Here is a 114,817-nt window from a genome sequence, read left to right as displayed (position 1 = left end):
GCATTCCCGTGGCGCGCATCGAGCTGCTCAACGCCGCGCAGGTGAAGGCCTGCAACGCCTATTCCAAGCTGACTCTGCCCGAGACGCCGCTGCTGCTGATGGAATTCCACGGCAGCGAGGTCGAGGTCGCCGAGCAGTCGAAGGCCTTCGGCGAGATCGCAAAGGACTGCGGCGGCGGCGATTTCTCCTGGACCACCAAGCCGGAGGACCGCACCAAGCTGTGGCAGGCACGGCACGACGCCTATTGGTCGGTGAAGGCGCTGCGGCCCGGCGACAGCATCGGCGTGGTCGCAACCGACGTCTGCGTACCCATCTCGCGGCTCGCCGACTGCGTCAGCGAGACCGAGGAAGACCTCAAGCGCCTCAATTTGCTGTCGCCGATCGTCGGCCATGTCGGTGACGGCAATTTCCACTGCTCGCTGGTCTGCGACACCAACGATGCCGACGAGATGGCGCGCGGCGAGGAGTTCATGCACCGCCTGGTCGAGCGTGCGCAGGCGATGGACGGCACCTGTACCGGCGAGCACGGCATCGGCCAGGGCAAGCAGAAATATCTGAAGGCCGAGCTCGGCCCCGAGGCTCTCGATGCGATGCGGGCCCTGAAGAAGGCGCTCGATCCGCTCAACATCTTCAACCCCGGCAAGATTGTGCCGGAGGCATAAGGCCCGCGCCCCAGTCCGGGAACTTTCGGCAATGTTGCCGGTTCCAATTCCCGCCAAGTTCCGATGCCTCAATGGCAGGGCTGTGCGCGGGAGGGTGCGATGGTGCGACCGGTCGTTGGAATTGCCGCAATGGCCTTCGCCTGCCTGCTGGCGGGTGCGGCGCTGGCGAAGGGCGGACATGGCGGTGGTCATGGAGGCGGGCACGGCCATGGCGGCGGGCATGGCCATGGCCATCATGGCGGCGGCCATTTCCGTGGGCACGGCGGCGGCCACGCGCATGGCGGCGGGCATCATCGCGGGATGCGGTTTACAACCGGTGCGCGACGCGGCGGCCCGAACTTCGGTCAGATCCGCAATGCCGCGATACGGCCGGCGAACTTCCGCAACGCCTGGAACGCCAGCGCATTCCGCAACGGCCGGCTGATCAGCAATCCGGCGGCCCGCGCACAGATCGCCGCGGCGGCGGCACTCGCCGGCTGGGGCGGCGCAAGCAGCGGGTGGTGGCAACATCCGGGTGGCGGCTATGGCTGGGTGGGGCCGCTGTTCTGGCCGTTCGCCTATAACGACCTCTACGATTACGCGATCTGGGGCGACGGGCTCGGCTTCTGGGGCTACGGCTATCCGGACATCTATGCCGGCATTTTCGGCCCCTACGGTTATGATCGGCTGTCGGCCTATCTGCCGCAGCAGCCGCAGGGCCGGCGGCGGGCGCGCAGCGCGCCGCTGGATGAGCTCTGCGGCAGCGACCGCCGCGCCATCGTCGGCCTGCCGATCGATCAGATCGCGGCCACGGTGCAGCCGACCGATGCGCAGGGCGCGGCTCTCGATGCGCTCGGCAACGCCTCGGTCGACGCGGCGGCATTGATCCGCACATCCTGCCCGACGCAGGCCGCAGCGACGGCGCCCGGCCGGCTCGCCGCCATGCAGCAGCGTGTCGAGGCGATGCAGAAGGCCGTCGAACTGGTCCAGCCCGCGCTCGAGACATTCTATGGTTCGCTCAACGACGAGCAAAAGGCGCGCTTCAACGCGCTCGCCGACGATCAGCGTCGTGCCGCGGTATCGAACAATGCGGGCGGATCCTCGGTGCAGACTTGCAGCGCGTCCGCCGCGTTCGATTGGCCCGGCGCCACGATCGAGGACAGACTTCGTCCCAACGACACCCAGCGCGCGGCGCTCCAGGTGCTCCAGGACACCAGCGCCAAAGTCAGCGCATCGCTCAAGGCGGCCTGCGAGCCCAATGAGGTGATGACGCCGCCGGCCCGCATGGCCGCGATTCGCAAGCGCCTCGACGTCATGCTGGACGGGATCAAGTCGGTGCGGGCGGCGCTCGATGATTTCTACGCCACGCTCAACGACGAGCAGAAGGCGCAGTTCGAGGCGATCGGCCCGCGCCGCATGTCCTGAACGCCGCGAGCGATTGAAGACCACGGGTGGGGCAATGAAGTGGTTCGCGAGGCGAGAGCCGGCAGACGTCTGGGACGAGCCAGTCGGGAGGCCGATCGGCGATATCGAGGCCGCCGACCGGATCCGCAACATCTGCCAGGCGGCGCGAACGATCGCCGAGGCCGCCGGAGCTTCAGCGCCGGCCAGCACGCGCGAGCGCTATGAACGCGCGGCCCGCACCGCGATGGAGATCGCGATGAAGATCTCCGACGATCTGATGCGCGACGACGCCGTGCGCCGCATCGTGGATCTCTGCATGAAGGCTGAGGACCTCAAGACGGCGCAGATCCTGTCGCGCGCGATCCAGGCAGGCTGGATTCGAGAAGCCGTGCTCCGGGATTACCCGACGCTGTCGCAATGAGTTCGGCTCGCGCGATTGGCGCGAGCCGAATGCTGCTTGTGCCGGACCGGCTCAGTATCTGCGGTACCCGCCATTGTGGTCTCCGCCGCGGCCGCCCATTCCCATGCCGAGGCCGATCCCTACGCCGATGCCGATGCCTTGCATCACAGCCTCCGGCGGCGGGCCGCGATCCGGCGGCGGCGCGCGCTCGTAGACCACTTGCTCGGACGGCCGTCGCTTGGGCGGCGTCTCGACCACCTTGCGCTTCGGCGGGGTCTCGTCGACGCGCTTCTTGATCACGGGCGGAACCGAGGGGTTGACCGGCGTTGCCGGGGTCGCGGGCGTCGAGCACGGGCAGGTCGGCGCCATCGCGACCGCGACGGGCGTCACCGCGGCGGCGACGGGCACGGCGTAGTTGCGGTTCTGCACGCGCAGCAGCAGCCGGCGCGCGGTTGCCGCGAGATCGCTATTGTCCCAGTTCGCCAGATAAGCTTCGAACGAGGCGCGGGTGTTGATGGCGGTGGCACGCTCCCACGCCAGCATCTGGCGACGCCGCTCCAGCACCGTACGCAGGCGCGGCGTGCGGGTGTCCTGGGCATACAGCTCGATATAGGCCTGATACGCCTCCGCGGTGTCCTCGGTGATCACGAGCTCATAGGCCACCGTGGCCGGCTTGCCCTGCAACGTCTTGCGCCAATCTTCGACGCTGCGCGTGCCGCTGGCGAGCGCCATCGCGTTCGCGCCGGGAAGCGCGGGCGTGCTGCCGCTGCTCTCGCCGAAGAACTTGAAGTCGGTGGTCAGCGAGGAGCTTTCCCAGGGGATCTGCCGGCCGTCGGTCGATTGCGCCACGGCGACGCGGATGCGCTTGAACACTTCCTCGATCGGCAGGTTCGGCTGCTTGGCAATGGTCAGCGCGGCCGTGGTGTAGGGGCTGTCGATGCCGTTGCCGTCCTCGGCCTCGGCGCCGGGCGAGGTCGAGTAGGAGATGAAGGAGCCGGGCGCGCCAGCCTTGGTGTCGACGATCGCAAGCCCGTGGCCGGCGCCGCTGAGCGCAGGGAAGGGGTTGTTGCGGCAGGCGTCGAGCATGAAGATGCGCGCCCGCGTCGGCAGCGCGCCGAGCGTGTTGAGCAGGTCGTTCAGCCGCACGCCCTGCAGCGGGATGTCGGCCTCGCGCTTGGGGTCGAGATCGACGGGCACCAGATAGTTCTCGCCGTCGATCTGCAGGCCGTGGCCGGCATAGAACACCAGCGCGACGGTGTCGGCGCCGCTGGCACTGACCTTGCCGGCGAAGTCCGAGATCGCCGCGCGCATCTCGGTCTGCGCCAGATTGGCCGCCGTGGTGACGGTGAAGCCGGCACTCCCGAGCAGCTCCGTCATACCCTTGGCGTCGTTGGCGGCGTTGGGCAGCTCCGGCACGGTACGATAGGCCGATTGGCCGATCACCAGCGCGAGCCGCGCTTCGGCGGCCGCTTCCGTCGGCGTCATCAACTGACTGAGTGCGAGAAGACCGGACGCAAGAAGCAAATTCGAAAACACTGGACGGCGCATGATGTCACCTCCAACGGCAATGCGCACGATGATGTCACTTTTTCTAAGCCCGCGCCACGCGGCCGTCTGTGCTCTGGATCACGCATGGGCCGCGGCAAAATGGGGCAGTCCGTCTGCCGGAGCACGGGGAATTGGTCAGGCATCATCCATGTCAACTGCGCATTGATCCATGCTCCAATTGGATTGATCCGGTGCAATGGGCGAGGGCGTTCCTTGCGCAGATCGGGCGGCAGGCCGATCCTCGCGGCAAATCTCCGGGAAATGGCGGTGATTTCGCTTGGCTGGTGACGGCGGTATGCGCGCCGCGACGCTCCGTGACCGCAGCCGGCTACCTTGCCTGTGTCGTCGCTTTGGCCATACAGTCCGCGCAACGGCTGCGGCAACGACCGTGGCGAAGAAAAAGACGAGGGAGAAGCCGCACCATGACCATCGTGCCCGTGAACCGTCGCGCGTTCATCAAGTCATCGGCGGCGGTCACCGCCGGCATTGTGCTCTCTCCCGCCATCATCGGCCGCGCCGAAGCTGCGACGCTGAAGCTGAAATGCTCCTCCTCGCTGCCGAACGATCCCAAATACGCCAATGGCCGCGTCTACTACGACAACCTGGTCAAGAACCTGAAGGGCAACGGCCTCGGCGAGCAGATCGAGGTCGCTTTCTTCCCCGACAACCAGCTCGGTCAGGAGATCGACGTCATCAATTCGGTGAAGCTCGGCGTCATCGACCTCATGGTGTCGGGCTCGTCGATCTCGGCCAATCTGGTGCCGCTGGTCGGCACCTTCGACCTCGGCTTTCTGTTCTCGAGCTTCCCGCAGCAGACCAAAGCGTTTGAGGCCGGCGCCGCCAAGCCGATCGAGGACGCGCTGCTCAAGGGCGGCAACATCCGCATCGTCGCCTGGGCCTATAATTTCGGCTCGCGCAGCGTGCTGGCGAAGAAGCCGGTGAAGACGCCGGAGGATCTCGCCGGCCTCAAGATCAGGACGCTGCCCAATCCCGTCATCACCGAATGCTTGCGCCTGATGGGCGCCGCCGCGACGCCGCTGGCGTTCGGCGAAATCTACACGGCCTTGCAGGCCGGCGTGCTGGATGGCCTGGAGCATGACCCGCCGACGATCCTCGCCAGCAAGTTCTTCGAAACGTCGAAATTCTACGCGCTGACGCAGCACAACTTCTCGCCGCTCGCGATCTATTTCAGCGACATGACGTACAACCGCATGGATCCGAAGCTGCGCGAGGGTTTCCTCGACGCCGCCAAGAAAGCCGCGGCCGACACCCGGGCCCATGGGCTCGCGGTCGAGAAGGAGGCGCTGGCCGCCTTGACCGAGAAGGGCGTGACCGTGGCCGAATGCGACCGCGAGGCGTTCAAGAAGCGCGTCGCGCCGCAACACGAGAACTTCATCAAGGCGCGGCCGGAGTCCAAGGCCGTCATCGACGTCATCCGCGCGACCCAAGCTTGATATGACCAAATCTGACGTGGCCATGTCAGCCGCCGTGCCCCTCTCGGGCGGCCGCCATGGCAGCATCACCTTGCTGCTTCGCGTCAGCGACGCGATCGCGGCCGTCCTGCTCGCCGCCGATCTCGTGGTGGTCTGCGCCTCCGTGCTGCTGCGCTTCTTCTTCAACGCGCCGGTCGAATGGTCCGACGACGTCGCGCGCGGCCTGATGGTCGGCTCGGCCTTCTTCGGCGCGGCGAGCGCGCTCGCGCGCGGCGAGAATGTCGGCGTCTCCTTCTTCCGCGATCTCTTGCCGGTGCGGCTGCGTTCGCTTGTCGATGCCGCAAGCGCGCTGCTGATCGTGCTGATTTCCGGCTACGTCGCCTACAACGCGATCAAGCTGGGCTCGCTCACCGCCGGCCAGACCACCGGCTCCGGTCTGCCGCTGGAGCTGACCTTCTATCCCATGGGGATCGGCGCGCTGTTCATGACGGTGTTCGCAATCGATCATCTCTGCGCGAGGCCGCTGCCCGATATCGCGAGGGGATTCATCGCGATCCTCGTCGTGACGGGCCTCTACCTCGCCTGGGATTATCTGTCCCCGTCCTCGGTGCCGTCGGCGGGCACCCTGATGATGATCGGCTTCTTCGCCACCCTGTTCGGTGGATTGCCGATCGGCTTTGCGCTGGCACTGGCCGCGCTGATCTTCATCTGGGTCGAGGGCGCACTGCCCGGCGTGATCTTTGCCCAGCAGATGGCGCGCGGCATCGACAATTTCGTCCTGCTCGCGATCCCCTTCTTCATCCTTGTCGGCTATCTCATGGAAGCCAACGGCATGTCGGTGCGGCTGATCGAGCTGTTGCAGCGTGCCGTGGGCCGCATGCGCGGCGGCCTCAATGTCGTGATGGTGGCCTCGATGGTGCTGTTCTCGGGTATCTCCGGCTCGAAGATGGCCGACGTCGCCGCGGTCGGCTCGGTGCTGATCCCGGCTGCGCGGCGCTCCAAGCAGAACCCGGGCGGCGCGGTGGCGCTGCTTGCGGCCTCGGCGGTGATGGCGGAGACGATCCCGCCCTGCATCAACCTGATCATTCTCGGCTTCGTTGCCAACCTGTCGATCGGCGGCCTGTTCGTCGCAGGGCTGCTGCCGTCGGCACTGATGGCGCTGGTGCTGATCGCGGTGTCCATCATCTTCGGCAAACGGCCGGACAAGGTCGAGGATGTCGAGCCGCAGATGCCGGTGTCGGGGCTGTGGAGCGGCGCGATCGCATCCTTCGGCCTGATCTTCATGATCTTCTTCGGCTTCAAGAGCGGCTTTGCCACGGCGACGGAGATCTCGGCCTTCGCGGTGGCCTACGCGCTGGTCGTCGGCAGCGTGGTCTTCCGCGAGCTCGGCTTCAAAACCGCCGCGCACAGTTTCGTGCAGGCGGCGACGCGTGCGGGGTTGGTGCTGTTCATCGTCGCCGCCGCGCAGTCATTGGCGTTCACCCTGACTTTGCAGCAGGTGCCGCATGCGGTCGGCGACTTCATGCTGGGCCTCTCCAAGACCTCCGGCGTCTGGCTGTTCATCCTCTTGGCGATCGCCGTCCTGATCGTGATGGGCTCGGTGCTGGAGGGCGCGGCCGCGCTGATCATCTTCGGGCCGCTGCTGCTGCCGGTCGCGGTGCAGCTCGGCGTCGATCCCCTGCATTTCGGCGTCGTGCTCGTCATCGCAATGGGTATCGGCCTGTTCGCGCCGCCGCTCGGGCTCGGCCTCTACGGCGCCTGCCTGATCGGCAACGTGCCGATCGAGCAGACGGTGAAGCCGATCATGGGCTATCTTGGTCTCCTGTTCCTCTGCCTGCTCGTCATCGCCTTCGTGCCATGGCTCTCGACCGCGCTGCCGCGGGCATTCGGCTATTGAGGAGTCCTGTCGTGAAGGTCCTGCTCGCGCATACCCCGGAGATGCGGCGCAATTATTACGGCGATCGCAGCCTGAACGGCCTTCGCGCGGCCGCCGAGGTGATCCTGCACGAGGGGGATGAGCCGCTGGACGCAGCCAGCCTGGTGCGCGCCGCGAAGGACGCCGACATCATCGTTGCCGATCGCATGACGGAAGGGCGCGGCGAGATCTTTGCGCAATTGCCGCGCCTGCGAGCGTTCGTCCGCTGCGCCGTCGACATCCGCAACGTCAATGTGGACGCGGCCTCGCAAGCCGGCGTGCTGGTGACCCGCGCCGGGCCCGGCTTCGTACAGGCCGTGGCCGAGCTCGCGCTCGGCTTCATGGTCGACCTCTCCCGCGGCGTATCGCGGACCACGGCGGATTATCAGGCCGGCCGCAAGGCTGAGGCACGGATGGGCCGCCAGCTCGCCGGCAGTCGGATCGGCATCATCGGCTACGGCAGCATCGGGCGCTACCTCGCCGAGATCGCAAAAGTGCTGCGCATGGAGGTGCTGGTCTCCGATCCCTTTGCGACAGTCAGCGATGCCGAGATCCGCCAGGTCGGTCTCGACGAGCTCCTCGCCGCCTCGGACTATGTCGTCTGCCTCGCCATCGCCAACGAGCAGACCGAGAACCTGATCGGGGAGGCGGCGCTGGCGCGCATGCAGAAGCGCGCCGTCTTCATCAATCTCTCGCGCGGCAATCTCGTCGACGAGGCCGCCCTGGCACGCGCGCTGCGTGAGGGCCGCATCGCCGGCGCCGCCATGGATGTCGGCCGCGCGCCCGATCAGATGCCGACGCCCGATGTTGCCAAGCTGCCGAACGTCATCGCCACGCCGCACGTCGGCGGCCTGACGCCGCAGGCCATCGAATACCAGTCGCTGGAGACCGTGCGGCAGGTCGAGGCCATCGTGAGCGGAGAAATCCCGCAAGGCGCCGTCAACGCCGACCGCTGGACGCGGCGGCCGTGAAGAGCCCTAAAGCCGGTCCACGGCCTTGAACGTCCCGTCCTTCTGGATCACCGTCAGGAACACCTTCGGCGGCGTGTCGAGCATGCGTGTGCCGACGGTGAAGAGGCTGCCGCTGATGTCGAAGCGGCCGGTATCGTTGATGGCGCGCAGCAGGCTTGCGCGCGTCGGATTGGGGCCGGCCTTTTCCAGCGCCGCGGCCGCGAGGCGGCCGGACAGATAGCCTTCCAGCGACACGAAGTCCGGCGTCAGCGTCGGATCGAACGCCTTCTGCGCCGCCTGATAGTCGGCGACCAGCTTGAGCGAGCGGTCCCATGGAAACGGCACGACCTGCGAGACGATGACGCCTTCGCCCTCAGGGCCGAGTTCCGCCGCGAGCGCAACGGCGCCGACGAAGGAGATGTTGACGAAGGTTGGACGGGCGCCGCTGCGGTGGGCGAGCTTGATGAACTCCGCGCACGGTCCATAGGTCCCGACCATGACGATGGCTTCCGGGTCGGCGCGCTTGATCATGCGCCAGGCCTGGACGACCGCGCGGGTGTTGCGCTCGAACGTGCCTTCGGCGGCGAGCTCGAGGCCGCGCTTGGCGAGCGCGCGCTTGACGCCGACAAGCCCGTCGCGGCCGAAGGAATCGTCCTGGTAGAAGATGCCGATGCGCGTGAACTTGCGATCCTCGGTGAGGTGCTTGATCCAGGCCTCCGCCTCCGCGCCGTAGCTCGCGCGGATGTTGACGACGTTCGGAAGCTCGAGGTCGCGCAGGAACTCGGCGCCGGTGAACGGGCCGATGAAGGGAACGTTCCTGGCGCTGGTGATCGGGATCGTCGCCATCGCGGTCGGCGTGCCCACCGCGCCGATCAGCGCGAACACCTTGTCATCATCGATCAGGTGCAGCGTCTGCGCCACCGAACGGTCGGGGTCGTAGCCGTCGTCGCGGCTGATGAGCTGAAGCTTGCGGCCGTGGACGCCGCCCTTGGCGTTGATCTCGGTGAACGCGGCGACGATGCCTTGCCGCATGCGCTGTCCGAGCGCAGAGGAGGGGCCCTCAAGCGCCGCGGCCTGGCCGAACAGGATCGCATCCGCGCTGATGCCGGCCTCGTTGCCCCTCGCCGCCAGCGTGGTCGCGGCCAGAAGCGCGATGGTCAGGACGACGGAGCTCGCTGATCGAAATCGATGCATCGGAGGCTTTGCCGGATCGTTGGAAGAAGTCTTGCGCAACGTAACGCGCGAGCCTGAATAGCTCGCTAAGCGGCACGACGCAGAAAGGCCGTAGTACACCGGGTAAAACCGGTAACTTATGTCGATAACGCCGGGATCGCTCGCGCACTTCGTTAACTAGTTTCCGCATTGCGGAACGACCAATTTCCAAAATTGTGCAGTTCTTAACCGCGATCTTGTTCCGATAGCGGCGCCGGCACCTCAACCAGAGGTTCGGTTCGTCGCGGAGAGGGGACGGCGGCTTCAAGATGGGCGGTCGCGATCAGAACGATCAGGATCGGAGACGGAGAGGCGGATGGTGGCGAGCCGCGCCGCTGCTCGGGCTCTATCGCCCTGCGCTCGTCGCGGTCGGCGTCGGCCTGCTGTTCTCGATCGTGGGCGCCGCCGCCGTCGCGCGGTGGGAAGATCGCGTCAACAGGATCGAGTTCGAGAACGCGGCCGAGACCCAGGCGATCGTCATGCAGAACGGCATGAACGAGTACATATCGAGGCTTCTCGCGCTGCGCACCCTGTTCGAATCGACCAACGAAGAGGTCACCCGCAGCGAATTCGAGACCTTCAGCGCCCGTCTGTTCGAGCGTCATCCCGGCGCGCTGCGCATCTCCTGGTTGCCGCGCGTCAACCGCAAGGAGCGCACGGAGTACGAGACCGCGGCGATCCGGGACGGCGTGTCGGGCTATCAAATCAAGTCGCTGCAGGGCGAGACCTTTGTCACCGCGCCGCAGAGCGATGAATATATTCCGGTGTTCTACTCGACTGAGCCGAAGACCTCGCTGGTCTACGGCATGGATTACATGACCGTTCCGGAGCGCCGGTCGATGCTGGAGCGTGCGCGTGACAACGACCGCGTGGTCGCCGTGCGCACGCCCCTGTTCGGGCCGAGAGACGGCGACCGGCTGTCCTATGTTCTCGTCGCCATTCCCGTCTATGCCAAGGGCACCTCGCGCGAGGAGATCGCGGACCGGCGCCGCAATCTCGCCGGCTTCGTGGTCGGCATCTTCGACCTGCCGCTGCTGATCCAGTCCATTCGTGTGACCACCGGAGCCAGCCCCGCGGTCAGCATGACGGTCTTCCCGCCCTTCGCGGCGCAGATCGTCAGCCTGGAGCAGATGCTGCCGGATTATTCGTCGTCCGCCGTGGCGTTGCGGTCGATGCGGGACATCGCGCGGACCCTGCACTGGTCGGGCAGTCTCAAGATCGGCGATACCGATTGGCAGGTGCGGGCGGTTCCGACCGCCGGCGGTCCGCTGGCGACGACTTACGACCGCGCGGTCGCGGTCCTCGTCGTTGGCATGCTGCTGACGCTGTCGCTGTCGACCTATCTGATGCTCGCCAGCCGCAATTCGCGGCGGCTGTCGCTGGCGAACCGGCGGGTGCTCGAGCTTGCCCAGACCGACATCCTCACCGGATTGCCGAACCGCGCCTTCTTCCTCACCCGGCTCGACGAGATGAACAGGCAGTTGAGCGTGAGGGGCCTGCCCTTCGCGATCCTGATGCTCGACCTCGACCGCTTCAAGAACGTCAACGATTCCCTCGGTCACGCGGCCGGCGATGCGCTGCTGCGCCAGGTGGCGCAGCGGCTGAAATCCGCGTTGCGCGCCGACGACGTGCTGGCGCGGCTCGGCGGTGACGAATTCGCGGTCATCCAGGAGGCCGGCGAGGACCAGCGCGCCTGCTCGACCGAGCTGGCGGCACGCATCGCCAAGCTCGTGAGCGAGCCGTTCCTGCTGCCCGGCCACCGCGTCGAGATCGGCACCAGCATCGGCATCGCGATCGCGCCGGATCATGGCAGCGATCAGGAGCAGCTCCTGAAGAAAGCGGATCTGGCGCTCTATCGCTCGAAATCGGCCGGCCGCAACTGCTTCACGATTTATGATGAAGCGATGTCGGCCGAGCTGGAGGCCCGCAACACGCTGGAAGGAGATCTGCGCGACGCCATCGCGCGCTGCCAGCTGGAGGTGCACTACCAGCCGTTCGTCGATGCCCTCAGCGGCGAACGACGCGGCTTCGAGGCGCTGGTGCGCTGGCGGCATCCGACGCGCGGCCTGATCCCGCCGGACCAGTTCATTGCGCTTGCGGAGGAGACCGGGCTGATCGTGCCGCTCGGCGAATTCGTGCTGCGGCGCGCCTGCGCGGACGCGGCCGGCTGGCCCGCCGATCTCACGGTCGCCGTCAACCTGTCGCCGATCCAGTTCAAGGAAGCCGAGCTGTTCGAAATGATCTGCGCGGCGCTCGCCGATTCCGGCCTGCCGCCGCAGCGGCTGGAGATCGAGATCACGGAATCCGTGCTGCTGGAGCGCGGCAGCGAGAACCACGCCTTCATGGAGCGGCTGAAGCAGCTCGGCGTCGAGCTCGCGCTTGATGATTTCGGCACCGGCTACTCCTCGCTCAGCTACCTGACCGCGTTCCCGTTCGACAAGATCAAGATCGACAAGTCGTTCATTCGCAACCTGACCCAGCAGCCGCGCTCATCCGCCATCATCTCCTCGATCGTGACGCTGGCGCGCGGACTGGACATGTCGGTCACCGCCGAAGGCGTCGAGACGCGCGAGGAGTTCGACCGGCTGAGGGCGCTCGGCGTCAATTTTGCGCAAGGCTATCTGTTCGGCCGGCCGCATCCGATCGAGCGGATCCTGTTCGACGCGCCGGTCAAATCCTCACGGCTCGACGCCGCCTGAGCGCGCGCGAGGCATGCGCGAAAAGCGCTTGACCCGGGCATCCCCGGATGGTCCGAAGAACCGTCCAGGGATGAAACAAGCACACAACATGCGGCTTCCGTTCTTCTACGGCTGGGTCGTGGTCGCCGTGACCTTCGTCACCATGGCGATCGGCGTCAACGCGCGCACCGCCTTTTCGCTGTTCTTTCCGCCCATCATCGCCGAGTTCGGCTGGGAGCGCGGCGTCACCGCGGGCGCCTTCTCCTTCGGTTTCGTGGTGTCGGGCGTGGTCAGCCCGCTGATCGGCCGCCTGATGGATCGCGCCGGCCCGCGCGCGGTGATGGAGCTCGGGGTCGTGCTGATGGGCGGCGGCCTGCTGCTGGCGCCGCTGACCAGCGCGCCCTGGCATCTCTACGTCACCATCGGCGTCATGGTCGGCGCCGGCAGCGTCTGCCTCGGCTATTCCGGCCAATCGCTGTTCCTGCCGAACTGGTTCATCCGCAAGCGCGGCTTCGCCATCGGTATCGCCTTCGCTGGCGTCGGTATCGGCTCGGTGACGCTGCTGCCATGGGTGCAGCATATGATCGAGCAGACCGGCTGGCGCACCGCCTGCACCGCGATGGGCCTGCTCGTCCTGATCGCGCTGGCGCCGGTCAATCTGCTGCTGCACAAGCGCCCCGAGGACATCGGCCTCCAGCCTGACGGCGATGCCGCCCCGGCCGCAGGCGCGGCAAGGCCGGCCTCCAACGTGGTCGATCCCGTCTGGGCCAACACCGACTGGACGCTGCAGCGCGCCGTCGCGACCGCGCGGTTCTGGTGGATCGCGCTCGGCTATTTCTGCGGCCTGTACATCTGGTACGCAGTGCAGGTGCACCAGACCAAATTCCTGCTCGACGTCGGCTTCAGCTCCAGCGTTGCGGTGTGGGCACTCGGCATGGTCAGCCTGCTCGGCATTCCAGGCCAGATCGTGCTGGGGCACGTCTCCGACCGCATCGGCCGGGAGTGGGTGTGGGCGATCAGCTGTGCTGGTTTCGTCGTCTGCTTCGCCGCGCTGATCGCGCTGAGATATCAAGCTTCGCTCTGGCTGGTTTATCTGATGGTGTTCACGCAAGGCGCGCTGGGCTACGGCCTCACCTCGATCATGGGTGCGGTCGTGTTCGAGATCTTCCAGGGCAGGCATCAGGGCAGCATCTTCGGCACGATCATGCTCGCGGCGCTGGCGGGCGGTGCGGCGGGACCGTGGGTGACCGGCTTGCTCTATGATCGCGCCGGCGACTACACGCTGGCTTTCGCCGTCGCGATGGTCGTGAGCGGGCTGTCGGCGCTCGCGATCTGGCGGGCGGCGCCTGGGAAGGTGCGGGCGGTCGCCGGCCGGCTGCACAAGCTCAAGACGGGATCCGAATAGGTCCAGTACGCTTCAAGATACCTGCAGCGTTTTCGCCGAGCGTTCAGGGCTTCCTCTACGCACCGCCGCTGCCGCCGGTCGCCTTCGAGCGCTGGCTGATCGAGCATTGCGCCGAGCAGGCGAGGGCGATGCTGGGGCGGCTGGAGCTGGCGGCGGAGCCGGCGGCAATGCAGCGGTCGGCGTAAGACCTACAAGCAGCTCACGTTCAGGTGAACCGGGCGCGCGATGCTCACGCGCGAGTCTGGACCGTCGCTTGCCGATGTCGGATAATTGGGCGTGATCTGGCGGCGGCGTTCAGCTCCCAGTCTCCTCACATCCGAGATTGATCCCATGGCACACGGCGCCCTCGCGCAGAAGCTCGAACGATTCCTGCATTTGAAGGATGCGCCGCCGACGCTGGTCACGCGTTCGCTGCGCAGCGCCGAGCTCGCGGTCACCGAAACCCGGGACGACCATCCCGTGACGCGGCTTTCCGAATCGTTGCCTGCGGAAGACGCCTATCTCGTCAGCGTCAAGCTCCGCGATTTCGCCGATTGCGAGTGCTGGGAGCGCGGCCGATGCGTGATCAAGAACGATATCCGCGCCGGCGCCACTTATCTGTACGACCTGAAGCGCGACCCGCGTTACGTGATCGACAAGCCCTTCCATTCCCTGTTCTTCCATCTGCCCCGTTCGGCGTTGGACGACATGGCGAGGCAGAGCGGCGCGGGGCCGATCGGTGAGCTCGCCTATCAGCCCGGCATCGGCCACGACGATCCGACCATTCGCCATCTCGGCGCGTCGTTCCTGGCGGCGTTGCGGCGGCCTGACGAGGCCAACCAGCTCTTCGTCGACCACATGATGCTCGCGCTCAGCGCACATGTCGTGGCGACCTATGGCGGGTTGCGGCGCGCCGAGCCGGTGCGCGGCGGCCTTGCTCCGTGGCAGGTGAAGCGGGCTTGCGGAATGCTGGAGTCAGATCTCCACGGCAAGCTCTCGCTGGAGAAGATTGCCGCCGAGTTCGATCTCTCCGTCAGCCATTTTTCGCGCGCCTTTCGCGTCTCCACCGGCCTGCCGCCGCACCAATGGCTGCTGCGCCAGCGCGTGGACACGGCCAAGCAGTTGATGACGGTACGCGACCTGTCGCTGGCGGAGATCGCGGTATCGGCCGGCTTCGCCAATCAGAGCCACTTCACCCGCGTGTTCTCTTCGCTCGTCGGCATCAGCCCGGGAACGTGGCGCCGTGAACGAGCGGCAGCCGCTCTCGATGCCAGAGACAGCGGCGCGGCTGCGCCGCCCGCTGCAGGCATCCGCTAGACCGAGGCCAATCCCGTCCTGCTCCTGAGATCCGTGAGCGCGCGCAGGAAACTGTCGGCCGGTGTCGTCTCGGGATCGATCAGGCGGTGCAGGCGAAATCCGTCCTCCAGCGCGAGCACGATCGCGGCCATCCAGGGCGGTTCCAGATTGTGGTTGCGTCCGTTGCTCTTCAGCGTCGCTTCGATGATGTCGGCGACCAGCTTGCGCCGCCCGCGCAGGCGTTTGGCAAGTTCCGGCCGGCGCTTCTCGGCGCGCGCGACGAACAGGATCATCTCCATGTGGAGCAGGGGCGAGCGGCCGAGCGGATCCTGCCGGCTGCGGTCCATCGTCTTCAGCGCCGCGATGAAATCGTCGAGATTGTCGTGCTGCGCCAGGATGTCCATGTTACGCCGGATCGACTGCGCGACATGGTCCTCGAGCATGGCGATGATCAATTCGTCCTTGCTCGCAAAGTTCGAATAGAACGCGCCGCGGGTGAAGCCCGCCGCCGCCGCGATCGCCTCGATGCTGGCGCCGCCGATGCCGTCCTCCTCGAACACGCGCGCCGCCGCCTCGAACAGCCTGTCGCGCGTGTCGTCTCTGGTCGGCCTGGTTCTCACCCTTGACATCGGCGCAGCTTAGGGCAGAATGCAACTCGATACAACAATGTATCGAGTTGATAATTTACAGGGATGGTTACGCCGGGCGATGGGGCAGCCTTGCGTATGCGTGTCATGCGGCAACCGATCCGAGGTCACCATGAACGAGCAAGTGCAACCCGCTGGCGGACCGCTGTTCAACCCGCTCTCGCCGGATTTCATCCGCGACCCCTATCCGCACTATGAGCGGCTGCGCACGCTCGATCCGATCCACCTGACGCCGTTCGGCCAGTACGTCGCCAGCCGCCACGCCGAGGTCAGTGTCGTGCTGCGTGACAAGCGCTTCGGCAAGGATTTCGTCGAGCGCTCCAGGCGCCGCTACAGCGACAGGATCATGGACGAGCCGGTCTTTCGGAATTTGGGCCACACGATGCTGCAGGCCGACCCGCCGGATCACACCCGTTTGCGCGGGCTCGTGGTCAAGGCCTTCACCGCGCGACGCGTGGAGGACATGCGGCCGCGAATCCAGGAGATCGTTGATCACGCCATCGATGCCGTGATCGAGCGCGGTCAGATGGACCTGATCGCGGATTTCGCGTTCCGTCTGCCGGTCACGATCATCTGCGATATGCTTGGTATCCCGGAAGAGCACCGCGAGGCGTTCCACAAGGGGTCGAGCGATGGCGTGCGCATCTTGGATCCTGTCCCCATGACGCCGGACGAGATCAAGCAGGGCAACGCACGCAACCTGATGGCGCAGATGTATTTCCAGCAGTTGTTCGAACTGCGTCGCCGCAATCCGGGAGACGACCTCACGACCCAGCTCGTGCTGGCCGAGGAGGACGGCAACAAGCTCACCAACGAGGAATTGACTGCGAATATCATGTTGCTGTTCGTGGCCGGCCACGAGACCACCGTCAACCTGATCGGCAACGGCCTGCTCGCGCTCCACCGCAATCCGGATCAGCTTGCGCTCCTGAAAGCGCGGCCGGAGCTGATGACGAACGCGATCGAGGAGTTCCTGCGCTATGATTCCTCGGTGCAGATGACCGGCCGCGTCACGCTGGAGGAGATCGAGGACCTCGGCGGCGTGAAGATCCCCAAGGGTGAGACCGTGCTGTGCCTGCTCGGCTCGGCCAACCGCGATCCCGCGATCTACCCGGATCGGCCTGACCGGCTGGACGTCACCCGGGCAAACGTCAAGCCGCTGTCGTTCGGCGGCGGCATCCATTTCTGCCTGGGGGCCCAATTGGCGCGCATCGAGGCCGAGATCGCCATTGCCACGCTGCTCCGGCGGCTGCCCGATTTGCGCATCGACGATGTCGAGACCCCGGAATGGCGGCCGACCTTCGTGCTGCGCGGGCTGAAGCGGCTGCCGGCGAGCTGGTGAGGGGGCACGCGCGTTAACCTCCGCGCGCAACAGTCGCTGTGACTTCGCCATACTTCCCCCTATATAAGGGGCTGTTCCGGCGCGCCTGAGGCCCTCAGCTTCGGCCCGGGCCGGTTTGGCCGAGGGGAGACCCGTGCAGACGACGCTGCTCGGATTGGCGATTGCCTTCATCATTGCGCTGCTGGCCGCGCTGATCGGGCCTTACTACATCGACTGGAACCAGTTCAGGCCCCAGTTCGAGGCGGAGGCCGGCAAGATCATCGGCGTACCGGTGCGGGTGGCGGGCGAGCTCGACGCACGGCTGTTGCCGGCGCCGACGCTGCGGCTGCGCGCCGTCACCTTCGGCGGCAACAACGATCTCGGCCGCCTGCGCGCCGACAAGCTCGACGTCGAGTTCAGCCTCGGCTCCCTGATGCGCGGCGAATGGCGCGCCACCGAGCTCACGGTCGGCGGCATGGCAGTCGATCTCGGCCTGGACGCACGCGGGCGGGTCGATCTGCCGTCGACCGCGAGCGGCACCTTCAACCTGGCGTCCCTCGCCATCGAGCGGCTGAACCTCACCGGCCGCATCGCTCTTCACGATGCCGCCAGCCGCTCGACGCTGGAATTGAACGACATCGCCTTCTCCGGCGACGTGCGCTCGCTCGCAGGGTCGGTGCGGGGCGACGGCAGCTTCAGCGCGCGCGGCGTGCGCTACCCGTTCCGCGTCTCCTCCGGCCCCAGCGCCGACGGCAGCGCGACCCGTCTCCACCTCAACATCGATCCCGGCGAGCGCGCCATCCTCGCCGATCTCGAAGGCGTGCTCGCCTTCGACAATCGCCAGCCGAAATTCGAGGGCGCGCTGACGCTCGCCGTGCCCGCGGTTAAGAAGGCGGGCGAGGCGGGGCCGACACCCTGGAAGCTCGCGACCAGGCTCAAGGCCGATCCGGCCGGCGCGAAATTCGAGCAGATCGATGCGAGCTTCGGCGCGGAGGACACCGCGCTGAAGCTCGGCGGCGTCGGCGATATCAGGTTTGGCGCCTCGCCCTTGCTGCGCGCGGTGCTGTCGGCGCGGCAGGTCGATGCCGACAGGCTGACCGCCAGGGACGATGCCGATCCGCAGCGCGTCCTGCCGGCACTGCGCGCAGGGCTGGCGGCGATCCCGCAGGTGCCGATCCCGGCGCAGATCGAGTTCAATGCCGATCAGATCATGCTCGGTGGCCGTCCGCTCCAGAACATCGTGGCCGAGCTTGCCACCGACGGCCGGTCCTGGACCTTCCGGCGGCTCGAGCTGCGCGCGCCCGGCATGACGCAGCTCTCGCTCAATGGCGCGGCTCCCGGCGCCGACAGTTTCAGCGGCCGGCTCAGCGTCGAGTCCTCGGATCCCGACACGCTGGTGGGCTGGTTGCAGGGCCGCAGCGAGATCAACCGGCGCAGCACGCGGCCGCTGCGCCTTTCCGGCGACGTCACCATCGCCGCCAATCATCTCGCCATCGACAGGCTGAAGGCCGACATCGACGGCGGCGCCGTCGAAGGCCGCATCGCCTTCGTGCAAACAGGCCCAAGCAAGGGCTCGCGGATCGATGCGGACCTCAGGGCCGATCGGCTCGACCTCGATGCCGCCGCGAGCTTCGTGCGCGCGCTGGCGGGGCCGCAAGGCGAATGGCCGGAGGAGGCAAAGCTCGCGCTCGATATCGGCCGCGCCATCTCGGCCGGCCAGGAGCTGCGGCCGTTCGCAGCCAGGCTCGCCTACAGCCCGGCGTCGCTGTCGCTGGAGCAGCTGCGTTTCGGCCAGGCCGGCGGCGTGACCACGGAGGCCAGCGGCAGCTTCGACCGCGCCAAGGCCACCGGCAAGCTCGCGCTGAAATCCTCGGCCAATTCGCTGCGCGAGCTCACCGCGCTGATCGAGCCGTTCGCGCCCGCGATGCGCGCGCGCCTCGATGCACTCCCGTCTTTGCCCGGCACAACCCGTCTCAAGCTCGATCTCAGCCTCGACAAGAACGCCGAGCAGGCCGATCGCAGCAATGCCCGCGTCGTGCTCGACCTCGACGCACCGCAGCTCAAGACCATTGCGACGCTGGCCGCGCAGACGCCGGCGGCGGCCATCGGCGGCATCGACCTCGAACGCCTGCGCAACAGCGACTTCACGCTGGAGGCGAAAGTCGCGGCGCCGCAGGCCGGCACCCTGTTGGCCCTGTTCGGGCTCGACCGCATCGTGGCCCCGGGCGAGGGCGCCACGCAATTCGAAGGCCGCTTGAGCGGGGCCTGGCGCCGTCCCTTGCAATTGAACGCAAGGCTCAGCGGCGGCGGGCTCGATGCGGACGCGCAAGGCAGCATCGAATTGTCGGAGCCCAAACCGTCCGAGCCCAAATCGTTCGAGCCCAAATTGTTCGATCCCAAGGTGAGCGTGAACCTGCGCGTGCGCAACGCCAATCTGGCGCCGCTGCTCGGGACCAGCCCGGCCGACAAGTCGGCGCAGAATGTCAGCCTGTCCTCCCGCCTCACGCTCTCCGGCAATCGCCTGACCTTCGGCGATCTCGACGGCAATGCCGCGGGCTCGCATCTGCGCGGCCATGTTGCGGTGACGCTCGATCAGGACAAGACCGTCGACGGCGAGGTCGGGCTCGACGCGCTCGATCTGGTGCCGGCGCTCGCCGTCGCGGTCGGCGCGGCCGGTCATGAGTCCGGCGACCCGCTCAGCGCCGGACTGGTCAGCGGCTGGCGCGGCCGCATCGCCTTCCAGGCCTTGCGCGGAACGTTGCCCGGCGGCATCGAGCTGCGCCCCTTCGGCGGCGTGATCCGGAGCGACGGCCAGTCGTTCGCACTCGATGCGCTCAAGGGCGGCGTCGGCGGCGGCGAAATGTCAGCAAGCCTCGACGCGCGCAATGGCGCGGCTGGTCTTGCGCTGAACGCGCGCATCGAGCTCAGCAATGTCGATGCGTCGGCGCTGCGCTATCGCGACCTCGCGCTGCCCAAGGGGCGCGCCTCGGTGCAGATGGCGCTGACCAGCCAGGGCCGCAGCGTCGTGGCCCTCACCGGTGCGCTCGCCGGCAACGGCACGGTGACGCTCGAATCCGCCGAGATCGCCGGCCTCAATCCGCGTGCGTTCGAGATCGCCATCCGCGCCAGCGACGGCGGTCAGGTCAACGACGACAACCGGTTGCGGCAGCTCGTCGAGCCCGCGCTGTCGGCGGGGCGCATTGCGGTGCCCTCGGCGCAGATTCCGTTCACGATCCGCGACGGCCGCCTCCGGGTCGGCGCAACGCCGCTGGAAGCGAAGAATGCCCGCGCCATCGTCTCCGGCGGCTACGACATTCCCGCTGACCAGGCCGACATTCGCGCCAGCCTGACGCCGATCATGACCGGGCTCTCCGGCGCCCCGCCGGAGATCCAGCTGTTCGCGGCAGGCCCGCCCGACAGGCTGAGCCGCACCATCGACCTCGCGCCGCTGTCGTCGTGGCTTGCTGTGCGCACGATCGATCGCGAGACGCGGCGGCTCGACGCCATCGAGCGCGGCGAGCCGCCGCCGGCCACCGCTGCGCTGCCGACACTGGTGTCTCCTGAGATAGCGCCCGAGCAGGCGCCGGCCAATGTGCCGTTGCCGGGCCAGGATCCGCGCCGCGCGCCGGCAAAGCCCAAGGTGGCGCCGACCCCGAAGGCTCCGCAGGCGGCGCCCGCCGCGCCGAGCCCGCCGCTTGCCAGCCAGCAACTCGCACCGCTCCCTCCGCCGATCGACGTAAAGCCGGCCCCGGGCCCGCCGCCCGCCAAGCCCAGGCCGAAGCCGCCGCTGGTGCTGACCCCGCAAAATCCTTGAGCAGATTGGTTTGCGCGAATTGGGCCGCGGGCTCGCTCACCTCTCCCGCTTGCGGGAGACGTCGCGCCGAAGGCGCGGGTGAGGGCTTTCTCCTCTAGGGGAAAGTCCCAACACCCTCTCCCCAACCCTCTCCCGCAAGCGGGAGAGGGAGCGCACCTCCTGCACAGCATCTTCCCCGCCTCTTAACCCATTCCCTCGCATTTGAACGAATTCTCGTCGGCAAAACTGATTTGCTGGTTTTACTGAATTCTCGCGTTTCATCTCTAGCGTTGGTTCCCAGAGGAATTCGGCGTCGCGCCGCGAGCGGCGGGACGGCTCGCCAAAGGGCTGCCAAGAACTGGGGTTATCGAGATGAACGGGGCGAAATCGCTTCTGCAGGATCTGGACGACGCGATCGCGCGCGGCACCGACGAAAGCCGGGCACGCGCATTGTGGCATGCGACCGACATCCTGATCACCGGCCGCTACAGCGACGACGAGATCAGCATGTTCGGCGAAGTGATCGGCCGGCTCGCCGACGAGATCGAGGTGGCTGCGCGCGCGCAGCTCTCCGAAGTGATGTCGGCCTGCGACCACGCACCGCTCAACGTCATCGAAAAGCTCGCCCTCGACGACGAGATCGCGGTCGCCGGTCCCGTGCTGCGCGATTCCAATCGCATCGACGAGAAGATGCTGGTCGAGAGCGCCATGACCAAGGGCCAGGCGCATCTGCTGGCGATCTCCCAGCGCCAGTCGATCGGCGAAGCCGTGACCGACGTGCTGGTCAAGCGCGGCAACCAGGAGGTCGTGACCTCGGTCGCCAAGAACGAGGGCGCGCGCTTCTCCGGCTCGGGCCTGCTGCACATGGTCCGCCGTGCCGAGGGCGATTCGATCCTTGCCGAGCAGCTCGGCCTGCGCAAGGACGTGCCGCGCCACATCTTCCAGCAGCTGATCGCGAAGGCCTCCGAAGACGTCCGCCGCCGCCTCGAGGTCGAGCGGCCCGAGATGATGTCGCAGATCCAGAGCTCGGTGACCGAGGTCACCGGCGATCTCCAGTCCAAGTTCGGCCCGTCCTCGCGCAGCTATTTCGTCGCCAAGCGCGTGGTCACGACGCAGTATCGTCAGGGCAATCTCAACCAGGATTCGATCTCGAACTATGCCCGCCAGCACCGCTTCGACGAGGTGCAGATCGGCCTGTCGCTGCTGTCGGCGCTGCCGGTCGACGTGATCGAGCGCGCCTTGATGGACCGCAACCGCGAGATGATCCTGGTGCTGTGCAAGGCCCTCGACTTCTCCTGGGACACGACGATGTCGCTGCTGTTCCTCGGCGCCAAGGATCATCTGATCACGGCGCGCGAGCTCCAGGACAACGAGCGCGAGTACGGCCGGCTCAAGATCGAGACCTCGCGCAGCATTCTGAAGTTCTATCAGTCGCGCAAGACCGGCGCGGGTGCCGATGCGGGCCGTCAGCCCGAGCTTCAGGTTCACTGACAGGTCCACCGAGGACAGGGGAGTATCTGCAATGTTGCCTCAATTCGGCACCGCCGTTCGCAAGAAGAATCCGGCCAATGCCGCCAGCGCCGATCTCGGCGGCGCGGCTCCGGACAAGGCCTCTGTGGACGCCGCCTGGCTCGTGCTCGAAGCCGCCAACGATCTCGGCGACCACGCCGCGGTCGACGCCTGCCGCCGCGTCATCGATGCCGAGCTGAACGGCACCGTGGCCCGCAGCGCGGACGTCGATCTCGTGCTTGGGTATTTCCGGTAAGGCTCCTGAGATCACCGAGTGGCCTGGACAGAGCGCAGCGAAATCCAGGATCACTCTCAGCAGGAGTTCGAGCGTTTGGCGCCTGCATCGCGCCGAAGACTTGACTTCGCCGCGGACAAGGCTGCCGCGAGCTCGTCGATGTGATAGGGTTTGGCTAATATTGCAATGCCGGCGGTCTCCGCTTCATGGACCGAGGCTTCGGCGTATCCGCTGGTCAGCAATACCGGTATGTCGCTTCGTCTCTTCCTGATCTCGCGCGCAAGCTCGACCCCGTTCATGCCGCCCGGCATCATGATGTCGGAGAAGATCAGATCGATGGGACGGCCGTCCGCCAGGGCACCAAGCGCTGCCGCGGCGCTGGAGGCGCGGGTGACGTCGTAACCGAGCTGGCCGAGCATCTCGCTGACCAGCGCGGCAACCTCGTTATCGTCCTCCACCAGCAGGATCTGCCCCTGATTGCTCTTCTTCGGGCGCACCCGGGTGAGGTCGATGAGGTGTCGCTCGCCGGAAGGAGTCTCGAAGGATCGCGGCAAATACAGCTCGATGCTCGTGCCGCGGCCGACCTCCGATCGAATTCGCACCGTGCCCCGCGACTGCGTTGCAAATCCATGGACCTGTGCGAGTCCAAGTCCCGACCCCTTGCCGATGTCCTTGGTCGTGAAGAACGGCTCGAACACCCGCGACATGATTTCCGCGGGCATGCCGACACCGGTGTCGACGACCGACAAGCGAACGTAGTCGCCGGAAATCTCCCCATCGTTCAGGTCGGGTAGATTTTCGCCGTGCACGATGATTGTGCCGCCATTGGGCATGGCGTCGCGGGCGTTGACGGCCAGGTTGAGAATGACCAGTTCGAGCTCGCCGGGATCGACCTCCACCGGCCATAGCTGCTCCGGAAAGTCGAATTCGACATGGACGTCACCCCTCAGGCTGCGATCGAGCAGTTCTCGCATGCCGCCGATCTGCGCGGCGACGTCGACGGGCTCCGGCCGGAGCTTCTGCCGCCGTGAGAATGCCAGAAGTTGCTTGGTCAGGCTTGCCCCGCGCTGTGCCGCCTGGATCATCCCGTCCATCAGGCGGCGACGGCGGGCCGGATCAGTCTGGCGTTCGAGCATGTCGAGGCCGCCGGAAATCACCATCAAGAGATTGTTGAAGTCGTGCGCCACGCCGCCGGTGAGCTGGCCGATGGCTTCGATCTTCTGAGCTTGGCGAAGTGTTTCCTCCACGCGTGCGCGCTCTTCAATTTCGAGGCGAAGCTGCTTGTTGGCCTCCTCCAGCGCTTTGGTCCGCTCGATCACCAGCTTTTCGAGCTCCTGCGCGGTCTGCTCGCGCGCCTCGAGCAGCGCCCGGATCTCGTATTGACGTCCGCGTGCCCGCAGTGCGGATTGGATGGTGCTGGTCAGAGTGATCGGCTGAACCGGGCGTTCGAGCAGCGAAACGTTGCGGAGAAGCTCGACAATGCTGCGCCGCCAGGCGACGACCGCAGGCTGCTCCCGGTGGCTGGTGAGAACGACAAAAGGGAGGTCGGACCATGGCGGTTGGCCTGCGATCCACTTCGCCAGCGACGCCGTGTCCTTCCCGAACAGACCTTCCTCGGCAACGAAAACGGCACCCACCCCGGCACTCATCTCGGTGACGAGCTCTTCCAGATCGCGGCAGTTGACGGCTTCAAGGCCGGAGCTGCGGAAGAGCTCCGCGGCGGCCGGGCCGTCGCGGCCGATCGGCGCGAAGACGAGAACGTGGTGATCTCGCCCGACGGTCATTCAGCAGTGCCTTCCGCCATCGCCGGGCCGGTATAATGCGGGGTGCCGGAAAAAATGCCGCTGAAATCCCTCAGTGGCGGACCGAGCTTGATGCCGGCGCTGGTGAGCCGAAATTCGCGGATCGTATGCTCGTGGTTGCCGCTGCGCTTCTTCACGACGGATAAGGCGCGCCGCACCGTTCCGCCGAGCTCGAAATAGCGCAACATGAGGACGGCATCGCTCAGATAGCTGATGTCGAGGTTGGTGTCCGTTGGCCCGACCAGCCCATGCTGAGCCAGGATCAGGATGGTGAGAACTCCTTGTTGCGCCAGGTAGCTCAGCAGTTCGTGCATTTGCAGAATGAGAAACCGCTCGTCGGGCATTGCGTTGAGATAGCCGTTCAAGCTGTCGATGACGATGACGCGGGCGTTGTCGCGTTCGACGCTCCTGCGCACGTTGGCCGCGAATTCACCGGGTGAGAGCTCGGCTGGATCGATCTGCTGGAAGCGGATAAGGCCCGCATCGAGATGCTCCTCGAGAGCGAGGCCGAGGGTTCGGGCGCGTGCCTCCACCGTGCCGCGGCCTTCATCGAAGGCGAAGAACACCGCGTGCTCGCCGCGTGCCGCCGCCGCAATCGCAAAGGTCAGCGCAACGGACGACTTGCCGACGCCGGCGGCTCCGATCAGAAGCGCGTTGGTGCCGCGCTCGAGGCCGCCTCCCAGCAACTGGTCCAGTTCGGCGTTGCCGCTGCGCGTGAACTCCCCGAGAAATGCCTTGTGGTGTTCGGCCGCGACCAGACGTGGGAATATCCGCAAGCCCCCTGTTTCGATCGTGAAATCGTGGTAGCCGCCGCGAAAACGGATGCCGCGCATCTTGATCACGCGAAGCCGCCGCCGCTCGGCACCGTAGTCAATGGCCAGCTGCTCGAGCATCACCACGCCGTGCGCGATCGAATGCAGCTGCAGATCGTCCTGGGACGATGAAAGATCGTCGAGCAGCACGACGGTACAGTTGCGATTGGTGAAGAAGTGCTTCAGCGCGAGAACCTGACGCCTGTAGCGGAGCGGGTTCTGCGCCAGCAGCCGCAATTCGGACAGGCTGTCGAGCACCACGCGGGTGGGATTGATCCGTTCGACCTCCTTGAAGATCAGACCCGTGGTCTCGCTCAGCTCCATCTCGGCGGGATGAAAAACCGTCAGCTCGCGCTCGGGATCGAGCGTCGTTTCCGGCGGCACCAGCTCGAAGATGTCGACGCCGTCCAGTGACCAGCCGTGCCGCTGCGCCACCACAGTGAGCTCGCGTTTGGTCTCGGAGAGAGAAATGTAGAGAACACGTTCGCCGTCGCGCACGCCGCGGAGAAGGAATTGGAGCGCAATCGTGGTCTTGCCGGTGCCCGGCCGGCCTTCATAAAGGTACATCCGGTTGGCATCGAGCCCGCCGCCGAGGATGTCATCCAGACCGTCGCTGCCGGTCGAAATTCTCGGCAAATCCTTCGGGTCGCCGCCTGGAGCCGCGGATTGAACGGTCATGAACCCCCCTTACGTGTTTTCCGAAAGCTCTCCATGCGCTCCGGGCGTGCGCAAGGAGCCGGGTCTGGCTAAAAAGGTCCGTCTTAGGAACTCTCAGGCAAGGATTGAGTTCCCGCGCCGAAACTCCCCCGGACGATAGGGCGGCCGCTTCGTTGCCGCTCAGATGCATCAAGTGAATTGGCGTATTCGCCGCTTCGACAGCTGGAGACTGGGCCGACCACCGGATCGTGTCGGCTCAAAAATGAACACAAGCGATCCACCTGCACCCGGTCTCGTTCTGGAATTCACCGTCGGATGCGGTAGATCACGACGTCGTTGCCGTGACGGTTCGTGCTTCGCTCGAGCAGATAGTTCGATTTCTCCAACACACGGCGGGATGCAGCGTTGCCGATATAGACGATGCCGATGAGGGAGGGCAGCGCAAGCTGTAATAGTCCGATGTCCGTCAGCGCGGTCGCGATCTCGCTGGCAAATCCCTGGCCCCAGAATTCGCGCTTGAATGCGTAGGCGATCTCGATCTCGTCGACATCGTCCACGAGAATGTGCCGAATGCCCGCCCGTCCGGCGAAGGCCCCGTCTTTCGCTCGCACCGTCCAGAGCCCGAAGCCGTGCTGGTCCCAATGGGCCATGTTGGTGGCGAGATAGGCCTTCGTGACCTCGGGCGTCCGGACCCCGCCGAGATAACGGGAGACCTCGGCATCGTGATGCAGCGCGACGAGGTCGGCGAGGTGATCCTCGCGCAACCGCTCGGCGGTCAGGCGGTCGGTGCTGAAATGGTCCACGGAGACAGATCGCCGATTGGGTGGCGTGTCGTCGTTCATGCTGTCATCGCTGCGGGCTGGATCATGACATCATGCCCCTGTTTTGCCCGACGGGTCAACGGACGAGGGCGGGTGGTTTGTTGCCTTGCGCGTAACCCATTGATTTCACGACCCCCGTCTACTGTGCATGGGGTTGTTTTCGTACTTTTGTTTTGGAAGCGGCTAGCCCGCGCCCAGCGCGACCGCGACGTTGTACGTCACGAGGCTCGCCGCATAGGCCAGCACCAGCATGTAGGCGAAAGTGACCCCCATCCAGGCCCAGCTTCCGGTCTCGCGCCGGATCACGGCGAGCGTGGAGGCGCATTGCGGGGCGAAGATGTACCAGGCCAGCATCGACAGCGCGGTCGCGAGCGACCATTTCGTCGCCAGCACCTGGCCGATCTGCTCGGCCGCTTCCTTGCCGCCCTCGATCGCATAGACGGTGCCGAGCGCAGCGACCGCGACCTCGCGCGCCGCCATGCCCGGGATCAGGGCAACCGCGATCTGCCAGTTGAAGCCGACGGGGGCGAGCAGGGGCGCGAGCGCCTTGCCGATCATCGCAGCGAGGCTGAAGTCGATGGCCGGCCCGGTCGCGCCCGCGGGCGGCTGCGGGAACGAGGCCAGGAACCAGATCAGCACCATCATCGAGAAGATCGTGGTGCCGGCGCGCTGCAGGAACATCTTGGCGCGGGTGTAGATGCCGATCACGATCGATTTCAACCGCGGCATCTTGTAGTCCGGCAGCTCCAACATGAAGGGCGCCGGCGCAAAGTCGCGCAGCATGAAGAACTTGATCAGGAACGAGACGACGAGCGCGCTGATGATGCCGGCGGCATAGAGGCCGAACATCACGAGGCCCTGCAGGTTGATGAAGCCCCAGATGTCCTTGGCCGGAATGAAGGCGGAGATGATCAGCGTGTAGACCGGAATGCGCGCCGAGCAGGTCATCAGCGGCGCGATCAGGATCGTGGTCAGCCGGTCGCGCTTGTTGTCGATGACGCGCGTCGCCATGATGCCGGGAATGGCGCAGGCAAAGCTCGACAGGAGCGGAATGAAGGCGCGGCCGTGCAGCCCGGCGCCGCCCATGATGCGGTCCATCAGGAACGCCGCGCGCGCCATGTAGCCGAAATCTTCCAGGAGCAGGATGAACAGGAAGATGAGGATGATCTGCGGCAGGAACACGATGACGCTGCCGACGCCGGAGATCACGCCGTTCTGCAGGAAGCTTTGCAGCAAGCCGTCGGGTAGCGTGGCCTGCACCAGCTCCCCGAGCGAGTCGAAGCCGGACTTCAGCAGCTCCATCGCCGGCTGCGCCCAGGCGAACACCGCCTGGAACATCACGAACAGGATCAGCGCGAGCACGATCAGCCCGCCGACCGGATGCAGCACGACGGCATCGATCCGTGCGGTCCAGGTGTCGGGGCGAGCAGGCAGGCTGACGCAGTCGGCGATGATGCGGTCGGCCTCGCGCTGGGTCGCGCGCAATTCGCTGACGCTGAGCGCGCGCCAGATGTTGTCCTGCGGCTCGGCGGCAAGCTTGACCGAGATCTCGTCGGTCAGCTTGAGCAGGTCGGCCGTGCCGCCCTTGCGCACCGCGATCGAGGTGACCACGGGCACGCCGAGCTCCTTAACGAGCCGCTCGACGTCGACATTGATGCCGCGGCGGCTTGCGATGTCGAACATGTTGAGCACGAGGATCATCGGCCGCCCGGTGCGCTTCAGCTCCAGCAGCAGGCGGATGGTCAGGCGCAGATTGGTGGAATCGGCCACGCACAGCACGAGATCCGGCACGGTCTCGCCGGAGGCCTTGCCGAGCACGAAGTCGCGGGTGATCTCCTCGTCCGGGCTGCGGCCGCGCAGCGAATAGGTGCCCGGCAGGTCGACCACGGAGACCTGGCGGCCGAGCGGGGTGACGAAGAAGCCTTCCTTGCGCTCGACCGTGACGCCGGGATAGTTCGCGACCTTCTGCCGGCTGCCGGTCAGCGCGTTGAACAGCGAGGTCTTGCCGCTGTTGGGCGTGCCGACCAGGGCGAGATGCAGCAGGGGTGCTTCCATGGGATCAAGGGCCTGGGGGCAAAATTCCGGTCGCGCGTCAGGCGACGATGATGGCCATGGCTTCGCGACGGCGGACCGCGATCGTGATGCTGTCGACCCGGACCGCGATCGGGTCGCGCCCGACCAGCCCCTCATGCAGGATCTCGACCCGGGCGCCCTCGACGAAGCCGAGCTCGATCAGGCGGCTCTCGAGCTCGACGTCCGAAAGTGCCGAGTCCGCCTGCTTGGCGGCGAGGTGCTGGATGACGCCGGTATAGCCGCGCTGGGCCAGACCCAGCGGCATGTGCGAACGCGTATCAGTGCTGTCGGTCATGCCCTGTATTTTCAACGCCGGGCATTGAGGTCAAGCGCGGTCGCCCGCTGAAGCTGCACCTTAGAGCGATTTTAAAGTGCGGCGGCCGGGGCGCCGTCGCGGGCGCCCCCGACGGCTATTGGGCCGGGACCTTGTCCGGCTGGGCGGCCATGGCGCGGCTCTTGAAGTAGTCCAGGACGAAGAGACGGATCGCCGACGACAGATTGCCCTGCTGGCGGTTGTTGTCGATCTCGCCGACCAGCTCGGACAACGTCATGTTGCGCAGGCCGGAGATCTCTTTCATGCCGTTCCAGAACGCCTCTTCCAGGCTGACGCTGGTCTTGTGGCCGGCGACGACGATCGACCGTTTCACGACCGGCGACTTCATGGCTGCTCCTCGCGATCGATCCGGTGCTGGTCCAGGTGCTCCTTGGCCTGGTCCGCCTGCTTCGCTTCGGACGACCGCTCCGCCTTCGTGCGCCCGAATTTCGCCCGGTTGGCGTCCGCCTGCTTCGCCGAGGCTTCCCGCTCGACGCGCTTCCTGAAACGATTCAGGTTGATGACGTTCCCCATGCCGCGTCTCCATCATCCGATCCTCTTCAGGCAGGATGGAACATTCAGAAACAGGGCGCCGCATTGCGCCCCAAAAGACTTGATCGCCATTCGCTCGTCCTCGTCAATCGGCCCTTGGGGCCATCAAAGGATGCTTCGCCCGTCGAGGGCAGCAGGGCTGCGTAACACGCCGCCCCGCCGCAACATTGACGGTAATCAAATCCTGCCCCCAAAGCCGCATTTTTTTGGACGCCGAGCGTCCGTATCATTACGGATGGCTATCGGAATTCGGAATTTTATCCCGGGCTGGTCATCTTCTCGGGGCGCACCAGGCGGTCGAACTCCTCGGCCGAGACGAAGCCGAGCCGCAGCGCCTCCTCCTTCAGCGTGGTGCCGTTGGCATGCGCGGTCTTGGCCACCTTCGCGGCGTTGTCGTAGCCGATCTTCGGCGCCAGCGCCGTCACCAGCATCAGCGAGCGCTCCATCAATTCCTTGATGCGCTTCTCGTCGGCGCGGATGCCGCTGACGCAATGCTCGGTGAAGGAGCGCGCGGCATCCGCCATCAGGCGGATCGAGTGCAGCATGTTGTAGGCCAGCACCGGCTTGTAGACGTTGAGCTCGAAATGGCCCTGGCTGCCGGCGACCGTGATCGCGGTGTGATTGCCGAACACCTGGCAGCACACCATGGTCATCGCCTCGCACTGGGTTGGGTTGACCTTGCCCGGCATGATCGAGGAGCCGGGCTCGTTCTCCGGCAGGATCAATTCGCCGAGGCCCGAGCGCGGGCCGGAGCCGAGCAGGCGGATGTCGTTGGCGATCTTGAACAGGCCGGTCGCGACGGAATTGATGGCGCCGTGCACCAGCACATAGGCATCGTTCGAGGCCAGCGCCTCGAATTTGTTGGCGGCGCTGGTGAAGGGCAGCTTGGTGATTCCGGCGACGTGCTTTGCGAACAGTTTTGCAAAGCGCGGCTTCGAGTTGAGGCCGGTGCCGACGGCGGTGCCGCCCTGCGCCAGCGGATAGAGGTCCTTCACCGCGACCTTGAGCCGGGCGATGCCGCTTTCGACCTGCGCGGCATAGCCGGAGAATTCCTGACCCAGCGTCAACGGCGTCGCATCCTGGGTATGGGTGCGGCCGATCTTCACGATCTTCGAAAACTCCCTCTCCTTCTCGCGCAGCGCGCGCAGCAACTCGGCGAGGGCAGGGACGAGATCGGCATTGATGCGGCTTGCCGCCGCGATGTGCATCGCGGTCGGGAAGGAATCGTTCGACGACTGGCTCATGTTGACGTGATCGTTGGGATGCACCGGCTTCTTGGCGCCGAGCTCGCCGCCGAGCAGCTCGTTGGCGCGGTTGGCGATCACCTCGTTGAGGTTCATGTTGCTCTGCGTGCCCGAGCCGGTCTGCCACACGACAAGCGGGAAATGATCGTCCAGCTTGCCCTCGATCACCTCGCGCGCGGCGCGGACGATGGCATTGGCGCGGCGCTGATCGAGCAGTCCGAGTTCGAGATTGGACTGCGCGGCGGCGAGCTTGACCATGCCGAGGGCATGCACGAGCGAGATCGGCATGCGGTCGGTGCCGATGCGGAAATTCTGGCGCGACCGCTCGGTCTGCGCCCCCCAATAGCGATCGGCGGGCACCTCGATGGGACCGAAACTATCGGTCTCGGTGCGGGTCGCCGGGCGGGCGGTGTTCGAGCGGGAAGCTTTGGCCATGAGCACATCCATTCTGCCGCGCGAAACGCCGCACGGCCTCTTCATGTGCTTCTCTATATAGGCAGTTGGGGCGGGCGCGATGGCGTCGCGGCCAACCTAGATCATTTCTTGCGGAAACGATCGAGCCGCACGACCTCGGCGCCGCCCTGGCTCGGCGGGGTTGGCTCGTCGGCAGCTTCCGCCTTCTCCGCGGCAGGTGCCGGGACCGATACGGCCGATGGCGCAGGCGCTGCCGGCAGATTGTCCGGCGCGACCTCGGCGACGTCGGAGGTGTCGAATTGGAGGCCGAACTTCACGGACGGATCAAGGAAGCTCTTGATCGCACTGAACGGCACCACCAGCCGCTCCGGAATGCCGCCAAAGGACAGGCCGACCTCGAAGCGGTCCTCGAGCACGGTCAGGTCCCAGAACTGGTGCTGGAGGATGATCGTCATCTCCTCCGGATATTGCGCGAGCAGCCGCGGCGACAGCTTCACGCCCTCGGCCTTGGACACGAAGGTGATGAAGAAATGGTGCTCGCCCGGCAGGCCATGGGCCGCGGCATCGGTCAGCACCTTCCGCAGCACGCCGCGCAGCGCGTCGCGGGCCAGCACATCGTATCGGATATGATCGGTCGCCATGGTGGTCCTGTTGCATCCCCGAAGAAGGACCCTGCCGATCCGACTCGCCAAGCCGCAATAGTACCGCGCCTGACGGGTGAGCAGGAGTCCCCGCCGGGGAAGAAATCAAAGAGTAAAGTGGAGGCTTCTGTTGCCAGGTGCCTCCGAACCCCGCCTAGCGGAGCTTAACCCACTAGGACTTTAGAGTGGTCTTTCAAACTGCGTTACGCAGCCTGAGCAACCGGAGCAAAGTTGTCGTTGGCAACTATTGCAGTAGCCCGATAACGGCGGAACAATACCGGGAAAAAGCACGCCCTTTACGCCCTCGTCGATCCTATTTCGCCCCCGCCAAAGCCCAGCTTCAGGCTCGCCCGATGGTGGGCTTTGGTGGAGGCGCCGGGTACCGCCCCCGGGTCCGAATGGTTTATTACGACGACCGTTTATTTCCATAGCCGGCGAACCGGCACTCCCAATATAGGGGGCAAAGCTCCCGAAAAACAGAGGGTTGGAGGAGCTATCCTGCGGTTCCCTTTGGATAGGTTTCAGGCCGCCTTGGGCAGCTCACCCGCGCGGCGGTCTGACTCTTGATGGCGGCTGCTGGTCGCGATCCCCGTCAGTGTCGGCGTCACTTATTTCCTGCGGCGGAAAGTAGCAGCATGACCGGCCGAAGCCCGATCTGGTCCTTGATCTTCGCCTTCTGTCCGATGTCGCTGCTCGCCGAGGGCGGGACCGCGGCGACGGCACCTGATGCACTGGGGCGCACAGTGGGTGCATGACTGGATGACCGACAGGCAGCGAGCGCCCTCATCCTGCCATCGCACAATTGCTGCACTGCTCCTGAGCGCGATGGTTGCGGTGGTCGCGTCCATCTCGCGCATCAATCCACTCTGGCATCGCCTTGCCGGTGGCGTGTTGGGTTTTGCTGGCATTGTCTGATGAAAATCGCTAGGCAGTGATCCGGGCGGGTAACCAGTTCCAGCCGATTTAGAACAACAGTGCTCGTGACTTACGGGTCGCGGAGGAGACAGGCATGGCCGACACGATGGGCCACTCAGCGACAGCCACCCGAAACACCCGGTTGGCGCTCGGCTTTTGTCTGCTGGCGATTGCGCCGCAGATTTTCGAATTGATCTGGTCGATCGGGACGATCTTCGGCTGGGGGACCGGCCGCGGTCCGGCGGCGGTCGTCACCAGCCACGCGACAGCGCTGCTGGCCGGCGCGCCCAGTGCCATCTTCGGATCGTTCGGCGGCGGCGCCAAGAAGATGTCGTCCGAGGTGCTGCTGGCGCTGATCTATTCCTATCCGCTGTTTGCGGTGGCGATCCTCACGGTGTTCATGACCATCCGTTCGGCGCAAGACTATGTCGGCGGCGTCGTGCTGATGGCCCTTGCCCTGTTCGCGCTGTGGGCGTCGAGTGATTTGCAGGGCATGCGTGGCTTCTCCTTCGGTGCAGGCACTGCGCCACGTATGTTCGGCGGGCTGCTGGTTGCCCTGTCTGCCGGCGTCGCGTTGACCGGCCTGATCACGGAGGGACCGGCGCTTGCCCATTATTCCTGGCGCGGGCCGCTGTTCGTGATGGCGGCGATCCTGTTCTTCGCGCTGGCGATCCGGCCGCTCGGCCTCGTGGTCACGGCTTTTGCCAGCTTCATGATCGCGGCGACAGGTTCGCACGAGACGCGCTGGCTGGAAGCGGCCATCGTCGGCGCCTGCCTGACGCTCGGCTGCGCAATCCTGTTCCCCTACGTGCTCGGGCTGCCGATGCCTATGTTTCCGCGTTTCCTGATCCAGTGAGGGCGTGATGGATATCTTTGCCAACCTCGCTCACGGCTTCGCCGTCGCGTTCTCCCCGATCAACCTCCTGATGTGCCTGATCGGCGCCCTCGTCGGCACGCTGGTCGGCGTTCTACCTGGCATCGGAACCATCGCGACCGTTGCCATGCTGCTGCCGATCACCTTCGGACTGCCGCCGGTGGGCGCGCTGATCATGCTCGCCGGCATCTATTACGGCGCGCAATATGGCGGCTCGACCACGTCGATCCTGGTCAACATACCCGGTGAGGCGACATCGGTCGTGACCGCCATCGACGGTCACCAGATGGCCAAGCAAGGCCGTGCCGGCCCGGCGTTGGCGATCGCCGCGATCGGCTCGTTCTTCGCCGGCTGCGTCGCGACCGTCTTGATCGCACTGCTTGGCGCACCGCTGACGAAACTCGCGCTGGCGTTCGGCCCGGCCGAATATTTCTCGCTGATGGTGCTCGGTCTGATCTTCGCGGTCGTGCTGGCCAAGGGCTCGGTGCTGAAGGCGATTGCGATGATCGTGTTCGGCCTCTTGCTGTCGATGGTCGGCTCGGACATCGAGACCGGCGCCTCGCGCATGGCCTTCAACATTCCGGAGCTCGCCGACGGACTCGGCTTTGCGACGGTGGCGATGGGTGTGTTCGGCTTCGCCGAGATCATCCGCAATCTCGACCACGGCGCCGAGATGAACCGCGACCTCGTGCAGCAGAAGATCACCGGCCTGATGCCCACCAGGAAGGACCTGGCCGATGCGACGCCGCCGATCCTGCGCGGCACCGTGCTCGGCTCGATCCTCGGTATCCTGCCCGGCGGCGGCGCGGTGATCGCGTCCTTCGCGGCCTATACGCTCGAGAAGAAGCTCTCAAAGACCCCGTCCCGGTTCGGCCGCGGCGCGATCGAGGGCGTGGCGGGACCGGAGAGTGCCAACAACGCCGCGGCACAGACCTCGTTCATTCCGCTGCTCACGCTCGGCATCCCGCCGAACGCGGTGATGGCGCTGATGGTGGGCGCCATGACCATCCATGGTATCGTGCCCGGTCCGCAGGTGATGCAGAAGCAGCCGGATCTCGTCTGGGGCATGATCGCCTCGATGTGGATCGGCAATCTGATGCTGATCATCATCAACCTGCCGCTGGTCGGAATCTGGGTGCGGCTCTTGCGCGTGCCGTACCGGCTGATGTTCCCCTCGATCGTGATCTTCTGCGCGATCGGCATCTATTCGGTGAACAACGCGCCGGTCGACGTCATCCTCGCCGGCGTGTTCGGTCTCGTCGGCTATTGGCTGATCAAGCACGATTTCGAGCCGGCGCCGTTGCTGCTCGGCATGGTGCTCGGACCGCTGATGGAGGAGAACCTGCGCCGGGCGCTGCTGATCTCGCGTGGCGACTGGAGCGTGTTCCTGACGCGTCCGTTGTCGGCGGTGCTGCTTGCGGTCGCGGCGAGCCTGCTTGTCCTGACAGTGCTCCCCGTGTTGCGCGCCAAGCGCGACGAGGTGTTCACCGAGTCCGAGAACTGAGGTCGCTCGCGCCCTGCGCCCGCGCCGCGCCCTGCGTCGGCACGCCGCATTCGGAAGTCGAATCGACTTGTGTTACGGCTTTGTGAAATGGAAATGCCGGCCTTTGGGCCGGCATTTTATTGTGTCCAAAGGGGGATCGCCATGACGTTCATTCGCGCGCTCGCAGGCGCATGTGCAGCAGCGATAGCATCGCTGGGCGCCTTTATCGCAACGGCTGAGGCGCAGACCTATCCGACGCGCAGCATTACCATGATCGTGCCTTTCGCGGCCGGCGGGCCGACTGACGTGATCTCACGGATCGTCACCGGGCACATGGCGCAGACGCTGGGGCAGAGCATCATCATCGAGAACGTCGTGGGTGCCGGCGGCACCACTGCCACGACGCGTGCAGCGCGTGCGGCCAATGATGGCTATACGCTGATCACCGGGCATATGGGCACGCATGCCGCCTCTGTGCCGCTCTATCCGAAGCTGGCCTATCAGCCCGAGAAAGACTTCGAGCCGATCGCCCTGCTGGCGGGCACGCCGATCCTGATCCTGGCGCGCAAGGACTTTCCGCCGAAGGACCTCAAGGAGTTCGTCACCTATGTGAAGGCGAATGCCGAGAAGGTGAACGCCGCGCATGCCGGCGTCGGCTCGGTTTCGCACGTCTCGTGCGAGCTTCTGCACTCGATCCTCGACATCAAGCCGGTCGGCGTGCCCTTCAACGGGACGGGACCTGCGATGAATGCGCTGGTGGCGGGTCAGGTCGACTACATGTGCGACCAGATCGTCAACGCCGTCCCGCAGATCAATGCCGGCACCATCAAGGCCTATGCGATCGCCACGGCCGAGCGCAACCCGTCGCTGCCGAACGTGCCCACCACGGCGGAAGCCGGCCTGCCGGCATTCCAGGCTCAGGCCTGGAACGCGATGTTCGCGCCCAAGGGAACCTCGCCTGCGATCGTGGCAAGCGTGAACGCCGCCGCCGTCAAGGCGCTCGACGACGAGACTGTGAAGAAGCGCCTGCTCGAACTCGGCAGCGTCATCCCCGCGCCGAAGGACCGAACCCCGGAGGCGCTGGCGACCCTGGTCAAGAACGAGATCGCGAAGTGGAGCCCGGTGCTCAAGCCGGCAAATTAAGCGAAGGCGATCAAGGCGCTAGGCGAGGGGCGGAACGCTGAGTTTCGCCCCCTTGTCGTTTGTGCCGGGCACACTCACTTTTCCGGGTATAATCGACGGGGACAGCGAATCGCCGCTGTTGCAGCGCGGGGGCGGCCGCTAAGTTCGCCGCCTCCCCAAAGGCTCAGTCGCAACATGCACCAGTATCAGGACCTGCTCGAGCGGATTCTTTCAGACGGCGTCGAGAAGACCGACCGGACCGGCACCGGCACGCTCTCGGTGTTCGGCCATCAGATGCGCTTCAATTTGTCGGCCGGCTTCCCGATGCTGACAACCAAGCGGCTGCCGCTGAAGGCGATCGTGCATGAGCTGCTCTGGTTCCTGAAGGGCGACACCAACATCAAATATCTGCGCGACAACGGCGTCACGATCTGGGACGAGTGGGCGGACGCCAATGGCGATCTCGGTCCGGTCTACGGCCATCAGTGGCGCTCCTGGCCGACACCCGACGGAGGCAGCATTGACCAGATCGCCAAGGTCATCGACATGATCAAGCGCACCCCGGATTCGCGTCGGCTGATCGTGACCGCCTGGAATCCGGCGGACGTCGACAAGATGGCGCTGCCGCCTTGCCACCTGCTATTCCAGTTCTATGTCGCGAACGGCAAGCTGTCGTGCCAGCTCTATCAGCGTTCGGCGGACGTCTTCCTCGGCGTGCCCTTCAACATCGCATCCTACGCGCTGCTCACCATGATGGTCGCGCAAGTTACCGGCCTCAAGCCCGGCGACTTCGTGCACTCGCTCGGCGACACCCATCTCTATTCCAACCACCTGGAGCAGGCGCGGCTCCAGCTCAGCCGCGCACCTCGCGCGCTGCCGGTGATGCGGATCAACCCCGATGTGAAGGACATCTTCTCCTTCCGCTACGAAGACTTCGAGCTCGTCGGCTACGATCCGCATCCGCACATCAAGGCGGAAGTCGCGGTCTGACACCGATGTCGTCGACCATCCGCCGTGCGCAGCTCGGGGAGGCCGGGCTCGTCCTGTCCTTCATCCGCGAGCTCGCTGAGTACGAAAAGCTCACGCACGAGGTCGAGGCGACCGAGGCCGACATCGCCGACGCGCTGTTCGGCGAGCGGCCGCAGCTCTATTGCGCGATCGCGGAGTGGAACGGCGAGCCGGTCGGCTTCGCGGTGTGGTTTCTCAATTTCTCCACCTTCAGCGGCCGCCACGGCATTTATCTCGAAGATCTCTATGTGCGGCCGTCGCATCGGGGCAAGGGTCTCGGCAAGGCGCTGCTGGCCTATCTCGCCAGGGAATGCGTCGACAACGGCTGGTCGCGCCTGCAATGGGCGGTGCTCGACTGGAACGCACCCTCGATCGCGTTCTACAAATCGCTCGGCGCGGTCATGATGGACGACTGGACGCTGTGCCGCGTCACCGGGCCTGCGCTGACACAGCTTGCCGGGAGCTCTGCCTGATGGAGATCGTCTTCGTCGTCGCGATCGCGGAGAACGGCGTTATCGGCACGGGCAATGCCATGCCGTGGCGGTTGAAGTCCGATATGGCGCGCTTCAAGGCGCTGACCATCGGCAAGCCCGTGATCATGGGGCGCAAGACCTTCGAGACCCTGCGCCGGCCGCTGCCGGGCCGCACCAACATCGTGGTCACGCGCGATGCGGCCTATCGCGCCAATGGCGCCATCGTCACGACGTCGCCAGCGGATGCCGGTGCGGTCGCGCTTGGCGATGCCCTGCGGCGTTCGGTCACTGAAATCGCGGTAATCGGCGGCGCCGAGATCTTCCGGCAATGGCTGGATCGCGCCGATCGTCTCGAAATTACCGAAGTGCACGCGCGCCCCGAAGGCGACACGTATTTCGACATCGACAAGGCGGAATGGGACGAGGTTGAACGCATCCGCCACCCTGCCGGCCCCGACGACAGCGCCGACGTCTCCTATGTGACATATCGTCGGCGGCGCGGCCATTAACCGCTTTCGTCAATGTTTACATTGACTTTTTCGTGCCCGAGCATAGCTCGGAAGACGGTCAGGGCTGCGTTGTAAGGGACTTGCCTGTCCCCTATAAAGCCGGACCGGACAAAGCGGGCGGGGGCAATTCCACCCTGCCGAGGAGAGCGTCGAATGCCGTGGAAGAATCAGGGCGGTGGCCCGTGGGGCTCGGGTCCAAAGGGACCATGGGGCTCGGGCCCGCAACCGGTCGGGCCGAGGCCGCCGGATCTGGAAGACCTTCTGCGGCGCGGCCAGGACCGCCTCCAGCAGATCATGCCGGGCGGCTATTTCTCCGGCATCGGCATCACGCTGATCATCCTGCTGATCGTCGCATTCTGGCTGCTGTCGGGCTTCTTCCGCGTGCAGTCCGAAGAGCTCGGCGTCGTGCTGCGCTTCGGCAAGCATGTCCGCACCGTGCAGCCCGGCCTGAACTATCATCTGCCCTATCCAATCGAGACAGTGCTGCTGCCCAAGGCGCTGCGCGTCAACACCATCTCCGTCGGCATGACGCTGATCGACGATCCGGCGCGGCGCGGCCGCTCCATTCGCGACGTGCCTGAAGAGAGCCTGATGCTGACCGGCGACGAGAACATCGTCGACGTCGACTTCACCGTGCTCTGGCGCATCAAGCCGGACGGCATCGGCGAATTCCTCTTCAACATCCAGAATCCCGAAGGTACCGTGAAGGCGGTCTCCGAGAGCGCGATGCGTGAGGTGATCGGCCGTTCGCAGATCCAGCCGATCCTGACCGGCGCCCGCAACACGATCGAGCAGCGTGTGCAGGAGCTGATCCAGAAGACCCTCGACAGCTACGGCGCAGGCATTCTCATCACCCAGGTGCAGATGCAGAAGGTCGATCCGCCGGCGCAGGTGATCGACGCCTTCCGCGACGTGCAGGCGGCCCGTGCCAATCTCGAGCAGCTGCAAAACGAGGCGCACACCTACGCCAACCAGGTCGTGCCGCAGGCGCATGGACGGGCAGCCAAGATCCTCCAGGACGCCGAGGGCTACAAGGAGCAGGCGGTTGCCGAGGCCAAGGGCCAGAGCGCGCGCTTCCTGAAGGTTTACGAGGAATACAAGAAGGCGCCCGACGTGACGCGAGAACGGATTTATCTGGAGACGATGGAGCGCGTGCTCGGCGGCGCCGACAAGCTCGTCTATGACGGCGGCCCCTCAGGCCAAGGCGTCGTCCCCTATCTGCCGCTTCCCGAACTGGCGCCCAAACGGACACCCGGTCCGCAGTCGAGCGGAGCAAGCCGATGAGGTCTCCGGTTACAGGTTTCGTCACGCTGATCGGGCTGCTCCTGGTCCTGATCGTGGCCTACATGTCGCTGTTCACGGTGCAGCAGACCGAGCAGACGATCGTGCTCCAGTTCGGCAGGCCGGTCGACGTCGTCACCGCGCCCGGCCTGCATTTCAAGGCGCCGTGGAATTCGGTGATCAACATCGACAAGCGGATCCTCGACCTGGAGAACCCGTCGCAGGAGGCGATCGCCTCCGACCAGAAGCGGCTCGTGGTCGACGCCTTTGCGCGCTACCGCATCAAGGATGCGCTGCGCTTCTATCAGAGCGTCGGCTCGATCCAGGCCGCCAACATCCAGCTCACCACGCTCCTGAACGCGGCGCTGCGCCGCGTGCTCGGCGAGGTCACGTTCATCAACGTGGTGCGCGACGACCGCGAGAAGCTGATGCTGCGCATCCGCGACCAGCTCGACCGCGAGGCCGACGGCTACGGCATTCAGGTCGTCGACGTCCGGATCCGCCGCGCAGATCTGCCGGAGCAGAACAGCCAGGCGGTCTATCTGCGCATGAAGACGGAGCGTGAGCGCGAGGCCGCCGAGTTCCGGGCACAGGGTGGCCAGAAGGCCCAGGAGATCAAGTCCAAGGCCGACCGCGAGGCGACCGTCATCGTCGCGGAGGCCAATTCGCAGGCCGAGCAGACCCGCGGTGCGGGCGATGCCGAGCGCAACCGCCTGTTTGCGGAGGCCTACGGCAAGGACGCCGACTTCTTCGCCTTCTACCGGTCGATGACGGCCTATGAGAACGGGCTGCGTGCCAACGACACCCGCTTCCTGCTGCGGCCGGATTCGGATTTCTTCCGGTACTTCGGTAACCCGTCCGGCAAGACGGCAACCGAGACGCCGGCGAAGCCGTAAGCTAGACAAGGGCGGCGGATTTCGCCGCCCTTTGTCCAGACAAGAACAGCATAACGGGAGGTTCCATTCCGATGAGGTCCATTGCGTTCGCCGACTTCCTCATCGGCCTAGGCATCCTGTTCGTGCTCGAAGGCTTGATGTTCGCAGCCAGTCCGAACTGGATGCGCAAAGCCATGAAAAGCGCCATCGCCACTCCGGACAACATCCTGCGGGCGGTCGGGATTGCCTCGGCCGTGGCCGGACTGGTCCTGATCTGGGTTATGCGTCGGCCGATTTAGGGCTTCGGCCAACGCCAAAGTGAAGGCGCCAGACTGGTTTTCGCCTTATTATCGGGCTCTTGAGGCCCGTGAAGCTCCGCGCTTGCGCCGTGCCCCCGTTCGAGCGCAGTCTGGCGCCGAATCCCTTTGTCTGGAGATCACAATGACCGCTGCCACCATTGCCCCGTCCCGCTCGCGCCGCCGCGTGCGACTTGGTGTGCGAATTGGGCTGGCCGCGCTCGCCGTCGGTGCTTTCAGCGCGTTCGGCACGCCGGCCCATGCGCGCGGACCGGATGGCATCGCTGACGTCGCCGAGAAGGTGATCGACGCGGTCGTCAACATCTCGACCTCGCAGACGGTCGAGGCCAAGGGGGGCGGCAGCAACACCATGCCGCAACTGCCGCCAGGCTCGCCGTTCGAGGAGTTCTTTGACGACTTCTTCAAGAACCGCCGGGGTCCCGGCGGCGGCAGCAAGGGCGGCGAGCGCGGCGACAACAACCCGCCGCGCAAGACCAACTCGCTCGGAAGCGGCTTCATCATCGACACGGCGGGCGTCGTCGTCACCAACAACCACGTCATTGCGGATGCCGACGAGATCCACGTCATCCTCAACGACGGCACCAAGATCAAGGCCGAGCTGGTCGGCGTCGACAAGAAGACCGATCTCGCCGTGCTCAAGATCAAGCCGCCGAAGCCGCTGGTCGCGGTGAAGTTCGGCGATAGCGACAAGCTGCGCCTCGGCGACTGGGTGGTCGCGATCGGCAATCCCTTCAGTCTCGGTGGTACGGTGACGGCCGGCATCGTCTCGGCCAAGAACCGCGACATCTCCTCCGGGCCGTACGACAGCTACATCCAGACCGACGCCTCCATCAACCGCGGCAATTCCGGTGGTCCGCTGTTCAACCTCGACGGCGACGTCATCGGCGTCAACACGCTGATCATCTCGCCGTCCGGCGGCTCCATCGGCATCGGCTTCGCCGTGCCGTCGAAGACGGTGGTGGGCGTCGTCGACCAGCTCCGCCAGTTCGGCGAGCTGCGCCGCGGCTGGCTGGGCGTGCGCATCCAGAGCGTCACCGACGAGATCGCCGAAAGCCTCAACATCAAGCCCGCGCGCGGTGCGCTGGTCGCCGGCGTCGACGACAAGGGCCCGGCCAAGCCCGCCGGGATCGAGCCCGGCGACGTCGTCGTCAAGTTCGACGGCAAGGACGTCAAGGACCCGAAGGACCTGTCCCGCGTCGTCGCCGACACCGCGGTCGGCAAGGAGGTCGACGTCGTCATCATCCGCAAGGGCCAGGAAGAGATCAAGAAGGTCACGCTCGGCCGCCTCCAGGATCCCGACAAGGTGCAGGCGGCGGTGAAGACCGACGAGCCGGCGCCGGAGAAGCCGGTGACGCAGAAGGCGCTCGGCCTCGATCTCGCAGCGCTGAGCAAGGATCTGCGTACGCGCTACAAGATCAAGGAGAGCGTCAAGGGCGTGGTCGTCACCAATGTCGACGCCAATTCGGACGCCGCCGAGAAGCGTCTGTCCGCCGGCGACGTCATCGTCGAGGTGGCGCAGGAGGCGGTGTCGAGCGGCGCCGACATCCAGAAGCGGGTCGACCAGCTCAAGAAGGACGGCAAGAAATCGGTGCTGCTGCTGGTCTCGAACGGCGACGGCGAGCTGCGGTTTGTCGCGCTGAGCGTGCAGTAGGAAAGGCACGGTCCTGTAGGGTGGGCAAAGCGAAGCGTGCCCACCATCTTTCTACCCTCGCGGCAACAAGGGTGGGCACGGCGCAAGGGCGCGTTTGCCCACCTACGGCTGCTGAGCGTGCAGCAAGGGCGGCTAGCCCTCCACGAACTCGTCGCGCCGATACCCCTGCGCATAAAGCAGCGCAGTGAGATCGCCGTGATCGATCCGCGCCGCCGCAGCCGCCGCCACGGCGGGCTTGGCGTGATAGGCCACACCCAGCCCCGCGGCCTGGATCATCGCGAGATCGTTGGCGCCGTCGCCGACCACGACCGAGTCGATGTCGTCGAGATCGAACGATTCCATCAGGTCCACCAGCGTCGCGAGCTTCGCGGCGCGGCCCAGGATCGGTTCCTTCACTTCGCCGGTGAACTTGCCGTCGCGCACGACGAGCTCGTTGGCGCGGTTCTCCTGGAAGCCGATCTTGGCGGCGACCGCGCGCGTGAACAAAGTAAAGCCGCCGGAGACGAGGCAGGTATAGGCGCCGTTCGCGCGCATGGTCGCGACCAGCTCGCGGCCGCCCGGCGTCAGCGTGATGCGCTTGGCCAGCACCTCGTCGACCGCGGTGGCCGGCAGGTCCTTGAGCAGCGCGACGCGCTCGCGCAGCGCCGGCTCGAACTCGATCTCGCCGCGCATCGCACGCTCGGTGATGCCTGCGACATGCGCCTTGACCCCGACGAAATCGGCGAGCTCGTCGATGCATTCCTGGCCGATCATGGTGGAATCCATGTCGGCGAGAAAAAGCTTCTTGCGCCTGGAGCCAACAGGCTGCACGACGATGTCGATGGGCAGGTCGCCGCGGAGCTCGCGCAACCGCTGCTCGATGGCGTGGCGGTCGCCTGCGAGGTTACTGTCGGCGCCGAAGGGGATGTCGACCGCAACCCCGTCGAACAGCCAGTGCGCGGGCGCCGCCTGCGGCAGCACGGCGCGGGCGCCGTCGACGATGGTCGAGTCGAGCGCGGGATTGTCAGGATTGCAGATCAGCGTGGCGACGAGGGACATTTGAGGTTTTCGTGAGCGAGGGGCATTCGAGCAAGGCCGTGCTTATCGCAGGCCCGACCGCCAGCGGCAAGTCGGCGCTGGCGCTCGAGCTTGCGCTCGCCGCCGGCGGCGTCGTCATCAATGCCGATTCCATGCAGGTCTATCGTGACCTCCGCATCATCACGGCGCGGCCGACCGCGGCGGACGAGGCGCTCGTGCCGCATCGGCTCTATGGCCACGTCGATGCCGCCGTGAATTTCTCGGCCGGTGCCTGGGTAAGCGATGCCGCGAAGGCGCTCCATGAGGCGAGGGCGCAGCGACGTCTGCCGATCTTCATCGGCGGCACCGGGCTCTATTTCAAGGCACTGACCACAGGTCTCTCCGTGGTGCCGCCGATCCCCGCCGAGCTGCGCGAGGACGTGCGCGCGCGGCTGGAGCGGAACGGCGTCGAGGCGCTGCACGCGGAACTCGCAGCCCGCGATCCGCGCGCGGCCGAGCGATTGAGCCTGCGCGACCGCACCCGCATCGCCCGCGCGCTCGAGGTGATCGAGGCAACCGGCCGTTCGCTGCTCGATTGGCACCGCGAGGGACAGCCACCGCTGCTGCCCAAGGACAGTTTTCGTGCGATCTTCCTCGCGCCCGGGCGTGACGAGCTCTATGCCCGCATCGATGCTCGTTTCGATGCCATGTTGGGCGCCGGCGCGCTCAAGGAGGTCGAGCGGCTCGCCGCCAGGCAACTCGATCCGCTGCTGCCGGCCATGAAGGCCCATGGCGTGCCGTCCTTGATCCGGCATCTGCGCGGCGAGCTCAGCCTGGAGGAGGCCGCCAGCATCGGCCGCGGCGATACCCGCCACTACGCTAAGCGGCAATTCACCTGGTTCCGGCACCAGCTGCCCGACTTCGAATGGGTCAGGCCGGAGGAGGCGAGGGGATGGCTCGCGGCCATCGTGACCGCGGAGCGGGACCTCGATTGACGCGCTTTTTTGCCGGGTTCCCGAATTTACCTCTCGCCGAACCCGGGGAACACCGCTACACTGCCAAAATCGCGCGGGAACGGCCGCATTGCCTTGACATCCAGGCTTTGGCCGCTATGTTTCGCGCAACCTTTGGGAAGCCGAGCGCCCGCCATGCGTAACATTATTACCAAACTCCTTATCGCCGTCGTACCCAGGCACACCGCCGGGGGTGGCTAGCTGCCATCCACATGACAGGCGGTGTGCATGGGCCCTCTTCGGGGCCTTTTTTATTTCCCGAACCCGACACGAACGAAGCCGCTGACAACAGCGCATCCGGAGCAAGCCAATGAGCGACAAGAGCCACGATCCGAACCAGATGACCGGCGCAGCGATGATCGTCCGCGCACTCATCGATCACGGCGTGACCGACATTTTCGGCTATCCCGGCGGCGCGGTGCTTCCGATCTACGACGAGATCTTCCAGCAGAGCGAGGTCCAGCACATCCTGGTCCGCCACGAGCAGGGCGCGGGCCATGCCGCCGAAGGCTATGCGCGCTCGACCGGCAAGCCGGGCGTTGCGCTGGTGACCTCCGGCCCCGGCGCCACCAACATGGTGACGCCGCTGACGGACGCGCTGATGGACTCGATCCCGCTGGTCTGCATCTCCGGCCAGGTGCCGACGCATCTGATCGGCAACGATGCGTTCCAGGAATGTGACACCGTCGGCATCACGCGCCCCTGCACCAAGCACAACTGGCTGGTGCGCGACGTCAACGATCTCGCCAAGGTGCTGCATGAGGCCTTCTACGTCGCAACCTCGGGCCGTCCGGGCCCGGTGCTGGTCGACGTCCCCAAGGACGTGCAGTTCGCCACCGGCACCTATCATCCGCCGCGCAAATCGGACGTGCACCGCTCCTACGCGCCGCGCCTGAAGGGCGATGCGACGCAGATCCGTAAAGCGGTCTCGCTGCTCGCGAATGCCAAGCGTCCCGTGATCTACAGCGGCGGCGGCGTGATCAATTCCGGCCCCGAGGCGACCAAGCTGTTGCGCGAACTGGTCGAGGTCACCGGTATTCCGATCACCTCGACGCTGATGGGCCTCGGCGCCTATCCGGCGTCGGGCAAGAACTGGCTCGGCATGCTCGGCATGCACGGCACCTACGAGGCGAACATGACCATGCATGATTGCGACGTCATGCTGTGCGTCGGCGCGCGCTTCGACGATCGCATCACCGGCCGCGTCGATGCGTTCTCGCCGGGCTCGAAGAAGATCCACATCGACATCGATCCGTCCTCGATCAACAAGAACATCCGGGTCGACGTGCCGATCATCGGCGATTGCGGCAACGTCCTCGGCGACATCCTCCAGGTGTTCAAGGCGGAGGCGAAGAAGCCCGACATCAGGTCGTGGTGGCAGCAGATCGCGCAATGGCGCGCCCGTAACTCGCTCTATTACAAGAAGAGCAACGACGTCATCCTGCCGCAGCACGCGATCCAGAGCCTGTTCGAAGCGACGCGCGGCAAGGATACCTACATCACGACCGAGGTCGGCCAGCATCAGATGTGGGCGGCGCAGTTCTACGGCTTCGAGGAGCCACATCGCTGGATGACCTCGGGCGGTCTCGGCACGATGGGCTACGGCCTGCCGGCCGCGGTCGGCGTTCAGGTGGCGCATCCGGACAGTCTCGTCATCGACATTGCGGGCGATGCCTCGGTGCAGATGACGATGCAGGAGATGTCGACGGCGGTTCAGTACGAGCTGCCGATCAAGATCTTCATCCTGAACAACCAGTACATGGGCATGGTGCGCCAGTGGCAGCAGCTGCTGCACGGCAACCGGCTGTCGCATTCCTATTCGGAGGCGCTGCCGGACTTCGTCAAGCTCGCGGAGGCCTACGGCGCCGTCGGCCTCCAGGTGCACAAACCGGCCGATCTCGATGGCGCCATCAAGGAGATGATCTCGGTCAAGCGCCCGGTGCTGTTCGACTGCCGTGTCGCGGCACTCGAAAACTGCTTCCCGATGATCCCCTCCGGCAAGGCACATAACGAGATGCTGCTGCCGGAGCAGGCCAACGACGAGGCCACCGCGAAGGCATTCGCCGGCGGCAAGGCGCTGGTCTGAGGCCATGTTCGACCTGAGGGAGCTCGAGCGCGCACATGCGATCGTGGGGCAGGCGGTGCCGGCAACGCCGGCGCATGCCTGGCCGTTGCTCGCAGGTCGGCTCGGCACCGAGGTCGTGGTGAAGCACGAGAACCACACGCCGATCGGCGCCTTCAAGGTGCGCGGCGGCCTCGTCTATCTCGAACGGCTGAAGCGCGAGCGGCCGAACACGCCGGGTATCATCTCGGCGACGCGCGGCAATCACGGCCAGAGCCTCGCCTTTGCCGCGAGCCGGCACGGCGTGCCCGCGGTGATCTATGTGCCGCGCGGCAACTCGGTCGAGAAGAACCGCGCGATGAAGGCCTTCGGTGCCGAACTCGTCGAACACGGCGAGGACTTTCAGGCGGCACGCGAGGAAGCCGAGCGTCGCGCGCAGTTCGCCGGGCTCCACATGGTGCCCTCGTTCCACCCGGATCTCGTTCTTGGCGTTGCGACCTACGCTCTCGAACTATTCCGCGCAGTGCCCGACCTCGACGTCCTCTATGTGCCGATCGGGCAGGGCTCCGGCATCTGCGGCTGCATCATGGCGCGCGACCTGCTCGGCCTGAAGACCGAGATCGTCGGCGTACAGTCGACGGAAGCGCCGTCCTATGCGCTGTCGTTCGCGGCCGGAAAAATCGTGACGACCGAGACCAGCAACACGCGCGCCGACGGCATGGCAACGCGCATCCCCGACGAGGATGCGTTCGCGCTGATCCGCAAGGGCGCCTCGCGCATCGTAGAGGTCACCGACGACGAGGTCGCCGCCGCGATCCGCGCCTACTGGACCGATACGCATAATCTCGCCGAAGGCGCCGGCGCAGCCGCGCTGGCCGCGGCGCTGCAGGAAAAGAGCAAGCTGAAGGGCAAGCGCGTCGGTCTCGTGCTGTCCGGCGGCAATATCGATTTCGATCTGTTCCGCCGTTGGGTCGGGACGGACGCGCCAGCGATGGCGTGACGGAGAGACAAGAGGGGACGACAATGAACCAGCCCGCATCCGCCTATTTCATCGAGGACCGTCACGATCCCAACGAGACGCATACGCTTGCGGTGCTCGTGCAGAACGAGCCGGGCGTGCTCGCGCGCGTCATCGGCCTGTTCTCGGGGCGCGGCTACAACATCGAGAGCCTCACGGTCTCGGAGACCGAGGCTCAGAAGCACCTCTCTCGGATCACCATCGTCACCACGGGCACGCCGATGGTGATCGCGCAGATCAAGAACCAGCTCGACCGCATGATCCCGGTGTATCAGGTCGTCGACATGACCCAGACCAAGCGCTCGATCGAGCGCGAGCTGGCGATGGTGAAAGTGCGCGGACAGGGCGATCATCGGGTCGAGGCGCTCCGGCTGGCGGATGCGTTCCGCGCCCGGGTGATCGACGCCACCACCGAGAGCTTTGTGTTCGAGATCACAGGCAATACGGACAAGATCAATCAATTTATCGACCTGATGCGCCCGCTCGGCCTCGTCGAGGTGTCGCGCACCGGCGTTGCCGCGATCGGCCGCGGGCCTGAAGGGATGTGAGCCATGCTGGCGCGCGACTGGTACTACAACGAGCGGAACCGGATGGGGATCGAGCCCGCTGTGGCCTCGATCTACGACAACCATGACGATGCCGATCTGCGGGCGCGCGCCGCGCTGAAGATGCTCGGGGTCCAGCGCGGCTGGCGCATCGCCGATATCGGCTGCGGCAACGGCGTGCTCGCCACCGAAGCGGCGTTGATGGGGGCCGACGTCGACGCCATCGATATTTCGCCGGCAATGCTGGCGCTGGCCGAGATCTATGCCCGCGACCGCAAGGCACCGGTGCGCACCCAATCCGCCGGCCTGCTCAGCTTCGCCTACCGGCCCGAATCCTACGATCTCATCGTCAGCGAGTTCACGCTGCACCATCTGCCGGATTTCTGGAAGGCGGTGGCGATGTCGCGGATTTTTCGCGCGCTCAAGCCCGGAGCGACGTTTTATCTCCGTGACATTGTTTACTCATCGATGCCTGACGCGATCGAGCGTGACGTCGAGCAATGGGCCGACTTCCAGATCAAGAACCACGATTTCTCCCGCGAGGGCGTGGTGACCCACATGCGCGACGAATATTCCACCTTCGGCTGGGTGATGGAGCGGATGCTGACCGACGTCGGCTTCACCCTGGTCGCGGCCGACTATCACGCGCCGATGCACGGCACCTATCTGCTGCGGAAACCGAAAGCCGGCGAGCAAGGCTAGACCAGAACAATAAACAGGGCTGCACGACAAGGCAGAACCGGAAACAACAATGAAGCCGGCCGACATCCTCATCGCCGTCATGGTGGCGATCATCTGGGGGCTTGCCTTCGTGGCGAGCCGGATCGCGCTCGACGAGCTTTCGCCGGAGCTGATGACGGCGTTGCGATTTACGATCGCTGCGGCACCGTGCCTGTTCATTCCGAAGCCGAAGGTCGCCTGGTCACTGCTGATCGCGATCAGCTTCACGTTGTTCCTCGGTCAGTTCCTGTCGCAGGCCTACGGCATCGCCCATGGCGTCCCGGTGGGCCTCACCTCCGTCGTCGTGCAGAGCCAGGCGCTGTTCACGATCGGCCTTGCCGCGATCCTATTCGGCGAACGTCCGACGCCGGTGCAGACGCTCGGCGTCGCCATCGCCGCGGCGGGCTTGCTGATGATCTGCGGCACCGTCGGCTATGATTTCAGCGTTGCCGCCTTCGCGGTGCTGATGATCTCGCCGCTCAGCTTCGCAATCGGCAATCTGCTGCTTCGTGGCGCGCGCGGCGTGCCGATGTTCGACCTGTTTGCCTGGCTCTGCCTCGCCTCGGCCGTGCCGCTGTTCGTGCTGGCGCTGCTCACCAACGGGCCGGCGTCGACCTGGACGTCGCTGACGCACATGTCGCTGGCATCGGCGGTTTGCATGCTGATGCTCGGCGGCATCTCGACCAGCATCGCCTATTGGCTGTGGGGCCGCCTCTTGCGCGACTACCCGGCTGCGCAAGTCGTGCCGTTCGCGCTGCTGGTGCCGTTCGTGGGCTCGGCGGCCTCCAGCATCGTGTTTGGCGAACGGTTCGGGCCGCTTCGCCTCGCCGGCATGCTGACCGTGATCGGCGGCATCGCCGTGATGGTGCTGGCGAAGCGCCCGCAAGTTCTGCCGAAGACTGCGTGAGGTGATGATGACCTACTCGCTGTTCTATGCCTTCCTCGTCTTCATGGTCGTGATGTACTTCACGCCCGGGCCGAACAACATCATGCTGCTGTCCTCCGGCCTGACCTACGGCTTCCGGCGCACCATCCCGCACATCGTCGGCATCGTGCTCGGCTTCGCCTTCATGGTCGCCGCGGTCGGCCTCGGGCTCGGCTCGGTGTTCCTGGCCTATCCGATCCTCCAGACCATCCTGAAATATGCAGGCGCCGCCTACCTGATTTACCTGGCTGCCGCGATCGCCATGGCCGGTCCGGCAAAGCCGGGCGAGGAGAATGGCCGCGGCCCCATGACCTTCTGGGGCGCGGCGATGTTCCAATGGATCAACGCCAAGGGCTGGGTGATCGTGATCGGCACCATCACCGCCTATGCGGCGATCGCCCAATTCCCGATCAACATCGCCATTCAGACTGTGATCAGCCTGATCGTCGGCACAGTCTCGACCGTAGTCTGGGCCCTGTTCGGCTCCGCATTGCGGCCGGTCCTGACCTCCGAGCGGCTGGTCCGCGCCTTCAACATCCTGATGGCGATCCTGCTGCTGGCCTCCCTCTACCCCGTTTTCATGGATGCATGATGTCGCGGATTTCCATGCAGAAACGGGTTTCCCTCAGGGCTGAAAATGCTCTAGACAGCCCCCGAAATCCGCAAATTTCACCCTTCGGACACTGACCATTGGCCGATTTCGGCCCTGAACGAGGAAACGACCTATGCGTGTTTATTACGATCGCGACGCCGACCTGAACCTGATCAAGGGCAAGAAGGTCGCCATCGTCGGCTATGGCAGCCAGGGCCATGCCCATGCGCTCAATCTGAAGGATTCCGGCGTCAAGGAAGTCGCTATTGCGCTGCGCAAGGGTTCGGCCTCGGCCAAGAAGGCGGAAGCTGCCGGCTTCAAGGTGCTCGAGGTTGCGGACGCCGCCAAATGGGCCGACCTCGTCATGATGCTGACCCCGGACGAGCTCCAGGGCGACATCTATCGCGAGCACCTGCACGACAACATGAAGAAGGGCGCCGCCCTCGTGTTCGCCCACGGCCTCAACGTCCATTTCAACCTGCTCGATCCGCGTGCCGACCTCGACGTGCTGATGATCGCGCCGAAGGGCCCCGGCCACACCGTGCGCTCGGAATATCAGCGCGGCGGCGGCGTGCCCTGCCTGATCGCGATCGCCAAGGACGTCTCGGGCAACGCCCATGACCTCGGCCTGTCCTATGCTTCCGCCATCGGCGGCGGCCGTGCCGGCATCATCGAGACCACCTTCAAGGAAGAGTGCGAGACCGACCTGTTCGGCGAGCAGGTGGTGCTCTGCGGCGGCTTGGTCGAGCTGATCAAGGGCGGCTACGAGACCCTGGTCGAAGCCGGCTACGCGCCGGAGATGGCCTATTTCGAGTGCCTGCACGAAGTGAAGCTGATCGTCGACCTGATCTATGAAGGCGGCATCGCCAACATGAACTACTCGATCTCCAACACCGCCGAGTACGGCGAGTACGTCACCGGCCCGCGCATCATCACCGACGAGACCAAGAAGGAGATGCGCAAGGTTCTGGCCGACATCCAGGGCGGCAAGTTCGCCCGCGACTGGATGCTCGAGAACAAGGTCAACCAGACCTCGTTCAAGGCGACCCGCGCCAAGCTCGCGGCGCACCCGATCGAGGAAGTCGGCGCGAAGCTGCGCGACATGATGCCCTGGATCAAGAAGGGTGCGCTGGTCGACAAGAGCAAGAACTAAGCCGTTGTGCTCCGGACGCGCTCAGCACCTTGGTGATGCGCTGCTGATCCGGGGCCCGGCGCGGCTCCTGCGTCCCGGCTCTGCGCTGCGCTTGTCCGGGACGCGAGCGCAAGAGCTTCGCTCGCCAAGCCAAATCGTGAACCTTTGCCGTTCTAATTCGAGCGAGATCGCAAACAGCGATCTCGCTCTTTTCGTCTTGCGCGAGGCATTGCTGGGTCGTTCGAGCTCCAAGCCGCACGCCCGCCGTCCCGCGGCCCACGCCGGCGGTATCACCACGGCGAACGTCGCCCTGGCCCTGATCGATGCTGCGCTGCAACTGAAAGCACGGAGCGGAGATCTCCGTCCGCGATGCTGCGCGCCGGTCCGCGGCGTCGTCCGCACTTGCCGAGCCGCGACGTCCCGAGCGTCGAGGATGGCGCAGGCGAAGCGGTGCTAGACCAGTTCATCGCCGGAATAGCGAAGCGCTGGGGCATGCGGCGCAGCCCACTAACAATAAGCGAAGGTCGGACCCCGCCGCGCGTTGCCTGTCCTTGACCGTTCCGTTACAGTTTTATGACACGGTGCAGGCTTCCGGCTGCTCCGGAGGCCTTGGCCGCTATCAGGCCGGCCAGGCTTGGCATCACCCCGCCGGACCAGAAGTTGCGTGTCGTCGATGGCGTCCGCGCCCAATCCAGGCCCTTCTGCCACCACCGCCGTGCTGGCGAGCGTCGCCGCACTCGGCATCTGGCGGCTGCTCGCGGTTGCGGCGCCGCATCTGGCCGCGCTCGCACTGATGTACGAGACCGAGACCGATTTCGGCTCGCGCCTGTCCTTCGCGCTGGCCTGGGGCATCCTCAACTTCTTCTGGATCGTGCTGCTGCGGCGGCCGGCGCTGTCGGGCGCGCTGTCGCTGACCATGGTCGTCGTGCTGGTGCTGCTGTCGCGGCTCAAGCACGACGTTGTGCAGATGACGGTCAACTTCATCGACCTGATGATGATCGACCGCGACACTGTCGCGTTCCTGTTCACGATCTTTCCGAATTTGCGCTGGTCGGTGATCCTGGCCGGTCTCGTCACGCTGCCGCTGATGTACGCGCTGTGGTGGCTCGATCCGTTCCGCATCCGCCGCCTGCCGGCGCTCGCCTGCAAGCTCGCCTGCCTTGCCGCCCTGGTCGGCTATTCGCTCTATCACCCGGACGAGGCCTGGCGCGGCTATTACGACGACGGTTATCTCTCGAAATTCTTCCGCTCGGGCGTCACAGCCGTCTCCGACTTTGCGCGGTACGGCTTCATGGAGGCGGCTGCCTCGACCAACGAGCGGCTCAACATGCCGCTGGTCGATGCCTGCCACCCCGCGGGCCGCCGGCCCAACATCATCATGATCCATGATGAATCGAGTTTCGATATCCGCGCCGCCCAGGGCATCAAGGTGCCGCCGCGCTATGGCGACCATTTCAAATCGTGGGACGGCAAGCAGCGCACGTTCCTCGCCGAGAGCAATGGCGGCCCGAGCTGGTTCACCGAATACAACGTGCTCGCAGGGCTCTCCTCGCGCTCGTTCGGCCGCTTCGCCTATTTCGTCACGCGCATCGCCTCGAGCCGGGTCGAGCGCGGCCTGCCGCTGGCACTGCGCCGCTGCGGCTATGACACGCTGTCGCTCTATCCCGCCCATGGCGGCTTCATGGCCGCGCGCAGCTTCCAGATGACGACGGGAATCGAGCGCTTCCTCGATTCCAAGGATCTCGGCGCCAAGGATGTCGAGCCCGACAGCTTCTTCTACGACAAGGCGCTTCAGCTGATCGGCCAGCAGCCGCCGAACAAGCCGCTGTTCACCTTCATCTATCTCGGTGCCAACCACTTCCCCTGGGAGACCCGCTTTCGTCCCGATCTGCTGCCGAACTGGCGCGCGCCGGGCAATGTGCCGTCCATCGACGAATATCTGCGCCGGCAGGCGATGAGCGCCGAGCAGTACAAGGCGTTCGTTGCCGGTTTGAAGAAGACCTTTCCCGGCGAGCCCTTCCTGATCGTGCGCTATGGCGATCATCAGCCGGAATTTGCGCCTGCCATCCTGGAGCCCGGGCTCGACGAGGGCGCGATCGGCAAGAAGCTCGACGCCTACGATCCGCGCCTCTACGCGACCTATTATGCGATCGACGCCGTCAATTTCGAGCCGGTTGGAAGCCAGGCCGTGATGGACACGATCGACGGCCCCTATCTGCCGCTGGTCATTCAGGAAGCCGCCGGCATCCCGCTCGACCCCTCCTTTGCCGAGCAGAAAGAGATCATGCTCCGCTGCAAGGGCATCTTCTACGGCTGCAAGGATGGCGCCGAGGCGCGGCGGCTGAACCGGCTGCTGATCGATGCCGGAATGATCCGGGGATTGTAGCCGGCCTATCGCTTGCCGACTTTTTCCCACAACCACTTCGCCACCGCATCGGGCGATGAATTCGCATCATTGCCGCTGGCGCGCAGGTTCGCTTCGCGCATGGTGGCGATGTCGATCTTGCCGAGCAATGGCTTGAGCGCCGCTTGCAGTCGTTCGTCGCCGGCGCGCTTCGGCGCGAGCAGCAGGATCGCATCGTAGGGCGGGATCGCGTGCTTGGGATCGTCGAGCGTTGTGAGCTCGTATTTGGCGATCAAGCCGTCGCTGGTGTAGCCGGCGATGACGTCGACCTCGCCACTGGCGACGGCCGCATACATGAAGTCCGGTTGCATCTGGCGCTGGGCACGGAACTGCAGCCCATAGGCCTTCTGCAGGGCGGCCCATTCGGGGCGCGAGAAGAATTCGTAGTCGCCCGCAATCGACAGCGTCGCCGTATGTGCGGCGAGGTCGGCGATGGTTCGGATGCCGAGCGCCTCGGCGCGCCGTCTTGGCATCACCAGCGCATACGCATTCTCGAAGCCGAGCTCGCCGAGCAGGGTGATGTTGTCCTTGGCGAGCGCCGTCTTCAATTCCGCCACCAGCTCGGCGCGCGGCCTCATGTCGGTGCGATGCAGCTGGTTGGCCCAGAGCGTGCCGGAATAATCGACATAGAGATCGATGTCGCCGGCCTTCAGCGCCCCGAAGATCACGCTGGAGCCGAGCCCGGAGCGCGCCGTCCCGGACAGACCGGCGGCCTGGAGGCGGTCCCTCATCAACGCCGACAGCACATATTGCTCCGCGAAGGTTTTGGCGCCGACCACATAGCCCGACGCCGAGCGTCCCATCGTCGGCACCAGGGTAGCGGCGAGCAACGCCGCGATGCCGACCGCGCCGAGACCGCTGCGCATGCGGCTGCGGCTGCGCAGGCCGCTCTCGATCAGCCCAAGCAGCTGGTCGACCGCAAGCGCGAGCAGGGCGGAAGCCACGCAGCCGAACAGCACGAACACCCAGTTCTGGGTCTGGAGGCCGGCAAAAATGTAATTGCCGAGGCTGGTCTGCCCGATCGGCGTCGACAGCGTCGCGGTGCCGATCACCCACACCGCTGCGGTGCGGATGCCGGCCATGATCACCGGCAGCGCGAGCGGCAGCTCGACGATGACAAGCGATTGTCGCGCGGTCATGCCGACGCCCTTCGCTGCCTCGATCAGCGCGGGATCGATGCCGTTGAGGCCGGTGATGCCGTTGCGCAGCACCGGCAGCATCGAATAGAGCGCCAGCGCCAGCATCGCCGGCAGGAAGCCGAACGCGGAGAAGGATACGCCGAACCAGGCAAGCGTGACGGAAGCCGCCAGCAGCAGCAGCGGATAGAACAGTGCGAGCAGCGCCAGCCCGGGTACGGTCTGCACGATGCTGGCGAACGCGAGCAGGATGCCGCGCGGCGCCGGACGATTGCGCGTCAAAATCGCCAGCGGCAGGCTCACGGCGAGGCCAAGCGCGAGGGCGGCGAGGCTCACCCGCACGTGGTTGCCGAGGTAGTCAGGCAGATGCGACAGCGCCTCGCCCCAGCGTGGATCGGCGAAGAGGCTCATGCCGCACCGCCCATCGGGAGCAACGCATTCAGTCGCTCGACCTGGCGCCGCGGGGTGCGCAACAGCTCGAGCACGTAATCGTCGCTGCTGCTCGCGAGTTCGGCGGCCGTACCCTGTGCGAGCAATCGTCCGCCGCGCATCACCGCGATGCGGTCGGCGAGCAGGATCGCCTCGGTCATGTCATGGGTGATCATCACGGTGGTCAGGCCGAGCTTGCGGTGCAGCGCGCGATAGTCCTCACCGAGCGCATCGCGGGTGAGGGGATCGAGCGCGCCGAACGGCTCGTCCATCAGCACGATGCGGGGTCTTGCCGCGAGCGCCCGCGCCACGCCGACGCGCTGGCGCTCGCCGCCGGAAAGGGCCTCCGGAAGACGGTTGCGGTGAGCAGCCCGGTCGAGCTGCACGAGCTCCAGCAGCTCGTCGACGCGCCCTGCGATTGTCGGAGCCGGCTCGCCGAGCAGCTTCGGCGTGATGCCGACATTGTCGGCGACGCTCAGATGCGGAAACAGCCCGCCGCTCTGGAAGACATAGCCGATCCGCCGCCGCAGCGCGACCGGATCGACATTCCGCACGTCCTCGCCTTCGACCGTGATGGTGCCGCTATCGGTCTCGATCAGCCGGTTGGCCAGCCGCAGCAGCGTGGTCTTGCCCGAGCCCGAGCCGCCGACGATCGCCACAAGCTCGCCCTCGGCGACGTCGAGCGACACATCGTCCACGGCTGCGAGGAACCCGAAGCGCTTGGTGACCTTTTGATAGCTGATCGCCGGCTTGGCAGACATCGCAGGTGTGCTCTCTCTTCTCTTACCCTCCCCTGGAGGGGGAGGGTCGATCGCGCGAAGCGCGAGCGGGGTGGGGTGATCTATCCACGTTGGCAGTGCATCTGTGGAAAGACCGTCACCCCACCCCGTCTCACATTTCGCTGCGCTCATGTGAGCCGACCCTCCCCCTCCAGGGGAGGGTAAGAGCGCGGCAGTACGGTATGCGTAGCACGCCCGGCGCCTCGATTGAACTTGGCCGCGTGAGCGGCTAAGGCATCGGCCTGAGTTCGGAGGAAGCACATGACGACGCCCACAGCAGTGGCGCTGGAAGATACCAAGGTTGCGTTCCGCCTGGGAGACGGGCGGGTCTACACGGCAGTGGAGAAGGCTCATCTCGCGGTGGCACAGGGCGAGTTCGTCGCCATTGTCGGACCCACAGGGTGCGGAAAATCGACGCTGCTGAACGTCGCCGCCGGCCTGCTCAAGCCAGCCGGCGGCCGTGTCAGGATTTTCGATCAGCCGCTGGCGGGGCTGAATCGGGATGCCGGCTATTTGTTCCAGGCTGATGCGCTGTTCCCCTGGAAGACCGCGCTCGACAATGTCGCGATCGGGCTCGAGATCAAGGGCACGCCGCGCGCTGAAGCCTTGCCGCAGGCGCAGAAATGGCTGACCTCCGTCGGCCTCGGCGCCTTCGCGAACCGCTATCCGCACATGCTCTCCGGCGGGCAGCGCAAGCGCGTGGCGCTGGCGCAGGTGCTGATCCGCGATCCGAAGATCCTCTTGATGGACGAGCCGTTCGGACCGCTCGATGCGCAGACGCGCCAGGTGATGGGCAATCTGCTGCTCGACCTGTGGAATGCCGACCGCAAGGCGGTGCTGTTCGTCACCCATGATCTGGAAGAGGCGATCGCGCTCGCCGACCGAGTCGTGATCATGTCGGCGGGACCGTCCTCGCGCATCATCGGCGACTGGCGCGTCAGCTTGGCCCGTCCGCGCGACATCTTCGAGGTGCGCCTCGACAAGGAATTCCATGCGCTCCACCGCGAGATCTGGGGCGTGCTGAAGGACGAGGTGATGAAGGGTTACGCGCAGTCCACCCAGGCGGCGGAGGCGGTCTGATGTCGCGCCCCACGCTGTTTGCGCTGCAGGTCCTGGTCGCGGTCGTCGGCATCGTGCTGTGGCAGGTGCTGTCGACCGTGCCCGTGTTCGGCAAGATCCTGCTGCCGCCGTTCTTCTTCTCCAACCCGTTCGACGTGTTCAGCCAGATCGTGAAATGGTTCGCCTCCGGCGTGATCTGGAAGCATCTCGGCATCACGCTTACGGAATCGATCCTCGCCTTCGTGATCGGATCGCTCGGCGGGGTCCTGGTCGGCTTCTGGTTCGCGCGCCAGCCGCTGGTCGCCGCGGTGTTCGACCCCTATGTGAAGATGGTCAACGCACTGCCGCGCGTGGTGCTGGCGCCGATCTTCGCGCTGTGGCTTGGGCTCGGCATCTGGTCCAAGGTCGCGCTCGGCGTCACCTTGGTGTTCTTCATCGTGTTCTTCAACGTCTATCAGGGCGTCAAGGAGGTCAGCCGGACCGTGCTCGACAACGGACGCATGCTCGGGATGAGTGAGCGGCAGCTGATGCAGCATGTCTATTGGCCGTCGGCCCTGTCGTGGATGTTCTCCTCGCTGCACACCTCGGTCGGCTTCGCCGTGGTCGGTGCGGTGGTCGGCGAATATCTGGGGTCGGCGGCCGGGCTCGGATACCTGATCCAGCAGGCCGAGGGCGTGTTCGACGTCGCCGGCGTGTTCGCCGGCATGTTCGTGCTGTCCGCCTTCGTCATCCTGATCGACTTCGGCGTCACGCTGGTGGAGCGGCGGCTCCTGGTGTGGCGGCCGACCGCGTTGGATGGGAGGGGCTAGGCGCGAGTTCACCTCTCCCGCAAGCAAGCGGGAGAGGTGAACGCAAGAGTTCAATCCAGCAGCTTGGTGTCGTCAGGAGCTTGCGGCGGCGTCTTGATCGCGATCGCCTTGACTTGGCCGCTGATCGGCTTGGTGCCGCCATGCGGCGTGCCCTTGGGGATGATGACGAGGTCGCCGGGCTTCACCGTCACCTCCTTGTCGCCAAGCCAGATCGTGCCGGTGCCGTCCAGGATGTACTGGATCTCGTTGGTGTTGGGATGCAGGTGCTTGGGCACGTTGCCGACCTGGATCGAGACGGTGGCGCCATCCGCGCTCGCGAACATCTTGGAGCGGTAGCCGACCGCGTTGGCGGGCCCGAGCGCATCGCCCTCCATCTCGCCGGTGTGGATGAGCTGCGCGGTGATATTCTCGGCGGCGAGCGCCGGCCGGAGCAGGTGGGTGGCGCCGCATCCGGCGGCAAAGGCGGCGGCGATCGACAGGCTGGCTGCAAGGCGATTCATGGATGATCTCCCCATCAGGAATTGTTCTTGTTTGGGCATGCTATTGCGCCGAAGGGCTGATGGCCAGCCCGCTCAGGCAGTGCTTCTCAAGCCAGCCTCGCTGCTCTATGGTGCCGCCGGCCGAACGGAGGAAACCAATGAAGAACACGATTGCTAGGCTCGCGGGCGCGCTGCTCGCGCTGACGCTCACCACCTCGTTTGCCGCGGCGCAAAGCAAAGTCACCATCGCGGTCGGCGGCGGCTCCTGCCTATGTTATCTGCCGACGGTGCTGGCCAGGCAGCTCGGCGAATACGACAAGGCCGGCGTCAATGTCGAGCTGGTCGACCTCAAGGGCGGTTCGGACGCGCTGAAAGCCGTTCTCGGCGGCAGCGCCGACGTGGTCTCCGGCTATTTCGACCATTGTGTCAATCTCGCCGCCAAGAAGCAGGAGCTGCAGTCCTTCGTGGTCTATGACCGCTATCCCGGCCTCGTGCTGGTGGTCGCGCCCTCGCGCACCAACGACATCAAGTCGGTCAAGGATCTCGCCGGCAAGAAGGTCGGCGTCAGTGCGCCCGGCTCCTCCACCGACTTCTTCCTGAAATACATGCTCAAGAAGAACGGGCTCGATCCCACCAGTGCCGCCGTGATTGGCGTTGGCCTCGGCGCCACTGCGGTGGCCGCGATGGAGCAGGGCCAGATCGACGCGGCGGTGATGCTCGATCCGTCCGTGACCGTGCTGCAGGGCAGCCACAAGGATCTGCGCATTCTCTCGGACACCCGCACCCAGAAGGACACGCTGGAGACCTTCGGCGGCGAATATCCGGGCGGCGCGCTGTATTCGACCGCGGCCTGGGTCAACAGTCACGAGAAGGAGGCACAGGCGCTCACCAATGCGATCGTCGCTACGCTCGCCTGGATCCATTCGCATACGCCCGAGGAGATCATGGCGAAAATGCCGGAGGAGACCGTCGGCAAGAACAAGGATCTCTATCTTGCCGCACTGAAGAACACGATCCCGATGTATTCCGAGACCGGCAAGATGGACCCGAAGGGCGCCGACGCCGTGCTTGCGGTGTTCAGTGTCGGCTCGCCCGAGGTGGCGAACGCCAAGATCGACGTCAGCAAGACCTTCACCAACAAATTCGTCGAGCAGGCCAAGAAGACCACCGGGAGCGCCAAATAGCCGCCGCGAAGGCGTGGTATCAGGCGTCATGACGTCACCAATCATTCATCGCGTCACGACGCTTGATCTTGCGGTGCGGCCGATCGTGTGGCCGTTCGCCGAGGAACGGCGCGCCGAGATCGCGGCGCATTTCGCCGAGAAGCAGCGCGAGCGGCCGAAAATCTGGAACGGCCGCGTCCTGCTCGGGCGACACGCCGTGTTCAACGGCGGCCATCTGACGGCGACCTATTTCGAGACCGATTTCGCAAGCTTCCTCGCCTGGCGCGACTGGGGCTTTCCCGACAAGGCCGTGTTCAACGGCTTTGGCATGGGAGCGTTGCGCGCCTCCGACGGCGCCTTCATCATGGGCGAGATGGCGCCCCACACCGCCAATGCGGGCCGCATCTATTTCCCCTCGGGAACGCCTGATCTCGACGACGTCAGGAACGGCGCGCTCGACATTCCCGGCAGCGTCGTCCGCGAGCTCGGGGAGGAAACCGGCCTGACCGCGGCCGACTATCGGATCGAGCCGGGCTGGCATTGCGTGGTCACCGGCCCCACGATCGCGATGCTGCAGGTCATCAACCTGGACATGCCGGGCGATGTGGCCCGCGCCCGGATCGAAGCCAACCTTGCGCGCGAGACCGAGCCGGAGCTGTCGGCCATTCATCTCGTGCGCGGGACCAGCGATCTCAGGCCGTCCATGCCGCGATTTGTCACGGCCTTCATCGAGCAGCAGTGCGCAGCGCGCTAACGCGCGAGGCTTGACATCGCCGCGCGCAGCCCATGTGATGGGCCGAAGAAATTGCACCAAGAATGCAATGCACAATGGTCCAGGGAGGTTTTGATGCGCCTGCGCATGGCTGCCCGCTTGGTACGTGGGCTGTTGGTCGCGATATCAGCGACGGGCTTGGCGGTGTCTGCCGAGGCCCAAGACAAGGCTCAAGAGAAGAAGCTCAAGATCGGCGTCATCTATGATCTGACGGGTCCGCTCGCCGGCGGCGGTTCGGAGCTGCAATATACCGGCGCAAGGATCATGCTCGATCAGTACAGCGCGAAGGACGTCGAAGGCTACAAGATCGAGGCGATCTATGCCGATGCTCAGAGCAAGCCGGACGTCGCCATCAACGAAGCGATCCGTTTGATCGAGCAGGAAAAGGTCGACATGCTGCTCGGCTTCTTCTCCTCGGCGCAATGCGTGCCGGTGGCAGCGCGCGTCGAGCAGCTGAAGAAGTTCATGTGGATCACGACCTGCATTTCGTCGGCGGTGCTGGAGAACAAGAACTACAAATATGTGTTTCGCCCGCAGGCCTCCGGCGATCAGTTCGGCATGATGACGATGGACTTCATCGCGCAGAACGCGAAGGAGAAGTTGGGCAAGGACCCGAAGGACCTGCGGGTCGCCATCATCCACGAGGACGGCGCCTACGGCGTCGACGTTGCCAAAGGCAACGAGGCCGGCGCCAAGAAGGCTGGTTTCAACATCGTGCTCAGAGAGGGCTATTCGGCGACGGCACCGGATTTGTCTGCGCTGGTCACCAAGCTGAAGCGGGCCAAGCCGGATGTGGTCTTCCATACCGGCTACAATCCCGACATCACCCTGTTGCTCCGGCAAGCCCGCGAGCAGGGGCTGAAGTTCGGCGCACTGGTAGGACATGGCGCCGGCTACGGGGTCTATGAGAAGCTGAAGGAAGGTCTGGGCGCCGATGCCAACTACGTCTTCAACACCGATCCGATCTCGATCTGGCTCGCCAACCAGAAGACCATGGATCCGAAGCTGCCGCCGGTGATCAAGGCGGTTGGCGAGGAGTTCGACAAGCGCAAGCCGGGCGTCGCAATCCGTTCGGCCCATGTCGGCATGGCTGCGTCCAATACCTATTTGTTCCTCACCGAAGTGCTGCCGCGCGCAATCAAGAAATATGGCGGCGTCGATCCCGACTCGCTGCGCAAGGCAGCACTGGACACCGACATACCCGAAGGCGGCACCATGCTCGGCTTCGGCGTCAAATTCCACGGCGAGGGCTCGCCAATGGCCGGCCAGAACGAGCGCTCGTTCCCGGTCGTGATCCAATACGTCGACGACAAGTCCTATGTGGTGTGGCCCAAGAGCCAGGCGCAGCGCGAGGCTGTGCTGCCGCTACCGAAGGGCACCACCTACAGCAACCAGTAGCGGAGTGCTCCGGTGTTGGAAGTCAGCGGACTGGTGAAGCGGTTTGGCGGCTTCACCGCCGTGAACAACGTGTCGTTCCGGGTCGACCAGGGCGAGATCCTCGGCCTGATCGGCCCCAACGGCTCGGGCAAGAGCACGATCTTCAACATGCTCTCCGGCACGCTGGCGCCGACCTCCGGATCGATCCTGTTCGCCGGGCACGAGATCGCGGGCCTTGCACCGCACCGGATCATCAACAGCGGCATCGGGCGGACCTTCCAGATCCCGCGGCCGTTCCGTCGCCTCAGCATTTTCGAGAACGTCGCGCTTGCCGGCTTCTACGGCCAGGGCCGCCACAGCCGCGCCAAGGCGGAGGAGGCGGCCGAGCGCTCGCTGGCGATGGTCGGCCTGCCGACCGACCGCCATGCCAGCGTCGATGGGCTCGGCGCAGCGGGGTTGAAGAAGCTCGAACTGGCGAAGGCGCTCGCCACCGCGCCAAAGCTATTGCTCGCCGACGAGAGCCTCGGTGGGCTCGACGAGGCCGAGATGGATCAGGCCGCGGACATGCTGCGCAACATCCGCGACGAGCTCGGCATCACCATCATCTGGGTCGAGCACATCATGGGCGTGTTGATGCGCGTCGTCGACCGCGTCATGGTGCTCGATCACGGCGAGAAGATCTCGGAAGGCCTGCCGAGCGCGGTCGCCGGCGATCCGCGCGTCATCGAGGTCTATCTCGGCACGGACGCCGAGACCACGCAGGCCGCGGCCGCCGAAGCGCGCCGCCGCGCAGGGGGCTAGGCGATGCTGGAGCTTCGCGGCGTCAATGCCGGCTATGGCACCTTCCAGGCACTGTTCGACGTCGATCTCGACGTGAAGGCCGGCGAAGCCGTGGGCGTCATCGGCCCCAACGGCGCCGGCAAGACCACCTTGATGCGCGTCATCTCCGGCCTGATCCGTCCCTCGCGCGGATCGATCAAGATGGAAGGCGTCGACGTCGTCGCGACCCCGCCGCACAAGATCGTCAGCCTCGGCATTGCGCATGTGCCGGAGAACCGGCGGCTGTTTCCACAGCTGACGGTCGACGACAATCTCAAGATGGGTGCCTTCATGAAAGAGGCGCGGGACCACTACGCCGAGCGGCTGGAGGTGGTGTTCGACCTGTTTCCGCGCCTGAAGGAACGCCGTCACCAGATGGCCGGCACCATGTCCGGCGGCGAGCAGCAGATGTGCGCCATCGGCCGTGCGATGATGTCCAATCCAAAACTGTTGCTGCTCGACGAACCCTCGGCGGGGCTGGCGCCGGTGGTGGTGCAGCAGGTGTTCGAGCTGGTGAAGCGGATCCGCGCCAGCGGGCTGACGGTGCTGATCGTCGAGCAGAACGTGCAGCAGGTGCTGAAGGTGGTCGACCGCGCCTATCTGATCGAGGCGGGCACGATCCGCGCGTCCGGCACCTCGGCCGAGATGCTGGCGAGCGACACGGTCAAGGAAGCTTATCTCGGGGTGTGATGGGCATGCAGGCGTTCCTGGAGGTATTCGACATCTACCTGCTGGAGGCCGTCATCAACGGCATCCTGCTCGGCGGCGTGCTGGCGCTGCTTGCGCTCGGGCTCAACCTGATCTTCGGCGTCATCGACGTGACCTGGATCTGCTACGCCGAACTCGTCATGATCGGCATGTACGGCATGTATTTCATGGTGCAGTATTACGGCGTCAGCTATTTCGTTGCTGCCCCGCTCACCATCCTGCTGGTCGCTGTGCTCGGCGCGGCGCTGCACTACCTCGTGATCGCGCCGCTGCTGACCGCACCACCGATCAACCAGCTGCTCGCGACCGGCGGGGTGCTGTTCGTGCTGCAGAGCTTTGCCACCGTCGCCTTCGGCATCGACTTCCGCAATCTCGGCATCCGGCTGCCGGTGCTCGCCTTCGGCGACATGAATTTCAGCTACGCGCGACTGCTCTCGTTCGTCGCCGCGCTGGTCGGCATGGTCGCGGTCTATCTGTTCATGACCCGCACCTTCACCGGCACTGCGATCCGCGCCATCTCGCAGGACCGGCAGATCATGGCGCTGATGGGTGTCGACACCAAGCGGATCTACCTGATCACGTCGGCGCTCGGCGGCGCGCTCGCCGGCCTCGCCGCTTGCCTCCTGGTGCTGCAATATGACGTGCATCCCTTCGTCGGCCTGTCTTTCGGGCCGATCACCTTCCTGATCTGCGTGCTCGGCGGCCTCGGCAATTTCATCGGCGGCTTCATCGCCGCCTTCGTGTTCGCCGAGATCATCTCGCTCGGCGGCCTGTTCTCCGACCTCGAATGGGGCTATGTGCTCGCCTTCGCGTTCTTCATCGTCATGATGTTCATCCGGCCCGCGGGCCTGCTTGCGAGGCGCCGATGATGGGGCAGGGACGGCTTGCGGCGTGGGGGATCGGACTGGCGGCGCTGGTCGCGCTGCCCTTCGTCTATCGCGATCCCTATCATCTGCACATCCTGGTGCTGATCCTGATCTGGTCGTTCGCCTATACGTCCTGGTCGATGATGGGGCGGTTCGGCCTCGTCTCGCTCGGCCATGGCGGCTTCATGGGGATCGGCGCTTACGTCACCGCGCTGTTGTGGAATCACGCAGGTTTGTCGCCCTGGATCGGCATTCCCATCAGCATGGCGGCGGCCGGCGCGCTGGCGATGATCGTCGGCTATCCCTGCTTCCGCTTTCGCATCACCGGGCACTATTTCGTGCTGGTGACGCTGGCGCTGTCAGGCATCGTGCTCCAGGTCATCACCGCGACGCGCGACTATACCGGCGGCTCGCTCGGCTACACCCCGAACCGCGCGTCCGGCAACAAGCTGCTGGCGCTGCAATTCGACGACAAGACCACCTGGTACCTGATCGCGCTTGCGGTCTGGCTGTTTGGCATCGTGGTCTGGCACTGGGTCGACCGCAGCATGGCGCGCTATGCGCTGGAGGCGATCTCGGAAGACGAGGACGCCGCGGCCGCGGCCGGCGTCGACGTCACCGCCGAGAAGCTGAAGATCACGCTGCTCAGCGCGCTGATGACGGCGCTGGCGGGCGCGATCTACTGCCAGTACCAGATGTTCATCACCCCCGACACGGTCAGCGGCATCGCGGTCTCGCTGCAGATGGTGTTCGCCGCGATCGTCGGCGGGCTGTTCGTCTCGCTCGGCCCGACCGTCGGGGCCATCATCACCATTCTGCTGGCGGAAACGCTGCGCATCGGTTTCGGCACCAAGGCGGTCGGCTGGGACAACCTCGTCTACGGCGTGCTGCTCGTGCTGTTCATCATATTCCTTCCCAAGGGCATCCTTGGTAGCTTGCTCGACCGACTGAAGTTGCAACGCAAGGTGCCCCGCGCTCATGAGCAAAAAGCCGTCCAAGTCGCTCGCCCAGGAGCTTGACCGCTACATCAAGCCGTTCCGCTATGATGGCTCGGGCAAGTTTCACCTCAAGGATCACAAGACCGACGAGAAGGGTGATCTCGACAAGGAGAAGGCGCTCGCGATTCTCGACGCCAACAAGAAGCGGCTGATCGCGTTTCAGGAGAAGCTTTACGCGCAGGACCGCTGGTCGCTCCTGATCGTGTTCCAGGCGATGGACGCCGGCGGCAAGGACTCTGCGATCAAGGCGATCTTCGAGGGCATCAATCCGCAGGGCTGCGAAGTCACGGCCTTCAAGGCGCCGAGCAGCAAGGAGCTCGACCACGACTTCCTCTGGCGTCATGCGGTCGCGCTGCCCGAGCGCGGCCATATCGGCATCTTCAACCGCTCGCATTACGAGGAATGCCTGGTGACGCGTGTGCATCCAGAGATTCTCGCGAAGGAAAAGCTGCCGCCCAGGCTCGTCACCAAGAACATCTGGAAGGAGCGCTTCGAGGACATCTCCGCCTTCGAGCGCTATCTCTGCCGCAACGGCACCGTGGTGCTGAAGTTCTTCCTCAACGTGTCCAAGGAAGAGCAGCGCGAGCGCTTCCTCGAGCGGCTGGAGGATCCGGCCAAGCAGTGGAAGTTCTCCATGGACGACATCAAGGAGCGCGCGCTGTGGCCGCGCTACCAGGCGGTCTACCAGGACATCGTCCGGCACACGGCGACGTCGCATGCGCCCTGGTACGTCGTACCCGCCGACCACAAATGGTTCGCTCGCGTCGTGATCGGCTCGGTGATCAATGCCGAGCTGGAAAAGCTCGACTTGCGCTTCCCCCGCGCCGACAAGGCCTCGCTGGAGGAGTTCAAGCAGGTGCGCAAGGCGCTGCAGAAAGAGGGGACGGGAGGCAGGAAGCGAGCAAAGTGACAGCCAGCGGGACCACCAATTGCAAGAACGTCAACTTCGCGCTCCAGGGCGGCGGCGCGCACGGCGCCTTCGTCTGGGGCGTGCTCGACCAGGTGCTCGAGGACGGCAGGCTCGCGATCGAGGCGATCAGCGCGACCAGTGCCGGCGCGATGAATGCGGTGGCGATGGCCTCCGGCATGGCGCATGGAGGCGCCGAGGCCGCGCGGGAGAGCCTGCACGCGTTCTGGTACGAAGTGTCGCGCATGGACATGGCGTACGATCTGATGTCGCCGCTGAACCAGTGGATCCAGGCCCTGAAGCTGCCGCCGGAATATCATCCGGTCCACGCATTCATCCACACGCTGACGCATACGCTGCCGCCGAACCTGCTCAATCCCTTTCATTTCAATCCGCTCCGCGCGCTGCTGCAGCGCGTGGTCGATTTCGACCGGCTCAATTCCTCGCCCGAGGCGCCGCAGCTGTTTCTCAACGCCACCAACGTCCGTACCGGCAAGATCAAGGTGTTCCAGAGCCCGCTTCTCACGGCGGACACCGTGCTCGCGTCGGCCTGCCTGCCACCCTATTTCCAGGCGGTCGAGATCGATGGCGAGCATTACTGGGACGGCGGCTATCTCGGCAATCCCGCGATCTATCCGTTGATCTACCGCAAGGGCAGTCACGACGTCATCATCGTGCAGGTGACGGCAATCCGCCGCGACGAGCTGCCGGCCAGTGCCGCCGACGTCCTCCACCGTATCAACGAGATCAGCTTCAATTCGTCCTTGATGCGCGAGATGCGCGCGATCGCCTTCGCCACCCGGCTGATCGACGACGGCGAGCTCGACAGCACCAAGCACAGCCGCATGTACATGCATTGGATCGGCAACGACCAATTGATGTCGCAGCTCGGCACCGCCACGCAATTCCACCCCGAATGGAGCCTGTTGTGCCGCCTGCGCGACGAAGGCCGCGAGGCGGCGCGAGGCTGGCTGGCACGAAACTTCGACCAGATCGGAAAGGCCTCGACGGTCGACCTGGCGGACATGTTTCTCTAGGCGACCGGCCCTCGGCAAAAAAGTGCGAAAACAACCCCATGCACAGTAGCCGGCCATAGCAGAATCAACGGCTTGCAGGGGCCGCTCCTTTGTAATGCGGATTTTACGAAGCGGGTTTGACTCGTCGGGCAAAACAGGAGCATGATGCCACCATTCCCCCTGCCTTCTGAAATTCCTCAATGGGCGCGGAAGCGATTTGCACAGCGGACCTTCCAGCGGAACTCGGGTCGTCAAATGTGATCGTCAGATCATTGATCCTGCTTGACAGTTTTGTGTCCCAGGAGGAGCATCATAGCGGTCGCAAACCAGCGACGCGCAACGTCCACCTCATGAGCAAGGGGAGGTCTATGACACCACCTCCGCAAATCCAGCCGCGTTAATTGCGATGGAGCTCGTTCGGACTATCGCATAGCGGCGGAAACCGCGAACGGCACGCCGGGACAAGGTTTAGCGGGCTGCATCAGTGAGGCAAAGCCCCTACCTTCCCGGCGCTGTATTTTGGTCACGTCGATCGTGTCGGATAGCCGTGAAGGCTGCCGCAACTCTTTGAGATCCCGCCTTTCCTTATCCTCCTGTTCGATCTGCACAAGGGTCAGTGCGCGCAGGCCCGATGGAGTTTCGCCGGGGCGTCAGCTCGCGATCCTGCATTGCGGCAAATGCCAAGAGAATGTCGTCTCAAAGGCCAACTTCCGACACAGGCTGGGGGCGAATAGCTGCGATCCGACATGACGGATGTGCTTCGGCGGTGACGGCCACGACACCGCGGGCGCATTCATTTTTTCCAGGGAATCTGCGTGTCGCAAAAGCTTGTCCCGGCGCTTCTCGCCGCTCTTTTCCTCGCGATCTCGTCTCTCTCCTGCGCCCGTGCCGATGCGCCGGCCGCGGGCGGTGCCGCCGCGCTATCGCCTGACGAAGCCAGGCGTGCGTTGGACACGCTCCAGGACGACAAGAAGCGCGCGCAGATGATCGATACGCTCCGTCTGATCGCCAACGCATCGGGTTCGCAGCAGCCCGCGCCGGAGGCGAAATCGCCGATCCCGCTGGCGGCCGATGGCCTTGGCGCGCAACTCCTGCTCACGGTGTCGGAGGAGATCCAGGAGATATCGAGCGAGATTGCCGGCATGGCACGGACGCTCACGCACTTTCCGGCCTTCTACTACTGGATCATGCGCACCGCGAACGATCCCGCGGCTTACAATCTCCTGATCGAGATCGCCTGGAAGCTGGCGCTGCTGCTGGGCTGCGCCCTCTCGGCCGAATGGGTCATCTTCCGCCTGATCCGCCGGCCGGTCGCGTTCCTGGAGGGGCGCGTGCCGCAAACCGCGCGCCTGCCGGCCCAGGCGCTGCCGCTTGCCGATCCGCCATCATCGGTCGAGGACGTCACGCCCGAGCCAGAGCTGCACAAGCGACGCCACAGTCTCGCGCGCGTCTGGCAGATCATGCTGCGTCTGCCCTTCGTGCTCGGGCGTTTCGTGCTCGAGCTGCTTCCCGTGCTCGTCTTCGTCGCCGTCGCCACCGCGCTGCTCGGAACGGAGCTCGGCGAGCCCGCGATTGTCCGTCTCGTGATCCTCGCCGTCGTCAACGCTTATGCGTTCTCGCGCGGGCTGATCTGCCTGGTCCGGGCGCTGGCGGGGCCGTTCGGGCTGTTTCCGGTGCGCGCGGAGACCGCGGCCTATATCGAGATCTGGGCGCGCCGCATCGTCGGCGTCGGCGTCTCCGGCATCGCCTTTGCCAATGTGGCGCTGCTGCTCGGCCTGCACCGCGCCGGCTACGCCGCGCTGCTGCGCATGGTGATGCTGGTCGTGCACCTCTTCATCGCCGTCATCGTCCTGCAATGCCGCCGCCAGGTCGCCGATGCCATCCGCGCGCCGGCCGAGCGGAAGGGAATTGCGGCCCGTTTGCGCAACCGCATCGCCGGCGGCTGGCACTATCTTGCCATCGCGCTCGACCTCGCGCTCTGGGCGGTGTGGGCGCTCAACATCCGCAACGGCTATTCGCTGCTGCTGCAATATTTCGTCGGCACCATCGCGGTGGCGCTGATCACGCGTGTCGTCATCATGCTGACGCTGAGCCTGATCGATCGCGGCTTCCGCATCAAACCGGAGATCCTCCAGCGCTTTCCCGGCCTCGAGATCCGTGCCAACCGGTATCTGCCGCTGCTGCGCAGGATCGTATCCGGCGTGATCGCCTTCATCGGCTTCGTGGCGGTGCTCGAAGTCTGGGGCGTGGACGCGATCGTCTGGTTCTATGGCGGCCAGATCGGCAGCCGGCTGATCTCGGCCGTGGTGACCATCGGCCTCGCCGTGCTCATCGCAGCGGCCATCTGGGAAGCCAGCAACGCGCTCCTGGACCGCCAGATCAACACGCTGACGCGGGACGGGCACTATGCCCGCGCGGCGCGGCTGCGCACCTTCCAGCCGATGCTGCGCACCGCGCTGCTGTGCCTGATCGCGACCGTCGTCGGCCTCACCGCGTTGAGCGAGATCGGCGTCAATGTCGCCCCGCTGCTGGCGGGCGCCGGCATCGTCGGCATCGCGATCGGCTTCGGCTCGCAGAAGCTGGTGCAGGATCTCATCACCGGCCTGTTCCTGCTGCTGGAGAATACGGTGCAGGTCGGCGACACCGTCAGCGTGTCGGGGCTGTCGGGCGTCGTCGAGAACGTCTCGATCCGCACCATCCGCCTGCGCGCGGGTGATGGCGCCGTGCACATCGTGCCGTTCAGCGCGGTCACGACCATCACCAATGCCAGCCGCGGCGCCGGCAATGCCTCGGTGAGCGTCAACGTCGCCTACAAGGAAGACACCGATCGCGCCGGCCAGATCCTCAAGGACATCGTCGACGAGATGCGCCGCGAAGCGGACTTCCGCGCGCTCATCCGCGGCGACCTCGAGCTGTGGGGCATCGACAAGGTCGACGGCGCGATGGTGTCGATCGTCGGCCAGATCCGCTGCACCGAGGCCGGCCGCTGGCCGGTGCAGCGCGAATTCAACCGTCGCATGAAGCTGCGCTTCCAGCAGAACGGCATCGAGGTCGCATCGGCGACGCAGACGATCCTGATGCATATCGCGCCGCCGGGAGATGGCGCCGCCAATCTGATGCCAAGGCGGGCAGCAGGATAAGCAGGCGATCGCATATCAGTTCTTGGCGGCGGCCTGAGCGCGCGCCTCGTCCTTCGAGACGGCGCTAGGCGCCTGCTCAGGACGAGGCTAGTCGGCGTCGGTGCCCGTTGATCCTGATGTCGCGCACTCCGTCCTCATCCTGAGGGCCCGCCCACGGCGGGCGTCTCGAAGGATGGCTGCGGGCGAGAATAGGGGCTCCATGGTTCGAGACGGCGTTGACGCGCCTCCTCACCATGAGGAGTTAGAGGCCTGCCGCGTTAACCTTTCGTGCGCAACTGCCAGTCGTTTGCGCAAGTCTCGCTGCGGTGCGAGATCACAATCGGCGCCGCGGTCTCTCCGTCCTTGATCTGAATGGAGCACTGGCCGACAATGGCTGCGGTTCAATAAGAAACTCCTTGGGGGAATTCGTGAATAGACCTGCCCGGGTCGTTGCCCAATCGACGTCGTCCAATCCGCAGCAAGGCATGACGCTGCTGCGCGATCCCCTGCTCAACAAGGGCACCGCCTTCACGGAAGCGGAGCGCGAGACGCTCGGCCTGCGCGGCCTGTTGCCGCCATGCGTGCTGACGATGGAGACGCAGGCTCAGCGCGTGCTCACCAATCTGCGTACGCTGCCGACGGATCTGGAAAAATACGTCGCCCTGAACGCGCTGCATGACCGCAACGAGGCGCTGTTCTTCCGCGTCGTCGTCGACAATATCGACGAGATCCAGCCGATCATCTACACGCCGACCGTCGGGCTTGCCTGCCAGAAATACGGCCTGATCTTCCAGCGGCCGCGCGGCATGTTCATCTCTTCGCGCGACCGCGGCCAGATCGCCGAGATCCTGAAGAACTGGCCCTACCAGGCCAGGCTGATCGTCGTCACCGACGGCGAGCGCATTTTGGGACTTGGCGATCTCGGTGCCAACGGCATGGGCATTCCGGTCGGAAAGCTCTCGCTCTACTCGGCCTGCGCCGGCGTGCATCCCGAACTGTGCCTGCCGATCGTGCTCGATGTCGGCACCAACAACGAAGAGTTGTTGAACGATCCCTATTATCTTGGCCTGCGCGAGCGGCGGCTGACGGGCGAGGCCTATGACAGCTTCGTCGACGAGTTCATGCAAGCCGCGCGCAAGACGTTTCCGGGCGTGCTGATCCAGTTCGAGGACTTCGCCAATCATTCGGCGTTCAAGCTGCTGCACAAATATCGCGACGAGGCCTGCGTCTTCAACGACGACATCCAGGGCACCGCGGCGGTGGCGCTCGCCGGCCTGTTCTCGGCCTTGCGCGTCTCCGGCGGCAAGCTGAAGGACCAGAAGATCCTGTTCCTCGGCGCGGGCGAGGCGGCGACTGGCATCGCCGATCTCGTAGTCTCGGCCATGATGGCGGAGGGGGCTTCCGAGGCGGAGGCGCTTCGCCGCAACTGGCTGGTGGATTCCCGCGGTCTCGTCGTTGCGGGGCGCGAAGGTCTGCATGGCCACAAGCTGCGCTATGCGCACACTGACCAGGCGCCGATCGCCGACTTCCTCACCGCGATCAAGACGCTGAAACCGACGGTGATCATCGGCGTCGCCGCGGTCGGCGGCGCCTTCACGCCCGATGTGCTCAAGGCGATGGCCGAGCTCAACGAGCAGCCGATCGTGTTCGCGCTCTCCAACCCGACCTCGAAGGCGGAGTGCTCGGCGGAGGACGCCTACCGCTACACGGAAGGGCGCGCGCTGTTCGCCTGCGGCAGCCCATACGATCCGGTCAAGCTCAATGGCCGCAGCTTCGTGCCGCGCCAGGGTAACAATTCCTACATCTTCCCCGGCGTCGGCCTCGGCGTCATCGCCAGCGGCTCGCGCCTCGTGACCGACGAGATGTTCATGGCGGCCGCCCATGCGCTCGCCGATTGCGTCGGCAAGGAGGACCTCGCCCAGGGCAGCCTCTATCCGGCACTGCCGCGCATCCGCGAGGTCTCCGTCCGCATCGCGGCGGCGGTTGCGGACGTGGCCTACCAGCGCGGGCTCGCGGACGGACCTGCGCCCAATGACGTGAAGGCCCTCGTTCAGTCGCAGATGTACGAGCCGACGTACTGAGGGCTGATGACTTTTGATTGAGTCGATCTGGCGAACTGGCTCGGTCACCTCTCCCGCTTGCGGGAGAGGTCGGCGCACTTGCGCCGGGTGAGGGCTCTATCCTCTTGGGGAGTCCCACTGCGGAGACACCCTCACCCCGACCCTCTCCCGCAGCGGGAGAGGGAGCGCACCGTCCGTCCGACTCCCGACTCCCAGTTAGGTCGACCCATCACCACCATCTCAGGTGGAATCGCCATTGTGCTCCGCGGCTGCATATGCGACAGTCTGTAGCGTTACAAGAATACTCAATCCGCAAGGTCAAATGCCATGGACGATCGCCTGCCTGAACTCGGCGACCTCGAGCGTGAGGTCATGCAACTGGTTTGGGCCGATGGTCCTGTCACGGCCGAGATCGTGCGTGAGCGGTTGTCGCGGCGTCTGAAGGAATCCACGGTGCGCACGGTGCTGCGCCGGCTGGAGGAAAAGGGCTATGTCAACCACACGGTGGACGGCCGAACTTACGTGTACCACGCCGCCGAACCACGCGCGCGCGTTGCCGCCAAGGCGGTGCAGCGCATCGTCGACTGGTTCTGCAACGGCTCGATCGAGGAGGTCCTCGTCGGCATGGTGGACAACAAGATGCTCGACCAGCAGCAATTGCGATCGCTGGCCGACCAGGTGGCCAAGGCGAAGAAAGCGAGGGGAGTGAAGAAAGAATGATCGCAACTCTGGCGGAGGCGGCGCTGCGCTCCTTTGTGCTGGGAGGCGTCGTCTGGTTCGGTCTCACCCTATTCCGTGTGCGCAATCCGCACGTCCACATGACGGCGTGGGTCGTCGTGCTGATGGCCTCGCTCGCGATGCCATTCGTGATGCATTGGCCGACGCTCACCATCGACCGGCTACCAGCATCGGTGCCGGTGCCGGGCGAATCGTGGCCGGCCGACATCGCGATGCTGGAGATGTCGCAGCCGACCCTGCCGATCGCGCCGGGCGCCGTCGCGGCGCCGCCGGTTGCAAACGGCGTTCTGGTCGACTGGTGGCTGGTGGCGACGATCGTCTATGCCGGCGTCGCCGGCCTGTTGCTGCTGCGGCTCGCCATCGGCCTCGGCCTGACCTGGCGCCTGATGCGTGCGGCGAAGCCGGTGAAAGCTGCGCAGCTGATCGATGCCGACATCCGCGTCAGCCGCGACGTCGGCGGTCCCGTCACCTTCGGCTCGACCATTCTGGTGCCGCCGCAATTTGCAGGCTGGGATGCGAAGAAGCGCCTCGCGGTGCTCGCCCATGAAAGCGCGCATGTCGCCAACCGCGATTTCTACGTCCTGTTGCTTGCTTCGCTCAATCGTGCGGTGTTCTGGTTCAGCCCGTTCTCCTGGTGGCAGCTCGCGCGCCTTGCCGAGCTCGCCGAGATCATCAGCGACGCGCAGGCGATCGAAGTGATCGACGACCGGCTGTCCTATGCGGAGATTCTGCTCGATTTTGCCAGCAGCGTGAAGCCACGCCCGGTGGAGCTTGCGATGGCGCGGGCTTCGACCGTGCGCGCCCGCGTCGAGCGGATCATCGCGGCCGCCGCGATGCCCGTCGCGGTCGGCTGGCGCAAGCGGTTGTGGATCGCGGCCGCGATCGTGCCGGCGGTGATCGTGTCGACCGGCATGATCGCCTATCGCACTCCCGACCCCGCGCCCGCTATCGCCGACGGCGGCGAGGTGCCGGCCCAGCATTACCGCCCCTTCGTCAATTTCTACGCCATGGGCCCGGCCTCGGTGTTCGCCATCTTCCGCGAGGGAGACGAGCTCTACGGCCAGGCGACCGGACAGCGGAAATTGCGCCTCTCGGTCGGCAGCGACGGCACGGCGTCCTACCCGGCCTCGTCCGGCGAAATCACGTTCCCCGTCGATGCCGAGCGTCGCTCGGCCGAGCTGACGTTGCGCATGAACGGCCGCGACATTCGCGCGGTTCGTGTCGCGGAGATGCCGGCACCGGCTGCGGAGATCGCGTCGCTCGATCAATATGTCGGCTGGTACCGGCTGGCGCCCAGCCGCGTGCTCAGCGTCCGCCGCGACGGCGACCGTCTCTGGCTGCAGGAGACCGGGCAGGGCGCAACGCAGGTGCTCGCCGAGGGCACCGACGCCTTCTCGTTCCGCGGCGACCATCTCGTCGTCTTCCTGCGCGACGAGCAGGCGAAGGTGTCGCGCGTGCTGGTGCAGAACGCGGTTTTCGGTGCCCGCCTCGCGACCCGCGTCGATGCGGCGGTGGCGCAGGCCGTCGAGGCCGACTTCGCGCGCCGCCTCGCCAAGGTCTCCGACCGATTCAGGGAGCAGGTGCCGGTGGCCGGTAGCAAGGAGATGGTCTTGGCCGGCATCGAAGGCTTGCGCCGTGGTACGCCGGACTATGATCGCATGAGCGCGCCGCTCGCGGCCAAGGTCCACCGCTATCTCGCCGAAATGCAAACGACGTTCGTGGCGCTCGGCGCGGTGGAGTCGATCTTCTTCCGCGGCGTCGGCCCGGGCGGCTACGATATCTATGGCGCCAAGTTCGAGAACGGCACGGCTGAATTCCGCCTGCTGCTCGAGCCCGACGGCAAGGCCGGCGACGTCATCTTCCGGGCCGACGGCAATGACGAGCTCGGCGGCATCCTGCCTTGCTCGGAAGAGGCGAACGTGCGCGGCCGCGCCGGCACCTCGCCGATCCGGATCATGGTCTACAATGAGCTCGGCGAGGACATCCGGGTCTTCAATCTCGATGCCGACGGCAATCGCAAGAACCAGAGCGTCGTCAGGTCCAACATGAGCTGGGCGGCCACGACCACCGTAAACAATCCCTGGATGATCGCCGACAAGTCGGGACGGTGCCTGGAAATCCTGATGCCGGGCCGGCAGACGCGCTTCCATAATGTCGAGACATCGAGCCTCGGCGCGAAGCCGGGGCGTGCCGCGCGCCGCGCTGTTCCGATCGCCAATGGCGAAGAGATGCTGCGCCGTTACATCGAAGATCTCGGCAGGGGACAGCCCGACTACGACCGTATGACGTCGGAAGTAGCCGACATCACGCGTCAGCAATTGCCGTTCGACCAGGCGATCCTGGCGCGACTCGGCGCCTTGCGTGCGGTCTCGTTCCGCGGCGTCACCGCGCTCGACAGCGACATCTATATCGCCCAGTTCGCCAATGGTTCGGCGGAATGGCGGATCGGCGTCAGGAACGGCGTGATCACCAAGATCGCGCTCGGGCCCAACTTTTAGGATCGCGACGGCGTCCGTCGCATCCGACGGGCGGTTCACGATAGCCGGACGGAGATGCCGCAATCTTCGCTTGTCCGGGCGCATCTCGAGTGCTACGATGCGTAGCATTACCGTTCGTAGCCTCGCGCCGCGTGTCGGCAGGCTCGAGAAAAATGGGCTCCGCCATGAGCAATCCTGCAAGGGCCGAGACCGTGCTTGCGCTGCAGCGCTTCGGCATGGGGCCGCGGCCGGGATCGATCGTCGCAATGGGCTCGGACCCGCGCGGCGCGTTGATCGCCGAGCTCGACCGGCCGCTCACGCTGACCGCCGCCGCTGGGCTTCCCACAAGCGCCAAGGCCTTTCGCACCGTGGCCGACGCCAACGCCCGCCGGACGGCGCGGGTCAAGCAGGCGCAGCAGCAGGCCAAGAAGCAGCAGATGGCGGCGGCCGCGCCGGCGATGTCGGAAGACCAGGCGCAAGGTCAGGTGCAGGACAAGGACGCCGCCGAGATGGCGGCCAAGCAGGCGGCTGACGCCGTTCCCGATCCCGGACGTCCGATGTACTTGCAGGAAGCCAAGCTGCGCACCGAAGCCGCGCTCGCCGCCGAGATCGGCTTTGCCGAGCGGCTGGTGTGGTTCTGGTCCAACCATTTCTGCGTCTCGGCCAACAAGATCCAGAGCATGTCCGGCGCCTATGAGCGCGAGGCGGTTCGCGCCAATGCGCTCGGCCGTTTCGTCGATCTGCTGCTCGCCGTCGAAGGCCATCCGGCGATGCTGTTCTATCTCGACAATCTGGAATCGATGGGCGCGAACTCGATCGCCGGCATCAATCGCAGCCGCGGCCTCAACGAGAACATCGCGCGCGAGATCATGGAGCTGCACACGCTCGGTGTGCGCACCGGATACACCCAGGACGACGTGATCAGCTTCGCCAACGTCATGACCGGCTGGACGCTGGTGCCGCCGGGCGCCGATCCCCAGCACGGCGGCGAGTTCACCTTCAATCCGCGGCTGCACGAGCCCGGCGGCCAGGCCGTGCTCGGCAAGCGCTACGAGCAGGAGGATGCCGAGCAGGGCCGCGCCGTGTTGCGCGACCTCGCCGCGCATCCGGCGACCTCAACCCACGTCGCGACCAAGCTGGCGCGGCACTTCGTCGCCGACGAGCCGCCGCCGGCTCTGGTCGAGCAGATGGCGAAGACCTTTCGCGACACCGAGGGCGACCTCAAGCAGGTCGCAATCGCGATGGTGTCGTCGGACGAGGCATGGCGTGGACCGCCGTCAAAGCTCAAGCGACCCGGCGAATGGGTCGTCGGCATGGTGCGCGTGACCGGCATCACGGTCGTCGATCCCGTCCTCTACACCGGTGGCCAGCAGCTGCTCGGCGAGCCGCTATGGCGTCCATCATCGCCCAAGGGCTATCCGGACGACGAGGCGAGCTGGATCGACGGTGTCGGCCGGCGGCTCGACGTCGCCAACAATTTGGCCGAGCGCATCACCGGCATGGCCGATCCGCAAGTCATCATCGAGGACGTCTTTGCATCCGAGATCGCACCCGAGGTGAAGCAGGCGGTCGGCCGCGCCGAGAGCCGGCAGCAGGCGCTCGCGCTGCTGTTCATGTCGGCGGATTTTCAGAGGAGGTGAGCATGGGCTTCGATCGTCATCTGCCCACGCGGCGCGAGCTTCTGGCCGGCTCCGGGGCGCTGTTCGCCTGGAGCCAGATGCCGCGGATCGCGCGCGCGGAAGGGCGCGATCCGCGCCTGCTCGTCGTCATCCTGCGCGGCGCGCTCGATGGCCTCGGCGCGGTGGCGCCGGTCGGCGATCCCGACTGGGTCGCCCTGCGCGGCGATCGCGCGCTGCTGCTCGACGGCAAGCCGGCGGCGCTGCCGCTCGATTCCTTCTTCGCGCTCAATCCGGCGATGCCGAACCTGCATCGGCTCTACAAGAGCGGCAAGGCCGCGATCGTCCACGCCACCGCGACGCCCTATCGCGAGCGCTCGCATTTCGACGGCCAGGACGTGCTGGAGAGCGGCTTCACCAGGCCCGGTGCGACCGCTTCGGGATGGCTCAACCGTGCGCTGCTGGCGATGGAGTCCGGCGGTCGGGTCGATCCGCGCGGCAGCCGCGCGCTCGGCATCGGCTCGGTGACGCCGCTGGTGGTGCGCGGCTCCGCGCCAGTGATGACCTGGGTGCCGCAAAAACTCCTGCCGGCGAGCCAGGATACGCAGAACCGCCTGCTCGATCTTTATCAGCACACCGACCCGAAGCTCGCGACCGTGCTGCAGGCCCGCATGAAGCTCGCCTCGCTCGACGGTGCGAGGGGTACGGGCGATCCGATGTCGGACGATCCGACGCTGGCGCCGCCGGGCATTGCGCGCGTGCGCGCCTACTTCGCGGAGGCCGCCGGCACCGCCGCGCGCTATCTCGCCAAGCCCGACGGCCCGCGCGTCGGCGCGATGGGCTTCGTCGGCTGGGACACGCACATCGCCGAAGGCGCGGCCTCGGGCCAGCTCTACAATCTGCTCGGCGCGCTCGACGGCGCGTTCGCGGCGATCGAAAGCAACATGGGCGCGGTGTGGCACGAGACCGTGGTCGCCGTCGTCACCGAGTTCGGCCGCACCGCGCGCATCAACGGCACGCAGGGGACGGACCATGGCACGGGCACGGTTGCCTTCCTCATCGGCGGCGGGCTCGCCGGCGGCCGCGTGATCGCGGATTGGCCGGGCCTGAAGGCGGCGCAACTGCTCGACGATCGCGATCTCAAGCCGACCACGGATCTGCGTGCCGTGCTGAAGGGCCTGCTCAGGGATCATCTGCGTGTCGAGGAGAAGGTGCTCGCCGAGAAGGTCTTCCCTGATAGCGCCGAAATCAAACCGATGGGAGGCCTCGCGGCCTAAAGAGCGATGTGCACATTGACGCAACGCGAACTTGATTTTCTTGCCAGTCTGAAGACCAGCTGGCGACAGCTCTATTGGCGTGAATTCGCGCGCATCCTTCGAGAGAGCGCGCAGCCTGGCTACGCCGGCGCCGAAATTTGCTCGGCGCCGCGACAGGGGTGACGGGAGACTTCGAATGCGGCGGCGTCAATTCATGTCACTCCTCGGCGGAGCCGCACTCGCGCCGTTCTCTGCGTTGCCGGTCTACGCGAACCCGCCGGAAGGCTGCGGTGGTCCGCTCGAGCGGGGCGACGGCTGGCCGGTCGGCTCCGTCAACGATAACAGTCTCGTCAATCGCGAGGCGCTGTGCGGGATGGCGGATCGCCTCGTCTCCAGCGATGCCAACATCCATGCCGTGCTGGTCGCCCGCAATGGCAAGCTGGCGTTCGAGAGCTACTTCAAGGGAGCCGACGAAATTCCCGACCCGATCTACGGCCGCCGTGTGGAAACTCTCGCCTTCGATGCCGACACGCTGCACAGCGTGAAGTCGGTCTCCAAGAGCGTTGCGTCACTCGCCGTCGGGATCGCGATCGATCGCGGGCTGATCCGCAGCGTCGACGAACCGATCTTCAGCTTCTTCCCCGAACTGTCCGACCTGCGGTCCCCCGAAAAGGATCGTATCCGGTTGGTGCACGCGCTGACCATGTCGATGGGCCTGAAGTGGATCGAGGCGACTCCTGCAACGGGCGACTACGACAACGACGAGTCGCGCATGCATATGGCATGGGATCCGTGTCGTTACGTTCTCGGTCTTCCCGTGACGGCCGCGCCGGGGCAGGAATTCTTCTATAACACCGGCGCACTCACTCTGGTGTCGGCCATCATCCGCAAGGCGACCGGACGTCCTCTCGATGAATTCGCGCGTGAGGCGTTGTTCGAGCCTTTGGGAATCACCAGCACGACGTGGGCTCGGTACCGTGGAGACACCGATGCGGGAGGAGGGTTGCGACTGCGGCCGCGCGACATGGCAAAGATCGGCCAGCTGGTCCTTGCGGGCGGCCGCTGGAACGGCCGCGGGATCGTTTCCAAGGCCTGGATCGACGCCTCGACTGCTGAGAAGATCAAGGGGACGGACAATCAATCCTACGGATATCTGTGGTGGCTCGGCCAAGCGCGCGTCAACGACCGGAAGATCAACTGGATCGGTGCGCTGGGGCGCGGCGGGCAGTCGATCCGCATCGTGCCGGAGCTCGATCTCGTCGTCGCCGTGACGGCGGGCTACTACCAGGACTACAGCCCGCAAGCGTTTCGATTGCAGTTCGGCGTTTTCAGGGACGTCTTGCGCGCGATCCCCCCTCCGGCCTGAGCCGCAGCTGCCGACTCCGGCGGCGGGTTCTGTCCCGATTCAGGACAGTCACTGTGGTGGAATCGTCACAGCTGGCGCGAAACGGCCGCGGCCCCAGAGCCGCTTTTGTTCCGACAAGGTTCTGCCCTCATTCCCCACGGAAACTTGGGGTTGTTCGGAGGGCGCATCATGTCTCGCATTGCAAGTGCCGAAACTGCCCGGATGTCGCTGGCTAGCTCGAGCCGGCTATTGCTCGCGGTCCTCGGGGCCGCATCGCTCGCCGCCTGCGCGCAATCGCCGGTCGGCCGTCAGAAAGCCGATCTCGCCGGAACAACCCGGCAAGCCGCGGTGGAGCGCCCGCACAGGGTGGCGGCGCTGCATCCACGCCCGATCAGCCGGGCGCGCAGCTCCGAGGGTAAGCAGACGGCTTCGCACGGCGTCGCGAGCTTCTATTCGGATACGGAGACCGCGAGCGGCGAGAAGTTCGACAAGAACGAATTGACCGCGGCGCATCCCACCCTGCCGTTCGGCACCAAGCTGCGCGTCACCGAGACCTCCTCCGGCCGCTTCGTCACGGTCAGGGTCAACGACCGCGGGCCCTTCGTGCGCGGACGCGTGGTCGACATCTCGCCTTCCGCCGCCGAGGCGCTCGGCATGGTCGACAAGGGCATCACCAATGTCAGGCTCGAGGTCGTGCGTTAGGCGTTGCGAACGATGCGGCGCGCTTAACCGGCTGTTAGCGGCTTTTCGAGCACCATGGCTGTCCGTACAATTCGGGGCTTTGGGGGAGGCGGCGCTTGAACACGATCCAGCATCTCGAAGATCAGGCTGCGCGCGCCGAGCGGCTCGCCAAGCGGATCACGGATACGCTGACGATCGAAAAGCTGCTGACCTTCGCCGGCGAACGCCGCCGCGAGATCGAGGTCATCGCCGGTAAGCACCGCCGCAACTAAGTCCCGCGTTCCATGCTCCGATCGCATCCGCCCTCGCTGCGAGGCGCGGAACTTCTCCTTTTTCCCGGCGTCATCCCGGTGATCAAGAAGGAGGAGGACATCATGGGTTTTGGACGAGGTGCTTTGCTTTGGTTGCTTGGCGTGCCGCTGCCGATCGTTCTGCTGCTGGCATTGTTCTGGCACCACTGAGGTGACGACACGAAAAGCGCCGCGGAAGCGGCGCTTTTTTGTTGGGCGCGATGTGCAACGTTTGAGGTGCGATGCGCCCTCAGCTATGGCTCTCGACGAATTCGCTGAGATAGTCGGGCAGCTCTATGCCATAGATGTCGCAGCGTGCCTTTATCGCGCCGGCGACCTCGGTCGAGATGTCCTTGATCCAGTGTTCGAGCGTGTTGAACGAGATCACCTTGACGGGATCGTTGAAGCAGCCAGCGACGAACTCGCCGATGGTGGCTTCGAGATCGCTGCGCTCGATGCGGATTTCAGTCGCAATGTCGAGACGGTCGACGACGACGAAGAGGGTTTGGTCCGCGCCATAGGGCACGACGGGAGATGCAACGCCAGCTTCAAGCATGTGAGGCGCTCACGAGTTGACTTCCGATCTCCGACAACGGGAAAAACCGGAAGAAGGTTCCTACGCACGTGCTTGTGAAGGCCGTCAGAGAAATTCCCGCCAGCGTGATAGCTCGATGACGTGTTCGGGGGAGAGAACGGCGGTAACCAGCGGCGGCTGCGGCGCCGTGCGGATCTCATAGAGATGCCGGGTCGCCGCCGGCTTTTGCATGAAGGCCGAGATGCATTGGTCGAGCGTCCCCTCGCTCACCTGGTAGGGCTCGCGGTCCGGTCGGCGCTGGTTGCCGAGTGACGGCCATTTATGCAGCGCCGCAAGCGCGCCGAAATCGACTTTTGACTCCGCAACAACGTCCCCCATCGTCCTGCCTCACGCAAAAGACGACCCCAGCACACGTGCTCGCGTGCCGGGGCCCATACACCTGTCGCTGCATCTCAATGCCACCAGCCCCAACGCGGCATCCGGGAAAAGGTTCCCGGCTCATCGGCTACGGCGCAGGGCTCAAGCGCTCGGGATCTTCGGAATTTGCAATATCCAGCCGACAAACGCCATTACGCGGGGATCTTTGGCCATTGCCGCGGGCCAGCGCACGATCTGAGCCTTGCTCGACGGCAAGTCCCACGATTGCGGAAGCACCCGTACCAGCCTGCCGTCCTTGAGTGCGTCCTGGACCAGCAGCGAACGCGCGAGCACGATCCCGTTGCCGGCGAGGGCCGCGGCTATGGCGGTGGCTATCGTTGCAAAGCGTATCTCGGCGGGTGGCGGGCGGCCGAGACCCAATCGTTCGAACCAGGAGGTCCATGACCATTCGACCCCGCGGTCTTCGCCGATCCGGCCCTTGTGCAGGAGCGGCAACGATTTGAGGCGCGTCACGTCGGTCAGCGGTTGCTGGCCAGGCAGCAGGCGTGGGTGGCAGACGGGGTAAACATGCTCGCGAACCAGCAAACGCTGCGTCGACGTTGGCCTCAAGCCCGCTGCTGGTTGCCACACCACCGCGACGTCAAGATCGGTCGACCTCGCATGTGCGTCGGGTTCACGTACGGCCAGCTCGACCGGTATGCCGGGATGTGCTTGCGCAAAATCGGGCAAGCGGCGCACGAGCCAATAGTCGGCAAGCGCTGCACCGACGCCCACTTTCAAGGCCGGAGGCGGAGCGGCGGCGCGACAAAGCGCACGAAAATCCGCCATCCTGTCGAGCAAACCGGCCAACTCGTTCGAGAGGGCAATGCCGGCGGGCGTGGCGCACAAGCCGCTCGGCTGCCGAACGAGGAGGGGCGTCCCGACGAAGTCCTCGAGCTTGCGGAGCCGATGGCTGACCGCGCTCTGCGTGAGCCCGAGCTCCGCGGAGGCGCGCGTGACGCTCGCATGTCTCAAGGCTGCCTCGAACGCAATCAGACCGTCGAAGGGAGGAAATGAACGCATTGCATCATCATGAAACATTTTCATGCCGATGTGAATGCATTGCATTGGCGCAGGCTTCGCCCCGGTATGCATATCGGTACCAGACGCTTTCACGATGGGGCAACGATGATCACGCCTGAACCCGACATGCAGTCCCCACGTCGTTGGCACGACCTGCTGCCAGCGATGGTGCTCGGCATGGCGGCCTTTCTGACGCAATTCGACGTAACCGCGGTTGTTGTCGCGATGCCGGCCATGGCCGCCGAACTCGGTTTCGGCGGCGCTGCCTATGCCTGGGTGATGGATGCCTACAGCCTGGCATTTACCGGCGGGCTGCTCGCCGCGGGCGCGCTGGCCGACAAGTATGGACGCCGACGCGCTCTGCTTGGCGGCAACGTCGTGTTCCTGGTCGGATCGATAATTTGCGGCTTCGCGGCGGGTGGTCCGATGCTGTGGGGCGCGCGTGCAGTTCAAGGCCTCGGCGCGGCGTTCGTTATCACGGGAGGCATTGCGCTGCTTGCGAATGCCTATGCCCGGCCTGACGAGCGCGCCCGCGCCTTTGCATTCATGGGCGTGCTCTCGGGCACCGCCATGGCGCTCGGACCAGCGCTCGGAGGACTTGTCTCGGCCTGGTTCGGATGGCGCTGGATCTTCCTGGCCAATATCCCGCTTTGTCTGCTCACGCTTCTGGCGGTTCCGCGGCTGGTCGCAGAATCGCGTGATCCTGCCGGCCGCCCGCTGGACTGGAGCGGCGTCGTGCTTCTCACGTTTGCGCTTGGTCTTGCGATCGAGAGCCTGCTGAAGGGAGGTGCAATGCCGGCCCGGACTGCAGCGGGCCTCGGGCTGAGCGCGTGTCTGCTCGCCATCTTCGTGATGCAGCAGCGGCGCCGGCCCGTGCCGATTTTCGACCCCGCCGTGTTCATTCGGCCGGTCATGGTCGGCATTTCCTCGCTCCTGATTGCTGTTTCCGTTGGATACTGGGCGGTTCTCGTCTATCTGCCGCCGTTCCTGAACGCAGCGTTCGGCTGGTCAGGTCCGTCCGTTGGCTTCGCAATGCTCTTCGCGACGTTGCCGATGCTTCTGCTGCCGCCCTATGGCGCTCGCCTCGCAACACGCTGGGGCTGGCGCCGGCTGTTCGCGACGGCGATGCTGGCGCTGCTGGCAGGCGATCTCATTCTGGTCCTTGCCGCGAGCGGCTGGCTCCCGAACGCGCAAGTCGTTCTCGCTGCTGCGGCAACCGGAATGCTGTTGGCCGGGATTGGCGCAGTCCTCGCGCATCCGCAACTGTCGAGCGCTGTCGTTGCGTTGGTGCCTCCGGACCAAACGGGCATGGCCTCGGCGGTCACCGTGGTCATGCGGCAGGCCGGATTTGCGCTCGGCATCGCAATGCTCGGTGCGATCCTATCGGACGAAGCATCGGCTGCCGGTTACGCATGGCCCTGGCTTGTTGCGGCGATTGGATCAGCAGGCGGCCTCGTCGCCGCATCGATGTTGCTGCCTGACCATCAGCCGTAGCTGTATCTGGTGGATACAGCCGGCTGCCCGGGATCACACCAATCGCCACGCCGGCGGCCGGGAACGGTTCCCGGCCGCGCCGTTTTCCGGTTCAGCTCGCGGCCGCCGCGATCCTGTGCCCCGGGCTGTCATGCTCCTGGCTGCTCTCGCCGCGGCGGACCTCCGGCGGCAGCCCGGCAAAGCGCCGCAAGGCCTCCGCCATCTGCACCCGGCCCGACACGCCTGTGATCACCACGTCCACCATCGCAAAGGACGAGTGGAAGTGGCCGCGTGCCTTGAGCTGCTCGACCGGGACGCCGGCGGCCGCCATTGCCTCGGCATAGGCGACACCCTCGTCCCGCAGCGGATCGAACTCGCAGGTGACCACAAGGGCCGGCGGCAGCCCGGCGACCTTGCCGCGCAGCGGCGAGACCCGCGGATCGGTGCGGTCGGCCGGTGAGCAATAGAGGTCCCAGAACCAGTACATCAGCGAGCGCGTCAGGAAGTAGGCGGTCCCATTGTCCTCGTAGGAGGGGCGATCGAAGCTGCAGTCGGTGACCGGGCAGACCAGAAGCTGGCCGGCGATGGCAGGCCCGCCGCGGTCGCGCGCGAGCTGGCAGGTGACGGCAGCGATGTTGCCGCCGGCGCTCCAGCCGGCAACCAGAACCGGGCCCGGCTTGCCGCCGAGTTCGGCGGCGTGCTCGGCGATCCAGCGCGTGGCCGCATAGCCGTCTTCGGCGGCGGTCGGGAAGCGATGCTCAGGTGCGTGGCGATAGCCGACGCTGACGAACATCATGCCGGTCCGCCGCACCATGTCGCGGCAGAACGGCTCGTCCGATTGCTCGTCGCCGAGCACCCAGCCGCCGCCATGGAAATAGACCACGACCGGATGCGGTCCCGGCGTTGCGGGCTTGTAGACACGGTAGGGCAACACACCGTCGGCAATGGGCAGGGTGCCGTCGACGATCTCGCCGATTGGCCGCCCCGCGGGACGGCCCTTGTTGAACTCGTTGACGAAGGCGCGTGCGCCTTCCGCGCCCATCGACTCGATCGGCGGCAGGTTGAGAGATGCGAGCAGGTTCAGCACCAGCCGCACGTCCGGCTGCAGGCGCACCACCTCGCCGTCATTGCATTGCGCGGCCCCATTGGGGCCGGTGAGCTTGAAGCCGAGCATGCCGCGGCTGACCACCTCGTCGCAGATGCTGCGGTAGGGGCCGACGCCGCCGGTGTAGGGCATCAGCCCCTGCACCTTGCCGGGCACGTTGGCGCCCGTGTACCAAGTGTTGGCGAGCCGGTGCAGCGTCAGCATCGAGCAGTCGGCCATGTGCCTGTTCCAGCCGGCCTGCGCCGTCTCGGTCGGCTCCATCGTGGTGAAGCCGGCATCGCGCAGCGCGGCAAGGCGATCGACCACCCAGTCGGCATGCTGCTCGATCGACACCGCCATGTTCGACAGCACCGACGGGCTGCCAGGGCCGGTGATCATGAAGAAGTTCGGAAAGCCCTCGACCGTCAGGCCGAGATAGGTCTGCGGCCCCTGCGCCCAGACATCGGACAGCGACTTGCCGCCGCGCCCGGTGATCGGATGCACGGCCCGGATCGCACCGGTCATCGCATCGAAGCCGGTTGCGAAGACAATGACGTCGACGTCGAAGCTACGGCCGTTGGTGGAGATGCCGCTCGCGGTGATCGCCTTGATCGGCTCCTTGCGCAGATTGACCAGCGTGACGTTCGGCCGGTTGTAGGTTGCGTAATAGTTGGTGTCGAGGCAGGGGCGTTTCGCGCCGAACGGATGGTCGTCCGGCATCAGTGCCGCGGCGGTCTCGGGGTCCTTCACCGCGGCGCGGATCTTCTCGCGGATCAGGTCCTGGACGATCTTGTTGCCGTCGAGGTCGACGGCCTGGTCGGCCCAGAGCTGCGTCAGGATGTGGACGAGGTCGCCGGCGGCCCAGGCGCGTTCGAACCGCTCGCGACGCTCGGCATCGCTGAGCTGCCAGCTCACGACCGTCTGCTGCGGGTAGGGCACGCCGGCCATCGACTGCCGTGCCTGCTCGCGATAGGCCGCGCGGTCGCTCTGCAGCAGGCTCATGCGGTCCGCGGGCGCCGGGCCGTTATGCGCCGGCAATGCGAAATTCGGTGTGCGCTGGAAAACGGTCAGATGCGCGGCCTGCTCGGCGATCAGCGGGATCGACTGGATCGCCGAGGAGCCCGTGCCGATCACGGCGACGCGCTTTCCTGTGAGATCGACGCCGTCATGCGGCCAGCGTCCGGTGAAATAGACCTCGCCCTTGAAGTCCTTGACGCCGTCGATCTCCGGCGGCTTTGGCGCGGAGAGACAACCGGTCGCCATGATGTAATGGCGGCACGACACCGGCGCGCCATTGTCAGTGGTGATGAGCCAGCGCTCCGACGCTTCGTCCCATCTGGCTTCGGTGACCTTGGTCTTGAAACGGATATCGCGGCGCAGATCGTAGCGATCGGCGATGAAGCCGAGGTAGCGCAGGATCTCGGGCTGGGTCGCGTACTTTTCAGACCAGGTCCAGGCGGTCTCGAGCTCCGGATCGAACGTATAGCTGTAGTCGATGGTCTGGATGTCGCAGCGCGCGCCCGGATAGCGGTTCCAATACCAGGTGCCGCCGACATCGCCGGCCTCGTCGAGCCCGACCGCCGAGAACCCTGCCTTGCGCAGGCGATGGAGAAGATAGAGGCCGGCAAATCCGGCGCCGACCACGGCGACATCGACCTTTTGAGCGGTTCCGCGCTCATCGGAGGCACGTGTGGCGACCATTGCGTCAGGCATGGTGTTCCTCCCGTAGGTTTTGTTTTGGCGGCAGGCTATCGCCGCAGGCTCAGCTTGTCATCAGAGCAAGTGCAATCTTAGGGTGGTCGTTTGCGGCGGCTTCGTGACCGCGCGAATGTTGTGGCACCACACGCACCGCGATGCACAATGGCCGTGATAGCCCGGGGTAATCAGCCATCATCCTTCTGTGTATGCTTGCGCTTACAAGCCACGCGTACCGCCCGGGCGTCATGACAGAGTTGAGTGAGCGAACCAAAGCGAACATGGACGTCGTTCTCGAGCAGACGTGCCGGCAACTGCCGCATGGCGGCGATCACGACAGCCGCAGGTTCATCGCCGAGCGCCTGATCGAGGCGGCGCAATCCGGCCACTCCACGCTGGGCGAGCTCGGCATCGTCGCAAGGCGTGCGCTCGCGGAGCTGATCGGCAAAGGCGGCTAGGCGCGGGCGCGAGGCTTGCCTCGCCGACGGCTCCGGACATAACCTGCCGGAATCCTTCATCGAGATCGTTCCGAAGATGCGGGCCCTGCTTGCATTCGTTGCGGCTATCGCAGTCCTGTGTGGGGTCGGCTCGGCCGTCGCCCAGTCGGTCGGACAATTTCCATTCGCGCTGACGCGGGAAGGGCAGATGCTCGGCGCCGTGGAGGGCGAGGTGGCCTCGTTCAGGGGGCTGGCTTACGCGGCGCCGCCGGTCGGGGCGCTGCGCTGGCAACCGCCGCAACCGACGACCGAAAGCTCGGAGATGCGCACCGCCTACGACTACGGCGCGCCGTGCCGTCAGCCGGCGTTGCCCGTGGCGAGCGAAGATTGCCTGACGCTGAACGTGTTCCGTCCTTTCGGGGTCGATGGCCCATTGCCGGTCATGGTGTTCATCCATGGCGGCGCGTTCGCCACGGGGACCGCGAACGATCCGCTGTTCGATGGCGCCAAGCTGGCGCAGGCGGGCCTCATTGTCGTCACCGTGAATTATCGCCTCGGCGCGCTCGGCTGGCTCACGTATCCCGCGCTGTCGAACGCCGGCTCCGGAAATCTCGGCCTGATGGACCAGGTCGCCGCGCTGCATTGGGTGCACGACAACATCGCGGCCTTCGGCGGTGATCCGGGCAACGTCACTCTGTTTGGCAGCGATGCAGGGGCGACATCGATCGCGCTGCTGATGCTGTCCGCGCCAGCGCGCGATCTCTTCCACAAGGCCATTCTGCAATCGGTGCCAGGCCGCGCGCGGCCGCGTTCGGCAGAAGAGGCGGAGGCCATCGGCCGGCTCTTCGTGGCCGCGCTTGGGCCGAAGACGGATCTGCGCGCAGTCGAGCCGCGGCGCCTGCTGGCCGCCGAACAGCAATTGCTGGAGAAATCACCGCGCAGCTTTGCACCGATGATGGATGGACGTCTCGTGACCGAGGACCTCGCCGCAGGTTTTGCGGCCGGACGCCAAAGCCGCATTCCCTTGATCATCGGCTCGAATGAGGACGAGACCGGCTTGGAGAACGAGACCGCGATCAAGGAGGAGCTTGCGCCGCCGGGCACGAGTAGCGAGGAATTGCGCAAGCTCTATCCCGATCTCACCAGACCGTCGGATCTCGCGGCAAAAGTCTACACCGACAAGGTCTTCTCCGAGCCGGTGCGGCTGCTGGCCCGCCTGCACGCGGCAAGCGGCGCGCCGACCTTTCGTTACCGCTTCGCCTATGTGCCGGAGGCGCGCCGCGCCAATCCGGACATCGGCCACGGGCGCGAGCTGCAGTTCATCTTCGGCGCGGAAGGCGTGCCCGGTGCGGGCATCCTGTCGCGGCGCGACCGCGAGGTCGCAAGCCGCATGCGCGCCTACTGGATCAACTTCGCTCGAAGCGGCGATCCCAATGGCCCTGACCTCAATGGTCCCGACCTGCCGCGCTGGGACGCGGCGGGCGGCGATCGCCTGCTGCTGATCACGAACGACGGCATCGCGAGCGGCGACGATCCGATCGCGGAGCGTCTCGACCGGCTGGCAAATGAGGGCAGGAGATGAATCGGATTTAAGCCGCGAGTTCGACGCGCGGCGCCGGGCTGAGCCGGTCTTCCTCCAGGTAATCGATCGCGCCGTCCTTCTCGACGGCATAGAATTGCAGGCCATCCCGCGACTTGAAGGCGGCGCGGACGACACCGCGGCGGCCCTTATCACTGTTGACGACGTCCCCCAGCGCAAACTTCCTCATCGCACGTCTCACTTGTCTTCAAGCCGACTGCTTCGGCCCCGCCGGGGATTCTGGGCGGCAAATCGTTAACGACTTGCTAACCATGCTACTTTGCCTATGCTCACCGCCAATCGTGCGGACCGTAAGCACGCGCCTGTTGTCAACGAGACGAGCCCGATGACGCGATTTCCGACCCTGTTCCTGTCGCATGGCGGCGGCCCCTGGCCTTTCATGGAGGACAGGCGGGTGCAATATGCCAAGACCGCCGAGGCGTTCGCGAACTTGCCGCAGCTTCTGCCCGAGAGGCCGAAGGCCGTGCTGGTCATCACCGGTCACTGGGAGGCCGACGCCTTCACGGTGTCGACCTCGCCGCACCCGCCGATGGTCTACGACTATTACGGTTTCCCCGAGCATACCTACCACCTCAAATATCCCGCGCCGGGCAAGCCCGAGCTCGCTACGCAAGTGAAGGCGCTGCTCACGCATGCCGGCCTCGATTGCCGCGCAGATCCCGATCAGGGTTTTGATCACGGCACGTTCGTTCCGCTCGGGCTGATGTATCCGAACGCCGACATGCCGATCGTGCTGCTGTCGCTGAAGTCCAGCTATGACGCGGCCGAGCACGTCAAGGTGGGGCAGGCGATCGCATCCTTGCGTGACGAAAGCATCCTGATCGTCGGCAGCGGGCTTACCTATCACAACATGCGCGGCTTCAACCGTCCGGAGTCCAAGCCCGTCTCGTATGATTTCGAAGCCTATCTGAACGAGGCGATCAGCAACCCCGATGCCGCGCGCCGCAACGCGATGCTGGTCGATTGGGAGAATGCGCCGAGCGCACGCCTTGCGCATCCGCGCGAGGACCATCTGCTGCCGCTGATGGTGGCGGCTGGCGCCGCGGGCAGCGACGTCGGACGCCGCGTCTTCGTCGACGAGGTCGCGCATGTGGCGATGGCGTCGTACGTGTTTGGGTGATCTTCTCCCTCTCCTCGCAAGCGGGAGAGGCGAAAAAAGCCTCACCCATATCTTAGCTTCATCACCAGGATGCCGCCGGCGAGCAGCATGGTGACGGCGTTCGAGGCGATCAGGGGGCCATCGCCCGAGAGCAGGCCGTAGATCAGCCAGAGCGCGAGGCCCAGCACCATCACCAGGAACATGCCGAGCGAGATGTCGCCGGTGGAGCGGGTCTTCCATACCTTGATGGCTTGTGGCGCGTAGGCGACGGTGGTGCATGTGGCTGCGGCAAAGCCGATCAGCTTGGTCAATAGCGGGTCCATGCGCGCTCTATAGCATGGATTCGGCCATGCTGGAGCTTCGTTCCGATTTCATCGGAACGAAGCTCCCATTCTTGTTCTGACGCGTTTTCTTGACGCGAACCGATGCCCGCCTCGCTCGAAAACGCTAAACCCCGCGGGCCGCCATGAGATTTCGATACAGCGCGGCATAGTCGCCGGCGCGATTGCGCCAGGAGACGTCGGTCGCAAGGCCGCTACGTTGCAGGCGGCGCCAGGTCAGCTTGTCGTGAAAGGCGGTGTTGGCCTTGCGCAGCGTGCCGGCGAGGGCATCCGCCGTCACGGGGGCGAACTTGAAGCCGGTGGCATCGCGGCCGGCCGCGTCGGCCGCGCCGATATCGACGATGGTGTCTTCGAGGCCGCCGACGCGGGAGACGATCGGCACGGCGCCATAGCGCAGCGCACAGAGCTGGGTCAGGCCGCACGGTTCGAAGCGCGACGGCACGATCAACGCGTCCGAGCCGGCCTGGATCAGATGCGCCAGGATCTCGTCATAGCCGATCACGACGCCGATCCGGCCGGGATTGGCGCGGGCCGCGGCCTGATAGCGATCCTGCAGATCGCGCTCGCCGCTGCCGAGCAGCGCGAGCTGCATGCCTTCGCGCAGGATGGTCGGGATGGCTTCCAGCAGGAGATCGAGCCCTTTCTGCCAGGACAGCCGGCTGATGACGCCGAGCAGCGGTGCTTCGTCCGAGGAATCGAGGTTGAACTGCTGCTGCAGCACCGCCTTGTTCGCGGCCCGGAATGTCAGGTCCTCCGCGCCGAAGCGATAGGCGATGTGCGGATCGGTTTGCGGATTCCAGACCTCGATGTCGATGCCGTTGAGAATGCCGCTCAGCACGTCCGACCGTTCACGAAGCAGCCCGCCGAGCCCCATGCCGCCTTCGTCGCTCTGGATTTCCTTCGCGTAGGTCGGCGACACCGTGGTGATGCGATCAGCAAGGCGCAAGCCGGCCTTCAAGAAGCTGATGCCGCCAAAATATTCCAGTTCGTTGACGTTGAAGGCGTGCCAGGGCAGGCCGATCGATCCGATCAGTTCGGGCGCGAACTTGCCCTGATAGGCCATGTTGTGAATGGTCATCACGGTGCCGGGCCGCGGACGATTTTCGTAGTGCAGATAGGCCGGCGCGAGCCCCGCCTGCCAATCGTGGGCGTGCACGACGTCGGGCACGAACGCCCGCACGAGGCCATGGCCGATATCGGCCGCCACGCGCGACAGCGCAGCGAAGCGCACGCCGTTGTCCGCCCAGTCGACGCCATCGGTGGTAACATAGGGGTTGCCCGGCCGTGCATAGAGATGCGGCACGTCGAGGACGAACAGGTCGAGCCCGGCATGCGAGCCCGCCAGCAGCCGTCCGGGGCCGCCGAAATAATCCGGCCAGCGCCGCAGCTCCTCTGTGCCGGACAAAAGGCGCATCACGTCGGGATAGCCCGGCAGCAAGGTGCGCATCTCGACGCCATGCGTCTTCAGCGCAACCGGCAGCGCGCCGGCGACATCTGCGAGGCCGCCGGTCTTGACGAGGGGGTAGACTTCAGAGGCGACCGCGAGGACGCGAACAGGCGTCATGTATTGAGCCTGTCGATCATCGGCTGGGTGATCAGCGAGATGCCCTGCTCGGTGGTGCGGAAGCGCTTTCCGTCGACCTCGGGATCCTCGCCGACGACGAGGCCTTCCGGAATCTCGACGCCGCGGTCGATCACGACGTTCCTCAAGCGGGCGCCGCGGCCGACACTTACGTAAGGCATGATCACGGCATTCTCGACATTGGCGTAGGAGTTGATGCGCACGCCGGTGAACAGCAGCGAGCGGCGCAGCGAGGCGCCGGAGATGATGCAGCCGCCTGAGACCAGCGAGCTCACCGCCTGGCCGCGCCGGCTCTCCTCGTCATGGACGAATTTCGCCGGCGGGGTGATCTCCGCATAGGACCAGATCGGCCAGGCGCGGTCGAACAGGTCGAGCTCGGGCACCACGTCGGTGAGGTCGATATTGGCGGCCCAATAGGCGTCGACCGTGCCGACGTCGCGCCAATAGGCGCGGGTGTCGCTGCCGGAGCGGACGCAGGAGGTCGAATATTGGTGCGCCATCGCGCGGCCGTTCTTGACGAGGTAGGGAATGATGTCCTTGCCGAAATCGTGGTTCGAGTTCGGGTCCTCGGCGTCGCGCTTGAGCTGGTCGAACAGGAATTTCGCGTCGAACACGTAGATGCCCATGCTGGCGAGCGAGACGTCGGGCTTGCCCGGCATCGGCGGCGGATCTTTCGGCTTCTCCAGGAACTCCTGAATCCAGCCGTTCTCGTCGATGTGCATGATGCCGAAGCCGGAGGATTCCGACCGCGGCATTTCGAGGCAGCCGACGGTGACGTCGGCGCCGCTCTCGACGTGCTGGCGCAGCATCACCTCGTAGTCCATTTTATAGATGTGGTCCCCGGCCAGCACCACGATGAAGCGGCAGGCGTGGGATTCGATGATGTCGATGTTCTGGTACACCGCGTCCGCCGTGCCGACATACCACATGGTCTCGGAGACGCGCTGGCTGGCGGGGAGGATGTCGAAACTCTCGTTGCGTTCGGGGCGGAAGAAGTTCCAGCCCATCTGAAGGTGCCGGATCAGGCTGTGCGCCTTGTATTGGGTCGCCACCGCGATACGGCGGATGCCCGAGTTCACCGCGTTCGACAGCGCGAAATCGATGATGCGGGACTTGCCGCCGAAGTAGACCGCCGGCTTGGCGCGGCGGTCGGTCAGCTCCAGCAGACGGCTGCCGCGTCCTCCGGCCAAGACAAATGCCAGCGCTTGACGGGCAAGCGGCTCGGGTCTCGCGGCACTCATGTGATCCTCCCACAACTCTGGCGCTCGCCAGAAGCCTCCCCGGCCGCGCACCTTGGAACCGATAGTAATGGTACGAATAGTAAATCGTGAAGGTGGTTGTTGGTTGCGAATGCACGGGAAGCTTAATGCTTTGCCGGGTGATCGGGCCACCGGCACCGTCGTGCAGGTGTCACAGGCGACGAAGTGGCCCGGCACCGGGTTGATCAGAACGGAGGCAAGCGTCTTGTGCGGTGCACGCAAACTCCAGGCTTTGAAATTCTAAGCTTTGACTTGGCGCAAGGATGCCCGATCATGGCGCTGCGATCCTTTTCCAAGCGAAAGGACAGACAGGGAGTAAGACGATGAGGATCTGGAAGACGGCAATTGCCTGTTCGCTGGGCGGCGCGATCATGGCGGCCCAGATCGGGCAGGCCAATGCGGCCCCGATGCCGACCAACGTCGCGGCGATGAAGGCTGCGACCGGCGACAACGTCGCGCAGGTGCATTGGCGTGGCGGCGGATGGGGCTGGGGTCTCGGCGGTCTCGCGGCCGGCGCGATCATCGGCAGCGCCATCGCCGCGGGGTCTCCTTACGGCTATTACGGCGGCGGCCCCTATTACGGCGGCTACGGCTATGGATATCCGGGCTACGGCTATGGTTATGCCCCCGCTTATTACGGCGGGTACGGCTACGCCCCGGTCTATCCGCGATATTATCGGCCCTATCGTCCGTACTACAGCTATGGCTACTACCGGCCGTACCGCGCCTATCACCGTCACTATTACCGCAGATATTGGTGAGACCGCACGGCTAGAACGAGAGCCACACGATCAGGCTCATGCATGCGGCATGCATGAGCACGATCGCGGCGAGATGCAACGGGCCGGGCCTGAGGCGAAGCCGGTGCATCCCGCCGCCTCCGCCTAGTTCGATCCCGCGGCCGCAGCCGTGAAGCTGCGGTCGACGGCTTTGCTGACGTCGAGCTTCTTCGGCAGGATGCCGTAACGCGTCGAGCGGTCCGAGGCTTCCTGCACCTCCTTGATCACATTCTCGTCGATCACGATCGGGCTGGTGCGCTGTGCGGTGTAGGCCGACAGCAGCACGTCCTCCGGCAGTTTTGTTAGTTCGGCCGTGTTCTTCGCGTAGTCACCGAGATGGTCGAGTGACCATAGCCGCGCCTTGTTCAGCCGCTGCACCAGGTCCTGCACCGCGGCGCGCTTGGTGGCGATGGCGTTGTCGGAGGCGACGATGAAGGTGATGGTCGGCGTCAGCCTTTCGCCGTCGGCGATGACGCGGGCCTTGTCCTTCAACCTCGCGAACGAGACGTAGGGCTCCCACACCGCCCAGGCGTCGATCGAGCCGGCGAGCAGCGCGATCTTGGCATCGACCGGGCCGAGCGGCGCGAAGGTCGCGTCCTCCAGCTTGATCTCTGCCTTCTCCAGCGTTGCGTCGATCAGGAACTGGCCCCAGCCGCCGCGTGTGCCGGCGAGGCGCTTGCCCTTGAGGTCGGCCGCCGATCTGATCGGCGAGTCCTGGCGCACCAGAATGGCCTGGGTCTTCGCATCCGAGCGCGTGCCGCCGATCGCCTTGATCGGCGCGCCGGCGGCATAGACCGAGAGGAACGAGAGATCGCCGGTGTAGCCGACGTCGAGCGCGCCGGCATTGAGCGCTTCGAGGATCGGCGCGGCCGCCGGGAATTCCGACCACTCGATCTTGTAGGGCAGGTCCTTCGCATAGCCGGAGATTTCGAGCAGCGAGCGATTGCCGCCTTTCTGGTCGCCGACGCGCAGCACGACGGTGTCGGCGGCGAGCGATGCGGCAGCTGACGATAGCATGATGGCAGCGGCGAGCAGCGATGTGGCGAGCCGGCGCGTGATGGAATGGTCGTGAGAGTTGATGCTCATTGGATCCGTCTTGTTGCGTCGCTCACGATGCGTGAGCGGACGATGCAGCGACACGCTCAAGTCTATGAGCGCGCGGTACGCCGTCAATGAAATGGCCAACCGTATTGTGCGTGCTTCAGGCAATGACGTTTCAGCGGAGCGTTGCTTTCGAGAATGCGCAGCGTGCGCGGCCGAAGCTGCACAGGGCTGCGGCAGCCGATGGGGTCGCGGTTTACCTTGCGTGCCGATGCATCCGCGAAAATCCTTTCATCGCTCCCGCATCCGCGGGTGGAGAGAATGACCTTCCTTCGCGCAACATTCGAAAATCCATTTCATTGACGATGCAGCGAACGCGCCGCATGATTTGCGCATCGCATCAACGCGGCGCGGGAAGCGCCGACGGAACAATTTTCTCTCAACGCAGCTCCGCACGGAACATGCGCAACGCGACCCGTTGCGCACACGGCGGAGCCGTGCCAGCAGGAGCCAGGGGCAGATGACCAACGACAACGAGCGCAGCGGATCGACACTCGACCGGCGCCACCTGCTTCAGGCCGGGCTTGCGGCGGCTTTCGCAGCGCCGCTCGGCGCGCTGGGCGCGCAGGCCTTCGCACCGCGGGCCATCGTGCCCGGTGTCGACTTCTCCGAGTTTCCGCTGTGCCGCACGGCCTCCGACGCGCCCGCGCTCACCGGCGCGCCGCGCAAGCTGAAGCTGTCGTGGAATGCCGGTGCCGTCTGCCTCGCGCCGGTGCCTGTCGCAATCGAGCACGGCTTCTTCCAGAAGCACAATCTCGACGTCGAGCTCGTCAACTATTCCGGTTCGACCGACCAGCTGCTCGAGGCCATCGCGACGGGCAAGAGCGATGCCGGTCTCGGCATGGCGCTGCGCTGGCTGAAGCCGCTGGAGCAGGGCTTTGACGTCAAGATCGCCGCCGGCACCCATGGCGGCTGCATGCGCGTGCTGTCGCGCACGGATTCCGGCGTCTCGAAGCTTGCCGACCTCAAGGGCAAGATCGTCGCGGTCGGCGATCTCGCCGGTCCCGACAAGAATTTCTTCTCGATCCAGCTGGCCAAGCTCGGCATCGATCCGGTCAAGGACGTCGATTGGCGCGCCTATCCCGGCAACCTGCTCAATGTCGCGGTGGAGAAGGGCGAGGTGCAGGCGTTTCTATCGTCCGACCCGCTGGCCTATCTCTGGCTCAAGGACACGCAGTACAAGGAGGTCGCCTCCAATCTCGACGGCGAGTACCGCGAGAAGAGCTGCTGCATCCTCGGCCTGCGCGGCTCGCTCGTGCGCGAGGAGCCTCAAGTCGCGCGCGCCATCACCCAGGCGCTGCTCGATGCGGCGATGTTCACCGCGCAGAATGCGACGGTCGCGGCGAAATCGTTCCAGCCCTATGCGCCCAAGGCGGCGACGCTGGCCGATATCGAGGGCATGGTGCGCTACCACACCCACCATCATCATCCCGTCGGCGACATCCTGAAGCGCGAGCTCAAGGCCTATGCCGACGATCTCAAGAGCGTGCAGGTGTTCAAGCAGAGCACCGACACCGCCAAATTCGCGGAGCGCATCTATGTCGACGTATTCGCTGTCTGACGGACTCGCCTCCGGCGCGCCGCGCACCTCGCGCGCGCCGCTGCTGGCGAGCTGGATCCGGGAATCCGGCACTGGCGCGCTCGCCAGCATCGCCTGGATCGCCTTCGGGCTGTCCTGCCTGTGGTGGCAGGACGTCGGCGACTGGTCGCGCACGCATTCGCTCGGCATTGCGGCCTTCATCATCGCGGCGATCGCGCTGTTCGGCACCATCGGGGCCGACTATCTGGGAGCGGCGGGACAGGCGCTGCACAAGCGCGCGCCGTGGCTGGTCGCGCTCGGAGTGTTCCTGACGGTCTGGGAGGTCGCGACCGCAAAATTCGCCTGGCTGCCACTGCCGTTCTTCCCGCCGCCGCAGGCGATCATCGAGGTCTATACCGACGATCTGCCGAAGCTGCTCGACAGCGTGTTCGCATCCGTGAAGCTGCAGCTCGGCGGCTATCTGATCGGCGCGACGATCGGCTTTTTGACCGGCGTCTCGATCGGCTGGTCGCGCGCGGTCGGCTATTGGGTGCATCCGGTGCTGCGCTTCATCGGCCCGCTGCCGGCGACCGCCTGGCTGCCGATTGCCTTCTTCACCTTCCCGTCGAGCTGGAGCGCCTCGACCTTCCTGATCGCGCTGGCGACGGGGTTTCCCGTGACGGTGCTGACCTGGTCCGGCGTCGCGAGCGTCAGCAACGCCTATTACGACGTCGCGCGCACGCTGGGGGCAAAGCCGTCGTTCCTGGTGCTGAAGGTCGCGATCCCGGCGGCGCTGCCGCACGTCTTCGTCGGCCTGTTCATGGGTCTCGGCGCGTCCTTCGCCGTGCTCGTCGTTGCCGAGATGATCGGAGTCAAGGCCGGGCTCGGCTGGTACCTGCAATGGGCGCAGGGCTGGGCCGCCTACGCCAACATGTACGCGGCGCTGATCGTGATGTCGCTGCTCTGCTCCGGCGCGATCACGCTGCTGTTTGCGATCCGCGATCGTCTCCTGGTCTGGCAGAGGGGGACCGTCAAATGGTAGCCACAGCTCTTGCCGAAGCGGTTACGCATCCAGCCGCCGGCGCCGCGCTCGACATCGAGCAGGTCAGCCACGCCTTCGACATCGACGGGACCGAGCTGCCGGTGCTGAGCGATGTTTCAATTTCGGTCGAGCCCGGCGAGTTCGTCGCGCTGCTCGGCCCGTCCGGCTGCGGCAAGTCGACCCTGCTGCGGCTGGTCGCCGGGCTCGACAAGCCGAAGGCAGGAAGGCTGCGGGAGGACGAGGCGCGCATCAGGAGCCCGCATCCGTATCATCGCGGCGATCGCGCTGTTCGGCACCATCGGGGCCGACTATCTGGGAGCGGCGGGACAGGCGCTGCACAAGCGCGCGCCGTGGCTGGTCGCGCTCGGAGTGTTCCTGACGGTCTGGGAGGTCGCGACCGCAAAATTCGCCTGGCTGCCACTGCCGTTCTTCCCGCCGCCGCAGGCGATCATCGAGGTCTATACCGACGATCTGCCGAAGCTGCTCGACAGCGTGTTCGCATCCGTGAAGCTGCAGCTCGGCGGCTATCTGATCGGCGCGACGATCGGCTTTTTGACCGGCGTCTCGATCGGCTGGTCGCGCGCGGTCGGCTATTGGGTGCATCCGGTGCTGCGCTTCATCGGCCCGCTGCCGGCGACCGCCTGGCTGCCGATTGCCTTCTTCACCTTCCCGTCGAGCTGGAGCGCCTCGACCTTCCTGATCGCGCTGGCGACGGGGTTTCCCGTGACGGTGCTGACCTGGTCCGGCGTCGCGAGCGTCAGCAACGCCTATTACGACGTCGCGCGCACGCTGGGGGCAAAGCCGTCGTTCCTGGTGCTGAAGGTCGCGATCCCGGCGGCGCTGCCGCACGTCTTCGTCGGCCTGTTCATGGGTCTCGGCGCGTCCTTCGCCGTGCTCGTCGTTGCCGAGATGATCGGAGTCAAGGCCGGGCTCGGCTGGTACCTGCAATGGGCGCAGGGCTGGGCCGCCTACGCCAACATGTACGCGGCGCTGATCGTGATGTCGCTGCTCTGCTCCGGCGCGATCACGCTGCTGTTTGCGATCCGCGATCGTCTCCTGGTCTGGCAGAGGGGGACCGTCAAATGGTAGCCACAGCTCTTGCCGAAGCGGTTACGCATCCAGCCGCCGGCGCCGCGCTCGACATCGAGCAGGTCAGCCACGCCTTCGACATCGACGGGACCGAGCTGCCGGTGCTGAGCGATGTTTCAATTTCGGTCGAGCCCGGCGAGTTCGTCGCGCTGCTCGGCCCGTCCGGCTGCGGCAAGTCGACCCTGCTGCGGCTGGTCGCCGGGCTCGACAAGCCGAAGGCAGGAAGGCTGCGGGAGGACGAGGCGCGCATCAGGAGCCCGCATCCGTCGCGCGTCGTCGTGTTCCAGGATCCGACCCTGTTTCCCTGGCGGTCGGTCTGGGACAACGTCGCCCTGGGCCTCGAGGCCCAGGGCATTTTGAGGAGCCAGCGCCAGCGCGTCGATGACGCGCTCGACCTCGTCGGGCTTTCGTCGTTCCGCAACGCCTATCCGCACCAGCTCTCCGGCGGCATGGCGCAGCGCGTCGCGCTGGCACGGGCGCTGGTCAACGATCCCAAGATCCTGATCCTGGACGAGCCGCTGGGAAAACTGGACTCGCTGACCCGCATCACCATGCAGGCCGAGCTCGTCTCACTCTGGCAGCGCAAGGGGTTTACCACGCTGCTGGTGACGCATGATGCCGAGGAGGCGCTGGTGCTCGCCAACCGCGTCATCGTGTTCAGCGAGCGTCCCGCGCGGGTGAAGGCCGATATCCGCGTCGATCGTCCGTATCCGCGCCATCGCGGCGATCCGTATCTGGCTGACCTGCGCCGCCAGATCCTTGGCTTGTTGGGGCTGGACGCCACATGGTGACCTCCATAGCCAAGGGCCGCAGGGCTCACAGCGAGCCCGACTACATCGCCGGCGCAGCGACGCTTGCCACAAGCTTTGCCGCGCGCGCGGCCGAGCACGACCGCATCGGCAGCTTTCCCTTCGAGAATTTTCGCGAGCTGTCGGAGGCGGGCTTGCTGTCGCTGACCGTGCCGGCGGTCCATGGCGGCGCCGGTGCCGGCGCGCGGTATGCCGCGCGCGTGCTCGGCATCCTCGGCAAGGCCGATCCGTCGACCGCGCTGGTCCTGTCGATGCATTACATCAATCATCTCGTGATGGCGCGCAGCCCGAATTGGCCGGCGCGGCTGTCGCGCAAGCTCGCGCGCGAGAGCGTCGAGGGCCTTGCACTCATCAACGCGCTGCGCGTGGAGCCGGAGCTCGGTTCGCCCGCACGTGGCGGCCTGCCGGCGACGATCGCGCGGCGCACCGAAACTGGCTGGCGCCTTTCCGGCCACAAGATCTATTCGACGGGATCGCCGATCCTGAAATGGTACCTGGTCTGGGCGCGCACCGACGAGGCCGAGCCGCGGGTCGGCCAGTTCCTGGTGCCCGCCGGCCTGCCGGGCACGCGCATCGTCGAGACCTGGGATCATCACGGCCTGCGCGCCAGCGGCAGCCATGATGTCATCTTCGACGACGTCGTGATCCCGCTCGATGGCGAGGTCGATGTGCGCAAGCCGGCGGACTGGCGCACGCTCGACGTCACGCAAGCGACCGTCCACACCGTCTTCGTCGCCGCGATCTATGACGGCGTTGCGCGTGCCGCGCGCGACTGGCTGATCACGTTTCTGAAGCAGCGCGTGCCCGCCAGCCTCGGCGCGCCGCTGGCGACTTTGCCGCGCGCTCAGGAGATCCTCGGCGCGATTGAGGCGCGGCTTGCGGTCAACGCGCGGCTGATCGACACGTTCGCCCGCGACTTCGATGACGGCGTCGAGCTCGCCGCGAGCGAGTCCAACGTCATCAAGCTCACCGTGACCAACAATGCCGTTGCCGTGGTCGAGGATGCGCTGTCGCTCACCGGCAATCACGGCCTGTCCCGCGCCAATCCGCTGGAGCGGCATTATCGCGACGTGCTGTGCGGCCGTGTGCACACGCCGCAGGACGATTCCACGCGCATCGACCTCGGCCGCCTCGCACTGGGCCTCTAGGACCTCAACAGGGAGACGATCATGTCGATCGAGTTCATCGGCTTCATCAGCAACAACAATTCGTCGGAAACCGTCGTTCGCGAAGGGCCGGTCCTCAATCCCACCCACATCGAGACGGTGGCGAATGCGCATGAGAATGCCGGCTTCGATCGGGCGCTGCTGGCATTCCATTCGACCTCGCCCGACGCGCTCCAGGTGGCGCAGCACGTCCTGAACACGACGTCCCGGCTCAACGTGCTGATCGCGCAGCGGCCCGGCTTCACCGCGCCAACATTGCTGGCGCGGCAGTTCGCGGTGCTCGATCAGTTTTCCCGCGGCCGTGTTGCCCTCCACGTCATCACTGGCGGCAACGCGACCGAGCTGCGGCAGGACGGCAACACGCTCGACGACAAGGACGAGCGCTATGCCCGCACCTCCGAATTCCTCGACGTGCTCAAGCTGGAATGGACCAGCGACAAGCCGTTCACCTACAGGGGCAAATATTACCAGGTCGAGAACGCGTTCTCGCAGGTGAAGCCCTATCGTCCCGAAGGCATCCGCGTCTATTTCGGCGGCGCCTCGGATGCGGCGATCGACGTCGCCGGCAAGCACGCCGATACCTTTGCGCTGTGGGGCGAATCCTACGCGCAGGTGCGCGACGTGACCTCGCGCGTCCATAACGCGGCGGTGCGGCAGGGGCGGCCGACGCCGCGCTTCAGCCTGTCGGTGCGGCCGATCATTGCGCCGACCGAGAAGCAGGCCTGGGAGAAAGCCGAGGAGATTCTGGCGCGGGCCACTGCGCTGCAGGACAAGACCGGCTATCGCAAGCCCGCCGACGGCCATGCCACGGCCGGCGCCCGGCGACTGCTCGCGCTCGCCGACCAGGGCAGCCGGATCGACAAGCGGCTCTGGACCGAGATCGCAAAGCTCACCGGCGCCAACAGCAACACCACGGCGCTGGTCGGTACGCCCGAGCAGGTCGCGGAGGTCTTCGGCGATTATTACGATCTCGGCATCAGCCATTTCCTGATCCGCGGCTTCGATCCGCTGATCGATGCCATCGACTACGGCCGCGAGCTGATCCCGCTGACGCGCGAGCTGGTTGCCAAGCGCCAGGCCATTCGCGGCGAGGCCGCGGAATGATCCGCCTCATGTTGGCCGGCGCGCTGCTGTTCGCTTCGCTTGAAGTTGCAGCCGCGCAAACCACCTTGCGCGTCGGGGACCAGAAGGGCAATGCGCAGGCCGTGATGGAAGCGGCCGGCGTGCTCAAGGACGTCCCATACAAGATCGAGTGGAAAGAGTTTCCCGCGGCCGCGCCACTCCTGGAAGCGCTCAGCGCCGGCGCGATCGAGACCGGCCTCGTTGGCGATGCGCCCTTCACCTTTGCCGCCGCCTCCGGCGCGCCGGTGAAGGCGATCGCCGCCATCAGGCAGACGCGCGAGGGGCTTGCGATCCTCGTGCCCGAGACTTCGCCGATCAAGAGTTTTGCCGATTTGCGCGGCAAGAAGATCGCGACGGGCCGCGGCTCGATCGGTCATCAGCTGATCCTCGCCGCGCTCGAGAAGAATGGCTGGGCTGCGAGCGACGTGCAGATCGCATTCCTGGCGCCGTCGGACGCCAAGATCGCCTACACGCAAGGCTCTGTCGATGCGTGGTCGACCTGGGAGCCTTATGTGAGCCAGGAGGAGGTGCTGTTCAGGTCGCGCCGCATCATCACGTCGGAAGGGCTTACGCCAGGGCTGAGCTTCCAGGTGGCGCGGCCCGAGGCCATCCGCGACAAGCGCGCGGAGCTGACCGACTTCATCCGCCGCCTCACCGCGGCGCGGGCGTGGTCGCTGAACAACATCGACAGCTACGCCGCGACCTGGGGCAGGCTGATGAACATCCCGACCGCCGTGCCGCAGAACTGGCTGTCGCGCGCAAAGATCCGCATCGCGCCGATCGACGACGGCGTGATCGCGGACGAGCAGAGCACGATCGACCTGTATTTCCGCTGGGGACTGATCAAGCAGAAGCTCGATGCCGCGGGGATCGTCGATCGCTCGTTCACGGACGCGATTGCGAAGGCGGGGTTGTAGCCCTTTTTCTCGGTGGCAACGCCGCTTCTTCCCCTCTCCCCTTGTGGGAGAGGGTGGCTCGCCGCGTAGCGGCGAGACGGGTGAGGGGTCTCCCTCCGCGTGCTCACCTCTCACAGTCGAGTTCACGGGTAGATACCCCTCATCCGGCGCTTCGCGCCACCTTCTCCCACAAGGGGAGAAGGAGAAACGCTCTCACGAGCACCTCAAGGACTCGTGAGGAGAGGCGATGGTTTCCAGCGCAATCGCCTTCTTCGAAATATTCCTTCTGCATTCTCTCCGCCCGACAACACTCTCATTGCTATTTGCACCGCCTCCCTTGCGCCACGTCGCGCCCCGTCAAAAATCAATCCGACGACCACATCGGGAGACCGGCCATGGGCCTGCAAGAAACAAAAATCGAATCGCTTCCCTTCGTCACTGCCGAACTCAACTATCTCGCACCAATCGACGGCAAGCCGCGCACCTACGCCTTCGATCCGCCGCCGGGTGAGCCGAAAAGCACCTCGCTGCCGGAGCCGCACCAGGTCCCGATCTTCGATGCGCGGCTGATCGCGCAGAATTTCTCGCTGGACCGCGAGGGCTTTGCGCTGGTGCGTCACCCGACGCAGGTGAAGGATTTTTACAACGACGACGAAATCCGCAGCGTTTACTATCCAGCGGTCGAAGCGTTCCTGCGCGCGACGCTGAAGGCCGACCGCGTCTTCATCTTCGACCACACCGTGCGCAAGCGTGTCGAAGGCGCGCCTGATATCCGTGACGGCGGGCCGCGCCAGCCGGCCACGCGCGTCCATGTCGACCAGACCGCAATCTCCGGTGCCAACCGCGTGCGCGAGCATCTGCCCGACGAGGCCGAGGAGCTGCTGAAAGGCCGCGTGCAGGTGATCAATCTGTGGCGGCCGATCCGCGGCCCCTTGCGCGATTCACCGCTCGCCATGGCCGACGGCACGACGGTGGCGCCGGAAGACCTCGTCGCTTCCGACCTGATCTATCCCAACCGCCGCGGCGAGACCTATTCGGTGAAATACAATCCGAACCACCGCTGGTTCTATTTCCCTGAGATGACGCCGGACGAGGCGCTGCTGCTGAAGTGCTACGATTCCGCAACCGACGGCCGCACCCGCTTCGGGCCGCACACCGCGTTCCTCGATCCGACCACGCCGGCCGATGCGGCGCCCCGCGAAAGCATCGAGGTCCGCACGCTGGTGTTCCACCGGCAGTAACAAAGTGTGATGGCATTGCCGGGCATCGCCCGGCAATGCTCCTGGAACTTTGAGGAACAAAGCGACGTTTGCAGGGCCGGGCAGGGAACCGGGAGGGTGCCGTGCAAGCGCAGACGACGCTATTGGTAGCTCTGGCCAGCTTTTTGCTTTTTGCCTTTTCTGTTGCCCACGCTGAAAGCGGGCTTGCTTCTTACTACGGATACGCAAAAGCCGGCAAAGTCGGCGAGCTGACCTGCGCCCACCGCACGCGCCCGTTCGGCACCGTGCTCAGGGTGTCCTACAGCGGACGCACGATCCAGTGCCGCGTCAATGATCGTGGCCCGTTCATCCGCGGCCGCATCGTCGATCTCTCGGTGCCCGCCGCCCGCGCGCTCGGCATGATGAGCGCCGGCGTGGTGCGCGTCTCGGTGGATTAGGCCTCCAGGCGCGCTATAGTGCCGCCCATTGCAAAGGGGGCGCTATGGACAGGATCAGGGTGGGACTCGTCGGCTGCGGCTTCGTGTCGGAGCTGCACATGTATGCGTTCCGGCGCGTCTATGGCGTTGACGTCGAGGTCGCGGCGGTCGCTGCCCGCGGCGACAGGGTTGTCGCGTTCGCCCGCCATCACAATATCCCGCGTGTTTACCGCAGCTTCGCCGAGCTGATCGCAGACCGCGATCTCGATGTCGTCGACATCTGCACCCCGCCCAATCTTCATGCCGAGATGATCGTCGCCGCCATGCAGGCCGGCAAGCATGTCATCTGCGAAAAGCCGTTCGCCGGCTATTTCGGCCGCGAAGGCGATCAGCAGCCGATCGGCAAGCACGTGCCGAAGGCGCTGATGTATGAGCGCGTGATCGAGGAGATGGACAGGACGCGAGCCGCGATCGAGCGCACGGACAAGCTCTTCATGTATGCCGAGGACTGGATCTACGCGCCGGCCGTGACCAAGACCGTCGAGATCATCAAGGCGACCAAGGACAAGATCCTGTTCATGAAGGGCGAGGAGAGCCATTCCGGCTCGCACGCCGCGCATGCTGCGCAATGGGCGATGACGGGCGGCGGCTCGCTGATCCGCATGGGCTGCCATCCGCTCTCGGCCGTGCTGTATCTGAAGCAGGTCGAAGCCAAGGCGCGCGGCGAGCGCATCCGCGTCGCCAGTGTCACCGGCGATGTCGGCAACGTCACCGCCGGCTTGAAGCCGGAGGAACGCAGCTACATCAAGGCCAATCCCGTCGACGTCGAGGATTGGGGTACGCTCACCGCAACCTTCTCCGACGGCACCAAGGCCACCGTGTTCTCCGGCGACATGATCATGGGCGGCGTGCGCAATCTGATCGAGACCTATACGAGCGGCGGCTCCCTGTTCGCCAACATCACGCCGAACAATCATCTGATGAGCTACCAGACCAGCGAGGAGAAGCTCGCGAGCGTCTACATCACCGAGAAGGTCGACCGCAAAACCGGCTGGCAATATGTCTGCCTCGAGGAGGAATGGACGCGCGGCTATTTGCAGGAGATCCAGGACTTCATGGAGTGCGCCGCGACCGGACGCCAGCCGCTGTCGGATCTCGCGCTGGCCTATGAGACGATCAAGGTGAACTACGCCGGGTATTGGGCGGCGGAGGAGGGGAGACGGGTGGTGTTGTAAATCACACGCACGCCGCGAACCCTTCTCCCCTTGTGGGAGAAGGTGGCGCGAAGCGCCGGATGAGGGGTTGCTTCAGCGAATGCGAAAGCGAGAGGGTTCACGCGCGGAGACAACCCCTCACCCGTCTCGCCGCTACGCGGCGAGCCACCCTCTCCCGCAAGGGGAGAGGGTGTACCCCGCCCGTGCCTCCCTCACGCCCCGTAGGTCGAGCCCTTCGGCAGCGGGAAGACCGGGTCCTGCGTACGAATGTTCGTCGGCCACACCACGGAAATGTGCTCGCCGGCGTTCTGCATCACGACTGGCGTCGAGCGTTCGTTCTGGCCGGAGAGCGGCGTGCCCGGCGGGAAGAATTTCACGCCATAGCCCTGGATCGTGCCGCCGGCGGGGATGTCGACGTCGAGCGCCGCTTTCCGGATCGCCTCGGGCTCGAAGCTGCCGTACTTCTCCTTGGCGACCGGCAGCACGTGGTTGAGCAGCACCCAGGTCTGGTTGAAGCCCATCGAGCAGTGCGGCGGTACGTCGGTGGCGCCGGTCTTGGCCTGGTAGCGACTGACCATGGTCTTGATCAGATCGCCCATTCCGGGCGCGAGCTTGGCGGGATCGAGCAGCTGCGCCGGCACCGGGTCGATGTTGCAGAAATTGTCGATGTCGGCGCCGAAAGTGGCACGCAGCTTGTCGAGCTGGCTGTAGCCGGCGCCGGCTCCGAACAGCATCTTGAAGCGCAATCCGCTCTCACGCGCCTGGCGCAGGAACAGGGTGATGTCGGGGTTGTAGCCCGCATGCGAGATCACGTCGGCCTTGGCACGCTTGATCTTCGTCACCAGCACCGACAGGTCGGGCGCGGAGGCCGAATAGCCCTCGCGCAGCACGACCTGGATGCCGGCCTCCTTGGCGTAAGTCTCGTCGGCAGAAGCAACGCCGACGCCATAGGGGCCGTCCTCGTGGATCAACGCGACCTTGACCTCCTTCGGGTCCATGCCGAGCTTGGCTTTGGCATGCTCGGTGAGGAAGCTTGCAAAGGCTTGGCCGTATTGATCCGAATGGATCTGCGCGCGAAACACGTATTGCAGGTTCTTGTCCTTGAACACGGCGGTCGAGACCGCTGTCGTGATCCAGAGGATCTTCTTCTGCTGCTCGACCTTGGCCGCGAGCGGCACCGCATGCGAGCTCGCATAGACGCCGTTGAGGATGTCGATCTTCTCCTGGCTGATCAGGCGTTCGGCCTCGTTGATCGCAACGTCGGGCTTGCTCTGCGAATCCGCGGCGACCGGAGCAACCTTGTATTTGCCGCCGACACCGCCCTTCTCGTTGACGAGATCGATGGCGATCTGCGCCCCGATCGACGAGGCGACCGAGCCGCCGGCGGCGAAGGGGCCGGTGAGGTCGTAGACCAGGCCGATACGTAAATTCTCGGCTTGTGCCTGGGCGCGTGTCCAATCGAGGCTGAGTGCGGCGGCGGCAGCCGCCGAGGTCTTCAGCAGCTGCCTGCGTGAAGTCGGCATCCTATCCTCCCTCAAAACCGTCGTTCGATCTTGTTGTTGTCGCGAAGTATGGGGAGCGGGACGGAGGAAAGTCAACATCGCGAAAGTCGAGGTCCGCCGCTCGCGGCATAGAACGCAATTGCGAGATGACCGCGAGGCGACCGTGCCGACGATCGCTGCGCGCGCTATTGCGCCAGGCGCCGCGCCAGATAAGGCGCGGTCTTTCCGCCGGCCTTGGCGACCTGCTCGGGCGTCCCCGATGCGACGACACGGCCGCCTTCGTCACCGGCGCCAGGCCCAAGATCGATGATCCAGTCGCTGTGCGCCACGACGTCCATGTCATGCTCGACCACGATCACGCTGTTGCCGCCGTCCACGATGCGTTCGAGCTGCGCGATCAGGCGCTCGACGTCGCGCGGGTGAAGGCCGGTGGTCGGCTCGTCCAGGACATAGAGCGTGTGGCCGCGTTGCGGACGCATCAGCTCGGTCGCGAGCTTGATGCGTTGGGCTTCGCCGCCCGACAGCTCGGTCGCGGACTGGCCGAGGCGGATATAGCCGAGCCCGACCTCGCGCACGACCGACAGCGACCGGTTCAGTGCGGAATCGCGCTCGAAGAACTCGAAGGCCTCGTCGACGCGCATCGCCAGCACGTCCGCGATGGATTTGCCGCTGATCTTCACCTCCAGCGTCTTGTCGTTGTAGCGCGCACCCTTGCAGGTCGGGCAGGGCGCGTAGACGCTGGGCAGGAACAACAACTCGACGCAGACGAAGCCCTCGCCCTCGCAGGTCGCACAGCGGCCCTTGGCGACGTTGAAGGAGAAGCGGCCGGCGTCGTAGCGGCGCGACTTTGCCTGCGGCGTCGCCGCGAACAGTTTTCGCACGTGATCGAACAGGCCGGTATAGGTCGCAAGGTTGGAGCGCGGCGTGCGGCCGATCGGCTTCTGGTCGACGACGACGAGGCGGTTGACGTGGTCGAGGCCGGCTACGATCTTGCCGCCCAGCGTCTCGACGGTCGGCGCCAAGCTGTCGTCGTCGGTGTCGGTGGCAAGCGAATGGCCGAGATGCGCGGCCACGGTATCGACGAGGAATTGGCTGATCAGGCTGGATTTGCCGGAGCCCGACACACCGGTGATGCTGGCGATGATTCCGAGCGGAATGTCGACGTCGAGGCCGCGCAGATTGTTGCGGGTCACGCCCCTGAGCTTCAGATGTCCTTCCGGCTCGCGGCGGACCGTCGGCAGCTTCTTGCGGGGATGCGCGAGATAATGCGCGGTCCGCGATTGCGCGATCGCGCCGAGCCCCGCCGGGGGCCCGCTGTAGAGAATGAGCCCGCCGCCGTCGCCGGCGTCCGGGCCGACATCCACCAGCCAGTCCGCGTGCCTGATCACTTCTATCTCATGCTCGACCACGAAGATGGAGTTGCCGGCACCTTTCAGCCGGTCCAGTGCGCGCCGCAGCGCCTCAGTGTCGGCGGGATGCAGGCCGGCCGACGGCTCGTCGAGCACATAGACGACGCCGAACAGGTTGGAGCGGACTTGGGTCGCCAGACGCAGCCGCTGCAATTCGCCCGGTGACAGCGTCGGCGTGCTGCGTTCGCAGGCGAGATAGCCGAGGCCGAGATCGAGCAGGACGGCGAGGCGCGCCGACAGATCCTCGCAGATGCGCCTGGCAACAACGGTCTTCTCCGATTTGTCCGACGAAGCTCTCGCAAATGGCTTGATCACCTCGTGCAACTGCTTGAGCGGCAGGTGCGACATCTCGGCGATGTTGAATCCTGCGAACCTCACCTTGAGCGCCTCGGGCTTCAGCCTTGTGCCGTGGCAGGTCGGGCAGTCCCGCGTGATCATGAATTGCGCGACGCGGCGCTTCATCATCGCGCTCTCGGACTTGGCGTAGGTCTGCATCACGTAGCGCTTGGCGCCGGTGAAGGTGCCCTGATAGCTCGGTTCCTCCTTGCGGCGTAGCGCCCGCTTGACCTCGGCGGCATCGTAGCCGGCATAGACAGGAACGGTCGGCTGCTCCTCGGTGAACAGGATCCAGTCGCGGTCCTTCTTGGGCAATTCGCGCCAGGGCTTGTCCACGTCGTAGCCCAGCGTCGTCAGGATGTCCCGGAGGTTCTGGCCCTGCCAGGCACTCGGCCAGGCCGCGACAGCGCGCTCGCGGATCGTCTTGGTGTCGTCGGGTACCATGGACTTCTCGGTGACGTCGAGCATCCGGCCGATGCCGTGGCAGGTCGGGCAGGCGCCCTCCGGCGTGTTGGGCGAGAACGCCTCCGCATAGAGCATCGCTTGGCCGCGCGGATAGTCGCCGGCGCGGGAATAGAGCATCCGGAGCAGGTTCGAGATGGTGCTGACGCTGCCGACCGAGGACCGCGTCGTCGGCGCCCCGCGCTGCTGCTGCAGCGCCACCGCCGGCGGCAGGCCTTCGATGTCGTCGACCTCGGGGATCTGCATCTGGTGGAACAGGCGCCGCGCATAGGGCGACACCGATTCCAGGTAGCGCCGCTGCGCCTCGGCATAGATCGTGCCGAAGGCGAGCGAGGATTTCCCGGAGCCCGACACGCCCGTGAACACGACGAGGACGTTGCGCGGAATGCGGACGTCGACATTCCTAAGGTTGTGCTCGCGCGCACCCCGGACCCGGACGAACCCGTCATCCTGCGTCAGGCTCTTGGTCTGCTTTGGTCGATCGTCCATCTCGCGCCTCTCACCCAAACAAGGGTAACGGCAAGATCGCAGGATAGGTCCTCCCATGCCAGCGTGGCGCTAGCGGTCTGGACGAAGAGAAAGGCCCGCCGCGAGGATCGCGGCGGGAGCGATGCGAGGCCGGCGGTCTCACCGCGCGTCAGATGATGAAATCCGTGGCCTTGAGATCGGCGGCGTGGATTCCGGTCAGCGTGATCGTGTCATCGCTCGTCAGGTGAATCACGGCGTTGCCGGAGCCGTCGTTGCCGATCAGGCCCTTCAACGCGCTCCATCCTGCCAAGCCGTAATCTTGCAGGTCGATGACGTCGTGCTCCGCTGCGGTGCTGCCCGCAGCCGCGTTGCCCTGATCGAAATCGTTGATCACGTCCTCGCCCGAAACCGTGTTGAAGACGAACAGGTCGTTGTTCGGTCCGCCCCAGATCTGATCGTTGCCGCCCCCGCCGTTGAGGACGTCCCGGCCGCCTGCGATCGAGCCGCCCACGGCGGGGGCGTAGGTGCGCGCATCGCCATAGAGCCAATCGCCGCGATGGCTCCCGTAGAGGATGTCGTTGCCACCCTGTGCGTTGCCGGACATCTGCGAGGCATCGCCGACCAGCGCGATGGAGATCGAATCGGGATTGCCGTCGACGGTTGCGATCAGGACGTCGTCTCCGCCGCGGGTATTGTCGCTCATGTAACCGCCATCGCCGAGAAGCGATGCGCCGCCGGACCGCGCGTCGACAGCGGCCGTATAGATCAGCGTGTCATTACCGCCGCGCGCATTGCCGATCATGGATATCAAGGCATCACCGGACATCGACACGTTGCCAGAGAGGCCGGCCTGGACCACGCTGATGACGTCGTTGCCGCCTTGGGCGTTGTCGCTCATGAGCGATCCGGAATCGCCGCTGAACGCACCATACGATCGGTCGCCCATCTCTGCCGTGATGAGGTCATTGCCGCCCTTGGCTTCACCGGTCATGGCGATTTCGGCGTCCCCCGAGAGGTAGACGTTCGCAAAGGTCGCGCGCGCGGCCTCGACATGCAGCACGTCGTTGCCGCCGTGGGCCTGGCCGGACATGATCTGCGCGTCCCCGTCAAGGTATGTATAGGTCAGGCGGCCCTGGACGGTCGCGACGAGAAGGTCGTTGCCGCCATGCGATCGGCCCTCCAGCATCGCCTCGTCACCGACGAACAGCAGGCTGCTGGGCCCGTCATCGACCGTTGCGATCATGATGTCGTTGCCGCCGTGGCCGTCGATTGGTAGCCCGGGGTCTCCGAACTCGATCACGAGTTCCTGGCTTCCAACGCTGACGATGATCGTGTCGTTTGGCATGCGGCGCATTGCGCAACTCCCACTTCATGCCCGAGGCCGGCTGGAGATAGCGTCATGCTTTCACGCCGCGCCACGGTTCTGCTGCGCGACCTATCTTCGTTGCTATGATGGCGGAGATTTGCTCGACGGTCGGAAAGCGACGGTCGGCGTGTCGCGGTATCGTCACAAAACGCAAAGACTCCGCGCCGGCGCTTCACGCCGGCGCGCTCGCTCGTGGAGGGGTGCCGCTCAGCCCGGCCCGGCGCCTTGCGTCGCCGTGTACACGGCGTAGAGCGATTGGCTCGCGGCCATGAACAGGCGGTTGCGCTTGGGGCCACCGAAGCAGACGTTACCGCACACTTCCGGCAGGCGGATGCGGCCAAGCAGCTTGCCCTCCGGCGACCACACCGTGACGCCGCTATAACCCACGGCGCGTCCGGCATTGCTGGAGGCCCAGAGATTGCCGTTGACGTCGCAGCGCAGACCGTCCGGTCCGCATTTCACGCCGTCGATCACGCAATCGCTGAACTTCTTCAGGTTCGACAACTTGTTGTCGCTGCCGACGTCGAACACGAAGATCTCACCCTTGCCGCCGGCGCCGGTGTCGCCCGGCCCCTTGCCGGTCGAGGCGATGTAGAGCTTCTTGTAGTCGGGCGAGAAGCAGAGTCCGTTCGGGTCGGGCACCTGGTCCTCGGTGACGACGAGGTCGATGCGGCCGGAGGGATCGATGCGGTAGCAATTGGTCGGCAGCTCGCGCTTGCCCGGCACGAAGCCGGCCGGCTGACCGATCCGCGGATTGAGCTTGCCGCCCGTATTGCTCGGACCACCGGCGACGTCGGGCTCGCCTTCGTAGAGCTGGCCGCCGTAGGGCGGATCGGTGAACCAATAGCTGCCGTCGGGATGTGCGGCGATGTCGTTCGGCGAGTTCAGCTTCTTGCCCTGGTAGGAGTCGGCGAGCACGGTGGCGGTGCCGTCGTGCTCGTAGCGCGTCACCCGCCGCGTCAGGTGTTCGCAAGAGAGCTGGCGGCCCTGGAAGTCGAAGGAGTTGCCGTTGGAGTTGTTGGAGGGCGTGCGGAACACGGTGACGCGGCCGTCATCCTCGATCCAGCGCATTTGCCGGTTGTTGGGAATGTCGCTCCACAGCAGATAGCGGCCCTGCGCACTCCACGCCGGGCCTTCGGCCCACAACAGGCCCGTATAGAGACGCTTGATCGCGGTGTTGGGTTGGGCAAGATCGTTGAAGGACGGATCGACCGCGATGATGTCAGGGTCCCAGAAATAGGTCGTCGGCGCACCGTTGGGTCCGAAATCGCGCGGCGGCGTCGTGATCGTCGTCGGCGGTGCGGCAGGCCCGGTCTGGGCCAGCGCGGGGCCCGCCAGCGTGGCCGCGGCGCCGAGCGCCAGTCCCCCGACAAGCGTTCGTCGTGAAAGCGCAGCATTCTGCGCACGCTGCTCCTGCTCAGGAGCCTCCTGGCGTGTCATCGTATCCTCCCGGTTATGTTCGGCCGGCCGGTTGATCCGGCCAAGCGAGGCGGAGGTTAGTCCGGTCCGCGTCCAGTTGCGAGAGGTAGACTTGAAGCTGCTGCGCGATCGCAGGTCGCAATTTCGTCACCTTCGAGTGCGTTTGGAGTGCGGGGCGCTAGGGGGATAAAGCTGGAGCTCATTGTGCAAGCCGTCGTCTTGGTCGTCCTTGTCTCGTTCGCATTTGCGGCTGGCTATTTCACGCGGGACCACGTCTCGCGAAAAAGGCGGGCGGAGGCACGCCGCTGGCGCGAGTACACGGAGCCGGACTGGCTCGCAGCCCACGCGCCGGCCAACACCAACGAGATCGTGAAGGCCGGCACTGCTGCTCCCGTGGCGACCGGCGAGCTCGGCCAGATGCTGAACCGCTGGGAGAGTAGGGCGCGCGCCCGCCGCACTGGCACCGCGTAGGCGTCTCCCTCGCAAATCTTGCAGCCTGTCGTGCAGCCTGGATGGAGCGGAAGCGAAATCCAGGACCGTGTTCCCGCATTGCGCGTCGCTCCATGCGGGCTGCGCCCTCGTGCAGCGAGCTATTAGGTCACGTATGTTGACCATCTTTTGGCGTTGCAGTTGCGGCCATTTCTCGTCTAGAAACGGGCGCATCGAGCCTCCCGGCAACCAACCGTCAACGGTTTTGACCGAGGATTTGAGGCTCAAACGGGTCCGGCAATGCTGATTCGCGGCCAAATCGAGGGGATTTCGGGGGAGGTGGCTCAGGCCGCCGCCACGATCCCGGCCGCGTCGCTGCCCACCCTCCTCATTGGCGGCCTTCTTCTTACTTGCCCCTGAGGGCCGGCTGGGCGCCATGCGCCTGGGCGCTCAGGGGTTGGTCGAGATCACCGGACACCTCAAGCGCCAAGGAATGAACGGCGCAAACGCTCAAAAGGAAATCTAGGAATGGCCACCGTGAACAAGTCCGAGAAGGACCGCGTCATCATTTTCGACACCACGCTGCGCGACGGCGAGCAGTGCCCCGGCGCCACCATGACCTTCGAGGAGAAGCTCGAGGTCGCCGAGCTGCTGGATGATATGGGCGTCGACGTCATCGAGGCCGGCTTCCCCATCACCTCGGAAGGCGACTTCCAGGCCGTCAGCGAGATCGCCCGCCGCTCCAAGGATTCGGTCATCGCCGGCCTGTCGCGCGCCCATCCCGCCGACATCGACCGCTGCGCCGAGGCGGTGAAATTTGCAAAACGCGGCCGCGTTCATACCGTGATCGCGACCTCACCGCTGCACATGCGGGTGAAGCTGAACAAGACCCCGGAGCAGGTGATCGAGACCTCGGTCGCCATGGTCGCGCGCGCCCGCAACCAGATCGACGACGTCGAATGGTCGGCCGAGGACGGCACCCGCAGCGAGATGGATTTTCTCTGCCGCATCGTCGAAGCCGTGATCAAGGCCGGCGCCACCACGGTGAACATCCCCGACACCGTCGGCTATACGGTGCCGGAGGAATACACCCACTTCATGAGGACGCTGATCGAGCGCGTGCCGAACTCGGACAAGGCGGTGTTCTCCGTGCACTGCCATAACGATCTCGGCATGGCGGTGGCCAATTCGCTGGCCGGCATCACCGGCGGCGCGCGCCAGGTCGAGTGCACCATCAACGGCATCGGCGAGCGCGCCGGCAACGCCGCGCTCGAAGAGATCGTGATGGCGATCAACGTGCGCAACGACAAATTCCCTTACTGGAACAAGATCGACACGACGCAGCTGACCCGCGCCTCGAAGCTGGTGTCGGCGGCGACCTCGTTTCCCGTCCAGTACAACAAGGCGATCGTCGGCCGGAACGCCTTCGCGCATGAGAGCGGCATTCACCAGGACGGCGTGCTGAAGGACGCTTCGACGTACGAGATCATGCGCCCCGAGATGGTCGGCCTGAAGCAGTCATCGCTGGTGCTCGGCAAGCATTCCGGCCGCCACGCCTTCGTGCACAAGCTGGAGGAGATGGGCTACAAGCTCGGTCCGAACCAGCTGGAGGATGCGTTCACGCGAATGAAGGCGCTCGCCGACCGCAAGAAGGACATCTACGACGAGGACATCGAGGCGCTGGTCGATGAGGAGATGGCGGCCTCGCACGACCGCATCAAGCTGACCTCGCTGACCGTGATCGCCGGCACCCATGGCCCGCAGCGCGCGACCATGAAGCTCGACGTCGACGGCCAGATCAAGATCGAGGAGGCCGAGGGCAACGGTCCGGTCGATGCCGTGTTCAACTGCATCAAGCGCCTGGTGCCGCACGAGGCCAAGCTCGAGCTGTACCAGGTCCACGCCGTCACCGAAGGCACCGACGCGCAGGCGGAAGTGTCGGTGCGGCTGGCGCAGGACGGCCGCTCGATGACGGCGCGCGCGGCGGATCCGGATACGC

98 protein-coding genes, 1 other RNA gene and 1 pseudogene (2 of these 100 cut by a window edge) are annotated in these 114,817 nt (G+C 65.5%); 70 read left to right on the top strand and 30 right to left on the bottom strand.

Annotated features, from left to right (window positions below):
- The 3 genes from ACNJYA_RS31225 to ACNJYA_RS31215 form a co-directional block, all read left to right on the top strand.
- Positions 1–662, top strand: the final stretch of a protein-coding gene (locus tag ACNJYA_RS31225; protein ID WP_439401260.1) for an FAD-binding oxidoreductase. Its footprint begins 763 nt before the window's first position; 662 of the gene's 1,425 nt are visible here — the last part of the coding sequence; its start codon lies beyond the left edge, outside the window; it ends in the stop codon at positions 660–662.
- Between the two features lie 99 nt (positions 663–761).
- Positions 762–2,066: a Spy/CpxP family protein refolding chaperone gene (locus ACNJYA_RS31220; protein ID WP_439401259.1), complete on the top strand. Its 1,305-nt coding sequence runs from the start codon at positions 762–764 to the stop codon at positions 2,064–2,066.
- Positions 2,067–2,100: 34 nt separating this feature from the next.
- Positions 2,101–2,466 (top strand): hypothetical protein, encoded by a 366-nt coding sequence (locus ACNJYA_RS31215; protein ID WP_439401258.1) that lies wholly within the window; start codon positions 2,101–2,103, stop codon positions 2,464–2,466.
- 51 nt (positions 2,467–2,517) lie between these two features.
- Here ACNJYA_RS31215 and ACNJYA_RS31210 read toward each other — a convergent pair whose 3' ends face one another.
- Complete coding sequence (locus tag ACNJYA_RS31210; RefSeq protein WP_260380274.1) at positions 2,518–3,993, bottom strand: caspase family protein; 1,476 nt, start codon at positions 3,991–3,993, stop codon at positions 2,518–2,520.
- Between the two features lie 422 nt (positions 3,994–4,415).
- Between ACNJYA_RS31210 and ACNJYA_RS31205 the strand changes: the two genes are divergently transcribed.
- From ACNJYA_RS31205 to ACNJYA_RS31195, 3 genes are read left to right on the top strand one after another with little or no spacing between them, the layout of a single operon-like run.
- The gene (locus ACNJYA_RS31205) at positions 4,416–5,447 is read left to right on the top strand and encodes a TRAP transporter substrate-binding protein (RefSeq protein ID WP_439401257.1); all 1,032 of its coding nucleotides are present in this window, start codon (positions 4,416–4,418) and stop codon (positions 5,445–5,447) included.
- A gap of 22 nt (positions 5,448–5,469) precedes the next feature.
- Positions 5,470–7,323 (top strand): TRAP transporter large permease, encoded by a 1,854-nt coding sequence (locus ACNJYA_RS31200; RefSeq protein ID WP_439401256.1) that lies wholly within the window; start codon positions 5,470–5,472, stop codon positions 7,321–7,323.
- An 11-nt stretch (positions 7,324–7,334) separates the two neighbouring features.
- A complete protein-coding gene (locus ACNJYA_RS31195) occupies positions 7,335–8,312 on the top strand; it encodes a hydroxyacid dehydrogenase (RefSeq protein ID WP_439401255.1) in 978 nt (325 codons plus the stop codon).
- Between the two features lie 6 nt (positions 8,313–8,318).
- Here ACNJYA_RS31195 and ACNJYA_RS31190 read toward each other — a convergent pair whose 3' ends face one another.
- Positions 8,319–9,485: an ABC transporter substrate-binding protein gene (locus ACNJYA_RS31190; protein WP_439401254.1), complete on the bottom strand. Its 1,167-nt coding sequence runs from the start codon at positions 9,483–9,485 to the stop codon at positions 8,319–8,321.
- Between the two features lie 287 nt (positions 9,486–9,772).
- Here ACNJYA_RS31190 and ACNJYA_RS31185 point away from each other — a divergent pair, with 287 nt between their 5' ends.
- The 3 genes from ACNJYA_RS31185 to ACNJYA_RS31175 all read left to right on the top strand — a co-directional run bounded on the left by ACNJYA_RS31185 (position 9,773) and on the right by ACNJYA_RS31175 (position 14,882).
- Positions 9,773–12,202 (top strand): bifunctional diguanylate cyclase/phosphodiesterase, encoded by a 2,430-nt coding sequence (locus tag ACNJYA_RS31185; protein WP_439401253.1) that lies wholly within the window; start codon positions 9,773–9,775, stop codon positions 12,200–12,202.
- A gap of 88 nt (positions 12,203–12,290) precedes the next feature.
- A complete protein-coding gene (locus tag ACNJYA_RS31180) occupies positions 12,291–13,586 on the top strand; it encodes an MFS transporter (RefSeq protein WP_439403496.1) in 1,296 nt (431 codons plus the stop codon).
- A gap of 330 nt (positions 13,587–13,916) precedes the next feature.
- Entirely contained in the window at positions 13,917–14,882 is a 966-nt protein-coding gene (locus tag ACNJYA_RS31175) for a helix-turn-helix transcriptional regulator (protein ID WP_439401252.1), read from the top strand.
- On the opposite strand, the gene ACNJYA_RS31170 is transcribed toward ACNJYA_RS31175, so the two are convergent.
- A complete protein-coding gene (locus tag ACNJYA_RS31170) occupies positions 14,879–15,490 on the bottom strand; it encodes a TetR/AcrR family transcriptional regulator (protein ID WP_212259130.1) in 612 nt (203 codons plus the stop codon). The two genes, ACNJYA_RS31175 and ACNJYA_RS31170, sit on opposite strands and share 4 nt — an antisense overlap.
- 130 nt (positions 15,491–15,620) lie before the next feature.
- Here ACNJYA_RS31170 and ACNJYA_RS31165 point away from each other — a divergent pair, with 130 nt between their 5' ends.
- The 4 genes from ACNJYA_RS31165 to ACNJYA_RS31150 all read left to right on the top strand — a co-directional run bounded on the left by ACNJYA_RS31165 (position 15,621) and on the right by ACNJYA_RS31150 (position 22,387).
- Positions 15,621–16,850 carry a cytochrome P450 gene (locus ACNJYA_RS31165; RefSeq protein WP_439401251.1) on the top strand — a complete coding sequence of 410 codons (1,230 nt, stop codon included), beginning with the start codon at positions 15,621–15,623 and terminating at the stop codon, positions 16,848–16,850.
- Between the two features lie 133 nt (positions 16,851–16,983).
- On the top strand, positions 16,984–20,643 hold the full coding sequence (locus ACNJYA_RS31160) for an AsmA family protein (protein WP_439401250.1): 3,660 nt from the start codon (positions 16,984–16,986) through the stop codon (positions 20,641–20,643).
- A gap of 351 nt (positions 20,644–20,994) precedes the next feature.
- Positions 20,995–22,113, top strand: coding sequence for a DUF2336 domain-containing protein (locus ACNJYA_RS31155; protein WP_172787456.1), 1,119 nt, complete (start codon positions 20,995–20,997; stop codon positions 22,111–22,113).
- A 31-nt stretch (positions 22,114–22,144) separates the two neighbouring features.
- A complete protein-coding gene (locus ACNJYA_RS31150) occupies positions 22,145–22,387 on the top strand; it encodes a hypothetical protein (RefSeq protein WP_172787455.1) in 243 nt (80 codons plus the stop codon).
- 56 nt (positions 22,388–22,443) lie between these two features.
- On the opposite strand, the gene ACNJYA_RS31145 is transcribed toward ACNJYA_RS31150, so the two are convergent.
- From ACNJYA_RS31145 to ssrA, 10 genes are all read right to left on the bottom strand, one after another.
- Entirely contained in the window at positions 22,444–24,150 is a 1,707-nt protein-coding gene (locus ACNJYA_RS31145; RefSeq protein ID WP_212259133.1) for a response regulator, read from the bottom strand.
- Positions 24,147–25,658: an ATPase domain-containing protein gene (locus tag ACNJYA_RS31140; RefSeq protein ID WP_439401249.1), complete on the bottom strand. Its 1,512-nt coding sequence runs from the start codon at positions 25,656–25,658 to the stop codon at positions 24,147–24,149. Before ACNJYA_RS31140 ends, ACNJYA_RS31145 begins: the two co-directional genes overlap by 4 nt.
- Positions 25,659–25,942: 284 nt before the next feature.
- On the bottom strand, positions 25,943–26,440 hold the full coding sequence (locus ACNJYA_RS31135) for a GNAT family N-acetyltransferase (protein ID WP_212259135.1): 498 nt from the start codon (positions 26,438–26,440) through the stop codon (positions 25,943–25,945).
- 201 nt (positions 26,441–26,641) lie between these two features.
- Positions 26,642–28,513, bottom strand: a complete 1,872-nt coding sequence (feoB, locus tag ACNJYA_RS31130; RefSeq protein WP_439401248.1) for a ferrous iron transporter B — start codon at positions 28,511–28,513, stop codon at positions 26,642–26,644.
- 37 nt (positions 28,514–28,550) lie between these two features.
- Positions 28,551–28,826 carry a FeoA family protein gene (locus tag ACNJYA_RS31125; protein WP_172787450.1) on the bottom strand — a complete coding sequence of 92 codons (276 nt, stop codon included), beginning with the start codon at positions 28,824–28,826 and terminating at the stop codon, positions 28,551–28,553.
- A 115-nt stretch (positions 28,827–28,941) separates the two neighbouring features.
- Positions 28,942–29,193 (bottom strand): ribbon-helix-helix domain-containing protein, encoded by a 252-nt coding sequence (locus tag ACNJYA_RS31120; RefSeq protein ID WP_025038043.1) that lies wholly within the window; start codon positions 29,191–29,193, stop codon positions 28,942–28,944.
- A complete protein-coding gene (locus ACNJYA_RS31115) occupies positions 29,190–29,378 on the bottom strand; it encodes a DUF4169 family protein (protein WP_025038042.1) in 189 nt (62 codons plus the stop codon). Before ACNJYA_RS31115 ends, ACNJYA_RS31120 begins: the two co-directional genes overlap by 4 nt.
- Positions 29,379–29,653: 275 nt before the next feature.
- On the bottom strand, positions 29,654–31,087 hold the full coding sequence (gene fumC, locus ACNJYA_RS31110; RefSeq protein WP_439401247.1) for a class II fumarate hydratase: 1,434 nt from the start codon (positions 31,085–31,087) through the stop codon (positions 29,654–29,656).
- A gap of 89 nt (positions 31,088–31,176) precedes the next feature.
- Positions 31,177–31,695 carry an SspB family protein gene (locus ACNJYA_RS31105; protein ID WP_172787448.1) on the bottom strand — a complete coding sequence of 173 codons (519 nt, stop codon included), beginning with the start codon at positions 31,693–31,695 and terminating at the stop codon, positions 31,177–31,179.
- A gap of 116 nt (positions 31,696–31,811) precedes the next feature.
- Positions 31,812–32,178, bottom strand: a transfer-messenger RNA (tmRNA) gene (ssrA, locus tag ACNJYA_RS31100).
- 526 nt (positions 32,179–32,704) lie between these two features.
- Between ssrA and ACNJYA_RS31095 the strand changes: the two genes are divergently transcribed.
- The 10 genes from ACNJYA_RS31095 (at position 32,705) to ACNJYA_RS31050 (ending at position 42,203) form a co-directional block, all read left to right on the top strand.
- Positions 32,705–33,466 (top strand): tripartite tricarboxylate transporter TctB family protein, encoded by a 762-nt coding sequence (locus tag ACNJYA_RS31095; protein ID WP_172787447.1) that lies wholly within the window; start codon positions 32,705–32,707, stop codon positions 33,464–33,466.
- A gap of 7 nt (positions 33,467–33,473) precedes the next feature.
- A complete protein-coding gene (locus ACNJYA_RS31090) occupies positions 33,474–34,988 on the top strand; it encodes a tripartite tricarboxylate transporter permease (RefSeq protein ID WP_172787446.1) in 1,515 nt (504 codons plus the stop codon).
- A gap of 141 nt (positions 34,989–35,129) precedes the next feature.
- On the top strand, positions 35,130–36,110 hold the full coding sequence (locus tag ACNJYA_RS31085; RefSeq protein WP_172787445.1) for a tripartite tricarboxylate transporter substrate binding protein BugD: 981 nt from the start codon (positions 35,130–35,132) through the stop codon (positions 36,108–36,110).
- 174 nt (positions 36,111–36,284) lie between these two features.
- Positions 36,285–37,079: a thymidylate synthase gene (locus tag ACNJYA_RS31080; RefSeq protein ID WP_172787444.1), complete on the top strand. Its 795-nt coding sequence runs from the start codon at positions 36,285–36,287 to the stop codon at positions 37,077–37,079.
- Between the two features lie 5 nt (positions 37,080–37,084).
- Positions 37,085–37,570, top strand: a complete 486-nt coding sequence (locus ACNJYA_RS31075; protein WP_212259140.1) for a GNAT family N-acetyltransferase — start codon at positions 37,085–37,087, stop codon at positions 37,568–37,570.
- Entirely contained in the window at positions 37,570–38,079 is a 510-nt protein-coding gene (locus tag ACNJYA_RS31070; RefSeq protein WP_260380257.1) for a dihydrofolate reductase, read from the top strand. Before ACNJYA_RS31075 ends, ACNJYA_RS31070 begins: the two co-directional genes overlap by 1 nt.
- A 153-nt stretch (positions 38,080–38,232) precedes the next feature.
- Positions 38,233–39,363 (top strand): FtsH protease activity modulator HflK, encoded by a 1,131-nt coding sequence (gene hflK / locus ACNJYA_RS31065; RefSeq protein ID WP_172787441.1) that lies wholly within the window; start codon positions 38,233–38,235, stop codon positions 39,361–39,363.
- Positions 39,360–40,256, top strand: a complete 897-nt coding sequence (gene hflC, locus ACNJYA_RS31060) for a protease modulator HflC (protein WP_212259142.1) — start codon at positions 39,360–39,362, stop codon at positions 40,254–40,256. Before hflK ends, hflC begins: the two co-directional genes overlap by 4 nt.
- A gap of 71 nt (positions 40,257–40,327) precedes the next feature.
- Positions 40,328–40,534, top strand: coding sequence for a DUF2065 domain-containing protein (locus ACNJYA_RS31055; RefSeq protein ID WP_172787439.1), 207 nt, complete (start codon positions 40,328–40,330; stop codon positions 40,532–40,534).
- A 142-nt stretch (positions 40,535–40,676) separates the two neighbouring features.
- On the top strand, positions 40,677–42,203 hold the full coding sequence (locus ACNJYA_RS31050; protein WP_172787438.1) for a Do family serine endopeptidase: 1,527 nt from the start codon (positions 40,677–40,679) through the stop codon (positions 42,201–42,203).
- A 132-nt stretch (positions 42,204–42,335) separates the two neighbouring features.
- On the opposite strand, the gene serB is transcribed toward ACNJYA_RS31050, so the two are convergent.
- Complete coding sequence (serB, locus tag ACNJYA_RS31045) at positions 42,336–43,241, bottom strand: phosphoserine phosphatase SerB (RefSeq protein ID WP_439364281.1); 906 nt, start codon at positions 43,239–43,241, stop codon at positions 42,336–42,338.
- Positions 43,242–43,252: 11 nt separating this feature from the next.
- Between serB and miaA the strand changes: the two genes are divergently transcribed.
- The 9 genes from miaA (at position 43,253) to ACNJYA_RS31000 (ending at position 53,592) form a co-directional block, all read left to right on the top strand.
- Positions 43,253–44,194: a tRNA (adenosine(37)-N6)-dimethylallyltransferase MiaA gene (gene miaA, locus ACNJYA_RS31040; RefSeq protein WP_439364279.1), complete on the top strand. Its 942-nt coding sequence runs from the start codon at positions 43,253–43,255 to the stop codon at positions 44,192–44,194.
- 328 nt (positions 44,195–44,522) lie between these two features.
- The gene (locus ACNJYA_RS31035) at positions 44,523–46,298 is read left to right on the top strand and encodes an acetolactate synthase 3 large subunit (RefSeq protein ID WP_439364278.1); all 1,776 of its coding nucleotides are present in this window, start codon (positions 44,523–44,525) and stop codon (positions 46,296–46,298) included.
- 4 nt (positions 46,299–46,302) lie between these two features.
- Positions 46,303–47,274 (top strand): threonine dehydratase, encoded by a 972-nt coding sequence (locus tag ACNJYA_RS31030; RefSeq protein WP_439364277.1) that lies wholly within the window; start codon positions 46,303–46,305, stop codon positions 47,272–47,274.
- 23 nt (positions 47,275–47,297) lie between these two features.
- A complete protein-coding gene (gene ilvN, locus ACNJYA_RS31025; protein WP_439364276.1) occupies positions 47,298–47,840 on the top strand; it encodes an acetolactate synthase small subunit in 543 nt (180 codons plus the stop codon).
- A gap of 3 nt (positions 47,841–47,843) precedes the next feature.
- Entirely contained in the window at positions 47,844–48,539 is a 696-nt protein-coding gene (locus ACNJYA_RS31020; protein ID WP_036006616.1) for a class I SAM-dependent methyltransferase, read from the top strand.
- Between the two features lie 49 nt (positions 48,540–48,588).
- Entirely contained in the window at positions 48,589–49,464 is an 876-nt protein-coding gene (locus tag ACNJYA_RS31015; protein WP_439364275.1) for an EamA family transporter, read from the top strand.
- A 7-nt stretch (positions 49,465–49,471) separates the two neighbouring features.
- Positions 49,472–50,074 carry a LysE family translocator gene (locus tag ACNJYA_RS31010; protein ID WP_172787432.1) on the top strand — a complete coding sequence of 201 codons (603 nt, stop codon included), beginning with the start codon at positions 49,472–49,474 and terminating at the stop codon, positions 50,072–50,074.
- A gap of 133 nt (positions 50,075–50,207) precedes the next feature.
- Positions 50,208–51,227: a ketol-acid reductoisomerase gene (ilvC, locus tag ACNJYA_RS31005; RefSeq protein ID WP_271498370.1), complete on the top strand. Its 1,020-nt coding sequence runs from the start codon at positions 50,208–50,210 to the stop codon at positions 51,225–51,227.
- Positions 51,228–51,879: 652 nt separating this feature from the next.
- A complete protein-coding gene (locus ACNJYA_RS31000) occupies positions 51,880–53,592 on the top strand; it encodes a sulfatase-like hydrolase/transferase (protein WP_439364274.1) in 1,713 nt (570 codons plus the stop codon).
- A 5-nt stretch (positions 53,593–53,597) separates the two neighbouring features.
- Here ACNJYA_RS31000 and ACNJYA_RS30995 read toward each other — a convergent pair whose 3' ends face one another.
- Both ACNJYA_RS30995 and ACNJYA_RS30990 read right to left on the bottom strand, forming a co-directional pair.
- Positions 53,598–55,157: a glycine betaine ABC transporter substrate-binding protein gene (locus tag ACNJYA_RS30995; RefSeq protein WP_439401246.1), complete on the bottom strand. Its 1,560-nt coding sequence runs from the start codon at positions 55,155–55,157 to the stop codon at positions 53,598–53,600.
- The gene (locus ACNJYA_RS30990) at positions 55,154–55,936 is read right to left on the bottom strand and encodes an ATP-binding cassette domain-containing protein (RefSeq protein WP_439401245.1); all 783 of its coding nucleotides are present in this window, start codon (positions 55,934–55,936) and stop codon (positions 55,154–55,156) included. The genes ACNJYA_RS30995 and ACNJYA_RS30990 overlap by 4 nt, the downstream gene beginning before the upstream one ends.
- A 279-nt stretch (positions 55,937–56,215) precedes the next feature.
- Here ACNJYA_RS30990 and ACNJYA_RS30985 point away from each other — a divergent pair, with 279 nt between their 5' ends.
- The gene (locus ACNJYA_RS30985) at positions 56,216–57,034 is read left to right on the top strand and encodes an ABC transporter ATP-binding protein (RefSeq protein ID WP_172787428.1); all 819 of its coding nucleotides are present in this window, start codon (positions 56,216–56,218) and stop codon (positions 57,032–57,034) included.
- Positions 57,034–57,822, top strand: a complete 789-nt coding sequence (locus ACNJYA_RS30980) for an ABC transporter permease (RefSeq protein ID WP_271498375.1) — start codon at positions 57,034–57,036, stop codon at positions 57,820–57,822. The genes ACNJYA_RS30985 and ACNJYA_RS30980 overlap by 1 nt, the downstream gene beginning before the upstream one ends.
- Positions 57,823–57,872: 50 nt before the next feature.
- On the opposite strand, the gene ACNJYA_RS30975 is transcribed toward ACNJYA_RS30980, so the two are convergent.
- Positions 57,873–58,322 carry a cupin domain-containing protein gene (locus tag ACNJYA_RS30975; RefSeq protein ID WP_172787426.1) on the bottom strand — a complete coding sequence of 150 codons (450 nt, stop codon included), beginning with the start codon at positions 58,320–58,322 and terminating at the stop codon, positions 57,873–57,875.
- Between the two features lie 137 nt (positions 58,323–58,459).
- Here ACNJYA_RS30975 and ACNJYA_RS30970 point away from each other — a divergent pair, with 137 nt between their 5' ends.
- From ACNJYA_RS30970 to ACNJYA_RS30885, 18 genes are all read left to right on the top strand, one after another.
- Positions 58,460–59,485, top strand: a complete 1,026-nt coding sequence (locus tag ACNJYA_RS30970; RefSeq protein ID WP_172787425.1) for an ABC transporter substrate-binding protein — start codon at positions 58,460–58,462, stop codon at positions 59,483–59,485.
- 28 nt (positions 59,486–59,513) lie between these two features.
- A complete protein-coding gene (locus tag ACNJYA_RS30965; RefSeq protein ID WP_439401244.1) occupies positions 59,514–60,218 on the top strand; it encodes an NUDIX hydrolase in 705 nt (234 codons plus the stop codon).
- A 93-nt stretch (positions 60,219–60,311) separates the two neighbouring features.
- Positions 60,312–61,634, top strand: coding sequence for an ABC transporter substrate-binding protein (locus tag ACNJYA_RS30960; RefSeq protein ID WP_439401243.1), 1,323 nt, complete (start codon positions 60,312–60,314; stop codon positions 61,632–61,634).
- A gap of 12 nt (positions 61,635–61,646) precedes the next feature.
- On the top strand, positions 61,647–62,414 hold the full coding sequence (locus ACNJYA_RS30955) for an ABC transporter ATP-binding protein (RefSeq protein ID WP_036037489.1): 768 nt from the start codon (positions 61,647–61,649) through the stop codon (positions 62,412–62,414).
- Positions 62,415–62,417: 3 nt separating this feature from the next.
- Complete coding sequence (locus tag ACNJYA_RS30950) at positions 62,418–63,122, top strand: ABC transporter ATP-binding protein (protein WP_172787421.1); 705 nt, start codon at positions 62,418–62,420, stop codon at positions 63,120–63,122.
- Between the two features lie 5 nt (positions 63,123–63,127).
- Entirely contained in the window at positions 63,128–64,009 is an 882-nt protein-coding gene (locus ACNJYA_RS30945) for a branched-chain amino acid ABC transporter permease (protein WP_439401242.1), read from the top strand.
- Complete coding sequence (locus ACNJYA_RS30940) at positions 64,006–65,025, top strand: branched-chain amino acid ABC transporter permease (RefSeq protein ID WP_172787420.1); 1,020 nt, start codon at positions 64,006–64,008, stop codon at positions 65,023–65,025. The genes ACNJYA_RS30945 and ACNJYA_RS30940 overlap by 4 nt, the downstream gene beginning before the upstream one ends.
- Positions 64,985–65,914 (top strand): polyphosphate kinase 2 family protein, encoded by a 930-nt coding sequence (locus ACNJYA_RS30935; RefSeq protein WP_439401241.1) that lies wholly within the window; start codon positions 64,985–64,987, stop codon positions 65,912–65,914. The genes ACNJYA_RS30940 and ACNJYA_RS30935 overlap by 41 nt, the downstream gene beginning before the upstream one ends.
- Complete coding sequence (locus ACNJYA_RS30930; protein ID WP_439401240.1) at positions 65,911–66,948, top strand: patatin-like phospholipase family protein; 1,038 nt, start codon at positions 65,911–65,913, stop codon at positions 66,946–66,948. Before ACNJYA_RS30935 ends, ACNJYA_RS30930 begins: the two co-directional genes overlap by 4 nt.
- A gap of 794 nt (positions 66,949–67,742) precedes the next feature.
- Positions 67,743–70,067, top strand: a complete 2,325-nt coding sequence (locus ACNJYA_RS30925; RefSeq protein ID WP_439401239.1) for a mechanosensitive ion channel domain-containing protein — start codon at positions 67,743–67,745, stop codon at positions 70,065–70,067.
- Between the two features lie 464 nt (positions 70,068–70,531).
- Positions 70,532–72,127: an NAD-dependent malic enzyme gene (locus ACNJYA_RS30920; protein ID WP_439403495.1), complete on the top strand. Its 1,596-nt coding sequence runs from the start codon at positions 70,532–70,534 to the stop codon at positions 72,125–72,127.
- A gap of 306 nt (positions 72,128–72,433) precedes the next feature.
- The gene (locus ACNJYA_RS30915; RefSeq protein WP_212258346.1) at positions 72,434–72,826 is read left to right on the top strand and encodes a BlaI/MecI/CopY family transcriptional regulator; all 393 of its coding nucleotides are present in this window, start codon (positions 72,434–72,436) and stop codon (positions 72,824–72,826) included.
- Positions 72,823–75,342 (top strand): M56 family metallopeptidase, encoded by a 2,520-nt coding sequence (locus ACNJYA_RS30910; protein ID WP_439401238.1) that lies wholly within the window; start codon positions 72,823–72,825, stop codon positions 75,340–75,342. Before ACNJYA_RS30915 ends, ACNJYA_RS30910 begins: the two co-directional genes overlap by 4 nt.
- A gap of 164 nt (positions 75,343–75,506) precedes the next feature.
- Positions 75,507–76,961 (top strand): DUF1800 domain-containing protein, encoded by a 1,455-nt coding sequence (locus ACNJYA_RS30905; RefSeq protein WP_439401237.1) that lies wholly within the window; start codon positions 75,507–75,509, stop codon positions 76,959–76,961.
- A gap of 2 nt (positions 76,962–76,963) precedes the next feature.
- Complete coding sequence (locus ACNJYA_RS30900; RefSeq protein ID WP_439401236.1) at positions 76,964–78,214, top strand: DUF1501 domain-containing protein; 1,251 nt, start codon at positions 76,964–76,966, stop codon at positions 78,212–78,214.
- Positions 78,215–78,389: 175 nt separating this feature from the next.
- Positions 78,390–79,559, top strand: coding sequence for a serine hydrolase domain-containing protein (locus ACNJYA_RS30895; protein ID WP_439401235.1), 1,170 nt, complete (start codon positions 78,390–78,392; stop codon positions 79,557–79,559).
- A 168-nt stretch (positions 79,560–79,727) separates the two neighbouring features.
- Positions 79,728–80,240, top strand: a complete 513-nt coding sequence (locus ACNJYA_RS30890) for a septal ring lytic transglycosylase RlpA family protein (RefSeq protein WP_172787411.1) — start codon at positions 79,728–79,730, stop codon at positions 80,238–80,240.
- Positions 80,241–80,335: 95 nt separating this feature from the next.
- Positions 80,336–80,491, top strand: coding sequence for a hypothetical protein (locus ACNJYA_RS30885; protein ID WP_172787410.1), 156 nt, complete (start codon positions 80,336–80,338; stop codon positions 80,489–80,491).
- A 268-nt stretch (positions 80,492–80,759) separates the two neighbouring features.
- Here ACNJYA_RS30885 and ACNJYA_RS30880 read toward each other — a convergent pair whose 3' ends face one another.
- The 3 genes from ACNJYA_RS30880 to ACNJYA_RS30870 all read right to left on the bottom strand — a co-directional run bounded on the left by ACNJYA_RS30880 (position 80,760) and on the right by ACNJYA_RS30870 (position 82,484).
- Positions 80,760–81,065, bottom strand: coding sequence for a hypothetical protein (locus tag ACNJYA_RS30880; protein WP_439364262.1), 306 nt, complete (start codon positions 81,063–81,065; stop codon positions 80,760–80,762).
- An 84-nt stretch (positions 81,066–81,149) separates the two neighbouring features.
- Entirely contained in the window at positions 81,150–81,422 is a 273-nt protein-coding gene (locus ACNJYA_RS30875; protein WP_172787408.1) for a hypothetical protein, read from the bottom strand.
- Between the two features lie 141 nt (positions 81,423–81,563).
- The gene (locus ACNJYA_RS30870) at positions 81,564–82,484 is read right to left on the bottom strand and encodes a LysR substrate-binding domain-containing protein (RefSeq protein ID WP_439364261.1); all 921 of its coding nucleotides are present in this window, start codon (positions 82,482–82,484) and stop codon (positions 81,564–81,566) included.
- A 105-nt stretch (positions 82,485–82,589) separates the two neighbouring features.
- On the opposite strand from ACNJYA_RS30870, the gene ACNJYA_RS30865 reads away from it, so the two are divergent.
- The gene (locus ACNJYA_RS30865) at positions 82,590–83,978 is read left to right on the top strand and encodes an MFS transporter (RefSeq protein WP_439364260.1); all 1,389 of its coding nucleotides are present in this window, start codon (positions 82,590–82,592) and stop codon (positions 83,976–83,978) included.
- A gap of 91 nt (positions 83,979–84,069) precedes the next feature.
- On the opposite strand, the gene ACNJYA_RS30860 is transcribed toward ACNJYA_RS30865, so the two are convergent.
- Complete coding sequence (locus ACNJYA_RS30860) at positions 84,070–86,754, bottom strand: flavin-containing monooxygenase (protein WP_212258340.1); 2,685 nt, start codon at positions 86,752–86,754, stop codon at positions 84,070–84,072.
- A gap of 191 nt (positions 86,755–86,945) precedes the next feature.
- On the opposite strand from ACNJYA_RS30860, the gene ACNJYA_RS30855 reads away from it, so the two are divergent.
- Together ACNJYA_RS30855 and ACNJYA_RS30850 are read left to right on the top strand one after the other, a co-directional pair.
- Positions 86,946–87,194: a hypothetical protein gene (locus ACNJYA_RS30855; protein WP_172787404.1), complete on the top strand. Its 249-nt coding sequence runs from the start codon at positions 86,946–86,948 to the stop codon at positions 87,192–87,194.
- A 76-nt stretch (positions 87,195–87,270) separates the two neighbouring features.
- Positions 87,271–88,755 (top strand): carboxylesterase/lipase family protein, encoded by a 1,485-nt coding sequence (locus ACNJYA_RS30850; protein WP_439401234.1) that lies wholly within the window; start codon positions 87,271–87,273, stop codon positions 88,753–88,755.
- Between the two features lie 7 nt (positions 88,756–88,762).
- Here ACNJYA_RS30850 and ACNJYA_RS30845 read toward each other — a convergent pair whose 3' ends face one another.
- Entirely contained in the window at positions 88,763–88,942 is a 180-nt protein-coding gene (locus ACNJYA_RS30845) for a hypothetical protein (RefSeq protein ID WP_172787402.1), read from the bottom strand.
- A 156-nt stretch (positions 88,943–89,098) separates the two neighbouring features.
- Here ACNJYA_RS30845 and ACNJYA_RS30840 point away from each other — a divergent pair, with 156 nt between their 5' ends.
- Positions 89,099–89,893 carry a DODA-type extradiol aromatic ring-opening family dioxygenase gene (locus ACNJYA_RS30840; protein WP_260380234.1) on the top strand — a complete coding sequence of 265 codons (795 nt, stop codon included), beginning with the start codon at positions 89,099–89,101 and terminating at the stop codon, positions 89,891–89,893.
- Between the two features lie 41 nt (positions 89,894–89,934).
- On the opposite strand, the gene ACNJYA_RS30835 is transcribed toward ACNJYA_RS30840, so the two are convergent.
- From ACNJYA_RS30835 to glgC, 3 genes are all read right to left on the bottom strand, one after another.
- Positions 89,935–90,195 carry a SemiSWEET transporter gene (locus tag ACNJYA_RS30835; RefSeq protein WP_172787400.1) on the bottom strand — a complete coding sequence of 87 codons (261 nt, stop codon included), beginning with the start codon at positions 90,193–90,195 and terminating at the stop codon, positions 89,935–89,937.
- A gap of 124 nt (positions 90,196–90,319) precedes the next feature.
- Positions 90,320–91,777, bottom strand: a complete 1,458-nt coding sequence (gene glgA, locus ACNJYA_RS30830) for a glycogen synthase GlgA (RefSeq protein ID WP_439364258.1) — start codon at positions 91,775–91,777, stop codon at positions 90,320–90,322.
- Positions 91,774–93,036 (bottom strand): glucose-1-phosphate adenylyltransferase, encoded by a 1,263-nt coding sequence (glgC, locus tag ACNJYA_RS30825; protein ID WP_172787398.1) that lies wholly within the window; start codon positions 93,034–93,036, stop codon positions 91,774–91,776. Before glgC ends, glgA begins: the two co-directional genes overlap by 4 nt.
- A gap of 341 nt (positions 93,037–93,377) precedes the next feature.
- On the opposite strand from glgC, the gene ACNJYA_RS30820 reads away from it, so the two are divergent.
- Positions 93,378–93,815 carry a hypothetical protein gene (locus ACNJYA_RS30820; RefSeq protein WP_439364257.1) on the top strand — a complete coding sequence of 146 codons (438 nt, stop codon included), beginning with the start codon at positions 93,378–93,380 and terminating at the stop codon, positions 93,813–93,815.
- 123 nt (positions 93,816–93,938) lie between these two features.
- On the opposite strand, the gene ACNJYA_RS30815 is transcribed toward ACNJYA_RS30820, so the two are convergent.
- Positions 93,939–94,919, bottom strand: a complete 981-nt coding sequence (locus tag ACNJYA_RS30815; protein ID WP_439364256.1) for an ABC transporter substrate-binding protein — start codon at positions 94,917–94,919, stop codon at positions 93,939–93,941.
- Between the two features lie 475 nt (positions 94,920–95,394).
- Between ACNJYA_RS30815 and ACNJYA_RS30810 the strand changes: the two genes are divergently transcribed.
- The 11 genes and pseudogenes from ACNJYA_RS30810 (at position 95,395) to ACNJYA_RS30760 (ending at position 105,448) form a co-directional block, all read left to right on the top strand.
- Complete coding sequence (locus ACNJYA_RS30810) at positions 95,395–96,495, top strand: ABC transporter substrate-binding protein (RefSeq protein ID WP_439364255.1); 1,101 nt, start codon at positions 95,395–95,397, stop codon at positions 96,493–96,495.
- The gene (locus ACNJYA_RS30805) at positions 96,473–97,495 is read left to right on the top strand and encodes an ABC transporter permease (RefSeq protein ID WP_439364254.1); all 1,023 of its coding nucleotides are present in this window, start codon (positions 96,473–96,475) and stop codon (positions 97,493–97,495) included. Before ACNJYA_RS30810 ends, ACNJYA_RS30805 begins: the two co-directional genes overlap by 23 nt.
- Positions 97,489–97,710: pseudogene (locus ACNJYA_RS30800) on the top strand (ATP-binding cassette domain-containing protein); the annotation flags it as partial. The gene ACNJYA_RS30805 and the pseudogene ACNJYA_RS30800, both read left to right, overlap by 7 nt.
- A complete protein-coding gene (locus ACNJYA_RS30795) occupies positions 97,607–98,584 on the top strand; it encodes an ABC transporter permease (protein ID WP_439401233.1) in 978 nt (325 codons plus the stop codon). The pseudogene ACNJYA_RS30800 and the gene ACNJYA_RS30795, both read left to right, overlap by 104 nt.
- The gene (locus ACNJYA_RS30790) at positions 98,578–99,375 is read left to right on the top strand and encodes an ABC transporter ATP-binding protein (RefSeq protein WP_212258323.1); all 798 of its coding nucleotides are present in this window, start codon (positions 98,578–98,580) and stop codon (positions 99,373–99,375) included. Before ACNJYA_RS30795 ends, ACNJYA_RS30790 begins: the two co-directional genes overlap by 7 nt.
- Complete coding sequence (locus ACNJYA_RS30785; protein WP_439401232.1) at positions 99,369–100,541, top strand: acyl-CoA dehydrogenase family protein; 1,173 nt, start codon at positions 99,369–99,371, stop codon at positions 100,539–100,541. Before ACNJYA_RS30790 ends, ACNJYA_RS30785 begins: the two co-directional genes overlap by 7 nt.
- A gap of 21 nt (positions 100,542–100,562) precedes the next feature.
- Positions 100,563–101,663: an LLM class flavin-dependent oxidoreductase gene (locus ACNJYA_RS30780; RefSeq protein WP_212258315.1), complete on the top strand. Its 1,101-nt coding sequence runs from the start codon at positions 100,563–100,565 to the stop codon at positions 101,661–101,663.
- Positions 101,660–102,598, top strand: a complete 939-nt coding sequence (locus tag ACNJYA_RS30775; RefSeq protein WP_212258313.1) for an ABC transporter substrate-binding protein — start codon at positions 101,660–101,662, stop codon at positions 102,596–102,598. Before ACNJYA_RS30780 ends, ACNJYA_RS30775 begins: the two co-directional genes overlap by 4 nt.
- Before the next feature lie 374 nt (positions 102,599–102,972).
- Positions 102,973–103,818, top strand: coding sequence for a CmcJ/NvfI family oxidoreductase (locus ACNJYA_RS30770; protein WP_212258312.1), 846 nt, complete (start codon positions 102,973–102,975; stop codon positions 103,816–103,818).
- A gap of 101 nt (positions 103,819–103,919) precedes the next feature.
- Positions 103,920–104,234, top strand: a complete 315-nt coding sequence (locus tag ACNJYA_RS30765) for a septal ring lytic transglycosylase RlpA family protein (protein WP_212258310.1) — start codon at positions 103,920–103,922, stop codon at positions 104,232–104,234.
- Positions 104,235–104,278: 44 nt separating this feature from the next.
- The gene (locus tag ACNJYA_RS30760) at positions 104,279–105,448 is read left to right on the top strand and encodes a Gfo/Idh/MocA family protein (RefSeq protein ID WP_212258309.1); all 1,170 of its coding nucleotides are present in this window, start codon (positions 104,279–104,281) and stop codon (positions 105,446–105,448) included.
- 191 nt (positions 105,449–105,639) lie between these two features.
- On the opposite strand, the gene ACNJYA_RS30755 is transcribed toward ACNJYA_RS30760, so the two are convergent.
- From ACNJYA_RS30755 to ACNJYA_RS30740, 4 genes are all read right to left on the bottom strand, one after another.
- Positions 105,640–106,950 (bottom strand): ABC transporter substrate-binding protein, encoded by a 1,311-nt coding sequence (locus ACNJYA_RS30755; protein WP_212258307.1) that lies wholly within the window; start codon positions 106,948–106,950, stop codon positions 105,640–105,642.
- Positions 106,951–107,114: 164 nt separating this feature from the next.
- The gene (gene uvrA / locus ACNJYA_RS30750; RefSeq protein WP_212258305.1) at positions 107,115–109,625 is read right to left on the bottom strand and encodes an excinuclease ABC subunit UvrA; all 2,511 of its coding nucleotides are present in this window, start codon (positions 109,623–109,625) and stop codon (positions 107,115–107,117) included.
- Between the two features lie 148 nt (positions 109,626–109,773).
- The gene (locus tag ACNJYA_RS30745; RefSeq protein ID WP_439364253.1) at positions 109,774–110,958 is read right to left on the bottom strand and encodes a calcium-binding protein; all 1,185 of its coding nucleotides are present in this window, start codon (positions 110,956–110,958) and stop codon (positions 109,774–109,776) included.
- A gap of 219 nt (positions 110,959–111,177) precedes the next feature.
- Positions 111,178–112,410: an SMP-30/gluconolactonase/LRE family protein gene (locus tag ACNJYA_RS30740; protein WP_439364252.1), complete on the bottom strand. Its 1,233-nt coding sequence runs from the start codon at positions 112,408–112,410 to the stop codon at positions 111,178–111,180.
- A 180-nt stretch (positions 112,411–112,590) separates the two neighbouring features.
- Here ACNJYA_RS30740 and ACNJYA_RS30735 point away from each other — a divergent pair, with 180 nt between their 5' ends.
- Together ACNJYA_RS30735 and ACNJYA_RS30730 are read left to right on the top strand one after the other, a co-directional pair.
- Positions 112,591–112,860, top strand: coding sequence for a hypothetical protein (locus ACNJYA_RS30735; RefSeq protein ID WP_172787527.1), 270 nt, complete (start codon positions 112,591–112,593; stop codon positions 112,858–112,860).
- A gap of 486 nt (positions 112,861–113,346) precedes the next feature.
- Positions 113,347–114,817, top strand: partial view of a 2-isopropylmalate synthase gene (locus ACNJYA_RS30730; protein WP_439364251.1) — the 5' portion only. It continues 92 nt past the right edge of the window; only the first 1,471 of its 1,563 coding nucleotides appear in the window; its start codon is at positions 113,347–113,349; the stop codon falls past the right edge of the window.

This window comes from Bradyrhizobium sp. BLXBL-01, from assembly GCF_051853025.1.
GTDB lineage: Bacteria > Pseudomonadota > Alphaproteobacteria > Rhizobiales > Xanthobacteraceae > Bradyrhizobium.
This window is presented reverse-complemented; position numbering and strand designations above follow the sequence as displayed.

Excerpts from the sequence above, each read along its gene's own strand:
- ACNJYA_RS31220 (WP_439401259.1), top strand. The coding sequence starts at position 762 with ATGGTGCGACCGGTCGTTGGAATTGCCGCAATGGCCTTCGCCTGCCTG.
- ACNJYA_RS31215 (WP_439401258.1), top strand. The coding sequence starts at position 2,101 with ATGAAGTGGTTCGCGAGGCGAGAGCCGGCAGACGTCTGGGACGAGCCA.
- ACNJYA_RS31210 (WP_260380274.1), bottom strand. The coding sequence starts at position 3,993 with ATGCGCCGTCCAGTGTTTTCGAATTTGCTTCTTGCGTCCGGTCTTCTC.
- ACNJYA_RS31205 (WP_439401257.1), top strand. The coding sequence starts at position 4,416 with ATGACCATCGTGCCCGTGAACCGTCGCGCGTTCATCAAGTCATCGGCG.
- ACNJYA_RS31200 (WP_439401256.1), top strand. The coding sequence starts at position 5,470 with ATGTCAGCCGCCGTGCCCCTCTCGGGCGGCCGCCATGGCAGCATCACC.
- ACNJYA_RS31190 (WP_439401254.1), bottom strand. The coding sequence starts at position 9,485 with ATGCATCGATTTCGATCAGCGAGCTCCGTCGTCCTGACCATCGCGCTT.
- ACNJYA_RS31185 (WP_439401253.1), top strand. The coding sequence starts at position 9,773 with ATGGGCGGTCGCGATCAGAACGATCAGGATCGGAGACGGAGAGGCGGA.
- ACNJYA_RS31180 (WP_439403496.1), top strand. The coding sequence starts at position 12,291 with ATGCGGCTTCCGTTCTTCTACGGCTGGGTCGTGGTCGCCGTGACCTTC.
- ACNJYA_RS31175 (WP_439401252.1), top strand. The coding sequence starts at position 13,917 with ATGGCACACGGCGCCCTCGCGCAGAAGCTCGAACGATTCCTGCATTTG.
- ACNJYA_RS31170 (WP_212259130.1), bottom strand. The coding sequence starts at position 15,490 with ATGTCAAGGGTGAGAACCAGGCCGACCAGAGACGACACGCGCGACAGG.
- ACNJYA_RS31165 (WP_439401251.1), top strand. The coding sequence starts at position 15,621 with ATGAACGAGCAAGTGCAACCCGCTGGCGGACCGCTGTTCAACCCGCTC.
- ACNJYA_RS31155 (WP_172787456.1), top strand. The coding sequence starts at position 20,995 with ATGAACGGGGCGAAATCGCTTCTGCAGGATCTGGACGACGCGATCGCG.
- ACNJYA_RS31150 (WP_172787455.1), top strand. The coding sequence starts at position 22,145 with ATGTTGCCTCAATTCGGCACCGCCGTTCGCAAGAAGAATCCGGCCAAT.
- ACNJYA_RS31145 (WP_212259133.1), bottom strand. The coding sequence starts at position 24,150 with ATGACCGTCGGGCGAGATCACCACGTTCTCGTCTTCGCGCCGATCGGC.
- ACNJYA_RS31140 (WP_439401249.1), bottom strand. The coding sequence starts at position 25,658 with ATGACCGTTCAATCCGCGGCTCCAGGCGGCGACCCGAAGGATTTGCCG.
- feoB (WP_439401248.1), bottom strand. The coding sequence starts at position 28,513 with ATGGAAGCACCCCTGCTGCATCTCGCCCTGGTCGGCACGCCCAACAGC.
- ACNJYA_RS31125 (WP_172787450.1), bottom strand. The coding sequence starts at position 28,826 with ATGACCGACAGCACTGATACGCGTTCGCACATGCCGCTGGGTCTGGCC.
- ACNJYA_RS31120 (WP_025038043.1), bottom strand. The coding sequence starts at position 29,193 with ATGAAGTCGCCGGTCGTGAAACGGTCGATCGTCGTCGCCGGCCACAAG.
- ACNJYA_RS31115 (WP_025038042.1), bottom strand. The coding sequence starts at position 29,378 with ATGGGGAACGTCATCAACCTGAATCGTTTCAGGAAGCGCGTCGAGCGG.
- fumC (WP_439401247.1), bottom strand. The coding sequence starts at position 31,087 with ATGGATGTGCTCATGGCCAAAGCTTCCCGCTCGAACACCGCCCGCCCG.
- ACNJYA_RS31105 (WP_172787448.1), bottom strand. The coding sequence starts at position 31,695 with ATGGCGACCGATCATATCCGATACGATGTGCTGGCCCGCGACGCGCTG.
- ACNJYA_RS31095 (WP_172787447.1), top strand. The coding sequence starts at position 32,705 with ATGGCCGACACGATGGGCCACTCAGCGACAGCCACCCGAAACACCCGG.
- ACNJYA_RS31090 (WP_172787446.1), top strand. The coding sequence starts at position 33,474 with ATGGATATCTTTGCCAACCTCGCTCACGGCTTCGCCGTCGCGTTCTCC.
- ACNJYA_RS31085 (WP_172787445.1), top strand. The coding sequence starts at position 35,130 with ATGACGTTCATTCGCGCGCTCGCAGGCGCATGTGCAGCAGCGATAGCA.
- ACNJYA_RS31080 (WP_172787444.1), top strand. The coding sequence starts at position 36,285 with ATGCACCAGTATCAGGACCTGCTCGAGCGGATTCTTTCAGACGGCGTC.
- ACNJYA_RS31075 (WP_212259140.1), top strand. The coding sequence starts at position 37,085 with ATGTCGTCGACCATCCGCCGTGCGCAGCTCGGGGAGGCCGGGCTCGTC.
- ACNJYA_RS31070 (WP_260380257.1), top strand. The coding sequence starts at position 37,570 with ATGGAGATCGTCTTCGTCGTCGCGATCGCGGAGAACGGCGTTATCGGC.
- hflK (WP_172787441.1), top strand. The coding sequence starts at position 38,233 with ATGCCGTGGAAGAATCAGGGCGGTGGCCCGTGGGGCTCGGGTCCAAAG.
- hflC (WP_212259142.1), top strand. The coding sequence starts at position 39,360 with ATGAGGTCTCCGGTTACAGGTTTCGTCACGCTGATCGGGCTGCTCCTG.
- ACNJYA_RS31055 (WP_172787439.1), top strand. The coding sequence starts at position 40,328 with ATGAGGTCCATTGCGTTCGCCGACTTCCTCATCGGCCTAGGCATCCTG.
- ACNJYA_RS31050 (WP_172787438.1), top strand. The coding sequence starts at position 40,677 with ATGACCGCTGCCACCATTGCCCCGTCCCGCTCGCGCCGCCGCGTGCGA.
- serB (WP_439364281.1), bottom strand. The coding sequence starts at position 43,241 with ATGTCCCTCGTCGCCACGCTGATCTGCAATCCTGACAATCCCGCGCTC.
- ACNJYA_RS31035 (WP_439364278.1), top strand. The coding sequence starts at position 44,523 with ATGAGCGACAAGAGCCACGATCCGAACCAGATGACCGGCGCAGCGATG.
- ACNJYA_RS31030 (WP_439364277.1), top strand. The coding sequence starts at position 46,303 with ATGTTCGACCTGAGGGAGCTCGAGCGCGCACATGCGATCGTGGGGCAG.
- ilvN (WP_439364276.1), top strand. The coding sequence starts at position 47,298 with ATGAACCAGCCCGCATCCGCCTATTTCATCGAGGACCGTCACGATCCC.
- ACNJYA_RS31020 (WP_036006616.1), top strand. The coding sequence starts at position 47,844 with ATGCTGGCGCGCGACTGGTACTACAACGAGCGGAACCGGATGGGGATC.
- ACNJYA_RS31015 (WP_439364275.1), top strand. The coding sequence starts at position 48,589 with ATGAAGCCGGCCGACATCCTCATCGCCGTCATGGTGGCGATCATCTGG.
- ACNJYA_RS31010 (WP_172787432.1), top strand. The coding sequence starts at position 49,472 with ATGACCTACTCGCTGTTCTATGCCTTCCTCGTCTTCATGGTCGTGATG.
- ilvC (WP_271498370.1), top strand. The coding sequence starts at position 50,208 with ATGCGTGTTTATTACGATCGCGACGCCGACCTGAACCTGATCAAGGGC.
- ACNJYA_RS31000 (WP_439364274.1), top strand. The coding sequence starts at position 51,880 with ATGGCGTCCGCGCCCAATCCAGGCCCTTCTGCCACCACCGCCGTGCTG.
- ACNJYA_RS30995 (WP_439401246.1), bottom strand. The coding sequence starts at position 55,157 with ATGAGCCTCTTCGCCGATCCACGCTGGGGCGAGGCGCTGTCGCATCTG.
- ACNJYA_RS30990 (WP_439401245.1), bottom strand. The coding sequence starts at position 55,936 with ATGTCTGCCAAGCCGGCGATCAGCTATCAAAAGGTCACCAAGCGCTTC.
- ACNJYA_RS30985 (WP_172787428.1), top strand. The coding sequence starts at position 56,216 with ATGACGACGCCCACAGCAGTGGCGCTGGAAGATACCAAGGTTGCGTTC.
- ACNJYA_RS30980 (WP_271498375.1), top strand. The coding sequence starts at position 57,034 with ATGTCGCGCCCCACGCTGTTTGCGCTGCAGGTCCTGGTCGCGGTCGTC.
- ACNJYA_RS30975 (WP_172787426.1), bottom strand. The coding sequence starts at position 58,322 with ATGAATCGCCTTGCAGCCAGCCTGTCGATCGCCGCCGCCTTTGCCGCC.
- ACNJYA_RS30970 (WP_172787425.1), top strand. The coding sequence starts at position 58,460 with ATGAAGAACACGATTGCTAGGCTCGCGGGCGCGCTGCTCGCGCTGACG.
- ACNJYA_RS30965 (WP_439401244.1), top strand. The coding sequence starts at position 59,514 with ATGACGTCACCAATCATTCATCGCGTCACGACGCTTGATCTTGCGGTG.
- ACNJYA_RS30960 (WP_439401243.1), top strand. The coding sequence starts at position 60,312 with ATGCGCCTGCGCATGGCTGCCCGCTTGGTACGTGGGCTGTTGGTCGCG.
- ACNJYA_RS30950 (WP_172787421.1), top strand. The coding sequence starts at position 62,418 with ATGCTGGAGCTTCGCGGCGTCAATGCCGGCTATGGCACCTTCCAGGCA.
- ACNJYA_RS30945 (WP_439401242.1), top strand. The coding sequence starts at position 63,128 with ATGCAGGCGTTCCTGGAGGTATTCGACATCTACCTGCTGGAGGCCGTC.
- ACNJYA_RS30940 (WP_172787420.1), top strand. The coding sequence starts at position 64,006 with ATGATGGGGCAGGGACGGCTTGCGGCGTGGGGGATCGGACTGGCGGCG.
- ACNJYA_RS30935 (WP_439401241.1), top strand. The coding sequence starts at position 64,985 with ATGAGCAAAAAGCCGTCCAAGTCGCTCGCCCAGGAGCTTGACCGCTAC.
- ACNJYA_RS30920 (WP_439403495.1), top strand. The coding sequence starts at position 70,532 with ATGACGCTGCTGCGCGATCCCCTGCTCAACAAGGGCACCGCCTTCACG.
- ACNJYA_RS30915 (WP_212258346.1), top strand. The coding sequence starts at position 72,434 with ATGGACGATCGCCTGCCTGAACTCGGCGACCTCGAGCGTGAGGTCATG.
- ACNJYA_RS30910 (WP_439401238.1), top strand. The coding sequence starts at position 72,823 with ATGATCGCAACTCTGGCGGAGGCGGCGCTGCGCTCCTTTGTGCTGGGA.
- ACNJYA_RS30905 (WP_439401237.1), top strand. The coding sequence starts at position 75,507 with ATGAGCAATCCTGCAAGGGCCGAGACCGTGCTTGCGCTGCAGCGCTTC.
- ACNJYA_RS30900 (WP_439401236.1), top strand. The coding sequence starts at position 76,964 with ATGGGCTTCGATCGTCATCTGCCCACGCGGCGCGAGCTTCTGGCCGGC.
- ACNJYA_RS30895 (WP_439401235.1), top strand. The coding sequence starts at position 78,390 with ATGCGGCGGCGTCAATTCATGTCACTCCTCGGCGGAGCCGCACTCGCG.
- ACNJYA_RS30890 (WP_172787411.1), top strand. The coding sequence starts at position 79,728 with ATGTCTCGCATTGCAAGTGCCGAAACTGCCCGGATGTCGCTGGCTAGC.
- ACNJYA_RS30880 (WP_439364262.1), bottom strand. The coding sequence starts at position 81,065 with ATGCTTGAAGCTGGCGTTGCATCTCCCGTCGTGCCCTATGGCGCGGAC.
- ACNJYA_RS30875 (WP_172787408.1), bottom strand. The coding sequence starts at position 81,422 with ATGGGGGACGTTGTTGCGGAGTCAAAAGTCGATTTCGGCGCGCTTGCG.
- ACNJYA_RS30870 (WP_439364261.1), bottom strand. The coding sequence starts at position 82,484 with ATGCGTTCATTTCCTCCCTTCGACGGTCTGATTGCGTTCGAGGCAGCC.
- ACNJYA_RS30865 (WP_439364260.1), top strand. The coding sequence starts at position 82,590 with ATGATCACGCCTGAACCCGACATGCAGTCCCCACGTCGTTGGCACGAC.
- ACNJYA_RS30860 (WP_212258340.1), bottom strand. The coding sequence starts at position 86,754 with ATGCCTGACGCAATGGTCGCCACACGTGCCTCCGATGAGCGCGGAACC.
- ACNJYA_RS30855 (WP_172787404.1), top strand. The coding sequence starts at position 86,946 with ATGCTTGCGCTTACAAGCCACGCGTACCGCCCGGGCGTCATGACAGAG.
- ACNJYA_RS30850 (WP_439401234.1), top strand. The coding sequence starts at position 87,271 with ATGCGGGCCCTGCTTGCATTCGTTGCGGCTATCGCAGTCCTGTGTGGG.
- ACNJYA_RS30845 (WP_172787402.1), bottom strand. The coding sequence starts at position 88,942 with ATGAGGAAGTTTGCGCTGGGGGACGTCGTCAACAGTGATAAGGGCCGC.
- ACNJYA_RS30840 (WP_260380234.1), top strand. The coding sequence starts at position 89,099 with ATGACGCGATTTCCGACCCTGTTCCTGTCGCATGGCGGCGGCCCCTGG.
- ACNJYA_RS30835 (WP_172787400.1), bottom strand. The coding sequence starts at position 90,195 with ATGGACCCGCTATTGACCAAGCTGATCGGCTTTGCCGCAGCCACATGC.
- glgA (WP_439364258.1), bottom strand. The coding sequence starts at position 91,777 with ATGACGCCTGTTCGCGTCCTCGCGGTCGCCTCTGAAGTCTACCCCCTC.
- glgC (WP_172787398.1), bottom strand. The coding sequence starts at position 93,036 with ATGAGTGCCGCGAGACCCGAGCCGCTTGCCCGTCAAGCGCTGGCATTT.
- ACNJYA_RS30820 (WP_439364257.1), top strand. The coding sequence starts at position 93,378 with ATGAGGATCTGGAAGACGGCAATTGCCTGTTCGCTGGGCGGCGCGATC.
- ACNJYA_RS30815 (WP_439364256.1), bottom strand. The coding sequence starts at position 94,919 with ATGAGCATCAACTCTCACGACCATTCCATCACGCGCCGGCTCGCCACA.
- ACNJYA_RS30810 (WP_439364255.1), top strand. The coding sequence starts at position 95,395 with ATGACCAACGACAACGAGCGCAGCGGATCGACACTCGACCGGCGCCAC.
- ACNJYA_RS30805 (WP_439364254.1), top strand. The coding sequence starts at position 96,473 with ATGTCGACGTATTCGCTGTCTGACGGACTCGCCTCCGGCGCGCCGCGC.
- ACNJYA_RS30795 (WP_439401233.1), top strand. The coding sequence starts at position 97,607 with ATGTTTCAATTTCGGTCGAGCCCGGCGAGTTCGTCGCGCTGCTCGGCC.
- ACNJYA_RS30790 (WP_212258323.1), top strand. The coding sequence starts at position 98,578 with ATGGTAGCCACAGCTCTTGCCGAAGCGGTTACGCATCCAGCCGCCGGC.
- ACNJYA_RS30785 (WP_439401232.1), top strand. The coding sequence starts at position 99,369 with ATGGTGACCTCCATAGCCAAGGGCCGCAGGGCTCACAGCGAGCCCGAC.
- ACNJYA_RS30780 (WP_212258315.1), top strand. The coding sequence starts at position 100,563 with ATGTCGATCGAGTTCATCGGCTTCATCAGCAACAACAATTCGTCGGAA.
- ACNJYA_RS30775 (WP_212258313.1), top strand. The coding sequence starts at position 101,660 with ATGATCCGCCTCATGTTGGCCGGCGCGCTGCTGTTCGCTTCGCTTGAA.
- ACNJYA_RS30770 (WP_212258312.1), top strand. The coding sequence starts at position 102,973 with ATGGGCCTGCAAGAAACAAAAATCGAATCGCTTCCCTTCGTCACTGCC.
- ACNJYA_RS30760 (WP_212258309.1), top strand. The coding sequence starts at position 104,279 with ATGGACAGGATCAGGGTGGGACTCGTCGGCTGCGGCTTCGTGTCGGAG.
- ACNJYA_RS30755 (WP_212258307.1), bottom strand. The coding sequence starts at position 106,950 with ATGCCGACTTCACGCAGGCAGCTGCTGAAGACCTCGGCGGCTGCCGCC.
- uvrA (WP_212258305.1), bottom strand. The coding sequence starts at position 109,625 with ATGGACGATCGACCAAAGCAGACCAAGAGCCTGACGCAGGATGACGGG.
- ACNJYA_RS30745 (WP_439364253.1), bottom strand. The coding sequence starts at position 110,958 with ATGCGCCGCATGCCAAACGACACGATCATCGTCAGCGTTGGAAGCCAG.
- ACNJYA_RS30740 (WP_439364252.1), bottom strand. The coding sequence starts at position 112,410 with ATGACACGCCAGGAGGCTCCTGAGCAGGAGCAGCGTGCGCAGAATGCT.